This window comes from Methylomonas sp. BW4-1 (assembly GCF_052474385.1).
Window position 1 is genome coordinate 2,238,483 of sequence record NZ_CP184125.1, and the last position, 112,408, is coordinate 2,350,890.

Here is a 112,408-nt window from a genome sequence, read left to right on the forward strand (position 1 = left end):
ATTTTTCGAAACGGTGACCTTTGAAGCTAATCATGAGCGGTTACCCTCACGAATAACCGCGCATCACTCGGGGCCGAGACGGTGGGCTAGACCTTATCTCGTGGAGGACTTTCAACCCCTATCCTTTGCCAGCTTGTCCTGGCGCACTCAACTATGGGGTCGTCACATGCAAATTTTTCTCAGTGAATTTAAAAATCTTGGATGTCGGCTTTCAAGATAGCCATGACTATGAAGCCGGACTTAGTGAAAAGGCTAAATCGTCAATCGTTCAATTCAATTGCTGACCAAACTTAAGGCGTGTTTGGGCGAAATGAGTTAACGTTTGCATCTGCCAATTCACAAAATTGGCAAACCGGCCGGAATTTGCTCTCGTAGAAAACTGAATAATTATGTCGACAGCGGGGGCAATATTTCAAGGCGACTTGTCCTTTACGCATACCTTGCGCTAAAACCCAGGCTTCGTTGAAGTTGGCGGGTCGCACTTTTCCATAAGGCCGCTCTTCGGGAATAAGGTGTTCAAAGGTTCGATGAAAATAATCCCATGCAAATAAAATAGCAGGCACGTCAAGTTGCGATTGGGTATCAACCTTGCTGGTGATTTGATAGATGGACAAGAATAACGTCAGATAGAGAAACGACTCGCGTGATGCCGGGATGGTTTTAACCACCGGCAGTTGTCCGTTCGATGGACCGTGTAAATGAATGGCGTAGTGTATGGCTTTAAGTTCGTGCTGGCTGATGGTTTTAATATGCGCTTTGACGAACGTCGGCCGCAGTTTCCGCTTCAGTAATTGATAGGCAAGATAATGATCTCTGAGCCGGTCTTCGTAGGTGTACCAAGCACTCATGCTGTATTGCCGAATCCCGTTAGCAACATTAACAAGTCACGCGCCTGGCTATCACACGCATCTCCCTCATGCACTGACTGATCGACCTGAAGATAACGCCCCCAATAGCTGGCATTGAATCTGGGCGTAAAAGCCATGCATTCTCGCTGTGCGATTTCCCTAATTTGCTGGACTTGCAATTTTTTCAAAATACTCACGGCTTCTGGCGTTAATCCCAAGCTAAACATCGCCTGTTCTTCTTGTCCGGACAGCACCATTTCCCGTGCTAACAGCAGATAATCTAATTGCAGATGATAGAGGCTCTCCTCCATCTCAAATCACCTGTTTCACTCGGTCAGCTATGGCCATCACACTTTGTCCATAGGTTTTCGCTGCCTTTTTATCCTTCCAACTATAGTAGCGCCCAATCCCTAAAGCCAAATCATGCGGGGCTGAGCGAATCGCGGTTGCTAAGAGTTCGGCACCTATTTGTACATTGGTAATGGGATCCAGTAATTGCGCCGGCGCGCTCACTCTGTGACCATGCCAGCGGACATTGATTTGCATTAACCCCACGTCTACCAACCGATTGCCTTCATCTATCGATTGTTTGAGCAAGGCATGGGCCTCCCGCTGGGAAGCTGGCATCAAGGATTGTCCGGATTTATTCAGTGCCCATGGCCAGGGTTTTACCGCGGTCGGATCGGTATCGTTCGCGGATTCTTTTAATGCAACCGCATACAGGATGTAAGGATCCAAATGGTGCTGCTTTGCAATCTGCCACCAAAGCGTATTTTGTAGCGTGCGTGCGGCGCTAGTCGCTCGCGCCTGTTGGCTGACATTGCCATGGGCTAAACACGATGCACTACAGACCATAAAGCTCACCAAAATCGGCAGCGGATAGAGATAATGCTGTTTAGCGGTGCATAGCCGTCGGAAACCGGATTTCAAATCGATAGTGTGCATAGCAGAAGTGACTGGTAAGGTTGCCCCGAGTCTACTGAAAAATTCACTATTTCAAGCGTTCAAAAAAGGCCTTATTTCGACCTAATTACGCCCTCAATAACTCCCCAACAAATCAATTTATCGAAAATACAAGCGGTTACGCATTGTCAAGCACTTTTTATAGCTGAAGTACTTCCTGACACCTTTCCAAGCCACATTCGGCAAGGCTTTGCGCGGAAAGTACCCCAAAATCACCCACTTTCCGCGCGTGACGATTACAAAACCAGTCTTTTAGTATTGCCCCATGTCGTAATTCATTAGAGAACAGAGCATGGCCACCCTAGAAGACGATCTGACGCAACTGAATTTTCAATATCTGATGCTATTGAGAGAATGTGCCCGAAGCAATCCCATGGAAGCCGCCTGGCGGTTTGGTGTTATTCCGGAGACGGTCGATCGTGTAGCCGATTTGTCGCTGGAACAGATTAAAGAACAGGCGGCGATTAACCGTGCCGTGATCAGTTTGCTGCCATTGGGTAACCACCCCGTTTCAGCCGCCGCTCATGCGGCCTTGCTGGTTCATGGTGCACATGATCAGGGTGATCATCATGGATAACGGCGGCTTCGTTGACTTGTCGCATTTTGGCGCTGAACTGATGTTGGCAAAGACATTGTTCGACTACGGCGCCCGAACACCGGTGGTTTCTGCTCTCTGTGGAATCAAACGTAAAACAGCCACACGCATTTACAGGCTTGCGCAAGAACAAGCACCAATTAAAGGCATGCTGCCTTGGGATCCACACTGGATAAGCCGTTCAACCATTAACAATCTGCACGCCTCGATATTTTTGGGATTGATTCAGGATTATGTGTCCGTTCGTGCCAATGGTACTGAGTTTGGGTTGCAGATTTGCAATGCATATGCATTGTATTGCCGCATCGTTGCCCACAATCCCAAGCCCTGCGACCGGGAGGCAAGATTCGAACACCACAGAGTGTTGGATATCAATCGGGCATGGCAGCTGACAAGGCAATTTCATGCCTCTGCATTGCATTTTGTGATGTGTCTTTGCTGTCAAGCGGGATTCCTGATCCCCAGCCATGAAGATAACCAGACTGTGCACTGTCCGGTATGTGGAAACAAAACTGGCAGTGTAGCCCGTCAACATCGAATTTCGCGGCCATTTTCACAAAATGCCGGCAAAACTTTGGCCATATGTCTTGACCGTTTCTAACGGCCAAGGAGAGTCATAATGTATTTACTTGTTCACTCAATTCAATCTCGAACCCCACTGGATACGGCGGAAGGAAAAAATTTAGCCGGCCTGGCACGAGAATGCTTTTTCAGCCATCAACCGTTAATCCTTGACTTTGTCAACGTCGAGCTGGTTACCGCGCATTTTTGCCAAGCGTTATTGTGCCCGTTGACGAACGAATTCGGCGCGGATTATTTAAATCAATGGTTGCAGATAAAAAACCTGTCCTCCCACGTCAGGCAAATCATACAGTCTGCTATAGGTGAATTGGATGATTATTTTGATTGTTTGGAGCGCGCAGAGGCTCAGAGTGCTGATCAAGAAATCACGTCGTTGAATTGTTTATGGCTTATCAAAGCCCGTGATCTCTGTCGAGATAACCCTCTGTTCGCTGGTTTTATGCTGGGCATTTCGGATAAGGCGTTAATTGAGGCCATTGGTCGTTTGTCAATTGAGGACATTGAGCATATCGCTCAATCGGGTTGGCTGTGTTTTGCGCCAAGGATTTCAAATCATTTTTTTGAGTACATAAATCGCAAGCAGCACACTGCCGTAGATGTGTTGCTGACGTTAAGGGAGGGCGTGAATCATGGAGGCTAAAAAGATGATCAAAACGCTTAAACAGTATCAGTTGGCCATTACCCTGATTCAACGCCAAGCCAGAATTGCGGTAATTGTCCGCGAAACTACCATCCCCAGAGAGCTGATAAAGGCCACTTACAAGGAGATTCTGGGGCGATCTGGTAGTTCGGGCCCCATCAAAGAGTCAATTCGTGGCTTGACGCACAACATGAAACGGTACAAGGAAGCCACGCTCTTCGCCAAGATATTTCGTGCAATTGAAGCCGAAAACAGTCACGGCGAAATTGATAACGTTATCCAGGCATTCGATTTTTTTAAAATTTCCTTGCCCGGTGGCAACCTCGATTTCACCACGGCATGGTTGGTGGCACGAGACTTGAGAAATAAAAAATTGGCGATGTCGGAATGTGGTCATTGTTATTCAGCGGTATTGATCATTTTGGGCAGCGAAAAGCCGCTGGAGCGGTGTTGTGTTTGCAAAACGGCTTTAAAAACTTGCCTCTAGGACAAACGGTATGCCCATCAGCTATAAGTGCTTGGTGGGCAAATCATCCAACGTTAATTCGGGACACATTAAGGCAAGTTAAATGATGAAAAGTTATAACAATCTATCTTCTATTCGGTTTAATAGAAATATTAACAAAAACATAAATCTCCAACTCAAAAAAACGTGTATAGCGGGTAAATCTCAATGAGATCTAAAACATTCACATCTGATATCGCCAAAGAACATAGGCAAGATCATGAATCGCTTACCCTTGCACAAACATTAGATGTAGAGGCTGCTTCTAAGCTCCTCAGAATCCATCCTAGTACCCTTTTAGCCAAAGCACGTGCTGGTGAAATTCCAGCTGCCAAACCTGGAAAATGTTGGATATTTATAGAAAACGACTTGCTTAACTGGCTTCGTGGCCTTTATATTTATAAATGGCAAAACGTAGGTGGTTATCAAAACGGAGATGAAACCACATGCTCTTTAAAAGAAAAAATAGCGAAAACTGGTATTACAAGTTTACCGTCAAAGGAAAAGTTCTATACCACTCTACTGGAACCAGCGACAAAGAAAAAGCCCAGGAAATAGCTGATAAGGTCAAAGCCAATGCTCATGACGTTATCAAACTTGGAGAAAAACCCAGATATTTATGGCAAGACGCCGTCATCCGTTGGCTTTCCGAATCTGAGAAAAAATCAATCGATACAGATAAGTATCATTTGAAATGGCTTAGAAAATACCTGGATGACGTATATTTGGATAACATTGATGAACTACTCATTGAAAAGATCATTAAGGAGAAGCTAAAAGTTGCAGGGAAAACACGGGTAAATCGAACCACAGAGCTTGTACGTTCAATTCTTAACAAAGCCATGAAAGAGTGGAAATGGATTGATTCAACGCCTTATATTCGTCGTTTTAAAGAAGGTAACAATCGCTTACGTTGGCTAACCAAAGATGAGGCAGCCAGATTGATCAAGGAATTGCCTGAACATACTAAAGCAATGGCTATGTTTACTTTGGCAACAGGTTTAAGAGAATCAAATGTAACTCATCTTGAATGGTCTCAAATCGATCTTCTACAAAAAATCGCCTGGATACATGCAGACCAGTCAAAAAGCGATAAAGTTATTCGAGTTGCACTTAACCAAGACGCAATTTGCGTTTTAGTAAGTCAATTAGGAAAACATCCCTTAAGAGTATTTACGTATCGAGGAAAACCAGTTACTAAAGTGGGAACCAAAAATTGGCGAAACGCCCTTAAGCGAGCAGGTATCGAAAACTTTACTTGGCATGGTTTAAGACACACATGGGCAAGTTGGCATGTTCAGTCAGGAACACCCTTGAATGTCTTGCAGCAATTAGGTGGGTGGTCTAGCTATGATATGGTGCTTAGATATGCTCACCTTGCACCGGATCATTTGAGTGACTTCGCTAACAATGTTACAGGTATCGTTGCAAAATCGGTTGCAGTCGAAAATGTAACTTGATTAAGAAACGCACTAACTTATTGATTTAAATGGTGGCGACACCGGGAATTGAACCTGGAACCTCGGGGTTATGAATCCCGCGCTCTAACCGGATTGAGCTATATCGCCACTGGGAACAGCTTTGAAAAGACGCGCATTATAGGGCGCGTCTTTTCTATTGTCAAACATTGAAACGAAAGTGCATCACGTCCCCATCCTGGACTCTATACTCTTTGCCTTCCAAACGCCATTTACCGGCATCTTTGGCACCTTGTTCGCCGCTATAAGCTATAAAATCCGCATACGAGACAACTTCGGCGCGGATGAAACCTTTTTCGAAATCGGAATGGATCACGCCCGCCGCCTGCGGCGCGGTGGCGTTGACCGGAATCGTCCAAGCCCTGACTTCCTTGACGCCAGCAGTGAAATACGTCGAGAGATTCAAGAGCTCGTAGCCAGCACGCACCACCCTATTCAAGCCCGGCTCTTCCAAGCCCAAATCTTCGAGAAATTCTTTCTTTTCGTCTTCATCGAGCTGCACGATTTCGGCTTCTATCGCGGCGCAGACGGCAACCACTTTGGAACCTTCCTTCTCGGCAAAAGCCTTGACCTTATCCAACATCGGGTTATTGTCGAATCCATCATCTTGGACGTTGGCAACATATAGAGTCGGTTTGATGGTGATCAGACATAATTCCTTGATAAGTTTAGCCTCGTCCTCGGTCAAGCCTAAAGTACGCACGGCTTCTCCGGCGTTTAGATGCTCCAGGACTCGCTCCAAAACTTCTTTCCTAGCCAATTCGTCTTTGTTACCCGATTTGGACGCTTTTGCAGCCTTTTGCAAGGCTCTTTCCACGGAAGACATATCGGCCAGAGCCAATTCGGTATTGATGACTTCGATATCGTTAATCGGATCGACCTTGCCGGCAACATGAATCACATTGTCGTCTTCAAAACAGCGCACGACATGGACGATGGCATCGGTCTCGCGAATATTCCCCAGAAATTGGTTGCCCAATCCTTCGCCTTTCGAGGCACCTGCCACCAAACCGGCTATATCGACAAACTCAATCGTGGTGGGCAACACCCGTTCCGGTTTAACGATTTCCGCGAGTTTATCCATGCGCGGATCAGGAACCGGCACGACGCCGACGTTAGGATCGATAGTGCAGAAAGGATAATTTTCGGCGGCGATAGTCGCTTTAGTAAGCGCGTTGAACAAAGTTGATTTACCGACGTTGGGCAGCCCAACGATTCCGCAGTGTAGTGCCATGGATTTTATACAGAAGGATTAGTTTAACGGGAGCCGGATGAACCGGAAGAGTGCGGGCGCGATTATACAGCGAATTTAAGAATACGGCCGAGCCGATGCGAGAAGTAGCGCATCGCTTGCGAGCGATGCGCTATCGTTTGGTTATTTGACTTGCAAAACGCCGCCTTGACCGCTACCACCACCGCCTTGCACTTCTTGCGCCTTATAATTTCTAAGCGACTGGACCATATTGTTATAAGCATCAAAAAAGGCTGCCGCTGTCGCTATGCCTTCCGGGGTTCTGCTGTACATACCTATGCTGCCGCCCGCCGCGCCGGCAAAAAGTCCGCCCCAACCGCCGAACGCGCCGCCGCCGGAAGTACTCATATTGTTAGCGGTGGCACTGCCTTGGGAAATGGCAATTTGCACCGTTGAACGAATATCGGTCAGGGTAAGCGCCACATCGGTGGTTCTAGTTTCCACGGCATGTGAAACTGCGCCGGCAATGGCGCCTAGACCGCCCAAACCGGCAGCGCCTAATCCGGCACCGATTAATCCGGCTCCAATGGAGCCCCCTTGTCCGCCTGTGGATTCGTTAGCGACGATAATCTGCGGGTCGAGTAAATAATCGGCCGCAACACGTTGGCCTTTGTGTTGTTTTGAACCTGACCTATATTCTCCAGAGTTTCTTTGTTGATCGGTGATTCTATCCAGCATGGCACTGGTGCTCATATTGCCGATGCCGGTAATAATAAAACAATTGGATTGCTGCACCGCCAAGCGAATTAACGGATCAACCGTGGTAACCCCTGACGCCCCCGAAAAACGCCCGTCGCTGACCGCCAAGGTACCCAATGGGCTGGCACAACGTTCCAACGACTTATTGGCGTTGACGCTGGTCGCGCCGCCGGCAGAACCAGAAACTAAATTTGAACTACCACCTGTCTGCAAGCCAGGCTGTTGCGCGCAGCCGGCAAAAGCAAAAACAGAGACCAGTAATGATAAATCTCGAATTGATTTAACGCTCATCCAAAAAACTCCAAAAAATTGCCATTCAGTTAATGGTGCCTAGCAAACTAAAAAATTCGAGCGATAATAGACCAAAACTTATAAAAAGAAAAAGGAAATACTCATGTATTCAAAAAAGCCTTTTTTGTCAACGCTATTTGTTTTATTCGTAGCGTTTGGCCTTGTCGCCTGTACACATCAAGAAAAACAAGTTAAGTCGGACACCATTAGAATTTGCGACGAAAATGGATGCGCGGACCGCCCGAAAGACTATGCCTCTTTTCAACCGGAGCCGGCGATGTCCGCCGAAGACAGCGCCAAAATCAAAGCACTTGAAGAACTGGCCGCAAACGATCCGCGCGCCGCTTACGATTTGGCGCTACGTTTCTTTAGAGCGGACGGCGTTCGTCAAGATACTTATAAGTCGATCAAATGGATGCGCGAAGCCGCCGAGAAAGGCAACTTCGATGCTCAAAAAGCACTGGGTAGGGTTTATTTGACTGGTCTTGGTGAAATGGGGTCCGATCCGGGCGAGGCTGAAAAATGGTTGTCTATTACCGCCAACAAAGGCGACAAAGAAGCAAGCAGCTTGCTTAAAGAAGCAGTAAAAGCGCGCCAATCGGAGCAAGCCGATTACCAATGGCGGAGACGATGGCAACAGATTTTTTATAACAACTGGTATTCCGGCTATCGCTACAATTGGTACTGGGGAACAGGACGCTGGTATTTGTATTATTGACCCGGCCCTTAAATGCCGTTCGCCTAAATGTCCTTGAGGGTACTGAACCCGTTGACAGTCACACCAGCTGAGGCTTCGACCAGCTCAGCCCGGACGGAATAACCGTTAATAAATAGGGTCGGTTTAATACCAAGAATCCGTGGTTACCTAAAAATCAACTATCGGACTGACAGACACTTCTGATGTCATACTGAGAGGGAAATTCAAATATTTTTAGTCACAACTTAAGGTTATGACTATCCCAAAGAACCATCCAAAATACTCTTACAACTGATCCGAGCAGGCTTCGCCGAATACTATCGTCTTATCTCGGCCGCTGGCTTTAGCTTGATACAACGCAGCATCGGCGTAATTAATCATTTGATCAATGTCTGGCGCTTGTTCGGATTGAATTAAATCGCTATTCAAGCAATATATGCCAATACTCAGGGTCAAATTAACCACCTCTTGATTGATAGACCATTCCAGGGTTTTGATTTCCTGACGAATGCGCTCCGCAAATGTTTTACCGCTATCGCAGCGGGTATTAGTAAAAATCGCTACAAACTCTTCGCCACCAAAACGTACCAGAATATCGGTATTACGCACTTGCCGCTTTAACGCTTTAGCGACACCGGTCAGCACTTGATCGCCGAACAAATGTCCGAAGCGATCATTAATGACTTTGAAATGATCAATGTCCATCACCAGCAAACAAAAACCGGTTTTGTAGCGCTTATGGTGAGCGATAACGACTTCGACTTGGTCATAAAAAAACCGCCGATTATGCAGGCCTGTTAACTGGTCATGCATGGACATACTGGCAAAATGATCTTTAAGTTGATTGGTTTCGGCAACCAAACTCTCCAACTCGGCCGTCCTGGAAGCAATTTGCTGTTCCATATGCTGAACCAGGCGCCTAGTGGTAATCAACTGACCAAGAATGTTTTTATAAACTTCCAACAAACGGATATGCCAATCGTTGAAATAATAGGCTTGCGGATGCGATACGTTTAAAACGCCAATCAAGGTGCGATTGAAAGTAAATACCGGCACACTGATAATTGAACCAGGCGATTGCTTCGAGTTTCCGGTTTTTTCGAATCGCTTATCTTCGTGGCAATTTTGACAATGCTGCAAAACACCGGTGGCCGCGGCAGCGCCAATCAAGCCTTCCCCTACTCTAAAGCGCAAAGAGCTATCCATATTTACTTCAGGAGCGCCAAGCTCGCCCGCACTAATGCCGGCAACATTGCTTAATAAGCCTTCGCTATCCACGATAAAAAAAGAGCACCGCTCCATATCTTGATATTGGATAAGGCTTGCCAAAGCTTGTCTGATAAGGGTTTTTTCATCATCGACTTGACAATCGATTTCGGATAACTGTTTCACTGCAGACAGCGCATTGACAAGATCTATCAGCAAATCCTGCACGCCGAAACCTGCCAGTTTCACATCTTGACTGTTTGCGCTAGGCTGGTTCATCAATTCCCCATGATGGCGGCAAGTTTTTGCATAGCGGGCTGATTTTCTGCCAGTTGTTCAGCAAGCTCTTGTATATTGCTCAATGGACACTTAATCTTCCGGCATTCCGATTCAAACTCTTGCAGATTAATCGACTCCCCTGAAATCACAGTTATGCTTAAGCGTTCACAAACCCTCAATAAAATCAGCAAGGGCAGCTCTATCCCTTCAAAATCCATATTTTCATAATTGTCTAATAGCACTTGGTACAAAACCGGCAAATGCCATTTACGCAATAAAAAATGACCGATTTGATAATGGCTCTGGCCCATTTGTCGAGAAATTCCCTGACTTACAGGCAAACCCGTTTTTTTGCATTCGACAAACACTTCATGCAGCTCTTCCGGCTGCAAATAGCCGAGCACCAATATGCCGATATTAAGAAGTAATCCACCGGAATAAATTGTCGATGGCGTAAATGCTCGCAATTGCGGAATTTCGATCGCCAGTTTTTGGGCGGATACCGCGGTGGTTAATGAGCGTATCCAAAAATACTGGGCGTCGAAACCTTGGCATTTGCGCGTATCAAATTGGACATTAAAAATAATTGCCTGTGCCAGCGCCTTCACCAAATCCAGACCCAAGACCTGAAAAATAGCGGTGCGAATATCTGAGACATTTCTGCCACGGGCGAAATAGGCCGAATTTGCTAATCCAAGCAATCTAGCAACTAAACCAGGCGATAACGATAAGGCATCCGCCAACTTTTCTATGGGTATGTCCGGCGTATTGATGACATCCAGAATTCGCAGACTCGCCTCGGGCAAAACCGGCAAGTTTTTCAGCGAACCGATTTGCAGTTCAATTGTTTGCTTCACACCGGCATTCATCAACCATGACCATAACCTGAAATAATTAAACAAACCGAGAGTTTGCGGTAATCGTCATTACTCATTGCATCTTTTGGAATTATCATCGATTGACACCTCCCTTCATCGTGCACCCAATGCAGTGCGATCAGTAATCCACTTACCACAGTTGACGCTTGAATCTCGATAGAACTGTAGTGGTCGCCCGTTCCAAGCAGCGACCATCCATACTGAGGAGTATAGCGCAGATAAGTAACATCAATTTTGCCGAATGCCATATTGTTTCGCCAGCTTAGTAATACCAGCATCGTCAGCAAATATTTGTATGGCGAAGGTAGCGCGTTTAGCCAACATGCCGCCAGCGCCGCGCTGTGAATAGCGCTAACAACGAATCTCAGCGCCTTCGAGCGCTCCACTTTAAAATTCATGCTCTGTTCAAGATTTTTCGACACAATCGCTGCACCTTTTTCGAGCTAAGGTAAACTACCCTGCTAAATTATGTTCATGTATTCCTACAAACGTTGCCGCCATGCTTGAAGACCGCACAAATCACACAAACGCTTTTAGCGAACCCAATGCACTTGCTTTATCCAAAAAAATTTTCGCGTCCACCGGTCTTAGCCTTATAGAAGTTATCGGTCAGGATGCCGCAAAACTGTTACAAGGCCAGCTGACGTGCAATATTAATGATTTATCGGCATCGCAAGCCAGTATAGCCGGATTCTGTAACGCCAAGGGCCGAGTCATCAGTACACTGTTGGTAGTTAAATCGCCAGCGTCTTTTTACCTGATATTGCCTGCGGATTTGCTCGACACGGTGTTAAAAAAATTGCGGATGTACGTATTGCGTGCCGATGTAACATTGCAGGATCAAACTGGAAACATGCATATTTTGGGCATATCGGGTTTTGCGCCTGAGATAGACGCTCCAACAGGCAATTTCGCTGTAGGGCAAATACCGTTAACGACCATTAAACTACCTGGCGCCCCGCGTTATTTGACACTGGGTACACCTGATCAGATCGATGAATTTGCCGGATTACTCAGTAGCCGCTACGATTTCGAATCCGGCTGCCTGGACGAGTGGCGTTATCAAGACATTTGCACTGCCCTACCCTGGTTCGATATTAACCAATCGGAACAGCACATACCGCAGATGTTGGGTATTGACCAACTTGGCGGCATCAGTTTTAGTAAAGGCTGCTACACAGGCCAAGAAATCGTGGCTCGCAGCCACTATCTGGGCAAAGTTAAACGCGCACTGTTTATCGCCGAGTGTCAGCCCTCAGCCAGCGGCGTGGTTAATGGCTGCAAAGTGTTGGACGGTATTTCTCAGCAAAGCATGGGGTGCGTATTGGCTAACTCGGTCTGGTCCGAAATAAACCGGGCGCTGGTGGTCCTGCAAATAGTTGATGGACTGCCAAAAAACCTTATACTTGATGACGACTATCGGACGCCAATCGCGATAATTTCGGATCAATAGCGGAAATTCAATCCATGCAATTCAAATCTGTTCAAGACTTTTTAGTCCATGTGCAAGCGGAACTGGACGCCAACCGATTAATCCTGCCTACCTTACCGGATGTAGCCATCAAAGTCCGCGATGCTGTGAGTAAAGGCGATGCCACCGCGCAAAGCCTGGCCGAGATCATCGCAACCGACGCCGCTATTTCCGCCCGTTTGATACAAGTGGCCAACAGCCCCTTGTATCGCGGCACCATGGAAATCAAAAATATTCAAATGGCTGTTACCCGGCTCGGTAACAACACTATTCGCACCCTGATTACCAGTTTGATCATGCAGCAAATGTTCACGCCCACCACGGCGCTACTGGAAGGCTATTTTCGCAGCACCTGGGAGCAAGGCGTGAACGTCTCGGCGATCAGTCGGGCGTTGGCCGCTTTTGTGCCGCATTTAAACGCCGATGAAGCGATGCTGGCCGGACTAATCCATCAAATCGGTAAATTACCGATACTGACTCTGGTTGAAAAAATTCCGGAGTTTAGAGACAGTCCATCCCGTTTGGATAAGTTATTGGAAAAAGCCCACCCGCACGTTGGCAAACTGATCATGAACACCTGGAATTTCCCGGAAGAACTGAAACTGGTGCCGTCCGAATATGTGGATTTTCAGCGCGACTCCGGAGCCAAGGCCGATTACGTCGATTTAGTGCAAGTCGCATTTTTGCAAAGCATCGCCGGCACCGATCATCCAGCCTGCCGCGTCGATTGGAACACCGTACCCGCTTTTGTGAAACTGGGCATACAGCCCGATACAGAAATTTTGGAAATTGAAGGGGTCTCGGAAGAGATCGAACTCGCACATTCAATGTTCCTTTGAGAATTCACGACACATGATAGACGCCCAAGACGCCACCCGTTTTCGCCGCTTAGGCACCCTTACCATCTTTGCCGTGTATTTCGTGATCTTGGTTGGCGGCATCGTCCGCGCCTCAGGAGCCGGTATGGGCTGCCCGGATTGGCCCACCTGCTTCGGGCAATGGGTGCCACCGACCCACGAATCTCAACTGCCTGCCAATTATCACGAAATTTATGCGGCGCGCGGCTATGAAAGCACCACCTTCAATCCGGTAAAAACCTGGACCGAATATACCAATCGCCTGGTCGGCGTGACGATTGGTTTTCTGATTTTTCTTACTGCCTGGACTTCCAGGGTTTACCTGAAAGCCGATAAAGCCATTTTTTATTTAGCATTATCGGTGTTTTTGCTGGTCGGATTTCAGGGGTGGCTGGGTTCGGCCGTGGTAGCGAGTAACTTAAAGCCCTTGATGATAACGCTGCACATGTTGTTGGCCTTATTTATCGTCGCGCTGCTCATATACGCGATTGCCAGATCGCAAAAACCCCTACTGCAAGCCATCGACAGCCATTGGCTAACGCCGCGATTTGCTTTGGTTTTAAAAATTGCCATGGCAATGACTTTGCTGCAAGTAGCAATGGGCACCCAAGTCAGGGAAGCGGTCGATTACATTGCTCATGAGCACAGCTATATCGACAGGCAATATTGGCGCGATAGTTTCCCGATCATTTTTTATATTCACCGCTCTTTTTCATCAGTCATTTTGTTCACCAACCTCTGGCTGGCCTGGCAAATTTATCAACAAGCCGACAAACAGAGCCTGCTGTTGCGCACTGCTTACGTTTTAGTAGGATTGATCGTTACCGCCATTTTGGCTGGCGTCAGCCTGGACAGACTGGGATTTCCCGCCGTCGCTCAACCGGTACATCTGTTGATGGCTAATCTGATTTTTGGCGCGCAATTTTTCATCTTTATTTGCTTAAATTACTCGTCCAGAAAAGCAAACTGAACAAGCCAGGATTTTACGGTAATTATCAATAAGTTAAGCAATATCAGACTAAGTTGCGATACAATGCCGGGCATAGCTAGCCCATGGCCGGCAACTCTCTTTTTTTCTACAGGTATTATTAATGTCCGACGCCCCTTCCTCCGCCACGCCTTCCTTTAAAGATTTATCGCTTTCAGACACCATTTTAAAAGCGCTGGAAAGTGTCGGTTACGAAACCCCTTCTCCGATTCAAGCACAGATTATTCCGTTCGTCATGGCTGGTCGCGACGTGTTGGGCCAAGCACAAACCGGTACGGGTAAAACCGCTGCATTCGCCTTGCCGATTTTGTCGCGTATTAATCTCAATCAAAAAGACCCGCAAGCTTTGGTACTAGCCCCTACGCGCGAATTGGCGATACAGGTTGCCGAGGCTTTCCAAAGTTATGCTGCCCATATCAAAGGCTTTCACGTCTTACCAATCTACGGCGGCCAGGATTACACCAGCCAGCTACGCCAATTGAATCGCGGTGCGCATGTCGTAGTGGGTACACCGGGACGAGTCATGGACCACATGCGCCGCGGCACACTGAAACTGGACCAACTCAGCACCCTGGTGTTAGACGAAGCCGACGAAATGTTGCGGATGGGCTTTATCGATGACGTGGAATGGATTCTGGAGCAAACCCCATCGACGCGCCAAACCGCGCTGTTCTCGGCCACCATGCCGACCGAAATTCGCAAAATTGCGCAGAAATACCTGAACAACCCCGAACAAGTCACCATCAAGGTTAAAACCGCCACCGCCGCCAATATTCGCCAACGCTACTGGTTTGTCAGCGGTGTGCACAAAATGGATGCGCTGACCCGTATTCTGGAAGCGGAAAACTTCGACGGCATGATTATCTTCGTCAGAACCAAAACCGCTACCATCGAAGTCGCGGAAAAATTGGAAGCGCGTGGTTTTTCCGCCTCGGCGATTAACGGCGACATGTCGCAAGCCTTGCGTGAGCGGGCTATTGATAATCTGAAAAGCGGCAAACTGGATATTCTGATTGCCACAGACGTTGCGGCCCGCGGCCTGGACGTTGATCGTATTACCCATGTCGTCAACTATGACATCCCTTACGACACCGAATCTTATATCCATCGTATCGGCCGTACCGGTCGTGCCGGCCGCACCGGCGACGCGATTTTGTTTGTCTCACCGCGCGAAAAACGCCTGCTGGCCAATATCGAGCAAGCCACGAAACAAAAAGTCGAAGAAATGCAGTTGCCTTCCACCGACTTTATCAACAACGCCCGCATCAACCGCTTCAAACAGCGGATTACCGATACGCTGGCCGGCGAGGAACTCAGCTTTTACAACCAATTAATCAACCAATATCAGGTTGAGCATAATGTCCCGGCACTTGACATTGCAGCGGCGTTAGCCAAGTTATTGCAAGGCGATACGCCTTTGTTGATGAAAGAGCCCAGCAAAAAACCACGCAAGGACGCCGAGGAAAAAGGCCGTTCCGACCGCAATGATCGTAGCGACCGCGGCCCAAGAAGGGAAAAAGGTCGCGTCGGCGCGGTAGAAATGGAAACCTTCCGCATCGAAGTAGGCCATGCCGACGGCGTGAAACCTGGCAATATCGTCGGGGCTATCGCCAACGAAACCGGTATAGACGGCGATCATATCGCCCGCATCAAAATCGAGGAACACTATAGCACCGTGGAGTTGCCTGCCGGCATGCCCAAAGACTTGTTCCAGGCCCTGAAAAAAGTCCGGGTAGTCGGTAAACCTTTGGATATTTCCAAATTCGACCCGGCTTTGGTGAAAAAAGACAAAAGTAAAAAGCGGGTCGGCTCACCATCAAGACGCGGCAAAAATAAAGACCAAGCCGAATAATCGTCCCCTCGGAATGGACTACAAAGGCTTAGGTTGGAAAACCTAAGCCTTTTTTATTGCCTTGCGGCTTGCAATGCCAAACTTGCGCCGTACACAAGTTCATCGAATTGCACCGGCTCTCTAAGACTGGACTATTTGAATGGAATAGTGAACTGCGGTTGGAATACTTTTTAGCACCAGCAACTCAAGCAACAATTAAACTCAGCAACACCGCTTGATGCCATTCCATTTGCGCTGCGTTTCAGCCGCAAAAAATCCTTTTCGACTTAACGGCGGAAACTGCCCGGCGTGATGCGCTTGCCAATGCAGCAAATAACGCTCATAAGCGGCATCGCCATTGAGGTGGCCCCAGAATGACCGCACACACCGTATCAATCTGCTCATAGGGGTCTCGATTAATCTTTACGCTGCGGTGCCAGCTTAACGCATTCGAACATCAGATCGTCGAATTCGTCCTCGCTGTGCTTGCTCGGACTATATTGCAAACCGCATTCGCGATCTTCGCGGATATGCTTGATGTTACCGTGTATCGACATCGCCACCCGCGACTCAGGCAGTATGATGGAAATCCGCAATTCCGCTTCGTCAACTGCTTGACCCAGAGGTTCTTTCAAGCGAATTTTTATGCCGCTGTAACTCATATCGACAACTTGGCCGTCAATGATGATCTCGCCGCCGGGCGGTGGCGGTTCGATAATGATGTGCGCCACGAGTCCTTCCGGGTTAAAACGTATTCTGCTACGGTTTTCATTCTCCACTGCAATGCTCCATGTTTTGATCCTGAGAGTATAGGCAGAAACGCCGACACGGCAAAATTTATCTGACATCAATACTCTGCCGATTCGGCGCGGGTATTCGCCAATAGCGTTGCCGTTTGGCTCGCTCGGCTATCGGCTGAATTGTTTCGGGCCCACTACGCACTGAAATAGCGCCCTGTTCAGCCGTATTCAACCAAGCCATGCCAAGCTGGCTATAGCGTTCGATAACCTGGCGATGCGGAAAACCAAAACGGTTTTGATAACCGGCGGGAATCAAAATAAGCGTGGGATTAACTTTTTCAAGCAAAGCCAGGCTTGATGAAGTTTTGCTGCCATGGTGCGGTGCCAACAACACGTCACTGGCAAGTTTGTCAGCGTACTCGCGCACCAACCAGTTTTCGGCTGTTTGTTCGATGTCGCCGGTCAGCAAAAAAACCTGCTGTGCGGAGCTTACTTGTAATACGCAGGAGTTATCGTTATCACCGATGAATCCACTTTCCGGTGGGGACAGCACCATAAAAGTAACGTCATCCCAACGCCAGGTTTGTCCGGCCCGGCAATACTCGCCGTGTTCGCGTGCGGCCCATTCAGGCACACTGCTAACAGCCTTGTCTACCGGCAATTCGGCAAATATCGACTCCGCGCCACCACTGTGGTCGTTGTCGCCATGACTAATCACCAAGCTGTCGACCCTAGAAATACCCTGCTCGCGTAAAAACGGCACGACCACTGAATCGCCCATGTCGGAATATTCTGAATAACGTGCGCCGGTATCAAACACCAGAGTATGTTCCGCAGTTTGCACCACAGCTGCTAATCCTTGACCCACATCCAGCACAGTCAGCCAGGCTTCACCGGGTTTCGGTTTTTCAACATCAACCAATATTAACGGTAAAAACAGTAACGGACTTAAATACCGGCACGGAAAGCCCCTTGGCGCTAACAGCAGAAGCACACCGATGGCCGCCAAACCAATCGCATACCATGGTGGCGGGAGGCAATAGATGCTGGCTAATGGTAGTTCGGCCATTTGCAAAAGCACCCACCACAAGCCTTGCAACACATAATCCAGAACTTGCAGCAACAGCGCCCCGAGTGTCGGCCAGATAAACAGTAACACCACCGCCAGCAAAGCCGGCGGGACAATCAAGATACCGATAACCGGCACCGCCAGCCAATTGGCGACAGGCGATATCAACGATACCTGCTGAAAAAACACGATCAATAAGGGCGACAAGCCCACGGCTGTGGCCAATTGCGCGGCGCCGGCTTCGCGCCAATACGAAGGTCTGCCCAATCGGCCCGCCGACACGTAAATCAATAATGCCACCGCCACGAATGATAGCCAAAAACCGACCGATAGCACCGCCAACGGATCGAACAGCAATACAGTCAGCAACGCCAGCAATAAAATTCGCATCGGCGCGGTGTTACGCTGCCAAGCGATTGCTGCCAACGCCACGCTGAGCATAATCACCGCGCGTAGAGTCGGCACCGAATAGCCCGCCAAACCGGCGTAAAACAGCGCAGCCAGCCAAGCGCACAATGCGGCGGCCCGTTGCGGCGAAATGCTTAATATCCCGGTCCAAGCCCACAGCCGCCTGGTCCAAAGGTAAATCAGGCCGGCGATCAGACTGATATGCGAACCGGAAATCACGATTAAATGCACCACACCGGTGATTCTAAACACGCGCCATTGCTCTTGGGTGATTGCGTTTTGGCTGCCGATGGTCAATGCTTTTAGTACGCCCAACCGTCCGCTGCCGGGCAAAGCAGCGTCCAGTCGGTCAGCAATCGCTTGCCGACACCGAGCAAAATATTGACCGATACTCGGCGATAAGCTCACGATTTGCGGCGGCGGTTTGTCGCGCACATAACCTGTCGCACCGATATGGTTGGCAAATAACCACGCTTCGAAGTCAAAGCCGCCGGGGTTGAGGCGGCCGTGCGGCCTGCGCAACTTTACCCGGAACTCCCAGCCCTGCCCCGCAGCCAAGTTGAGCTTAGGGTAATACCAGCTCAGACGAATTTTATCCGGAAAGTTGCCGGAGGGCGCCGTGACAATAAAATCAAAATTGGTGCGCTGCTCTTGTTGTTGCGGCAGACTGGCGATATAGCCTTGAATTTTCACTTCCTGGTTTTGATAGGTATCGGGGAGTTGTTGGGACAGCCGCCAGCTACCCAATATACTCGCCCACAGCACCCCAGCCAGCAGCGCGAAAAATCGCCAATGGTGCCGATAAATCAACAACAAGCCGCTAACCACCAAACCGATAAACTCAAACAGACTAGGCAAGCGGCTGAACTGTTGGACAGCAACAATTCCGGCCAGAAATAGCAAACTGCTCAGATTCATCGCCTCTCCGACCTACATTTATCCTGTATAAAACGCCTCATATCTCTACCAATCAAACTCCGCCGCCCTGCGTATTTCACGCAGTCTAGCCGATTTTTTAAACTTGTCTGCGGCGCAACGGCTGCCATGGGCTGGTTGTTGTTGCATTAATCCTGCAAAATAGCCGGTTGCCGTGCCTGGCAAATGCTGTTTTTTAAATTTATAGCGTCTAAGGCTGCTGAAGGCGGGCTGTCGCTAAATCTCTCACTGTATACCCCATGCAAGAAACCCATTACCCGCTGATTGTCCGCCCACGCTTTATCCTGAATGCCCGCAAATGGTGGCGCTTGTGCCATGTTTATCTGGCACTGAGTTTGGGACTCATCTTCGCGCTGATCGGCTTGACCGGCAGTATGAGTATTTACCGGGAAGAATTGGATAGCTTGCTCAATCCGCAATTGCGCGTCGATACCCCACAATCAACGGCTTTATCGCTGGACAAAATCGTCGCGGCGGTGCGTGCTGCCCATCCTGATCGCCACGGTGCCTGGACCTTGGAAATGCCGCGAGCACCGGACGGCATGATCACCGCCTGGTTTGAAAAGCCCAAGGAAAGCGTAGACGCCTTTTATGCGCCTCTGATGGTCTCGGTGAATCCTTATACCGGCCAGGTTGCCGACAGCCGATTATGGGGCCAAACCCTGACGACCTGGCTGTTGGATTTACATACCCAACTGCAATTGGACGGCTTTGGCCGAAATGCGTTGGCGGTTTTAGGCGGCTTATTAATGTTGTCGGTAATCAGCGGTTTGTACCTGTGGTGGCCGGGCTGGCACAAGTTATTGCGCGCCTTTTCGCTGCGCCACGATGCCGGCTTGATGCGGCTAGTGTTTGATTTGCACCGACTGCTGGGCGTAGCCAGTTCCGGCTTTTTAATGTTGCTGGCCTTCACTGGTTTTCATCTGGCCTACCCTAGCCTGCTGGAGAACCTGACCGCCGCATCCGGCATGGGACATGGTGACGCCGGCCCCAATGTGCGCAGCAGCGCCATACCCAATGACAGGCCGACCAGTCTGTCGGAAGCGATCCTAGTGGCCCGCGGACCGTTTCCCAGCTCGGAAGTCCGACGTATTACCACCCCAGTTGGCGAGCTGGGGACGTATCGGATCAATTTGCGGCAACTTAACGAGATCAATCAACACCACCCGTTCACAACCGTCTGGGTGGACCGCTGGAGCGGACAAATTCGCGATGTGCAAAACCCCAGCCAATTCTCGGCCGGACAAACATTTACCACCTGGCTTTGGCCGCTCCATACCGGCGAGGCCTTGGGCGAAAGCGGCCGCTTGCTGTGGTTTTTTGTGGGATTGACGCCGACATGCCTGTTTTTCAGCGGCTTATTACACTGGTTACACCGACATGGCTGGGTCGCGGATCGAGAAATCAACCTGAAACAGGCGACAGACGCGGCGACAACTGCTTGCATGACGACATTAAAACGCGCCGCCAAGGCAATTCTTAGGGTCATGATCCCCGCTGCTAACCGTTTTTTGCAAAAAATCTACGGCCGAATCAGGCGGATAAAAAGACTAAAGTAGTGTTTTCAGTGCCACTTCTTAAGGAAATAGCACTTTCGCCAATTCCTGAGTTTTTAAATATTGGTTTTGCAGGTCGGCGAATATCTCAGCCTGACAGGCCGGGCTGATGCTCAATTTCTCAAAGGCCGAGACCGGCCACGTCTCTTTTTCGTCGAACACACTACCCACCATATGCGTCGCCGCGCCGACCAAAGCTGCCTGCCGCCAATAGCTGCCTTGATAAGCCGGATTACGATGGTAACGAATAATCGCCACCAACGCTTCGGGTATTCCCCAGGAAACGGTCAAATGCGCCCCGACTTCGCAATAATCGGTATGCAGCAATTTGCGCAAGGCTTGATTCAAGTCCAATTCGGGATTGGCTTGTTTAAAACGCAAGGCCTGGTGGGTTTCTTCGGGCATGATGTCGGCCATGCAGAGCAAGCCGATATTGTGCAGGATGCCGCCGGTATGCACGGTTTGCGGCAAGTGTTCATTGCCCCGCTCCGCCGCAAGTTCGTCGGCCAGCGCACGGGCAGCGTGCGCCACCAGCATAGTACTGATCCAATAGCGTTTGATATCAAAACTTCGGCAATCCCTGATATTAAACGGCTTCATCACCGCCAAACCGATACCGACGCCTCGGACAATATTTAATCCCAGTTTCAAACAGGTTCTTTCCAATGATGTCACCGGTTCGCTGGAGTTGTTAAACCAGGCTGAATTGGCCAAGGCAATCAGTCGCGACGAAATCGTCGCATGCCCCGCCAGAATCTTGGCTAACCGGGCATAATCCAGGTTATCGTCGGACAAGGCTTTGACCACTTGATGAACGTCGTGCGGCAAAGAAGGCAGCCGTTTAATATCTGCAAAGCGTTCCGGCAATTCAAGATCAGTCATAATTGTTTCGATGAATATCGCTATGGGCTGGTTTGGAGTGAATAAATTCCAGACGAAAATCTTTGTCAAACATGGCCGGCACTTCAGCGGCGGTCAGAGGTTGGCTAAACAAATAGCCTTGCACCACTTGGCAGCCCAAACCGCTCATCACCATCGCTTGCTCTATCGTCTCCACGCCTTCCGCCACCAACGAGAAATTCATCGCGTTGGCCATGCCGATAATCGTACCGAGCAAAATCGGGGTTTGCGGATTGAACAACACGTCCTGAACAAAGGTTCGATCGATTTTCAGACAATCCACCGGCAACTGCTTCAGCGACGCCAGCGACGAAAAGCCGGTGCCGAAATCGTCTATCGCGATTTTCACTCCTATGCCCTTTAGTTTTTTAAATATCTCTAAGTCTGCCGCCGTTTGCATGGCACTTTCCGTGACTTCGATTTGTAAATAGTGAGCCGGCAATTGGGTATGTTTGAGGATTTCCCGCAACGTAAACGGAAATTGCGGATCGCGGAAATGGCTTGCCGAGACGTTGACAGCCGTGGTGAATAACGGCAGCCCTTGATTTTGCCAGGCAATTAATTGTTCGCAAGCCTGTTGAATAGCCCAGTCGCTAATTTTACCGATCAAACCCAAAGCCTCAGCCAAAGGAATAAACTCGCCGGGCCCAAGCAAACCGCGCAACGGATGTCGCCAGCGCACCAAGGCTTCGAGACCTATCATTCGCCCATCCAACATACTTACCTGGGGCTGATAATACAATTGCAATTGCTGGTGCTCCAGCGCGTCGCGCAAGGTTTGCTCGTCTTGCATGCGCTTAATCGCCAGGCCCGTCATCTCCGGCCGATAGTAAGCGTAGCGCTGTTTGCCGGCGCTTTTCGCTGCGTACATGGCGGTGTCGGCGGCTTTCATCAAGTCGTGCTCGTTCTCGCCATCTTTTGGATAAATAGCAATACCGATACTGACGCGGGGCTTTAAATGGTGGGTATCCAAAATTAAAGGTCGGTTGATTTCCTGCAAACAGCGTTCGGCGATTTCCATGGCTTGAAATTCGTCGGTAATACTGCTGGCGATGATACAAAATTCGTCTCCTCCCAATCGCGCAGCAAAGTCTTCTTCACGTACCACGCTTTGAATGCGTTGCGCTATGGCTTTCAGGAACTGGTCGCCGATGTTGTGCCCAAAGCTGTCGTTGACATACTTAAACTCGTCCAGATCCAGGAATAGAAACGCAAACTCCAACTTGCCGCGCGCCGAGGCTTTGATGGTCTGTTGAATACGCTTGTGATAATGCACACGGCTGGCCAGGCCGGTCAACTCATCGAAATACGCCAACTGATGGATGATTTTTTCCGATTGCTTTTGCTTGGAAATATCCTGCACCGTCCCGGTGACAAAACTCTGCTGTCCGCTGCTGATCATGGCCGTATCCTGGCGGACACTGATGGGCGTTTCCAGATCCGGCCGCAAGCGGTACTCGACATACTCGACTTGTTCGCCCTGGGCAGCAGCTTCTATCAAGGTCTGCACTATTTTGCGGTCCGCAGCCTCGATTAAATTCAAATAGTTGCTGAGCTCGCCCCGAAAATAGTCGGCCGGCATTTGGCACATTTCCGCTAAAAACGGCGAGATTTCGAATTTATCCTGCCTTGGATCCCAAGTCCAATAGCCCAAACCGGCGATGCGTTGGGCAGCAGACAGTTGCTGCTTACTGTTACGTAATTCCGCCGTATCATGGCTGGAGCGCAGCAGAAAACGGATGTGATGAATCAACACCACATGATTAAGCGGTTTAATGATGAAGTCGGTAGCGCCGACCTTAAATGCCCGATTTATCGATTCTATGTCTTCCAAGCCGGTAGACATAATGATGGGAATGTCGGTCATGGCAGGGTTGGCGGACATGCGCCGGCAGGTTTCAAAACCGTCGATACCCGGCATAATCGCATCGACTATGACTAGATCCGGAATGGCCGTTTCCAGCAAGAGCAGCGCCGCTTCGCCACTCTCGGCCTCCACGACGTCGAAACCCGAGGCTTTTAACTGCTCGCCGGTAATCAATCTGAAGTTTGGATCGTCGTCTATCAGTAAAATTCGCTTGGCTTCCAGCGCTAGGTCGGTTACTCGCTTATCCATGCCGGCTTGCGGTGCATCGGGCTGCGCTACGCTGGCATGGGCAATAACACGCAGCTCGGCCAAAGCCGCCGGCAATTGCGCCTCAAATTCCGCCAGCAGTGCCGGAATTGCTGCAAGATCCGCTTGGCGGCCGGCAGTTTCCAGCAATCGGCAGGTTTTAGACAAATCCCTGGCACCCAGATTGGCACTGGACGATTTGAGGGCATGAGCCATATCGGCCAGCAAATCCGCCTGCCCATCGGCAGCGGCTTGTCTAAGTTTTTCGGCTGTTTCCGGCGCGGTTTGCAGATAGAGTGCGATGGCCTTGTTTAATAAACTTACCCCATTCGCATCGTAAATATCCCGAAGCTGAGCCAGATCGGCCTGGCAAATCGGTCCGGGGGGAAATTCGCCTGCCATCGCTGCGTCTTGAGATGCCAACGGAGCCGACTCCAGTGCATTATCCGCAGCATTTGGCAGCCAATTTATCAATAGATGGCGCAGTTGTTCCTTGCTGAACGGTTTACTTAAATAGCCGTCCATGCCCACCATTTCACACTGATCGTGTATGCCTTTTTGTACATCGGCGGTTAAAGCAATAATCGGAATTCGGGTCGAGGCCGTGGCTTGTTCATGCTCGCGAATTTTGACGGTTGCCGAAAACCCATCCATAACCGGCATATGACAATCCATCAAAATCAAGTCGTAACGGCGCCGGCAGGCGGCATGCAACGCTTCCTGACCGTCTGCTACCACCTCCGCGATGCAGCCCATGCTTTCTAAGAAGCTTTTGACCACTTCCTGATTAACCAAGTTATCCTCGGCCACCAAAATGCGCCCGGATAACTTAATTTGCTCCGGTGTTACAGCGGAAGGTGCCGTTTGCTCGACGGGTGCGAACGTGGCGATTTCCAGCAAGCAATTCAGCAGACGTTGTTGGAAAACCGGCTTGTTCAAGTAAAAGCTGATGCCATATTCGTGGGTCAGGCCGGTTTTAATGCTGACATTTTCGGAGCTGAGCATGATCAACGGCAGTTTGGGAATACGCTGGTCGCGTTGAATGGCCTTGGCCAGCGTCAAGCCGTCCATCACCGGCAAATGCCAATCCAGCAGAGCGACTTGAAACGGATTATTTAAAGTGGCGGCCTCGACCAATAGCTTCAGCGCCCTGGGGCCGCTATCGACGGTCGTAACATGGGCGCCCCATAGCGAAACTTGATCGTGGAGTATGTCGCGGTTTATCGAATTGTCATCCACTACCAAGATGTGCAGACCTTCCAACGCGCTGGTATCGGCACGTTCGATGTCGGTCTGGATGCCCAACCCCAATTCTAAGTCAAAGTAAAACCGGGAACCCCGACCGATATTACTTTCCAGCCCAAGACTACCGCCCATTAATTCGACTAATTGCTTGGAAATGGTCAAACCTAAACCGGTCCCGCCATAACGCCGGGTAATGCTGCCGTCGGACTGCGTGAAACTATCGAAAATTTCCGCCTGACGCTCAGCGGCAACCCCTATGCCGGTATCGATTACTTCGAATAATAATCTGACTTTATCGCGGGTCGCGTTTTCCGGAACACTCACCTTAAGCTGCACATCGCCTTCTTCGGTAAACTTGATGGCATTGCTCAGCAGGTTAACCAGCACCTGCCGTAATCGTTCCGCATCGCCCTGCACAATAAAGTGCATTTGGTGCGGCAGATTCAATATCAATTCCAGGCCTTTACGGTGGGCTTGCTCCGCCATCATTTCCACGGTGTCTTCCAATAAGCGGCGCAGATCGAACTCCTGAACGATCAACTGCAATTTGCCGGCTTCGATTTTGGAAAAATCGAGAATATTATTGATGATGCTGAGTAGCGAATTGGCAGAACGGTAGGCGGTATCGGCAAATCTGGTTTGCCGATCATCCAAACCGGATGACATCAACAACTCGGTCATGCCCAACACGCCATTCATCGGCGTTCTGATCTCATGGCTCATGGTTGCCAAAAATTGCGACTTGGCTTTACTGGCTTGTTCGGCTTGCTCTTTGGCGGAGAGCGCTTCGGCGATGCTGATACTCAGCTCTTGATTTTTTTCTTCCAATTGCTGGGTACGTTCGATAACTTGCCTTTCCAAAGAATCTCGGTGCATGGCTAGTTGATCGTCTCTGAACTGGATTTCGGCTAGCATGGCATTGTACACATCGGCTAAATCGCCGAATTCGTCGTTGCTGGTCTTGTTAATCCGATGCGAAAAACTCTTCTCATGTCCAACCGATTGCATGGCATCCATCAGTTTGAGTAGGGGCGCCAAAAATATTTGCTGCAATTTGGTGGTCAGCATACCGATTAAGACCATGGTAAACACCACGATCAAACCCATAGTCGAATAAAACGCTTTTAATATGGCGTAGAAACCGCTTTGGTCATCCACCAAATGCAATACCCCTACGACGTCACCATCCAGTTCTATCGAACGGACAAAATGCAGATTGTTGTCGTCATCGTATTTGAATACGTTTTTTTCGCCAGCCTTACCGACAATATTATTGGTATAAGGAAATAAGCGCTCATACCAATAAGCGAAAACTTCGCCGATAAAACCATATAGGCCTTCTGAACTAGGGAGGGATTGCGCATCGTTTAAAAGCGCGGAAGCTTTTTCCGCATCCCAATGACTAACACCCAGTTTTTGCGAGTGATAGTCGGCAAATAACTTGCCTTGCTTATCATATAATTCGGCATTTAATATGCTGTCCCGGGTTTTCATACTATTCAGCATAGTATTAGCCGAGACCGTATCTTCAAAAACCAGCGCCGCTGAAATATTCGATGCAATAATATTGGCAATTAATACCAGCTGCTGCTCGGTATCTTTCTTTTTTGCATAATATTCATTCACAACAATCGCAGTGCTTGCCGAAAACAGCGTCAACACAGCGATCAAAGTCATAATAAGTACTAGCTTTATCTTGATAGGCGCATTGTTAAACCATTTAAACATGCGATTATCTCTCCTAATTATCGCCGACAATTTTCGCTAAGCGCAGAAGGCTGGAACTAATCGTTAGCCCCGAGCTTTTGACCATGGCAAGATTGATATGTAACTGTATTTTTCCATCGGTATTCACCATAGCCACCATGCCCCCCGATTCGATAAAATTGGCTTCTTCACCTATCGTCAACACCGGAAACTGCCTGGTATCTAAAAAAACTTGCGACAAAACACTATTGGATAATTCGCTTAAAAACAGAATATGACATTGACTTAAATTACGTAATTTGTCCGAATTAATTATTTTAATCACTCTATCCCCAACCGCTTTACCGCTAATTGAATCGAAAGATTGCAATAATGCATTGTCCCCCACCAAACAAACCTGCAGGTTATTTCCGGAATTGGCAAACGCCTGCTCCGGCCATTGCGTAAAGCGCGCAAAATTAAGCGTCAATGCGGCCAACACCGTATATTGCTCAAGCGCCAACGGCGCCGCGCAAGACGCGCTTGAACTAAATAACATTAATGCCAACAGATAAATTTTTATTGCGTTTTGCATATCCGTCGCAACAATAATCCAACTAAATAGAAAAAATGCAAAACAGTCTACCTGCCAGCGGCGTCAGAAATTCCAACTGATTTTTCCGTACATACCCCGATCAATAAATGTTGGCAGTACCAGGTTTTCCTGTTGATATTCCAAGTGGCTATTAGTTAATAAGTTTTGGCCTACCAATGATATTTCCAGATCAGGTTCGGGGCGCCAGGCCAAGCGCGCGTCCATCGTCACATAATCGGGTATGTAACTGTTGCCGGAAGCTGTTGCTGCGGCATTGTTGCCGACGTAGCGAAACCAAACATCAAAGTCCAAATCCGGCCGAATATTGACCGCACTGCGTAAGTTCATCCGCTGTTGCGGGCTGACGCCGACTACCGCCATAGCAGTTTGCGGCACTTCGGTTTTAAGCACGCTGTAATTGGCGTCCCACCGCCACCAGTCCAACATTTGCCAGACTGTCGAGACTTCGACACCATAGGTCTTGGCCTTTAAATTATTGCTAAAGGGTAAAGGTCTGGACCAACACACCGCGAATAGGATCGAAATAAACGGCGCCTTGGGAAGCGTCGCGCATGTGCGCGTAATCGTTATAAAACGCCGTCACATCCACCGATACGGATTTGATCATGGTGGTGCGGTAACCCACTTCGTAAGCAATCACATCTTCGCTGCGCAAGCTTGTGTTACCCTCCAGCGCCAGTTCCACCGGTATAAAAAATGGCGATGACGGCGGCACAACCGCTGTCGTCAAGCGCATATTGGCTTCCCCGCGCGAGGGCGTGCGCACTGCTCTGGATACCCCGGCCCAAAGCCGATGATTCAGCGCCGGCGCCCACATTAATCGGGCGGTGGGCTGGCCTTCAAAGCCGGTGAAATCGTTATGTTCAAATTTGTTGCCCAAGGTCAACCACAGGGTTTGGTCTATCAATTCCATTTCGTCCTGGACGAATGCGCTGAATAACTGATTTTTCCGGTGAGCCGGCGAAATGCTGAAGATAGTACTGCTTTCAAGACGATCCGAGGTCAGTTGGTAACCCAGCCCCCAAATCAATTCATGGCTATCAAACAAGCCGAAGCGATGCTGAAAATCCAAGTCAAAAGTATCCCGCCCTTCGGACATCCATTCCTCATTGCGCCGATAGTAGTCGTAAAACAATTGTAGAGACATGTCGGACTGGGTGGAAAACGTGTGCTGCCAGCGCCCCATGATATTGCCGCCGTAAGCTTCGGCTTTGTCGCGGGCGGTTAAACTATAGGGAGACACCACGCTGGGCTGGGACAGAACCTGGTTGAGATGGCTATGATAAAGATCGCCCTGAAATTTAAGTTCGTCCGCTGACGACAGCTGAGAATCTATACGAAACCCGCCCTGTACTTTGTCCCAATCGTCACCGGCACCATGGCCTTGGGCATTGGTATTTTGATCGCGTTTGAACCCCTTGGCATAAACCCGGCCAGTGGTATCCTCGCCCAGTTTACCGCCGTAACGAAACGCGCCAAACCCCTGTTCCTCAGTACCGCCGCCTGCAGCGACCAGACCACCCTGGGTTTTCGAACTGTGTTTGGTGATGATGTTGATTACACCGTTTACCGCGTTTGCGCCCCACAGCGTCGCGCCAGGCCCCCTGATCACCTCAATCCGCTCGACATCCTCCATCATCACATCCTGGTTTTCCCAGTAGGTACCGGAAAACATGCGGCTATAAGTATTGCGACCATCGATCAATACCAGTAACTTGTTGGAGAAACGCGCATTAAAGCCCCGGGAACTGACCGCCCACTTGTTCGAATCGATACGCGCCACGTCAAGTCCTGGGGCCATGCGCAGTGCCTCGGGAATACTGGTCGCGCCCGTTCGTTTGATGTCATCGTTGGTAATGACAAATATCGCGGCCGCGGAATCGTTCAGAGCTTGGGCTTTTTTGGACACTGAAGTCACTTCAACATTCAGCAAGTCTTCCACATTCAGCTCAAGTGCGTCTTGAGATGCAGCCTGCAAGACGCAGGCGTGACTAGTTAATACAAAAAATCCGACAATATATTTTTTCATAGGGTCTTATGAGCAGTGCTTTGAGTCGTTCAATCTTTATTAATCAGCAATCCCGGATACCTGGATTGCGACTCCGGCATGCGGTTTGACTATCAACCGGCCTTCATATCGACAGCGAGGGACATTCCCACAGCTTGGGGGGCCTTATAGGCCGCGAAGGGAATCAATCCGGAGTCGCAGGAACAGCAATAATTGAGGATCGGGCTAACCATAAAGCATGGCGTGTAATGATCGTTTCGATATTGTTTTGCAATGTGGGCAAGTCTAGCTCAATTATCGAATTCAGACAGATGATGGGGCAGGCATGCGAGGCTTCTGTCTCCATGTTCGGCCAAGCCGGAAAAAAATGCCCCGACTCGGCCGCAGGAAAATCATGGGAAATCTTTGTTTCAAGCCAGGAAATTAAGTTGCTGCACGCTGCCTGCTTGGCCTTGTTCGGTTAAATAGATACCGCTGCTGGCAATTTCACCCAGCGCTTGATTGGCAGTGTCTTTTAGTTGAAACGGCGTCGTCAAGTGACCTAAGTAAATCGCGCCGACATTTTTATCACCCAACGCCAATAATTGCTGCGACCCGTCATCATGCCGCTGCCAGATTCGCAGTTGTTTGTAAACGGCATCACCGGCGTCGATAAACTGATTGTTGTCGTCGTCATAAGCCGCTAAGTCTGCAAAGCCGTTGCCGCTGCGCGGACCGAACAATTCCGAACCGTCGTTAATCAGGCCATCCTGGTTTTTGTCCAATGCCAGCAGACCGCTGCCGGCTTTCAAACCGGCAATTTGATCCAAACGACCATCGGCATCGATATCGAATTGAAATCGGCTGCCGCTTAACTCTGCCGCATTGCCGTCGAAATTGATGACCAAAGGATCGGTTTTCACCGCGTCGCCGGCGCGGATACTGAGATTGGATTCGGTATAAAAGCTGCGGCTCATCGACAAGGACACTGAAAAACTCAGCGTTTGCCCATCCCGGGTGGTGATACTCCCTTCGGCGCTGAAATTAGTCGTTTCGCTTTCGAAATAAGACTCAGATTTTTCGTAGACCAGTCCATACCCTTCGCGCTCGGCGACGGATGTTGCCGGTGCTTGCTGCGGGGCCTGAATGGTCACAGAGTCGGCTTGCCCCTTGAGATCATCCGGTGCGAATAATTCAAAGTCGCGGCCGGTAATCTCCTTGACCATGCGTCTGATGATTTGCAACAGCAGATTATCTTTGGAACTGAGCGCCCTATCGGTATCCAGGGTTTGCGCAGCGGTTGCCGAAGTTTGCGCCGACCGGCTGAGATCAAGGGAATCTTGAATGACTTTGCGCGCGGTTTCGGGACGAGTCTTTCGCGCTGTATTGGGGGTATCTTCCGGCTTATCGATCCAGACCCGCAGCGATTCGTTGCGTTTGCTGATCTGTTGCGCTTGATGCTGACTTTGCAGGTGGACGGCGGAATTCTGGATAATCATGGCAACCCCCATAGCTCGACTGGTGTGAGCTAAATATCGGCTGCGACCCTGAAATATTAAATATTTAGTTTGTCTTCTATTTTTTGCTTGTAGTTTAGGAAATGGGCGGCTTGTAACTGCTCGTTTCGGTCTGTTCCCAACAAACGACAAGGTACATCTATTTCGGTGATGTGAAACGGATAGTCGTCGCGGTTTTTCCGATAGCCCAGTATGTGGGCGCGGATCGGTTTGAAGCTATCGACGTTAGTAACGGAAAATTTTTCTTCGTTGCAATAGATCGCAATAGCCCCGTTATCCTCGGTCGCTATCCGGACTCTCAGATCCATGACACTGCCGCCGAGTTTGACCGGTACGGCCTGACAGGACAACACCCCCGCCGAGTTTCGCTGAATTTCATAAAATTTGACACTCAAACCATCCGGCAATTGCGCGCGCGCCAGCAAGGTGCCTAAAAACACGTAATAGTGCGTGATGACGTGCTCAGGATTGGCATTGCTATGCTGATGGACAAACAGCGCGCCTTTTTCATCAAGCACATAAACACCCACGTGTTTGCTGGTTGCATGATAAAAAACCTGAATCACATCAGCCAAATTCTGCGTATATAAAGACGGAATATAGGTTTGATCCAGTACGTAGGCATCAAAAAATACTGCGGAAAATTGCGGATTCGGCTTGGCTAATTCATGCAGCAGTTGATTTTGCGTGTCCAGCCGGTAATAGCCCAGGCTGCCGTTTCTGAGTTGGAACAAACCATAACCGGTCTCGGCGGCCACGATATAACGCTGCAAGCCATCCCGAGCGGATGCAAAAAATTTTAGCAAATTGCCGAACAAAGATTCGATGCGCAAGATGATGCTTTTGCCGCGTACCGGGTTGTAACATAGCGCTTGGAGTTTATCAGCAGACAAAGGCGCGGCGCTGTTATTGAACACATCGACTAGGCAGTTAAAAACCCCCTCTATACCTATATAGCGCTGCAAACTGGCCTCACCCCAACTGGATACGGATAGGCGCTGGATGCTCTGGATGAAACACTGACGGCTGTCACCATAACTCAAGGGGTCTGAGCGTTCGCTCATCACCAACTGTTGATTGTTCGCGTCAATCGCCAAACTTTCGCCGAGGTTTATCAGTAACAAGGACGACGAGACGCGATTCGGCTCGCCGTAAACCTCCAGATCGTTCTCCCTGCCCGGCAAATAGCGGCTTAGAAACGCATTTAATTCATTAAACAGTTGATATAAATCATTATTGGCAATTTTAAGACTGGAAGTGACCAGTTGCAGATTGAGCGACTTTTTGTACAAGCCGTTTACCACGGCCCAGCATAAAACTTCGAGCAAGCTCTCGCCGGATTTAATCGCGCTTTCCAGAGAGGCTTTCTGTGACGCCGCTCGGTCATCGTATAAACACCAGCACGGCGGCGCGTCGTCAGTCAGGACTTCCACAGCTATCAGCAAATCGGGTTTGGCATGGACAGTGGTTCTGGTGGTGAGCACTTCAATTTTATCGGGACGTAAATCCAGGGTGGCCCGCAATTTCCGGCCGATCAATTTCAAGTCTCTGTTTTCCCGCTGCGCCTGATCCAATGGCAAACCGGAAAACTTTAAAATCATCCGCAGACATTGTTGCAATTGATCGCGAATCACCACGTGCTCGACACTGGCTTTCTTAATGTCCCAAAATTTTTGGCTGGCTAAATTGTCCAGCAAATCCTCCGGCCATTCCCATTGATCTGCCACACTATGCAGATAATCTTCACGCTGCAAGCGCACTCTGTTCTCCGTGAGATTATCGGACGCGGCCATGATCTTCATGTAAAAACATTCCCGAATCAGATTCAAGCGGCGTTTGGACTGAGCCTGGCGCAGATAGGCATCCACTTTGCGGTACATCAGCAGGTAAGGATCCAGGCTTTCGACACTGAAATCACCTTGATACACCGCCTGCTTCAATGACAGACACAGCCACTGCGGTTCGGGAAATTCGCTGGCATAACTTTCCATCAGCAGCAGCTTCAACAAGGACTTATGCGGGGATGTCAAAGACTTGTAGATATGCCAAAGCGTCGCACTGACGAATTCGGCCATCGGCATATCTTCTAGGCCGCCGAAATCGACGACGTCGGTTTCGGAGATAAACCGGTTTTCCAGCAAATGCGCGACATATTGCTTATAGTATTTTTCCTGTTGCGGCGGCACCAACCACCAGACCGGTATCCGCCCGGCGATGTAAATCGAGGTGCGGTAAAACTCTTCCAACAACAGATAATGTTGCGTTTCGCCGCTACTCTCTTTAGAGATCGGCGTATTTTCGCCGCGCAAAAACTGCGCCGCATCAACCAGAAAAAAATGCGTCTCAATTTTTAAGGTCGCCGCCCATTTTTCCACTTCCTGGGCTTTTTGCCGCAATTCGTTTAATTCATCCGGCGCCAAAGTGGATGAATGGCAAAGCCAAATATCAATATCGCTGTTTTTCGAAAACGCCATACTCCCGACGCTACCCATCAAAAAAATCGCCTGGATAGGATAGTGTCTTAAGGCCTTGCGCTTGTAGACAAAGCCTTTGGAAAACTGCTTGGCAACATCTATAGTCTGCTTGTTGGGCGTGTAATCGGGAATACCCGCCGGGCCTTCCAGCGACACGAAACCAGGCAACAAGGGATGATTTTGATGAAACAGTAACGGCAGTAACTTCAAAAAATCCTGCTGCCGCGGCTGCAAAAAACTTTGTACATGTTGCAAACGCAACTGATTGAAGTGCTTGAATCGTTGGGCAACTGCATATAGATCTTTTTTGCTGATCTCTTCGCCCGGCGCGCCTAAATGGATGGGTAGGAATCGATTGGTCAAAACGGCCGCGCCTAAATCAAGTGTAAGGCCAGTATAGAAGAATCAAACCGGCTTGTGAAAATTAAGCTGGACGAAGCGCCCGTTACCGTCATCAAAACAGGTAAAACGGGTTAAACAGGCGTGCGGCAAATCGATATGAAAACTTTGGGTAACCGGCAGCTTGAAGGCTTCTGCGAATATTGCTCTGATCACACCGGCATGGGTTACTACCAGCACGCGGCGTCCGGCCTGCTCAGCCAATAAACTTTCCCAGCCCTTCCTGACGCGGGCGGCGAATGCTTGGTAGCTTTCCGCGTTCGGCGGGGTGAAATGGACGGGGTCTTTATAAAATGCCGCCAGTGCGTCGGGCCAGCGACTGGAAATTTGCTCGGCGGTTTGGCCTTCCCAAGCGCCGAAATCAATTTCACGCCATGCCGGTTCAATCACCAAATCCTGTTGCTGTTGTTCGCACCAGGCCGCGGCAAAGGAACGGCAACGGCGTAGCGGCGAACTGATCACCACATCCCACTGCCCTGCACCACATTGGCCATACATCTGCCGCCAACCGCGTTCAGTCAGCGGATCGTCGGTGATTCCGCGATAATACGAACCGCCACGAGCTTCGCCGTGTCGCAGGAAATCGATTACGGTCGACTGATGCATCGCGATGGAATCAAGTGTTCAAGGTATCCATCAAATCGATCATGAACTCCATTTCCTCGTCTTCGATCCGTTGCCATGCCCTAAAGCCCAGGGCATTCAACACCCCACCGCCTTTTTCATCCTTATCCATCTCCAGTAATATTTTTTGAATGTCGGCGCGGCGATTCTGTAATCTCGGCCCTATCATCAAAGAATGGTAGATGACGCTTATTTGGCTACGCACCAAGATCCGCAGCTGTTTTTTAATCACACCGGACAGGTTGTCATAGGCCTCCGCCAGAATGATGCCGACATCCGCTTCGCCTTTCAGCAGGTGTTTGGCCACCAAAACATGATTGTCCGATAACAACGGGACGATATTCCCGGCGTGCAAATCCGCGGGCTCCAACATAATCATGCCCATCAGGCGCACATCCGGATCGTCGGTGAAAGCCACCCGAGTATTCGGTTGTAAGTCGGCCACATCGTTGATATTACTGCCGGCGTTAACGGCAATGATCGCTTCGTCGGATTCGCCCTGGGCGCGTACCAGCGGCAAAAAACCTTTCTCTCGGACCAGCATGGCTGCGTCGAAGGGGTTGGCGTAAATCAAATCGATCTTATCGGCTGCGATGGCCTGATGCAGGTCTTGATAGTGATTGTACATTTCCAAATGGATGGCTTCGGCGCTCTGCTTTTGCAACCAAGTGTTGAATATATACCAACCCGACAGGTGGTCTGGGGCAAAATCCGGGCTGACTGTAAACATGTAAGACATGATGCTCCCCAATTAACTAAGTGTCGGATACAGTGCGATGCATTCATCGACTTTACTGCGCGAGGGTTTGCGACGCACCGAGGTATAGCCAACCACCTTGCCGCCGCGCACATTGGGAATTACCGTGGCTTTTACCCAATAATAACCGCCGTCCTTACGCAAGTTTTTCACGAAGCCTTGCCATTTTTCACCGCGTTGCACCGTATCCCATAAGTCTTTAAACGCAGCGGACGGCATGTCCGGGTGCCTGAGAATACAATGCGGTGCGCCGATTAACTCCGCTTCGGTATAGCCCGACATTTCCACAAATGCGCGATTGACGTGGCTGATGATGCCATCCGGCGTCGTGGTGGAAACAATCAACTTGCCGTCGGGATACGGCGTTTCAAGCTCGGTGTACAGCACTTTTCTGGATTTGCCGTCGCAATAGGTAAGTGTTGCTTCCTGGTACTCGCCAATGATATCTTCGGGCTTCATATCAACGATCATGATTTACTCCGGGTTGCCGGTTAGGGTTTACAGCATTTCGGAAATACTCTCTGCCGCACGCTTCACATCAAGAAAGATGAGTCCGAGCTTGGCGTTGGGTTTGGCGAGTACGGTAAGCACGGCTTCATTACCGGCATAGGTCATTAGCACATAGCCCCTGGCGCCTTTGATCAACACCTGTTCCAAATTGCCGCGATTTAATTCTTGGGCCGTTCTATCGCCCAAAGACAACATCGCCGCACTCATAGCGCCCACTCGATCCTCGTCCATACCGGCTGGCAACACCGACGCCATCATCAGACCGTCGGTGGAAATCACACCGGAGGCTTCTATATCCGCCGAAGTACCGTTCAGCTCGTTTAAAACCGACGTCAGCATGTCTGCTTTCATAATCTAATTCCTATTCATTAATGGGTGATATGCGATCCGCTTAATTGGCAGCATCAGCGGCTTTGCTTAAATAACGGGTGATTAAAGCCCAGGCCAAGGTTACAAACTCCGCTTGGTTAAAATGCGGTACGCCGCTGATCGCCAACACGAAACGGTGCTTACCGACGAACATCGGCCAAAAGCCGATTTGACTGTTACCGAACGGATCGACAATGGCCCAGGCATGGCTGGAAATGCCCATATTGTTTATCAGTAATCCGGAACGGCGTTTATGCACGGTTGCCAGTTCCGCGCTGAGCGCGGACAATTCTTCGGCGACCTCATGCGGAAAACCGCTGCACGCCAGATAAAACCCTTGATCATCTGCCAATAGCACTTTGCCGCTCTCGGAAATCGTTGCCAATAAATCCGGTAACATCGTCTCAAGCGCAGCCTGTGGCGCCTGTAAAGGCGTGTCTACGCCTTGCACCCAACCTAGCTTTTGGCAGTACAGCAGCAATTGCAAGGCTTTGTCCTCGTCATCGATTTCCATCAATGTTTGCAACTGCGCGATAGTCAGTGCCGGAGTCTGTTCCTGTTGCAGCAAGCGGATTAAAAACCGCCGGGGTTTATCGTTTTCGGGTGACGAGACAGCGTAGTAAGCACCAGCGGGAGTAGGATAGAGATACAGCCCGTTAATCAGATCAAATCTTTCCATGGTGATTACCCCGCCAAACCAGGATCCAGGGAATATAAAAGAGCTTGTACCAACAAAGAAACATCATTCTTTTCCCGTGCATCCACCGAAAAAACCGGCGGTTTCAAGCCAAAGCCTTGCAGTTGCGCATGATAGTCTTCTATTGAGGGTGTGCTACTTAAATCCATTTGCGTCACCCCAATCGCTACGCTGGTGTCGTTGATAAACTTACCGAACGCATCCAGAAAAAAACGCATATCCTGAAAAGGGTCTGCGCGGGTGTTGTCTAGCAATAAAATTAAGCCGATGCCGCCGTTGGTCAAAATATCCCACATAAAATCAAACCGTTCCTGGCCGGGAGTACCGTACAAGTGAATTTTTTCGCCGCCCGCCAAATTCATGACACCGTAGTCCATCGCCACCGTAGTGGATGCTTTACGATTTTTTGTCATATCACTGGCAGCCGCATCAGTTTTGATCGGAGGCACATCGCTAATAGCGTTGATTGCAGTCGTTTTGCCGGCGCCTACCGGGCCCGTGAAAATAATTTTGTATTGACTCATCGAGATTCCTTATCGTTTGCTAAGCGCCGCGCAATTTATTGAGAATTTTGCTTAATAAACCCTCATTTTTGGGCTTCTTGGTGGGTTCTACGGCAATCACCGCATCGGCTTGACGTTCGCTTTGTTTCAATATGCCTATCGTCTGGCAGGCACTAATAAACACAAACACATACTGCGGTTTGACATGTAACAGACCAGCAACTTCCAACGGCGTTCTCGGTGCCTGAACCAACAATGCGGCAATGCGCAAAGCATCGGGCGTGATGACCAGTCGGGTAAAATTCGGCCATCTTTCTAAGTAGACGGGCCCTTGAATATCCAGACCTATCGGGAAGCGCCCTTTGGATGTCCAGATTGCCAATTTCCAGACAAAAGCACCCATATCTTGAAACTTATCTTCGGCGCGCTGAATGGCGGTTGTGGAATCGACTGCCGTCAAAATCATTTTGCCGACGGAGCCTTTACCCAATGGCATCCCGGCAAATGCGCGGGTTTGTTTATCGTCGGCATCGATCCAGACTTCCTGGCTTTCCGGAAAAATCGTCAAAGGTTTCCAAATCGAACAAAGTTGCAAAACACGCGACTGTAAATTGGCCGTTTTATATGCCGACATCACGTAGCCTAAAAAATACTGCCTGGGGTCGTAACAGGCTGTTAACAACTGCACCTCGTCGTCAAAATCGATGTCGCTCAGTGTCCCTAAAAACGCTGTGAAGCCGCCTTCGTTCAACTGCATCGCAGAATGATGTTTGCTGGCCTTGTGGTGCTCAGCGGCATCACCTGTTTTTGGCGCCTTAGCCTTATTAACATAGACATCCATAGCCATTTTTTTCGGCTTCTCGTCCTTGGGCGGGGACGGCATATCAGCTGTCTTTGCAGGTGCTTGCGCAATCTTCGTACGTTCGGCAGCGGCTTTGCGAGCCTCGGCAACCGCCTTAATCTTGTCCAGCACCGCCATTATTTGCTGGACATTCACCGGCTTCTTGATGAAGTAAGTATTATCCAGTTGTAGGTTTTGTAATGACAATAAGATGATCGGTCGGCCCGGCGCGGCGGCTTTTCTGGCATCCAGAATATCCCGGGCTTTGGGGTGATCCGCGTCGATCATGTCAATGCTGGCTTCGGCATCCTCGACCACGACGGCAGCCCCCCGACAAGGCCCCTTCAGATACATTTCCATGGTTTTATAAGTGCGGGTATCCATGCCATGCAGAGCGATTCGAAATGGCGTTTTGTTCGACTTGCTCATGATGCCTGTCCTTCAAAATAATGTGCCAATTCCAGCCATTCACCCTCCAGCACCACGCCGGAGTCGCTAAATCGCTGCCGATTGAGCTGAAAGCGCTCCCGGTTTTTTGTAGACTTATACAGCTCTAACAAAGCCAGTTGCAAATCCGGACGATCATGTTGCAGGTTGATACCCGTTTCCAGCACATCCATGGCCTGTTCGAGCTGACTGTATTCGATAAAGTCGTTGGCTAAGGCCAAATAATCATGTTGCGCTTCGGTTTGCCGTCTGGACCTGACCAGTTCGCAGCTAGCCAACAGACCTTTACTGAACAAAGAATATCGATTAGCTGGCGGCGTTTGCCCGTCAGTTTTAAGCAAATCCTGACATTGCTGGACCAGCAGCCGCGACTGGCTAGCTTGTATCATACGGCGACTGATCGCAGTTCCCTTCCCATCCAAAATAATCATTAAATCCAACAAGGCCGCGTAGAGTTGCTCGGACAGGCGCTGGTCGTAACAAAAATAAATCCGGCGTAGATGCGCCAGCAGATCTTTCGGATTTCTACTAATTTTAAAAACTAATGCGGTCAATGCGTAATCAGCATCGGCGCTGGGGCAGCTAAACAAACTAAGCTCCCGGTCGTGCCAAAAGTCGGTTTCTTGCGGGATTGCATCCAGCGATGGTCCAGCAAGCAGTCGGGAAAAATATTGGGGCATACCACCCTCCGAATCAAACGATGCTCGAAGGGTAGCAGTTAAAATGCCAAATTCCAGGATTTAGTGGGGTATTTGTTGTCTTGCTTCACATATTGCCTGACGAACGGCAACTGGTGCCGTGCCGCCGATATGATTGCGGGCAGCGACTGAGCCTTCCAATTTTAGAATATCGAAAACGTCCGCCGTAATGGTGCCGGAAAAGCCCTGCAACTCTGAGAGAGTTAGTTCCGATAGATCCCGCTCTGTTTGCAGTCCTAAGCGCACAGCTTGACCCACGACTTCGTGGGCATCGCGAAAAGGCATACCTTTGCGAACCAAATAATCAGCCAAGTCGGTAGCCGTCGCGAATCCTCTTTTTGCGGCGTTGTACATGTTTTCGCGTTTGGCTTGAATGCGCGGCATCATGTCGGCAAAGGCCCGCAGACAATTGATTAAGGTGTCGGCGGTATCGAACAAGGGCTCTTTGTCTTCCTGATTATCTTTGTTATAAGCCAAGGGTTGGCTTTTCATCAGCATCAACAAGGACACCAAGTGTCCCGTAACCCGGCCGGATTTGCCGCGCACCAGTTCCGGTACGTCGGGGTTTTTCTTTTGCGGCATGATTGATGAGCCGGTGCAAAACGCATCCGGAATGTCGATAAAATTGAATTGCGCACTGGCCCACAACACCAGTTCTTCCGAGAATCTGGACAAATGCATCATGATTAAACTAGCGGCGGCGGCAAACTCAATCGCAAAATCGCGATCACTGACCGAATCCAAAGAGTTATTCGACGGCCGGGAAAATCCCAACAATTCGGCGGTCATGAAGCGATCAATGGGATAGCTGGTGCCCGCCAATGCTGCGGCACCCAAGGGCATCACATTCAGGCGTTTACAGCAATCTTGCAGACGTTCTTTGTCACGGCACAGCATTTCGAACCACGCCATTAAATGATGGCCGAATGTCACGGGTTGCGCGACTTGCAAATGGGTAAAACCCGGCATGATGGTATCGGCCTCGCGTTCCGCCACATCCAATAAAGCGATTTGCAGGCGTTGCAACTGCGTCAATATGGTTTCGATTTCGCTACGTAAATATAGTCTTATATCGGTCGCTACCTGGTCATTACGCGAACGGCCGGTATGCAGTTTTTTGCCGGCAATCCCGATCAAATCGGTCAAGCGCGCTTCGATGTTCATATGCACATCTTCCTGCTTGATTGACCAGACGAACTCGCCGCGTTCGATCTCACCGCCGATTTGCATCAATCCGCTGCGAATGTCGGCGAGTTCCTGTTCGGTCAGAATACCTATTTTGCAAAGCATGGCCGCATGCGCCAACGAGCCTTGAATATCTTGCCGGGCCATGCGCCGGTCAAAATTGACGGAAGCGGTAAATTCTTCGACAAACGCATCGGTGGCTTCGGCAAAACGAGCGCTGGAAAGTTTTTCGGTGTTAACGGTGGTCATAAGCAATCAAACGGTAAATGCAAAAGAAGCGGGAATTATACCGATGCTGCGGCTATCCACCTTGGGAATTGCACACTCACTCGCAAACCGCCCAGTTGCGCGGAACGCATAATCTCCAGCGTACCGCCATAAAATAAGGCGATGTCACGTACAATCGCCAAGCCTAGCCCATGTCCCTGCACTGCTTCGTCCAGCCTTAAACCGCGCTTACTGAGTTGCCGCATGTCCTGCGCCGAACAACCCGGACCGTCGTCTTCGACACTGATAGTAATGCCGGCACCATGTTCAACCGAGACTAGAACCTGCTTGTCAGCCCATTTGCAGGCGTTATCCAACAAATTACCGGTCAGCTCCAGCATGTCTTCCCGATCAAAATTGATTAACTGATCGGGAGCATTGACTTGGATCGCTAAGTTTTTCTCGGCATAGACATTTTGCAACAGCATGACTAAAGCAGTGAGTTCTTGCTGTGGATTAAACACGCTGGCGGTTTGCATATTACCGGAGATACGGGCGCGTTTTAATTCTCGCTCGATGCGCTCATGGATCGCTTGCGTTTGCTTTTGCAGCAGATTACGCAACTCGGAATGGGCATCCAGTTGCGAATTTTCAGCCAGACAAAACAGCATCGCCAACGGCGTTTTCAGCGCATGCGCCAAATTGCCAATCGCGGTGCGAGACTGGTGCAAGCGCCTCTCAACCAACACTAACAAGCGATTGACTTCCGCAACCAAGGGTTTGATTTCCGCCGGCACTCTGGCTTGGATCTGTGACTGACGGCCGTAGGCAATCTCGGCCAGTTCGTCGCGCGCTGCCTGCAACGGTTTCAGCGATCTGCGTACATCGTTACTTTGCAGGGCGATTGCGATCAAAAGCACCATGGCCGTCAGTACCAGATAGGCAAGCCGGATGTGGTCTATGTCATGGCCAATATCGCTTAAATCCTCGGCGATGCTAATGGTGATTGCATGACCAAATCGCTCGAAACCTCGACTCAAAACCAGTAAAGGTTGGTGATGCGGTCCATCAGGAAAATGGAATTGCCTGGCGGTATTGGCCGGCTCGGTAGTAAAAGGCAAAACGTCGTCTTGCAGCGAACTTGAATAATAGGTTTTTCCGTCAATCTGGATCACAAAGTAGTGACCCGAATAGGCTTGGCCGTAAACCGTGCCGGCATGCGAGCTATCGAAAATCAGTTGTCCTTCCGCGTTAAGCGTCAAGGTATCCAGCAACGAATCGCCATCGTGCTGTAAGCGGGTCAGCATTTGTTTTTCCGCCACAGAGCGAATCACCCAATCTGCTGCCAACCAGTGTCCGGCAAACACCATACTCAGGATAATGATCAGGCCGCGGTTAAGACGCTGGCGTAATGAAATCACAGCTTGTCACCGAAGATGTAGCCTTGCCCACGCCGGGTAGCGATCAAATCCTTACCCAATTTACGCCGTAACCGATTGATATACACTTCGATAACGTTGCTGGCCGGGTCACCGTCACATTCGTAGACGTGCTCAAGTAAATGGGTTTTGGTAAGCAACTTGCCGGGATGCAGCATGAAATAGCGCAGCAAACGAAATTCGATTGCCGTCAGCTCGACATGCTCAGCACCATCAACGCTGACGGTTTGCCTGTCTTCATCCAAGGCCACGCCGCAACCACACAGTTGCGGCTGCATCATCCCGTGCATGCGCTTTAACAGGGCCTGGATGCGTGCCTGTAACTCCTCGATATGAAACGGTTTGCCTAGATAGTCGTCGGCACCCACTTTGAAGCCGTCGACTTTTTCATGCCAGGCGTCCCTGGCCGTCAGCACAATGACCGGCACATGATTACCCGCTTGCCGCCATCGTCGCAGCACTTCCAGTCCGGGCATTTTCGGCAAGCCTAAATCCAGGATGACAATATCGTAGGATTCAGTCATGCCCAAAAATTCGCCATTCTCGCCATCCATGGCCAAATCGACCGCAAACCCGGCTCTTTCCAGATCGGCTTTTAAAGATCGGGACAGGCCTGGATCGTCTTCTACCAGCAATAGTCGCATAGTTGAGTCATAACAATGGTTGGTTTCAAAGAGTTACTTGGAGTAAGGGTATTTTAACCCCGAACTTTTAAGATTGGATTTATCTCGGTTTCCTACACTAGCTACATCTGCAACTAAGCATGCCGAGGTAAACCACATGAATAACCAACACACCGTAGCGGTCTGGGACATTTTTATCCGTATTTTTCACTGGTCGCTGGTCCTTGCCTTTACTGTGGCCTATTTCACCAGCGAGGAAGAAAACGCTTGGCATATTTACGCCGGTTACACGGTTTTGGGTCTGATTATCTTCCGCATTCTGTGGGGAATCATCGGCAGCCGCCATGCCCGATTTAGCGACTTTGTCCGTTCTCCCGGAACTGTTCACCGCTATATTCGCGAACTGCGCGCAGGCTCCGCGAAACAGTATGTCGGCCACAATCCTTTGGGCGGCTGGATGGTCATGGCATTGCTCTCAACGCTGCTGGTTGTGACGGTCAGCGGCTTAAAAGTATATGCGATAGAAGAAGGCCGAGGTCCGCTGGCTGCCAATCCAACAACACTAACTTTGATTAGCGCTGCCCATGCGGAAGAAGACGAGGAAGAGGATGGAAAAGCAGAAACGCAAAGCCAAGATGAAGAATTTTGGGAGGAAATTCATGAAGGGGCAACCAATTTTATGCTGGTCCTAATTGCCTTACACGTAGTGGGCGTCTTTGTTTCTGGTAGCGCGCACAACGAACACTTAATCAAAGCTATGCTAACCGGAAAGAAATCAATTAAATGACAATAGAAATGTGAGATTTCCCGCAATTTTAATTTTGAATTCATTTTCCATTGTTATAAGTCCCGCGACTTTTAGTTGTCTAAATATGTCGAAATCGACTTTTGAGTTTAGGCAACTGACTACGTGCCTTGCGGCAAGACTTCTTAGCTTTTTGACTTAGTCAGGCTTTATCTCGGTCTATCAAAACCGGGAGGTCGTCGGTTCACCCCGCCAAGTTTCATTGTTAGTTAAAGTCAATTGACACACCACAAACCTACAGGGAACACTCAATGAAACAGATGACATTCTTACTGCCATTGCTGGCGCTCGGTTCTATTGCCGAAGCAAGCGACATCAGGGGCGGGCTGGGCAACTTTGACGCACTGAATCACACCGGCGGTCCGGTCTACGGCATAGAAATAGAACTGGACGATACAAATAGCAAAGATGTAGTCAGCACCTACCCAGGTAATCATTACGGTTACGGAAAAATACGGGAAGACCTCAGCGACCCGGCGCACCCCAAAACCTTCGTACGTTACGAAAAAGACGGTGCCTTCACCAATCCCTATCCAATCGGCAGTACCTTGTATTGCTACGATTTAAGCAAAAATGTCGGCTGCGAACATTTTGGGGTGCACTTTGCCTACTCCGCCACCACGCCTTATAGCGCGGTCAAATACAACTGGCTGGTCAAGGATGGCAGCGGCAAACTGGTTGTTGGCCCCGCGCTGCAGTTGAATACGCCGGTATTCGACTACACCCCACCGACCACTGACTTCCCTGCCCAAGTCGTGGCAACCATGCCGGCTCCGGTTGTTCCGCAAAGCGTCGTAAAAGAATTTGGCGAACCTAGTTGGGTCAAGGTTATTAAAACTAAAACTCACAACACTCGGGTTTTGGCCTTAGGCGCACTGATCAGTGATGATCATGACCACGACGGTCTAGCAGACTGGACCAATGGTGAGCCGGACGAAGTCGAATCCGAATGGTATTTGCTGCAATCCCACAATGGAGTCAGCAACGCCAAATCCGAATTGCGTGGCGGCAGCGACAGCATGGGCAACAACGCCGAAGAAGTCGTCACCCGCCGTTATGAGTTTTATGCCTATGGCGGCCCCGCCGCGTCCATTGATGGCGAAAAGGGTGAAGCCATGTGCGATGCGGTCGGAACGGATAATCTGCACGGCGACGGCGTAGTGGAAGTAACCGATGCCAACGGCGGCTCTCATGAATTCGATTGTTCGACTGCGGAAGTCGTCGGTGCCTATCAAGGTTCGCAAATGACGGAATTCGTGGCTATCTCGCCCTTCGCAATGGTCGATGCGCTGCAAAACGGCAATGTCAACGAAGTGTTTCCGGAGCGGCCCACCGTTAGCGGCGGCAACACGCCTTACGTGGTCAACGTCAGCGCCGGCGCATTACCGAACGGTTTGACTCTTGCGCAAGACACAGGTCTGTTATCAGGCGTACTTTCCAAGGTAGGCATTTTCAACTTTACCGTCTCAGCAAACGATGCCGATAACACCAGCGCATCTAAAGCTTTTACCGTCAAAGTAACAGGCCCCGGCGATACGGATCGCGATAACGACATCGACATGAACGATTTGAACGCCATCAAAGCCAAATACGGCAAAGTGGTAGCAGCCAACGACCCCGCAGATCTGAATGGCGATTTGCGAGTCAATATTATCGATTACAGAAAGGCCGCTTCGCTTTGTACTTTGCCGCAATGCGCAATTGTCACCCCTACACCCTAATCCAATTTTAAATAACTTTGCCGGTGCCGTAAGCGCCGGCTTCCACTTCTAGGGAATCGTTCATGAACAAACAATTACTGACCAAACTGCTTGCGCTGATGTTCGCCGGGTTTTTCCAGATAACTGAAGCGGCCACGCTTAATCTTAAATTTGCTGACGACACTAATATCCGCTCGTTCGCCAAAGGCTCGATTTTTGATGTCAATATTTACATCAATAGCGTTGATGACCTGGCGGGCTTCGATTTCGACTTGACCTATAACAGCACCAATCTATCCGCCCAATTACTAAGCAGTGGTAGTATTTTTGGCGCTGACACCGAAAGTTTGGCGAACAGCATCACGCCTGGCGCCGGCGCAACCTTGGGGAAAATTCATTTTGCCGAAATGCTGTCGGGCAGCGTCGCAACCGGTTTGAATATCTCTGAGCCCACCTTGCTGGGCACCGTCAAATTTCAAGCACTCAATGTCAGCGCGGGGAATGCCTTAAGCATAATCCCCGACCCGATCTATACGCCGGCACAACTACTATTTCTCTCCGATGGTAGCGGGCCCGCCACAACCATCACAGGCGCTACTGTCCACGTCACTGCCGCACCAGCCGCTGTTCCGTTGCCTGCATCTGTCTTCTTGTTTGTTCCGGCGCTGTTAGGCGTATTCGGCTTTGGGAAAAACCAATTTAAAAAGCCATAAAGCAGTTCACCGGGTTAACGCACCGATTTTGTCCATTGACGGACAAGGTGGTAGCAATGTCAAAAGCCATCCCTTGGAGATGGCTTTTTCGTTTTTAGGAGGCAAAGGGAAAATTAAATTGAACAACGTTTAGTTTGTCGTTATAGTGCCTTCCGGCAAATCGCAATCTGTCTGCTAATATGCGCTTACGGGAGGAATATCATGTTAAAAATTGTTTTACGCTGGCTGTTGACGCTAGTCTATCGAGTGAAGGTCCACGGGCTGGAAAATTACGCTAAAGCCGGTAACCGCGTGTTGATCGTCGCCAACCACACTTCATTTCTCGATCCTTTGCTGCTGGGCGTGTTTTTGCCGGACGACATCACCTTTGCGATCAATACCCAAATCTCTGAACGCTGGTGGCTAAAGCCATTTTTGCGTTTATCCAAAGTGTTTCCGATGGATCCAACGCATCCCTTGTCTTTAAAGGCTTTAATCCATCATTTGCAAAGCGATACCAAAACCGTGATTTTTCCGGAAGGCCGGATCACCGTGACCGGTTCCTTGATGAAAATCTATGACGGTACCGGCATGGTTGCCGATAAATCCGGTGCAACCTTGTTGCCGATTCGCATCGAGGGCGCTGAATACAGCCGCTTTTCCAAGCTGGGCAGCGTGCGTCAACACTGGTTTCCGCGCATCACCATTCATATCCAGCCGCCAACCTTGATCGAGACTCACGGCGATGTGACCGGCAAAGCCCGCCGCAAGCATAGCGGCCACATCCTGGCTGACATCATGACGGAAATGATGTTTGCCACCAGCCATTACCAACAAACCATCTTTGCGGCCTTATTGGAAGCTCGGGCTTTACATGGCGGGCGTTACACCGTTGCTGAGGATCTGGAACGCAAGCCACTAAGCTACGACGCACTGATCACCCGCAGCATCATCGTAGGCAAACTAATCAAAACCCTCACTCAAACCGGCGAGAATGTCGGCGTGTTGCTGCCCAATAGCTGTAAGACGCTGAACGTGGTCCTGGGTTTACAGATTTATCAGCGGGTACCGGCGATGCTGAATTATTCAATCGGCGCCGCCGGTATGGCTGCCGCTTGCCGCACCGGACAAATCAATATTGTGCTGACTTCGCGCAAATTCATTGAATTAGCGAAACTGGGTGACGAAGCCGCAACGCTGGCACAACACGTCAAATTAATTTATTTGGAAGACTTGGCGACATCACTAACAAGCGTCGACAAAATCATCGGCTTGCTACAGGCTAAAACCGCAAGATTTTGGTACAAGAGCCAGAACTACGATGCCGACGATGCGGCGGTAGTATTGTTTACTTCAGGTTCGGAAGGCTTACCGAAAGGCGTGGTGTTGTCGCATGCCAATATCCTGGCCAATCATAAACAAATCAGAGCGCGCATTGATTTCGGACCGGGGGATGTGGTGTTGAATTTTCTGCCGATGTTCCATTCCTTCGGCTTCACGGTCGGCACGATGATGCCGATATTGAATGGCATGACCAGCTTTTTCTACCCGTCGCCGCTGCATTATGCGGTAATTCCGGAGATGGCATACGAGGTTGGCGCGACCATCATGTTCGGCACGAATACCTTTTTAGCGGCGTATGCCAAAAAAGCCCATCCTTACGATTTTTACTCTTTGCGTTACGTGGTAGCCGGCGCCGAAAAATTGCAAGAAACCACCCGCACCACTTGGTTGGATAAATTCGGTATCCGTATCTTGGAAGGTTACGGCGCCACGGAAACTTCGCCGGTAACCTCGGTAAACACGCCGATGGACTACAAGGCTGGAAGCGTCGGCCGCTTCATGCCCGATATGCTGCATAAATTGGAGCCGGTGCCCGGTATTGAGAACGCCGGCAAACTGCATGTCGCCGGCCCCAATATCATGAAAGGTTATCTACTACCGGACAATCCCGGCGTATTGGTACCGCCCTGCTCCGCTGCTTTCGGCGAAGGTTGGTACGATACCGGCGACATCGTCCATGTCGACGAGGAAGGCTTTATCCACATTCAAGGCCGCAGCAAACGTTTCGCGAAAATCGGCGGGGAAATGGTATCGCTGACCGCGGTGGAACAATTGGCCATCTACGCTTGGCCGGAAGCGCAGCATGTGGTGGTCAGTTTGCCCGATCCGAAAAAAGGCGAACAACTCGTCTTGTTGACGACGCACCGCGACGCAAACGCCAAGCAATTGGCCGACGCCTCCACCGGCGTCGCCACCATCAATTTACCCAAGAAAGTGTTTGTGCTCGATAAACTGCCGGTATTGGCGACCGGAAAAACCGATTATCCAGGCGCGACAGCGTTAGCAGCGCGATTGCTGGAAGGTGGCGACGTCGAGTCGGATTGAGCACGACCCACACCTGGCTTGCCTAACTTAACTACCCTTTAATGCCATGAGCAAACACATCTATCCCCTTTTAGTCGCGCAATTCCTCTCGGCATTTGCCGACAACGCCATATTGTTTACAGTCATCGCCATGGTGATGCAGGATGCGCACCCGGTCAGTTGGTACGTGCCGGCTTTGCAAAGCGTGTTTCTGGTGGCATTCGTAGTCTTGGCGCCCTGGGTGGGCGGATTTGCGGACAGTCACGCCAAATCGCGGGTATTGATTGTCGCCAATCTGATCAAGGCTTGCGGCGCGGGTTTGTTGCTATTTAACGTCGAGCCTCTATTGGCGTATTGTGTGGTCGGTGTCGGCGCTGCCTTGTACAGTCCGGCCAAATACGGCATTTTGCCGGAACTGGCGGGCCACGACGGCCTGGTAAAAGCCAATAGCTGGATAGAAGGCTCCACCATTCTGGCTATATTGACCGGTATGGTGGTCGGCGCAAAGCTGGCCGATCATTCCACCACCTGGGCCTTGATTGTCACGATACTGTTGTTTTTGATTTCTGCTGCCACCACCTTATTCTTGCCGATAGGCTTACGCAAAGCCCCGCCGTCCGGCTCGAAAATCAGGCTGTTCTACGTGGAAGTTAAAACATTTCTGGCGATGCCACGCTCACGTTTCGCGGTGTTGGGTGCATCTCTATTTTGGGCGGCTGCGGCCAGCGTCCGGGTCATCATCATTGCTTGGGCGCCCTTGGTGTTAATGACACATAACGCCAGCGACATTGCCAATCTGACACTGTTTTTAGCCATCGGCATCATCGCCGGTTCGGTCCTAGTCCCACGCTTGATTCCGCTGGAACATCTGCGCCGCGCCCGCATCCCGGCCTATTTGATGAGCATCTTTATCATCACCCTGAGTTTCACGGAAGCAGTCTGGCCGGCACGTTTTGTGTTGTTTTTAATGGGTATGGCCGGCGGCATGTTTATCGTACCAATAAACGCAGCCCTCCAGGACCTTGGTCAACAAAGCATAGGCAGTGGCGGTGCGGTAGCGATGCAGAATTTTTTCCAGAATGTGGCGATGTTATTGGCAGTGGGCGGCTATACACTGGCTGCTGCCGAACAAGTTACACCCATTACCGCGCTGATTGGTCTGGGTTTCCTGCTGCTGGCTGCTACTTTTCTGGTGGTTTGGCATTTACCTGAAGTGGAGCAAGCGCCTTCCAGCCTTGAATAAAGGTTTGCACCAATAAATCCACGCTTAGCCTGGACGCTTGAATGTCGCTGATTTGCGGTTTGGCGGTTAGCGACAAAATACAGATTCCATGCACGCCGCTCCATAAGGTTCTGGCTGCCAGCCGGCTTTGTTCCGCGGAACTGCCGGGGGTAAGCTGGACAAACAACACCTCGACAATCGCGAACATCTGCTCCACCTTTTGTAGATACCAGTCAGGCTGAGGCTCCTCACTCTGAATATCGAAGATCATTCGCCAGCGATTGAAATGCTGCGCGGCAAAATTTAGATAAGTTTCCGCCAAGATCAGAATATTTTCCTCGACACTGGCGGACGGTTCGCAGTGAAGCAATTGTTTAGCCAACTCATCCAATGTGCGGCCTTTGACGTGGGTCAGCAAATCGTTCATATTGGCAAATACCATATAAATGCTGCCCACGGTATAGCCGATTTCCATCGCGATTTTGCGCACCGTCAGAGCACTATAACCGTCCTCTATAACGATGGTTTCTGCGGCGACCAGCACCATTTCCTTGATTTGTTCCTGACTATGTTCGCTTCTTCTTGCCATATGTTCTCTGCGACATGCACTAAAAACAGCTACCATACACGACCTTGCTTCAGGAATCGATAGTTTACATGCACAACGAACTTCTCGATGTCGTCGATAAAGACGATACAGTGATTGCCCAACAACCCAGGTCGGTGATTCACGCCAACAGTCTGCGCCACCGGGCCGTGCATATTCTGGTTTTCAACGATGCTGGCCAGTTGTTTCTACAAAAGCGCTCGATGAAAAAAGATTTGAACAAAGGCTTATGGGATACCTCGGCGGCTGGTCACGTCGACGCCGGCGAAAGCTATGACCGTTGCGCGCCTCGTGAATTAAAGGAGGAATTGGGCATATTTGCCGAAAGCCTGGAGAGTTTATTTAAATTGGAACCTAGCACCGACTTGGGTATGGAATTTATCCAGGTCTACCGTTGCCGGCATAACGGACCGTTTAGCTTAGCGGCAGATGAAATCGACGAAGGCTGTTGGGCAGATCCAGATACCCTGGATAAGCGTGTTGCCAAGAACGATCCAACCTTGACGCTGACGTTTAAAATTATCTGGCAACGGTTTAGGAATATTGCAAACTAAAATGCTTGCTAGATACTCATCATCAATGTCACTCAATCGATGAGATTAAAACTCAGGTAAAAACGAAAGTGGCGGAGCGGACGGGGCTCGAACCCGCGACCCCCGGCGTGACAGGCCGGTATTCTAACCAACTGAACTACCGCTCCGCAGTAGAGAGCGGCGCATTCTACAGCATATCGCCCAAGCGTCAAGCAAAAGCCCAAATTAATTATGCCGGCACCATCCTGCCCACTCTGTAACAGCCCCGATACCCATCTTTATCACAGCGACGCAAAACGCGATTACACTCAGTGCCGACAGTGCTTGCTGGTTTATGTTGATTGCTCTCAGCACTTATCGCCGAGCCAGGAAAAAGCTATTTATGATCTACATCAAAATACCATTGACGATCCGGGCTACATTGAATTTCTATCCCGCTTGGCAAAGCCTTTGCTCAGAAAATTACCGAACAATTCTGTTGGACTTGATTATGGTTGCGGCCCAGGCCCGGCGCTTGCAGAACTGTTCAAGGCGCGTGGGCATCGAGTAAATGTCTACGACCCATTCTATGCGGACTTTCCTGAACACCTGCAAAGAACCTACGACTTTATCGTCTGCACCGAGGTAGTAGAGCATTTTCGCGCGCCGAAACGCGAATTCGACACGCTGTTTAAATTATTAAAACCCGGCGGTTGGCTGGGCATCATGACCAAATTGGTCATAGATGCCGAGGCCTTTGCCAAATGGCATTACAAAAACGATCAAACCCACATCGCTTTTTTCTCGCGACCGACCTTTCATTGGTTGGCGGCGCATTATCATTGCCAAATCGAATTCATCGGCAACGACGCGATTATTCTGCAACGCAATCCTGACCCTTACAACAATTGACTTCCACGGTGATATGGTCGAGTTGTGCGAATTTGCCCAATAGATTCTTGTAATAACTGGGCGATTTTGGCTCCTGCGTGACCAAAACCACGATTGCCGCATAATGATTGGCACTAACGGGCCAAACATGCAGATCGCTGACAAGGCATTCGCCGTCTTCCTCCAGCGCGGTTTGTATCGCCTGGGTGTATTTGGAGTTTATGGTCTGGTCCAGCAATACGGGGCTGGTCTCTTTGATTAAGCCGTAAGCCCAGACCAGAATCACTGTCGCACCAACAAAACCCATCACCGTATCCAGCCAAACCCAACCGTAATATTTGCCAGCCACCAAGGCGACGATGGCCAATACCGATGTCAGCGCATCGGCCATTACGTGTAGATAGGCCGCCCTTAGATTGTGATCGTGATGATGGGAGCGCTGGCCATGATCCTTGTGATCATGATCATGTTCGTCATGGCCATGGCCATGGTGAGCATTATGCCCGTGTCCATGGTGATGATCGTGATGGTCTCGCAATAATAACGCGCTTAACAGGTTGATCAACAAACCCACTTGCGCGACTAAAATCGCCTCGTCAAAGCGAATTATTTCCGGCATCAGTAGCCGTTGTACCGAGTCGGCGATCATCACTAAGGCTACCATCGCCAATGCTATCGAACTGGCAAATCCGCCCAATACTCCAACCTTGGCAGGACTAAATGCAAAGGTTTGGTCATGCTGATGAATACGACTGTAACGGTAGGCGAAGATTGCAATCATAAAAGCCACCACATGCGTGGCCATGTGCCATCCGTCCGCCAACAACGCCATCGAATGAAACTGCATACCGGCGACAATTTCCACAATCATCGTCGCAAACGTCAGAAGCAGCACCCATTTCGTACGCCGCTCGCCTTTGCGATTGATCCGCGCGAAATCGTGCGAATGTTGCCAGTTACTCAATTGATGTTCATGCATCCGTAGTTCCTTGTTCGCTAAAGCCGAAATCATTACCGAGACAGCATTTTAGCGCAGCTTACCTGGAAACACTTCCGCAAAGTAAAAGCCCCTGTTATTTGCGGCAAACCGCCGTAAAATAAGGTTTTCAACCTATTCGCCCTGCACTTGCAAGCATTCGATGAGTAATTCCGAGCAGATCTTCAGCGTATCTCAGCTAAACCGCGAAGCCAAACGCTTGCTGGCCAGCCATTTCTTAACCGTGCAAGTACAAGGCGAGATTTCCAATCTCAGCCTGCCCTCTTCCGGCCATTACTACTTTACCTTGAAAGACGCGCAAGCCCAGATCCGCTGCGCCATGTTCAAAGGACAACAGCAACGACTAAGGTTCAAACCTGCCAACGGCAATCTGGTGGTCGCCACCGCGCAAGTCAGTTTGTACGAACCGCGCGGCGATTATCAATTGGTGGTGGAACAATTGGAAGAAGCAGGTGACGGCGCATTGCGTCTGGCGTACGAACGCTTAAAACAAAAGCTATTACAGGAGGGTTTGTTCGAGCAAAACCGCAAGAAACCGCTGCCGCCACTGCCAACACAAATCGGCGTCATCACCTCGGCCAGTGGCGCAGCGATTCACGATATTCTCAGCGTATTAAAAAGGCGCTTTCCGGCGATCCCGGTGCTGATCTATCCGGTAGCCGTGCAGGGCGAAAGCGCTAAATTCGAGATCAGCGCGGCATTGGCAGCAGCCAATAAGCAAGCCCTAGTAGACGTGATCATCCTGGCGCGTGGCGGCGGCTCGCTGGAAGATTTGTGGGCTTTTAACGAAGAAATCGTCGCCCGGGCGGTAGCGGCCAGTGGAATTCCGGTGATTTCAGCAATAGGCCACGAGGTAGATTTCAGCATCGCCGATTTCGTCGCTGATTTGCGCGCACCGACACCATCGGTAGCGGCCGAATGTGCGGTGCCGGACCAATCCGCCTGGCTTAATCGCTTTACAGCTATTGAGCGCCAACTAACCCGGCAGATGAAAGATAAATTACAGCAGCAACAGATGCATTTGAGTTGGCTAAATAAAGCCCTACAAACCCAACATCCGGGCGAAAAACTACAACGCAATGCCCAGCGTCTCGACGAATTGGAACAACGCTTGGATCGCGCGACGCAGACCGGCTTGGGGCTGTGCCGCCAGCGTCTGGCGTTAAACACCCAGCGTCTGAACGGACAGCAACCGTTGGTATCGATTCACGGCTATCGGCAGCAACTTGATTACTTCCAACAACGATTAAGCCGTTCGATGCAAATTAAACTGACGGCATTGAAAAATCGGCAACACGCGATGTCACAAACCTTACATGCGATTAGTCCACTGGCAACGCTGGAACGCGGTTATGCTATCGTGCAACGACACGAAAGCTCCCAGCTGGTGAAGTCGGTTAAACAGTTAGCCAAGCTTGAACTGTTCGACATTAGAATGGCCGATGGGCGCATCGTTAGTAGAGTTGATGAGGTGATACCCGATTAAATCTGGCCTGCGCTTTAATTGCCATCGACAATCATCCATCCGTTTTATCGTCGGCGATTACTAGGCATAAAACATGCTTTAGTGCATTAGTTTACAAATCACACGAGTGTTCAAATGACAATATTCGACAGAACCATACCCCTGAGTGTTGGTTATGCTCACATCGATCATAATCACGGCATCTTTATTGATTTGGTAAATCAATTGGATAAGGCCAATAACACTGATTTTCCGGGCTTGTTTGCGCAATTGTATCAACACACCGAAGAACATTTTGAATCTGAAAATCGGTTAATGGCGCAATTCGGATTTCCGGCGGAAACCGAACACAAAGGCGAACATCAACGGGTTTTGGAAGAATTCAAACAGTTTAAAACCCGGATCGACAAAGGCTTAATTTCCTTTGGCCGTGCTTTTGTCAAAGAGCGTCTGCCGCAATGGTTTTTATTGCACATTACGACAATGGACAGTGCACTAGCCTCGCATATTAAAGCACAGCAGGAATTGCAAGACGAATGACGCCTGATAAGGAGCTGAGAATAATAAGGGATTTTTACGACGCTGCCGAAAGCGATGCTATCTATAGGCGTTTGCTCCAGGAACAAAATTGGCCCGACAATTGTTACAGCGTTGCCGGCCGGGAATTTACTTTACCCCGCCTGCAAACCTGGCAGGCTGATCCGGGGATAGTTTATAGCTACAGCAATAATCTGTTAAAAACTCGGCCCTGGACGCCATTACTATCGGATATAAGGCAAAAAATCGAACAGTTCTTAAACTTTTCGTTTAATTCGGTATTAGTGAATTTATATCGCAACGGCGATGATTATGTAGGCTGGCATGCGGATAACGAAGCGGAGTTGGGACCACAGCCTTTTATCGCATCATTGACGCTGGGAGCGACCCGACAATTTGCATTTCGGCATAAAAAAAACGCGGAAAGCGGCAGTATTTTACTGACTAGTGGAATGCTATTGATTATGCAGCCCGATTTTCAACACCACTGGCTGCATAGTATTCCTGTCGATCAGAAGTTGACTCAAGGACGCATAAACTTAACGTTTCGGAGAGTTATCGCTCCGAAGTAGCTTAGTTTATCGCTTTGGGCAAGCAGACTTAATGTTGTTCCAATGTTTTAGCTTGCTCAGCTTCAAACTTCTTTCTTTTGTCGCATTTCTCACTGCATACGCAATTGCCGGTGCCGCCGCAAGACCCCTTGATAGCATTCCGACCGAAAAGCACACCGACTGCCATGACGGCAATAACGATCAACATAAATAAAAATGTTACTAAAAAATAACCCATTTTTTTCTCCTGTTTTTTCTAATCACTGAAACGAAAAAAGGAGCGATCCGAAAATCGCTCCCTGTGCTTCGCGTCAGATTAATACAACTTAACCGCCGAAATCATCCAACATAATATTTTCAGGATCCACACCATTAGCCAGCAGCATGTTAATCACTGAAGAGTTCATGATTGGCGGCCCGCACATGTAGTATTCACAATCTTCTGGGTTCGGATGTTTCTTGATAAATTCTTCGAACAACACGTTGTGAATGAAGCCGGTATAACCTTTCCAGTTATCTTCAGGCAAAGCATCCGACAAGGCTACATGCCATTCAAAATTGTCGTTTTCTTTGGCCAGCATATCGAAATCTTCAACGTAGAACATTTCGCGTTTGCTACGTGCGCCATACCAGAAAGTCATTTTACGCTTCGATTTCAGTCTACGTAATTGATCGAAGATATGCGAACGCATCGGCGCCATACCAGCACCACCGCCGATAAATACCATTTCCGCATCAGTTTCTTTGGCAAAAAACTCGCCGTAAGGACCGGATACGAACACTTTATCACCTGGTTTCAGATTGAAGATAAAGGACGACATGATCCCTGGCGGAATGCCATCGGGCGCCCCTGGAGGCGGCGTAGCAATCCTGACGTTCAGCATGATTTCCTTTTCTTCAGGATAAGATGCCATTGAGTACGCGCGTAGAGTCGGTTCTTTTACATCGGAAACATAGCGCCACAGATTGAACTTATCCCAATCAGGACGATATTCCTCGGCAACATCCATATCCGCATATTTTGAAATATGTGGCGGGCATTCGATTTGGATATAACCGCCGGCGCGGTAATTGATGGCTTCACCTTCAGGCAATTCCAACACCAACTCTTTAATGAACGTTGCGACGTTGTCGTTGGACTTAACGGTGCATTCCCATTTCTTAACACCGAATACGCTGTCTTCGACTTCGATATCCATATTTTGTTTGATGGATACTTGGCAAGCCAGACGTTCACCATGTGCGGCTTCCCGTTTTGTGATATGCGATTGCTCGGTTGGCAGAATGTCGCCACCGCCGCTGTGCACTTTCACTTTACATTGACCACAAGTGCCGCCGCCACCACAAGCTGAGGACACGAACAATTGGTTGTCCGCCAATGCGGTCAACAATTTTGAGCCCACCGGGACATGGATTTTCTTTTCGTTATTGATCAGAATTTCCACATCGCCAGAGGCCACCAGCTTACTTTTCGCGCCGATGATTAAAAACACCAGCGCTATCACGATGACCGTGAAGAAAATAACACCTAATGCAATTTCCAGCATTACGATACCCTTATAATTGAATTCCAGAGAAAGCCATGAAGCCCAGAGACATCAAGCCAGCGGTAATAAAAGTGATGCCCAGACCTTGTAATGCAGCAGGAATATCGCTGTATTTCAATTTCTCACGCACACCGGCCATAACGGTAATCGCCAAAGCCCAGCCGAAACCACTTCCTATACCGTATACCACGCTTTCACCAAAATTGTAGTCACGTTCGATCATGAATAAACTACCGGCCAAGATCGCGCAGTTAACGGTAATCAACGGCAGGAAAATACCCAAGGCTTGATACAGAGCCGGAAAGAATTTATCCAAAATCATTTCCAGAATCTGCACAATCGCAGCGATCATACCGATGCAGCTCAACAAGCTTAAAAAGCTTAAATCCACACCGGTAATGCCTATCCAAGATAATGCATCTTCTTTCAACAAGGTTTGGTAAATGAAGTTATTGGCAGGCACTGTTAAGGTTTGCACCACCATAACGGCAATACCCAAACCCATGGCCGTAGAGATCTTCTTGGACACCGCCAAGAAGGTACACATACCCAGGAAGAAAGACAGCGCCAGGTTTTCAATGAAAACCGCTTTAACAAACAGACTGATATAGGCTTCCATTAGTGATGTCCCCCTTCACCGTGAGCAATCGACATGATTTTGAACTCGTTGTGTTCCACTTGTTTTGGTTTCCAGGTACGGAAACCCCAAATGATCAAGCCGATAATGAAAAACGCGCTAGGCGGCAGTAGCATCATACCGTTAGGCACATACCAACCACCATCTTTGACCAAAGGCAGCAAATCGAAGCCAAGCAGTTTGCCTGAACCCAAGGTTTCTCTAAACAAAGCCACGATGACCAGAATCAAACTGTAACCTAAGCCGTTACCGATACCATCTACAAAGCTTTGCAGGGGCGGATTTTTCATCGCATAGGCTTCAGCACGTCCCATGACGATACAGTTGGTAATAATCAAACCAACGAATACCGACAGCTTTTTGCTGACATCAAAGGCAAAGGCTTTAAGCAACTGATCGACCACAATAACCAGCGAAGCAATGATGATCATCTGCACGATAATCCGAATGCTGCTCGGTATATGCTCGCGCACCGCACTAATCGCTGCGCTTGAACAGGCAGTAACCGAAGTCAAGGCCAATGCCATGATCAATGAGGTAGACATTTGCGACGTTACCGCCAGCGCCGAACACACACCAAGCACCTGCAGGGTGATTGGGTTGTTATCGACCAACGGTTCGAATAATACTTTTTTAGTTTCTTTATCCATGATAAGTCCTAACCGTTTTTTCTAATTTTGTTTAGATAGGTGGCAAAACCTTCGGTACCCATCCAGTATTGGATCAAATTACTGACGCCACGACTGGTTAGGGTTGCGCCGGCCAAACCATCCACTTTGTAAACAGAATCCGGGCGACTGGAATCGACACCACCTTTCACTAAAGTCAAAGCCACTTCGCCTTTATCGGAATAGACTTTTTTGCCTTTCCACAACGCGCGCCAGTTAGGATTGACTACCTCACCACCCAGGCCAGGGGTTTCACCTTGGTCGTACAGGTTGATACTCTGTACCGTTTGCGCATCAGCTTCCAAGGCTAAAAAGCCGTACATCGTAGACCACAAACCGTAACCGTTGATAGGCAGAATAATGGATTGCAACTGGTCGCCGTTTTTAACCAAAAACACTTTGGTGTATTTGGCTTTTTGACGGATGCTGGCAATATCTTTCTCGACCGGAATCAACTCGTTCTGCGCAGGGTCTTTAGCAGCCTTGCGTTGGTCGTATTCGTCGACATTGATATTGTCTACGTAATCACCTGTTTTCAGGTCGACAATCTTGCTTTCGATTCTTTCCGCAAAGGCTTTATCTATATCAGTACCCTCTTCCAACAAACCAGCCACATCAAGAATGTTTTTCTTCATGTCCAGGGCTTTGTTGTAGCCTTGCAAAGGCCGTAAAGCGACTGTAGCAATAGATACCAATACAGCGCACACCAAACATAAGGCCAAAGCCACGTTGACGGTTTTTTCCAGGCTGTCGTTACTTAAAGCCAGGATTCTGTCGGCGTAAACTCTGAACTGTTCGTAGTACTTGCAGAGCTGCTCGTTGTACTTACAGGTTTTTTTCTCGGCATTAAGCATGGCGTTTGATCCTTCTTCTAATATTTGCTTGAACAACAAAGTAATCAATCAATGGTGCAAACATGTTTGAGAAAAGAATTGCAAGCATCACACCTTCCGGGAAAGCCGGATTAATAACCCGAATGATGATAATCATCACGCCGATCATGCAGCCGTAAATCCAGCGACCCGTGTCGGTCACAGCGGCAGAAACAGGATCAGTTGCCATAAACACCGTACCGAAAGCAAAGCCACCGACAACCATATGCCAGTACCAAGGCATGGCAAACATTGGGTTGGTTGTGCTGCCAACGATATTCAATAAAGTGGACATACCGATCATGCCAATCAATACGCCAGCCATAATCCGATATGAAGCAACACGTGTGTACAACAAGAATGCAGCACCCAACATACAAGCTAATGTGGATGTTTCACCCATCGAACCGGGAATGAATCCCAAAAACGCTTGGATCCAACTGAAACTCTCTTTAATCGCCTCCACGCCACCAGCCGATGCCAACGATAAAGCCGTCGCGCCACTGTAACCATCCACTGCAACCCATACCGCATCGCCGGAAATTGAAGCCGGATACGCAAAAAACAGGAAAGCACGACCTGTCAAAGCGGGATTAAGGAAATTTTTACCGGTACCACCGAAAACTTCTTTACCCAACACGATACCGAACGAGATACCTAAAGCCACTTGCCACAAGGGGATGTCAGGTGGCAGGATCAGGGTATACAGCATTGACGATACCAAGAAACCTTCGTTGACTTCATGCTTGCGTACGGTTGCGAACAACACTTCCCAAACGCCACCCACCGCTAAGGTAGTGATGTAAACAGGGAAGAAATACAACATGCCGTGCACCAGGCAGGAAATCGGGTTGTACGGGTTGTAGCCGAATAGCGCCATTGGAATGCTGCGCCAATTGTTGATCGACTCGACACCCATACCCTTCATGGCTAAGTTGGCTTGATAACCCGTGTTGTACCAAGCCATCAAAATACAAAACGCCGTGGCGATTACTACGAACGTCATGGTACGTTTCAGATCGTTACCGTCACGCACATGGGTTTTTCCGCGCGTTACATCGGATGGCGTGTAAATAAAAGTATCCACCATCTCGTAGAGACCGTAATACTTTTCAAACTTGCCGCCCTTTGTAAAATGCGGCTCTATGCTATCTAAAATATCTCTAGCCGACATTATCCTTCCTTCTCGATTTTAGTTAAATTAGCTCTGAGCACAGGCGCGAAGTCATGCTTGCCTGGATCGACAAAGGTGAACAAAGACACGTCTTCTTCACTCAGTTCCAGGCAGCCAAGAGACTGTGCAGTGTCGGTATCGCCGACTACAATGGCTTTCAATAAAGGTGTAGACAAAATATCCAAAGGCATCACTGTCTCGTAGACTCCCACCGGAACAATGGCGCGATTGCTACCATTTTTATCGGTGGTCAACGGAAACAGGCGATTATCTTTACGATCTTTGCTCGACACGTACACATTCATAGCCGAGTATTTGTCTTTGCCGGGGACGATCCAACCGAAAAGCTCACGTTCACGACCCTCTTTAATGGCAGAAACTTGCAAACTGTAAGCACTCAAAAATGCCAGAGATCCGGCAGCCTCGTGGCCATACAAAACAGAGCCCGAAATTACCCGGTTTTCAACATCTTGCAATTCGCCGGCAACCAAATCGTCCAGATTGGCGCCCACACGTGTGCGTACCAATCTTGGGTTTTTAACCGTTGGACCAGCCAAAGAAACGATGCGTTCTACATTCAGCTTACCTGTGGTAAACAATGCGCCAATAGCAATTACCGCCTGGTAATCAATATGCCATACGAATTTATGGATATTGACCGGATCGATAAAATGAATATGGGTGCTTGGCAAGCCGGCAGGATGCGGCCCGGAAAACTCCGCTACCTGAACGGCTTGATTCGCTACCAAATCAGTGCCCGTGGCTTTACAAAGATAGGTTTTACCGGATGTCAACTTAGAAACTACAGTCAAGCCATTAGCAAAGTCGGCAGCCCGTTCCTTGATAATGACAGCAGGATCTGCCGCAAGCGGACGAGTATCTATCGCTGTGACAAAAATTGAACTAGGCGTTGTATCGACAGCAGGTATTTTACCGTAAGGACGTGTCAGGAACGCAGTCCACAATCCCGATGCAAGCAAGTTTTCCTTGACCTGCTCTTGAGTCAAATTACCTAACTCAGCTTCGCCGTATTTGGCGAAAGACTCCTGCTGATTCCCTTGCAATTCAATGACCACAGACAACAATGCACGCTTGTCGCCACGGTTAATAGCTTTAACGACACCCGCGCCGGGTGAGGTAAAGTTGACGCCAGGATTTTTTTTGTCAGAAAAAAGGGCCTGTCCTAATTTGACCTTATCTCCTTCGGCAACCATCATTTTCGGCTTCAGATCGATGTAATCGGCACCCAATAAGGCGACCGATTTGATGCTGTTACCATCGCTAATCTTTTGTTCGGGTCCGCCTGTTATAGGCAAATCCAAACCTTTCTTTATATTAAATTGCATAGTTAATACGCCTGCTCCCCAGACTAGTTGCAGCAAAAAGCCCATTGCGAAACACCGATCCCAAAGGGCACTTCAAGACAAAACATGCTCATTACATCACAAGTTATCGGCTTTCTCAACGGAAAATCCCAAGGCTTGTAGCCCTTTAAGCCGAGCGATAGCGCCCGGCATAAGTGGAAATACCGCTCAAATATCAACCACTTTATCGATATCAAAACCACTCACATACTTGCGCCCGACATACCCCCGGGTATTGCTTAAGATACGGGCATCCGCTATCCGGTAATCACCCAAATTGTGCACATGACCGTGAAACCAGGCTGCTATTTCATATTCGTGAAATAAAGGCTTCAAGTCATTACAATAAGCCAGCTTTTTAAGTACGTTGGGTGAATCGATCCAACTCCATTCGGTGGGCGCATGATGAGTGACCACTATGGTCCTGCCGGCAAAGGGCGTGGCAAGTTGTTGTTCTAACCAGAATTTAGATTCCCGATGTAGTTCGGTAAAGTGTTTGGGCTCGAAAGTTTGGCCTGCAAATGACACCTTGCGAAAGTCATTCAAGGTATTTCCCAGCACTTCGGCCTTTTCGGCGCCCTCGATAAACAAATTCGTCCACAAGGTGCAACCCAAAAAGCGCACACCCTGGAAGATAAACTGATCTTTTTCCAGGAACTGAATTTGACTGCCCGCACATTCCCTACGCAACATATCGATAGTCTGTTGATATTCGTAACCATAAAACTCATGGTTACCCGCCACATAAACCACAGGCTTGCCGATAGACTTCAACCATTCGACACCTTGTTTGAATATGCCGATATCGCCTGCCGCCACGACCAAATCGGCATCGGTTTCCGGCAGACTCTGCTCGCCAAATTCCAGATGCACATCAGAAAAGTAATTTATCCGCACAATTTGCTCTTTCGTCCTGTTACTAAGGAGGTATAATTTATATCCTAAGTGAATTACTTGGTATTTTTTAGATAACTTTCAGTTTTTGCAGACCACACTTCTATGTCGATTAGCTCCAGAAAACACACCCAACAGGTTTTGGTAGGAAACGTAAAAGTCGGCGGCGACGCTCCGATTGTAGTTCAATCCATGACTAATACCGATACAGCTGATGTGGCAGGAAGCGTTCAACAGATCATGGAATTAGCAACAGCCGGCTCGGAAATGGTCCGCGTCACTGTCGACCGTGAAGAAGCTGCGCAAGCCGTACCAGAAATCGTCAACCGACTGGCACAAAAAGGCTTTTCGGTGCCCATTATCGGCGACTTCCATTTTAACGGCCACAAGTTACTGGAAAAATATCCGGATTGCGCTCAAGCACTTTCCAAATACCGTATCAACCCCGGCAATGTCGGCAAAGGCAAAGCGCGGGACCCGCAATTTCAGCAGATGATAGAGTTTGCGATTCAATACAACAAACCCGTGCGGATTGGCGTCAACGGTGGCAGTCTTGATCAGGCTGTGTTAACCCGCTTGCTTGACGAGAACAGACAATTAGCGCAACCCAAAGAATTACCCCTGATCACCCGCGAAGCTATCATACTCTCCGCCCTGGAAAGCGCGGCTAGAGCCCAGGAAATCGGGCTAGGCAAAGACAAAATCATCCTGTCCTGCAAAATTAGCGATGTTCAGGAGTTGATCAGCATTTACCAAGACCTGTCCAGCCGTTGCGATTACGCCCTGCATTTAGGCCTTACCGAAGCTGGCATGGGCTCCAAAGGCATCGTCGCATCAGCAGCAGCACTCGGCGTGCTGATGCAACAAGGCATAGGCGACACCATCCGCGTATCCCTAACACCCGAACCCGGTGCCGCGCGCACCAAAGAAGTGATCGTGGCCCAGGAAATTCTGCAAACCATGAATTTCCGCTCATTCACCCCCATGGTAGTCGCCTGCCCCGGATGCGGCCGCACCACCAGCGATTATTTCCAACGCCTGGCGCAAGACATTCAAGGCTATTTACGCGACCAAATGCCTGTCTGGAAAGACAAATACAAAGGCGTGGAAGATATGAAAGTCGCGGTAATGGGCTGTGTCGTAAACGGCCCCGGCGAAAGCAAAAATGCCAACATCGGCATCAGCCTGCCCGGCACTGGCGAGTCACCTGTTGCACCGGTTTTTGAAGACGGCTTCAAAACCGTCACCCTTAAAGGCGACCATATCGCTGAAGAGTTCCAAGCTATAGTCGAGCGTTATATCGAATCGCATTACAGCGCGCAGTAAAAACGTTTCGACACAAAAAAAGGCGGCTGAAAGCCGCCTTTTTTACAACCCTATCAAAGCCCGCTATCACTGACCAAGATCATTACTCCTGCCAGGAACAGACCCGCTTACGCCCTTGACGCCGTTGACCAAAGTCAATCCGTCCGACTCATGTTCACATCAAACCTGTCGCGCAATTTGCTTCCATTCACTCTCATTTCATTGACCAGATCGCGCAGTAAACCGATATAGCAACCCTAACACTGTCGCTCCAACAAATTCAATGTATAAAAAATACGGCACGCTTGGACGAGACCATCCGCCATCGCCACTGTTTTTATGAACTACGCTACCCCGGCTGCCCATCCAACCTGGGCGACATCAAAATTGGCGAATAATAAAATGCGAACAAGGAAAACGCCGCCAACCAGCAATAGGTGGACACCATCACCAAACCGCCATACCAGTTTGGCAACAAAGCCGGAAATAACACCCGAAACAACGCGGCCAGATTTATCAGCACAAAGGCCAGCGCCATCACATTCGAGGCTTTTAGCGCCCTGCCGGTATGGCCCAACGCAACGCGGGCCATCATGCCCAAAGTCAAAATACCGATGCCACCCACAGTAAAGGCGTGTAAAGCCAAAGACTGCGGAACCACAGCAAAAGCAGAGAGCGATACCAAGCCAAATCCAAGGATCAACCAACCATAGCCGATGTACAAAACCCAAAGCAGGGGCACAAACCAAATCCGCGGATTGTACCAAGCCGCCACTCGCACAATATTAATCACAATCGCCGCTACCGCAGCAACAGCCAACAAAGCGCCGGATATATTCAGCATCAATAATGCAAACACCGCCAAACTCACCGCAACAGCGGCTATATCCAATGCCGGATTGCGAATACAAATAACCCCAGATAGCCCCCGTTCGGTAAAAAACGGAAATACCCGGCCAGCGATGACCAAAATCATCGCAACGATAACAGTAACCACCAGGACCAGCCCTAGCGAGGCATTACCGGCCATACCCAGAACTTGGGCATGAATCAAACCATTACCCAAGGCTAATAACAGCAATAAGGCGACAAAAATCAGATTTTGATAGTTGCCGGTTTTTAAAATTGGCTTACCCACAAAATACGCCAACACCGGCAAAAATACGAAATCGACGGTGCCTATCAACAAATCGGGCAGTAGTTCGGAATAAAAAGGCAATACCCGGCCATAAATCCATAAAAAACACAGCGACGCCAGTTGATCGGGAGTCACCGTTTGTAAGCCAGTCCAGTTTCTAACTGCTGTTAGTAAAAAACCGGCAATCACCGCTGTGGTGTAGCCAAGCAACATTTCATGAGCATGCCACGTGCTGCCGGTGAAGTAATTATCGATATGCAGCGAACCGTTGGACATTGAGTTCCATACTGCAATCAAAGCCAGAGCTGATAATCCCGCCAGCGCGAAAAAGGCCCTAAAGCCCATCGCAAACAGTGGATAATCAAAAACCGGTTTGTTATTCATGCAAACGCTCCTCCAGCCAATCGATTTCGTTATTCGAGAAGCCGGCGATTATACGCACTTCTCGGTTAAAGGGTCCCTTGGGCTTGCCCTTGAAATAATTCAGAATAAGGTCTTTGAAGCAGTGTTCAGGTTCCAGACCACGCTGTCTGGCCAGATTATTGAACCAGTACGAACCGCGCTCGACATGCCCGACTTCGTCGTTGTAAATCCGCCGCAAAATAGCCAGACCGGGCTGATCGTCGATTGCAACCAGTTTATCCATCATGCCCGGCGTCACATCTAATCCGCGCGCTTCCATACACCGCGGCACGATCGCCAATCTCGCCAAAATGTCATTGGACGTATCTTCGGCATGAGACCAAAGCCCTCGATGAGCGGGCAAATCGCCGTAATCGAATCCCAAGCCAAACAAATGAGTGCGAATCAACTCGAAATGCTGTGCCTCTTCGTCGGCGATGATCAGCCAATCCCGATAAAAATCGTCGGGCAAGCCGGGAAACCGATAAATGATGTCCCATGCCAAATAAATTGCCACGAACTCGATATGTGCGAGCGCATGAAAAAAAGCCGCTTTACCCTCGTTGGAATCCAGACGACGTTTAGGCATCTCGCGCGGCATCAACAATGTCGGCCGGCTCGGAAATACGGTGTTGCTTATCGGCAATACCGCCCCTGTTGTTTGCAGGGACAATAAGCCGTTATCCAACAACTGCCTGGCTTGATGAGTTAAAACAAGCTTTTGCTCAATGTCGCCATTGAATAAACAATGCTCCGCAAAATCGGATAGGCTTTGGGGTTGCTCTGCCAAAATCGAAGTTCCTGTTTTCTCGCTACCGATGAGTCCATCCCATCCGACGATCACATAAATAGGTCAAACTAAGCACGACACTATCAGAAGTACTCGGCGTTTTTATTTTTTAGACATAAAGAAATAAACGGTTTGGCACTTCAAAACCATATTGTTGACGGACTTTTCAATTGCCTCGCAGGTTTCCATCTTCGAGCGACCCGGCGCCGCCTGTTTGATAATCTTGCCGCCTTCGACGGCGTAATTCAGCACAGCCCGCATTTGGTCAAGTCTGGCATGCGAATCGTTTTCATGGGTCATGCCTTCGATAGTGCCATCGTCTTTAAACGTCCACGTGGTATTGGAGCTTCGGGCCTTGCTGCCATCACTGGTGTTGGATTCTTTGTCGATTTGCCATGTACCCAAAACATCGGCTTTGGTCAGCTGAACTTCCGCTGTGGCGTGAAAAGATAAAAACAATAAAGCAACAGCGGAGAGTTTAATAAATTGCATGGTAAAGCCTTTTGAGATTATGTTTTTAGAGCCGTCGATTGTAACACGGAGCCGGAGGCAGCCTCCGTTACTTGAATACCGCAGCTATACTCAAGCCAATCTAGTCAGACGACGCCCCTACAATCGGCCAATATTGCGGCTTAGTCAGGTTAAAATCCATCCAAGAAAACGCACATCACAAGTTTGCTGAATTTATATGTCCGAAGACATCCTACATTTTACCTACCGTTTAAGCGCAGAAGATTACGATAGCGCCGATTTCGAGATAGAAGTTGATAAACAAAGCATGACCCTTATTTCTGCCGCTCCCCCTCCCTATCCTCTATGGACGGAGCTCACGTATCAACAATGCCGCAATTGCCCGTTAAAACCTGAGCAGGTTCCGCACTGTCCTGTCGCGATTAATTTGGTGTCACTGTTAAGTTTATGTGGGCACCTAGTGTCCCACAAGCAAATGGCTGTAGAAATCATTACCGATAGAAGAACCATACGCGCCGAAACCACTGCTCAACATATCGCCAGTTCGATTCTAGGCTTAATTATGGCCACCAGCCCGTGTCCGCATACTGAATTTTTAAAGCCAATGGCACGTTTTCACTTACCCTTGGCCGATCAAACTGAAACGATTTACCGAGTAACCACGATGTTCCTATTGGCACAGTATTTTCGGCAAAAAGACCACCTACCCTATTCCCTGGAACTGGATGAACTGCTCGCGCTATATCAAAACTTACAAGTCATCAACCTCCATTTAAGCCAACGGTTAAAAACTGCGATTAGCGAAGATGCAGCGGTAAACGGCGTGATTTTACTGGATTTATTGTCAAAGTCGGTTTCTTGGTCAATCGAAGACGGTCTTGAGGAAATTCATCATTTATTCGACGGATACCGCAAATTAGCTCAATAGTCTGCCTACAAAAACTTTCTTGTACAAACTATCGCTCGCCAATGGAAGCAGCCAAATAGACCAAGCCACCCTAATACTCAAGCCAATGCCTCAGAACGACTGAGTCACGTGGCGACAACAACCAATCCTTCAGGAGTGCCGACGTTAAGCTGCTCAGCGATGTGTATAATCATAAGGTTGACACATCCCATCCATACACTTATAATAACTAAATTACTTACCTAGATAAGTAATGCCGAGGTGGTGAAATTGGTAGACGCGCTAGCTTCAGGTGCTAGTAGGGGTAACCCTGTGGAGGTTCAAGTCCTCTCCTCGGCACCATATTACAGTTTCAGGTGGTAACATCTGACAACAGAACCCGCAAGCTGCAAGGCTTAGCGGGTTTTTTTATGCTCCACGTAGTAACACCTAACACCACCAAAGAACCAACAATCTGTTGGTTTTTTTGTTGGTATCTGCCATCATGCCCTCACCCGATACCAACAAAACCGCCTGTAACTGGCGTCATTCATGGAGCGTTCGCCATGCTGACCGATACCGAAATACGCAAAGCCAAACCCACCGAAAAACCGCAAAAGATCAGTGACGGCGGAGGTCTGTTTTTACTGGTCACGCCTCACGGTAGCAAATTATGGCGGTTAGCCTACCGCTTCGCCGGCAAGCAAAAAACGTTAGCGATTGGCGAGTATCCGAGCGTCGGCCTGGCCGACGCCAGAACCAAGCGCGAAGAGGCCAAAAAGCAGCTTGCCAACGGCATCGACCCGTCGACCGCCAAAAAAGCGGCCAAAGCAGCCAGCCAAGACGCCGCCGCCAACAGCTTCGAAGTCATCGCCCGCGAATGGCACGAAACCCACATGGCGAACAAAACCGAAGACCACGCCCAAAAAACCCTAACCAATTTCGAGAAAGACGTTTTCCCGTGGCTCGGCCGGATGCCGATAACCAACATAGAAGCCCCCGACGTGCTGGCCGTGGTTAAGCGCATTGAGCAACGCGGAGCCAACGAGATTGCCAAAAAAGCCAAGCGGTCTATTGGGCAGGTATTCCGCTATGCCATCGCCACCGGCCGGGCCGTTAGAAACCCGGTCCCCGATCTGCAGGGCGCATTCGTGCCCACCACCGTCAAACACCACGCCGCCATTACCGACCCTGTTCAAATCGGCGCCCTGTTGCGAGCCTGTGAGGACTACACCGGCCACTTTGCCACCCGATGCGCGTTGCGCCTGTCGTTCTTGGTCATGTTGCGACCTGGCGAGGTGCGAAAGGCGGAATGGTCCGAAATCGACCTGGAGCGGGCAGAATGGCGCATCCCTGCGGCCAAAATGAAGATGCGCGAGGAACACATCATCCCGCTATCGCGGCAAGCCCTTACCATCTTCGAGGAAATCAAGCCGCTAACCAGCAACAGCCGCTTCGTGTTTCCGTCGGTACGCAGTAACGCCCGGCCCATGTCCGAGAACACCATCACCGGCGCTTTGCGGCGATTGGGTTACACCGGCGCCGAAATGACCGCCCACGGCTTTCGGGGCATGGCATCTACCCGGCTCAACGAAGCCCACCTATTCCACCCCGACGCCATCGAGCGCCAGCTTGCCCACGGCGAGCAAAACAGCGTCCGCGCCGCCTACAACCGGGCGCAATACTTGCCGGAACGGGTGAAGATGTTGCAATGGTGGGCCGACTACCTGGATAGCTTGAAGGAAGGCGCGGCCGTTGTGCCGTTTCAACGTAAGAGCGCATAACCGCAAGGAGAAAAGCCCATGCTAACCCTGGAACTCGACGACGAAACCGCCGGCTTACTGGCGAAACTGGCCGCCCGCGACCACCAAGACGCCGGCCAACTCATCAAGCAGGCCTTGGCCGATTACCTTGCCAAGTCGGCGGAATCGGCTAGCGAGTCCGTATTAATGGCCGACATCATCGCCACCTTGCCGCCGTTGCCAAGCTTCACCGGCAACCCGCTGGACGTTCAAAAGGCCATGCGCGATGAATGGGATTAAATACTTGCTGGATACCAACATCATCATCGGCATGTACCAACACAGTCCGGCGGTAATCGACTTGATGCAGGCCAAGCGGGTGCATATCGGCCAATGCGCCTATAGCGCCATCACCCGCATGGAATTATTGAGTTTTCCCGGCATCACGCCAACCGAAGAAACCGCGATTCATGCCCTGCTGAACAGAATGGCCCGCCTGAGCATTACCGAAGACGTGGAAGAACAAGCGATTCGCTTTCGGCGCCGGCACAAAACCAAACTACCGGACTCCATTATTGGCGCCACGGCGAGCTTTCACGACCTTGAGCTATTGACGATGGACAAGCAATTACAGGCAAAGCTGTAACCCGAATAAACCGCGCCTAGCCCGACGGGGCGAACCTGGGCAACCTTTCACCCAGTGGCGCGGTTTTCCTCTTGAAAGGCAGACCGGGAAAGGCGGAATGATTGATTACCAAACTTACGACGCATTAGGCGAATTCCCATTGGAGCTAGCAGCTGCTTTGTGGATGGAGCTAAATCCAGATGATGAATCCACGAAATTTAATTCTGGTTACAAAGCAAAGCACTTTGAAATAAATATGGCGGTCAATAATCGCGAACTACAGGCGGGCATCTTCAAAATTCAAGATGAGCCAACTTATAAAAGCAGTTTACAAAGGGATTTGGATGATTTCATGGGCACTATGGGAAGAAGAGATGAGCCAAGATATTCAATTGTTGTTCAGATAAACCGCGCTGACTTAAAAAACTGGGCCGAATCCAAAGGCCAAAAACCAAAATTTCTTTTCCCTGAAATGCGTTTAAACCAAGACCCCATTCAAAACAAATCTGCAGTTCCCAACCTCGAAGAAGGTAGGCCCGACGACAGGATAAATTCACTGCTGAAAATCATTTTGGGCATGGCTATCGATGCTTATAAGTACGATCCAGATGCTCAGAAAAATAAAGCGACAGGCGGGAACTCGGGAAGTATTGCAGCCGCCTTGGAAAACATACCAGGTTTGAAAACCGATCCTGACACCATTCGAAATTATTTGACCGAAGCTTCCAGACGCTTCCCAAGCGCAAAGCCGCATAAATCCTAGATTATTGGCCGATTCGGTCAAAAACCGACCGAGCTTCGGCCAAACAACCGTTTCAATTCCACACCATGTGTCTTGTCAGTAACCAGTCGCCCAAAGGAGGGCACAATGACAAAAAACATGGTGCAAACCAACCCCAAAACCGACCCACTCCAATCAGGCTATAACCTGCGCGTTTCCGTGCTGGCTCCACGCCTGGGCATTTCCAAAAACCAAATATGGCGGCTTGTCCGGCAAGGCAAATTTCCGCGCCCCATCAAGCTATCCGAGAAGGTAACCGTCTGGAAGGCCGATGACGTTCTAGCCTGGCTGAAAGCCAAGGAGGCGGCGTAATGGCGAGATTAACCAAACTCGACCGCCTGCCGGAGGCGGTCAAAACCGAGCTGATGAGTAGAATTCTCGGCTCGGCCGAGCGTTACGAAAGCATTGCCGACTGGCTAAAGCAGGCCACCGGAACCCGCTATTCGAAATCGACCATCGGCCGCTTTGCTCAAGCCTTACGCTCGGTGCATGGCGGCTTGCTGGAGCTGGGATTGTCCAGCGAGGCGCTTGCGGCCAACTCCGGCAAGTTGGAAAAACTGGGGGCGTATCTGGTGCAGCGGGAGCTACTCACCCGCCGCATCGAATCCTTGCAAAAGTCGATTTTCGGCCCTTTGGGAACTGGGGAGGGCGAGCGATGAGCGACCGCAAACCAACCCAAGCAACCGCCATCAAATCCGCCTTGCTGGCCGGTGCCCGCGTCGATTCGGTAATGGCGTTCGGTCTGGGCATTACCCGCTTGGCCGCCATCATCAAGCGCTTGCGGGACGGCGGTTTGCCGATCATCACCGAGCAGGACAAAGGCAACGGCATTGCCCGCTATCACTTGCCGGAAAACTGGCAACCGGACACAAAAAAGCCCCGCTAAGCGCCAACTTAGCGAGGCCTTTGCCTGACTGTGAACCCGATACCCACAACCACCAGCGCGGCGCATTATGCGCGCCGCAAGGGCTATTTTCAATGTCTTTTCGTTACACCATCTTGACACCACGCCGTAACCCGGCCATGATTTGCGCCGTTGCCACCACAGTGGCAACCGGGCGTGGAAACCCGAGTTATTCAGGCGTAAAGACGCCGCATCATGGCGTTTTTTTATGCCCTTCGTTTTGGCATGGCACAAGCCTTGCAGCGTCTGTTATGGCGGGGTGCAGTGGGCAGCCGCAAGGCTGGCCGGTGCCTGAATCCGGTATTTCCACCCCATTGCATCCCGTCGCCCGTACCGTGGAAAGTATCGGCGGCGGTTTATCACTCTTGATTCAGGATAAATCGCTATGAATACCCCAGCACCGGGCCAATGCGCCCAAAATCCGGCTATCGATGCCGAACCCCGTTTTGTCACCATCCCCGCTTGTTCTAATCATTCTGGCCTTTTAACGGTCACCGTTAAACTGCATTGGACTTGCCCGGAATGCGGCGGCCCGCGTGGCGACACGTTCAGAACACAAAGCTATGACGGCGCTTTGCCGGTTCAGTGCGACGGCTGGAACAATCCTTGTGGTCATATCGACCATTACCGCGATGTTCGCCTGGAAGCCCAAGCCAATGGATTGAATGAAACCGCTCAAAATCCAGCCGTAGACACGCCACACGCCGCGACCGTCCATTTCCACCCCAAGCAGCAAGGCGATGCCGTCAACGACTTCCTGGCGCAAATCCGCGCCCAAGAAATCGAACGCGAAACCGTTATAGCCGCCGGTCTTCCGGCCTTGCAGCGTTTGGCAAAAATCGCCCGGCGCGACACCGGCCAAGCCGCCACGGTGCGCTTGTTTCTGCTGGGCCTGTACAACGGCTACCGCTTCCCCTTCAACCTAACCGCGCTACGCGGCCTCGATCTGGACTTGTTCACCGACTGCCTGGCCGTGTTGACCCTGGACGCCCGCGCCACGGTCAAGGAGGTTCACCAGTATTTCCACAACGGCGGCGAGCTGTTCGAGCAGTTTGCCGAAATGGTCATGGAGGGCAAAGCATGAAAAACACCATCAACACCACGTTGACCCGTCAAGACGCCGAAGCGCCTATTGCCCTGGAATTAAATCATCGGGCGTTTTCCGATGTATTCGGCCTGGGCTTAATCCTACGCAGTAAGGGCCAGCGGGAAACGCAATTTGCAACCGATGCAAACGGCTTGCAGCATTGCAAACAGCAATTGGAATACGTGCAAAATCAATGCTTGTGGGGCTTGCAAGGCATCGGCGGCTTGATGGTGGCCGCCAATCCTTCCGAATTGTGCAAGGATGACTTGGTCAGCGTCGGCGCCTTGATTCAAAACCTAGCGCAACTGGCGGAAGAAGCCATCGGCCACATGGAGAACGTCAACAGTGATTTGGTTGACCGCGCCAACCAAATCGATGACCCCAAGCAAGCCGCCTACCATGCCGACGTACACCGCGAGGCGGGGGAAATTCGTCGCACGCGGTCGATGAGCTACGCGGACGCGGTAGCGATGGCCGCCGGCAGGTTGTCGGCGCGCCTGGCCGATGCGGCGGCGACCGGGGAGGCCTAAACCATGAGCAACCTCGACAAACTGGCCGCGCTGGAGGCCTTGACCAAGCCCATTACCGAAAAGGCCGTGAAACGTGCCCGCAAATACGGCAGCACCAAGGCGGTACCTGAGAACGAGGATTTTCTAGGCGAAATGCTGGAAGGCTTCCAGGAAGAAGAGTTTGTCGAGGATGCCATCATCGCGCCACCGCAACCGACGCCGGCCATGTTTTACGGCTTCGTCGGCGAGGTGGCGCGGGTGGCGGCCGACGGTACCGAGATTAACCCGGTCGCGGCGGCGATGGTGATGCTGTCGTTTTTGGGGGCCAATGCCGGCCGCGATAGCTTTCTGCTCATCAACAACACCTTTCACCACCCAAGGCTGTTCACCATGCACATCGGCCGATCTTCGAGCGGCGGCAAGGGCGATTCTCAGCAGTTGGTTCACCGTATCCGCCGGTACATCGAAGCCAAGGACGCCGCCTTGCTGGGCCGTTTTCACAGTGGCGGCCTGTCCACGCGGGAAGGTTTGGCGGCGATGATCCACGACGGTTTCGGCGAATCGCCGGCCATCGTCGACAAACGCTTGTGGGTGATTGAAAGCGAGTTTGCCAACGTGTTGCACCAATCCAAACGCGAGGGCAATACCTTGTCTTCGGCGATTCGGGAAGTCTGGGACGGCGGCGACATCAAGCCGGCCACCAAGAGCAAAACCGTCGGCGTGACCAATCCGCATATCGGTATTCATGCCAACATTACCCCGGCCGAACTGAACAAGATGCTCAGCGCCGGAGAAATGACCAATGGTTTCGCCAATCGGTTTTTGATGGTGTGGGCGGAAAACGTCGGCTTCGAACCGTTCCCAAAGCCGACCCCGGAGCGGATTATCGAGGACTTGGCCGGCCGGGTGATGGACATTCTTCACTTTGCTAAGGGCGGCTATCCCAACAGCCATAACGGCCTGGAAATGATGCTGAGCCAAGCGGCCAAGCAGCGTTACGCGGAAGCCTACCCGTCTTTACGCCGGCCAATTGATAACGAGTTTGTAGCATCACTGGTGGCCCGCCGTGCGCCCTATGCGCTTCGGCTGGCTATGCTGTTCGCGCTGACCGATCAAACGCGGGTGATTGAGGTTTGCCACCTCGAAACGGCGCTGGCCTGGACGGATTACGCCTTGCAAACGGTCAAGTTCGTGTTTGCCGACAAAGCCAGCGACCCGCGCCAAGCCGAAACCCGGCAACAGGCGGCGAAGATTTTGGCGTTTTTGCGCTTGCGGCCGGAAGGTTCGAGCAAGTGGGAGTTGACCAACGACTGTTTTCAAAAGCACAGCACCAGCCAGAAAATCGACGCCGCCTTACGCTATTTGCTGGCCGAAAATCCGCCAAAAATCGTGCAAACCGAAGCCAAAAACGGTGGCCGCGGCCGACCAAAGACGATTTACACGTTGCAAAATAGTGCGGAGAAAATAAATAAATCCGCAAGCCGCGCCGCGTTTGGGCTGGAGGGTGATTTACCCACTGCGGAGAAAATGCGGAGTATTTCGGATGAAATGGGCAAAAACGGAAATACTCCGCAATTCTCCGCAGTTGATGAAAACGGCGTAAACCCAGAGCCGGCGCGGCCTGCGGAATTAAATAATTTCTCCGCATCTTTTTCACACGGTTTTCACGAGCGGCCGGCAGAAACTCACCCACCAGACCGGCCCAAACCAAAGGCGGCGAACAAGAAAGTTTAGCCATCCGCGACTGCACTAAACCATCTTCGGCAATCCGACGAATCGAAACGCGGATTGCCTTTTTGTTATCCGAAAGCCAAGGGGGACATCATGCGTTTTAACCCTGCCGAGTTCATCCAACTTTGCCGCCGTGCCGGCGTCGAACTACATCGGGAAGGCCCGTTTCTGTGCTACGACGGCGGCCGCAAATGGCGCGATAGCGCAGACGTGCTGTTCGAGGCATTGCACCGACACAAAGACGAACTAATGCCGCTATTGCCGGACACCAGCCCGCAAGCCGATTTATTCGACCCGTACAACTGACAGCGCCATGAGCCAAACAAACACTAACGCCGTGACTATTCAAGGTCAAATCCGCCTGGCCACGTCACAATCGGATGCCGTGACGCCTCGATGCCGCGTCAACCTGGGCCCGTCACAATCCAACGCCGTGACCGGACGTCTTCCGTTAGCGCCGGCAGCGTCACAATTGTTGCTGTCGCTGTTTCCGGGTATCGATTTGCTGGGACGGGGATTCGAGGAAGAAGGCTTTTCCGTGGTGCGCGGGCCTGATTTGCTGTTCGGCGGCGACGTGCGAGGCTTTCACGTACCGGCCGGCCGTTTCGATGGCGTTATCGGCGGGCCGCCGTGCCCGGACTTTTCCAAAGCCCGGCGCGGCGAACCTACGGGCTACGGCTTGGCGATGTTGGCGGAGTTCGTCCGCGTGGTGAACGAGGCGCGGCCGGCATGGTGGCTGCTGGAAAATGTTCCCGGCGTACCTGACGTGGTGATTGCCGGCTATTCCCACCAGCGCATCGACATCAACGCCCGCGAATTGGGCCTTGTGCAAAACCGCCAGCGACATTTTCAATTCGGCCACCGTGACGGTTGTTTGATTACCGTGCCGCGCGGGCCGAAGTCGCGGCAGAGTCACCCATGCTGCACGGCTTCCGAAGGCAAGCGCCCCGGCAAGCGGTCTTGGCCGGACTTTTGCAGGTTGCAAGGCTTGCCCGGCGCTATCGAGTTGCCGAGCCTGACACTGGCCGCCCGTTACCGCGCCGTCGGCAACGGCGTACCGCTACCGATGGCGCGGGCCTTGGCAAAAGCCGTACTGTCGGCCGCCGCGCCCGATCAGGTGCGGGTTTGCAGTTGCAGTTGCGGTAGAACCGTCGCCGGTCGCGCATTGTTCGCCACACCGGCTTGTCGTAAGCGTATGCAGCGCCGTCGGCAAAGCTTGACCGACCAGGCGGCAAAGACAGCCGGCGAGTCACAACCGTGACCGTCCGGAATCCGGCCGCCGCAGCGAAGTCACAACCAGGCAAGCCCACTGGCGAAACCGAGACAACGCATTGCCTGTATTGTTTCCGAATTATCGAGCCAGCCGGAAAAGGCCGAAAACCCAAGTTCTGCTCACCCGCCTGCAAACAGGCCCATTACCGCTTGCGGAAAAACGACTTCCAGCGCCGGCGCGTGTCGGCCTCATTGCGGGCCTTAACGTTACGAAATGTCACTGGTACCGGCACGGCTTGAAACGGCGCGGTAACTTGGCACCATGCCGGCGTGTCGCGCTTCGACGTCGACCACCCCTATAATTTCCATTCCCCAGCTATCCCAATCAGGTAACCCAATGGCATCCCAACAATCACCCACGCAACGCGCGTTTGGCGCCGGCAGTAACGGCAAATTCGATAAACCGTTCAGTGAACAAATCAAGTTGTTCCGCGAAAAGGTCTTGTTGCCGACCGAGCATTACAACGATCTGCTGAAAAGCGCCCACGACCGCGCTTTCGTCGTTGCCGGCGTGATGAAGGCCGACCTGCTGAACGACATCCATCAAGCCCTCGCTAAAACCATGGCCGAAGGCAAAAGTATCCAATGGTTTCGCAAGGAATTTGCCAGTATCGTGGCGAAGAACGGTTGGGGTGGCGTCGGCACTAACGCTAAACGCGATTGGCGGGCGCGGGTGATTTATCGAACCAATCTTTCGACCGCTTATGCCGCCGGCCGTTGGCGACAACTCAACGACCCGGATTTGTTGAAACGTAGGCCGTACTGGAAATACGTGCATAACGAAACCGTACGCCATCCACGGCCATTGCATCAAAGTTGGAATGGCTTGGTTTTGAGACACGATGCCCCTTGGTGGCTAACCCACTACCCGCCCAACGGTTGGGGATGCCGTTGCCGCGTGGTCGCGGTTCCGGCCAGCGAGTACACGGGGCAAACCACACCGAACGATGGCTATAGAACGGAAACCGACCGTTTCGGCAATACTCACCAAGTCCCCAACGGCATCGACTTCGGTTGGGACTATGCCCCATGCGCCAGTCGTTCGGTTGAACTCAAAACGTTGATCGACGAAAAATTGATGCGCTTCCCGGCGGCACTCGGCGCGGAAATGTGGAAAGCCTTGAAACCGGCCTTGGCCGATGAGAACCGCAAGATATGGGCCGAAACCATAAGCGCCTGGATCGTCAAGCCGGAGAAGCCGCAACAGCCGTTGCTTGATTGGCGCCCTGGCGCCTGTCGTATTGGCGGCATTGGCAGCCCAAAATAAGCCCGCTCCGCAAAGCGCTGAAATCGCGGTTGATGGTCGCCTAGTTTTCGAACACGACGAGGAAACCGGAAAACAGCCGCTTAAACCGATGGAATGGGCACAATTACCGGGTTTGATCGACAAGGCCACGACCTATTATGACAACCGTACCGGCATGATTGTTTACGTCGCCAGCGGCCAAGGCGAAACCCGTATTGTCATCGCATTGGGGTATCGGGTGCGGAAAGACGATGGCAACTTGAACACGGTGGCCGCCGCCTACCGTGAGCCGTCGTCAGACATCGAAGACCGCATCCAGAGCGGCGAGTGGATCATCGTGCAATGAACTGAAGCCGCGTCGGTTGGCTTGCGACGGCATGGGGCCGGGTGGTACGAATAGCGGCTTGTTTTGCCGCCCGCGCCTGCCGGATCTGGTTCATCGTAAGCGTTTGCGCTTCAGTACGGCAACAAGGCGGCTTGTCGGTTGCGTCTTGGCTAATTAAAACGGGATATTGTGGGATTTGGCGGGATAAATCGAGTTAGGACGCCGCCGGCAGTGCGGCCGCTTCCCGGAAGGCTTTTAGGGTGTCGGTGATGCGAATCGATACCCCCGGAAAGCTTTGACATAGAAAACCGGCTATGCCATCCGCCAACGCGCTGGCCTGTTCGATGGATAGGCCGCACTTCGCCAGTTCAGGCGGCAAATACTCTTCCAGCACTTGCAAGATCAGGGGTTTATCTTTGGCCTCGGCACAAGGCCGGCCGGCTCTATTGCCGCGTCCCGATGGATTAGCCCGCATCCGGCGAGTGATGCTATAGATTTGCTGAAGACTCAGCCGGTATTTGATCGACAATTCGGCATGGTTGTTGCCGTTGAACTCTCGCCAAATCGCCTTGTTTCGCTCTTGCAAAACCGAATTTTGTTTATCCGCCGAAGGCACATAAAGCGTTTGTTTGCGGAAGTTTAACCAAAGGCATTCGAACAATGCCGCCGCACAGCCGAGCGCGATCTTTTTGCCATGCTCGTCAAACACCTCCCGGTAAACGAAATTTTCCAGCTCCCTCATAATCGATTCGGCGTTGATCATTTTCGGCACTCGTATCAGATAACACCACCTAAAACCGTTCAAGCAACGATTTTTGTTGGTATTTTTGTTGGTATGTCGAAAAATTCTGAATTTTTTATCTTTAAAAATCAATAATAAATATCGATTATTCGATTCCTCTCCTCGCACCATTTTTATTTTCTTCTTGCGGAAACCAGCAAGACAGAGATTAAAAAATCCTTATAGATTTTCTCGTAGCTACAAACGATGTAGCAGTCAATTATAAAGTCAAGACTTATTTGAAATTTTTGTGGGTTCATATACCCGCCAAATTATCTCTCTATCGAGATATTCTCCGCCAAATAGCATCGACCCAATTCTGAGATCAAATTCAGTATATAACCGCCTTCCAGAAACGCTGGGAAAAACACTTATATAGATAACGCAGAATAGCTATCGTTATCGTCAACCGCCGCTGAAACGCGCGCAATTAACTCCAAGTTGCTATTGCGCTCCATCATACCCCCTATAGCCAAGGTAACAATCATCGCTTCGAACGGATACACCAAATGAGCGCGGTAGCGTTGGTAATACGTTTCTTCATCCAAGTCGCTAATCCCGTGACTAGCTAACGCCGTCATGTATAGTTTCAGCAATTGTTTTTCATGAGCACGCCGAGACTCCGGCTTCAGCGATGTCGCTAAAAAATAAGCGAGATCACTAACACCCTCACCCATCCGCACCAATTGCCAATCCAGAAAGCCCGGCTCAGAGTGATTCCAAAATAGATTGCCTGGATGACAATCATGATGCACCAAGGTCTGCACACCGGTTGCCAATATCCTGGTGATTCGCCGCCGATCCGCCGCATAGCGCAACGCGGATCTACGCAATTTGTTGGGCACCAAGCGCCCTGCGCGATCAAGGCCACGCTTCATCAAGGGCACAGCCAGTAAGGTACCCATATGATTCTCGACATTGTGACTAAAACCGTTTAACCAGCGATGCGTTTTCAACAGCCCAGCATTGCCCCAATAGTGAGCATGAAAACCGGCGAGCTTTTCAACCACCTGCTGAGCTTGCTCCAAAGACAGAGCGTCTGCGGTAAGCCCGGGCCTAAATCCCAGCTCATCCAAATCCGCCATTACCAATGTAGTACCGCGCCCTAACACACTTTCAGCCGCTAAAATTTGCGGCACACTCACCGGAACCCCCTGAGAAAGCGAATTATAAAAATGAACTTCCTTATGCAATAACCGCGGTATGGCGGTAATCGCTCTGGACTTAATTGCCAGCGACGGCGTTTTTACAAACCACCGACTTGGAACGACGCCGATGGCGTCATGATTCACGGTTAGCCGCAAGCGCGTCGATGTGCCAATATTGACGGATTGAATATCTACTGTACGTACTTTGGCACTGGTTGCGTATCTATCAACAATACGTTGCGCCCATTGCCGAGATAATTGATCCGGGTGATTCACGACAATATGATCTCTAAAACGGCTCAACATCGGATTAGGCCTGTCTCAAATATTTGATAAATCGAAATGTTAGCCGCCGTATTCATTCAATTTAACTTTATCGATCAATCAGTGATTAATTATCAAAAACGCCATGTATTCCTATAGTTTTTCAAGCAATAAAAAACCCGCCAAGTCAAGTAACTTGCGGGTTATTCAATATTCAATCTCAAAAAACTTGGTCGGGACGGCGGGATTCGAACCCACGACCCCTTGTCCCCCAGTCACGTAGAGCTTTTCATCAAACAATAAAATCAACCACTTACAGACCTCGCAATTTTAAAACTCTACTACAGCGGCACCGATATCAACGTCGTTTCTATCTTGCAGTACTACATTTTTACTACACAGGCACACCAATCAAAAACTAGAAGTCTTAGCACCGGGCGATATTTCGGAACGAAGAGCAGACAACTTGCAAGGTTTCTCGACATGGCATCATCCCATTCGAGAGCCTAAGTCTCGATCCCTTTATTTGGTTGACCCGAGGTGACACGGACGATTTGGGGGGCCAAAGGCTGTTGAGGTAGCGCTCTTCTTGGCGATCTTTTCCAGCAGAATGCCCGAAAAATCTTTCGGCAAGAATAACGACCCATCGAGCTTTATCTTTTAGCACCAATTACGCCATTTTGGAGTAAGCGGTAATCATTCTTCTATCCAAATCAACTCGACCCGACGATTTTCCGATTTACCGGCTTCCGTGGCGTTATCGGCGATGGGTTGGGTTTCGCCATAGCCTTTTGCGGACAATTTGTTGGAAACGCCTTTCAATTTCAGATATTCAACTACTGAGTGTGCCCGGCGTTGCGATAGCTTCATATTATAGGAGTCGCTACCTTCGCTGCTGGCGTGACCTTGCACCTGAATTTCATTTTTCTGCGGGAATGCGATCAAGTCCTTGGCGACGCCGTCCAGCAGTTCCTTGGCATTTAAACCCAATTCAGCGGAATCGTATTTAAAATGCTGACCTTTAAGTATCAATCGAACCGCACAACCGTTCAGGTCAACCGTGGCGCCCTTGATAGTACCGGGGCATTTATCCAGACAATCGTTGACGCCATCGGCATCTGAATCGAGCGTGCTGCAATCCGGTTTGGATGCGGCCCCAATGGGCGGCGGCGCGATGCGCGTATCGGTTTTTGCCGCATATTTTGGTTTGTCTCCAAACGGAATCACCACGCCCAGATTGACGGTCATATCGTGAAATTCGTCGGTGCCCGGTTGCACTTGAGCATTGAAATTATTGTTGTAGCGGTAACGTACATCGCTGCGTATCAATAAGTTATCGTTAACTTCATAGCTGGCGCCGACGCCGGCTTCGCCGATAAAACCGATACCGCAGTTGGCCGAGGCGCATGTATTCATGCCGCCCAAACCGATCACCGCATACGGCGAGAATTTATCGCGGAACAAATAATATTGCACATCGGCACTACCGCCCGCCAAATCCCAAGGGCCGTTATCGCCGCCGAAACCTTGATAAAAGCCTTTTAACTCGACGTTAAAATGTTGATCGATGATTTTACCAACACCGACACCGCCACCCCAACCGTCACTCGCCCGTCTATCGCCGCCACTGTTAATAAAAGTCGCGAACGGCGCTACATACCAGCGCTTGTCTTGAGTTTGGTCGGCGACCTGAGCCTGCGGCACCATAGTCAGACCGGCTAAGGCGGCTATCGGCAATACATGTCTGTTAAGCATAATTGTTCCTTTATGGTAGAGATCGAAATGGCTAACTAACGCCGGATACCGTAACGATAAGTAGCGCGAAACGGATAGCGTTGTTGTAAATAAGCTCATAAGTAGCTTATTCGCAACAGCAATGCCTCGTCGGTGCGGTAGCGCACATAAGCGGCAAACAGATAAATTTCCAGGGTTGCGCCACTGGGTTGCCCAAAGCCATCTCGTCCAAAGGCCATCGCTTGCTGGGTATGTTCGCTAACGCACCGACTAAGACCGGCTTTGTGCTTACGATGTATCCAAGGTTTCACCACCCCAGCCCTGCTTTTATTTGCCGCATTTGCGAGAGTGTCCGTTAGTCGCCTAAACCGCCACGCCGGGCTCATCCGAATTACGCTAGCAAGTATTCGCAAGATTGCGGCCAAGCATTAGCCGCGCAGCCTCATCTTTAGTTTTATTCCGGGAGAATTACCTATGAAAAACCTCAGCCGATTGTTTGCCGCATTTATTGTGGCTCTTACATTGCTCGTTGCCTCCGGTTGCGCCTCGACGCATAAACACGAGGGTACCGGCGAATATATCGACGACAGTGTCATTACCACCAAGGTAAAGGCAATGTTGTTTGATGAACCCCACCTCAGATCTGGTCAGATCAATGTCGAAACCTTTAAAGGCGTTGTGCAATTGAGCGGTTTCGTCGGCACCCAGGCCGATATCAACAAAGCCGTGGAAATTGCTCGCAGCGTCAAAGGCGTAGAGTCTGTCAAAAACGATATGCGTCTTAAATAAACCAGGAAATCATTATGGAAACCATCGACAAAGCCTCCAATTACGCCCACGAGGCGGTTGATAAAATCGCCAGTGCCTCCCATCAAGCCGCGGACACGCTCGACCAAAAAAGCGAGCAACTAAAAACTGCCGAGCAGCGCATCGTGAAAAACTGCCAAGTCTATATTCGCGATAATCCGGTAACGGCATTGGGTATTGCCGTGGCTAGCGGCTTTTTGCTCAGCCGCCTGTTGAGCAGCCGCTAATTCGCCTTCACCCATGGGCCCGAATGCTTCCGCAAGGACCGAGGAAAGTGCCGGACAGTCCGCCATGCATGCCGAGCCGTCCAACGACGTCGGCATGTTGGAGGACATTCAATTGCTGTGGGAAGAATTACAGGGTTTAAGCCATGATCGCTTCCGACTTGCCGCGTTGGAAACGCGGCGGGCCGGCCAAAGCCTGACCACGATGCTCGCGGCAACCGTGATGCTCGGTTTGTTGCTGAGTGCCGCCTGGCTAGGCTTACTGGCCGCCGGAGTACAATGGCTGATCGAACATGATATTCAGGTCAGTAGTGCCATATTACTCTGGCAGTAGCAGGCAATTTACTGCTAGTACTAATCCTGTTCGGCGTGATCCGCCGCCGAAGCCGCTATTTACAATTCCCGGCCACACAGCATAGCCTTAAACCCGCGTCTAAAGACTATGCCAATAAGGACATCATCTGATGATACCGCCTTCGATTCAACGAATAAAGCCGTCCGGCTCCTTAAATTCGCAAATCAAAATCGCGGAACGGCAAGTGTTGAAGCGTCGCCAGTCGCTTGGAAAACGCACCACTTCCCTGCTGGAAAGTATCTATAAACAGATGACCGCACCCGCTACCCTGGTTTTGGCAAGCGGCATAGGATTTATAGCAGGCGAACTCAGCAAATGCCCGACGCCGCCCCGCCCTGCCCCATTGCCGGGGCCCACTGAAAATCCCAAAGTCGCGGCAAGCACGCATTTACGTAATGCGCTGAGCCTTTTGCTTTCGGCACATACCTTATACAACGCCTTACCGCTAGCCTGGCTGACGAAACGCTTTCAACAATCGCGAAGCAAACCAACTATTGCAAGGCGATACAATCGCGGGACTAGGACTACCATTAAAACTGAAGGCCTAGACTAGCGTTTAGCTGCTTTTGGCAACCTGCAATGGGCTAGCCTAATTTTTCCTACTTGCCGCAAACAATAACGCGCTGCCCACCACTATGGTTGCTATGCCTGCCCAAACCGGCACATTGACAGTCTGAGTATCTTTTACCGACAGCTCGAACGGGCCAAATGTGGCCTGCTGAGTTTCCTTGGTATAGCTGAAACCGCCGTACATCAAGCCCAATACACCGGCAATAATCAACAGCGTGGCCATGATTTTGACTGCACTCATATTGTTCTCTCGTAAATGATTTTGGTTAAACCCGGCATGACCAGCCGCATCGAAAATGACACGACTAGCCATTCCAAAAGGAGCCCTGGAGCACCGCCCAGCCAAGCAATCGATAACAGCAAAGGTTTGCTATCCACTGCTTACAAAGCCCTTCGACCTTGAATTACGCGAAGTACAATCGCTATAAGCGCGATTACTAGCAATAGATGAATGAATCCGCCAAGCGTGTACGCAGACACCAAGCCCAGCGCCCAAAGAATAATAAACAGGATGGCAATAGTTTCAAGCATGATCTTTCTCCACTAACTGCCGTGCATTGACGGCAAAACGAACTCTGAAAACCGCCTAGAAATGCGGCGCCTCAAGCCTGTTGTTTAGAGGTCGTCCTTGATGTCTTGTTTCAGATCGCCGAATCCGGATTGGACCTTGCCAAGATTTTTTTGGACATTGCCTTTTAATTCCAGTTCTTTGTCGTCCAGTACCACCCCGGCAGCTTCTTTGACTTTACCTTTAACTTCTTCTACGCGGCCTTTTACTTGATCTTTATTCATGATGATCTCCAACTGAATTAGCCATGAGCAAAACGTCATGACCAAGCGCGAAAGTTTCTCCCGCTGCCTGACCAGAACAATATCAACAAACCCAAGCAAAGTCGGTGCGGCAACGAACATAGATTAGAAGCTAGATACGCAGATTTTCAACGCCTGAAGACAAAACAGAAAACTTGTCCGACACCCTCCCGGCCCGAGCCGGACACATACCCGGCTAACTTTAGAAATCCCCGAATTAATAGCGAATGCCGCCTGCGATCAACGACAACCCGGCAATGGATGTAATCCATTTTTCTAATGTTGGATAACGTACCGACGCCGATGGCGTTATTGCTTAAACTCCTCCCATAGGTTTACCAAACCAGAGTCCCAAGCCGATTGGATTCAAAAACTTACCGTTAACCACGGCCATCGGATTTAACACTTTCGATGTGCCGCGCATCGCGTCATCTCTTCCAGCAAATCGCAACCCGAAGAACAAAAACCGTCACCGCAACCCTTGTTCCGTTCCAGCCACCGTAATTGTGTTAACCGTCTCGGCCACACGATCCTTTTCAAACATTAGCACCACGATTTTTTATCTGCCGAGCGAGTATCGGTCAGGTAGCTATTGCCTTGACGGTCTGTTGACTGCGCAAGGAATACAGACTGTGCGGATGCAGACCTCTCCGAAGCAAACGGTCGAATTAACTCTGTGAAAGCCGGTTTTGCCTGACAAGACCGACTGCGGGGTAAGAGCCATTGGATGGCTATTTGTTAACTTAAACCTATTGAGAAATACCTATGAAAACGAACCCTTATTTAAAGACCACGCTTGCCGTTTGCCTGTTGGCTGTTTCCGGCGCTAGTTCAGCTAGCGTTTGGGCACCAAACGACGGCGACGTCAATTTTCTATCGTTCAGCTCTTCATCGTTCCCGTTACCTTCGCTGACCGATACCTTCGGTATTTTTGAAGACACAGCGGTTATCGGTGCGGCTGAACCTGTTGTCGCTTTTACCGGTGTCGGCGTGGTGTCGTTTGTCGCTAATGGTGGCAATTACACTATCGGTACCAGTACCTCATCCGGCACCTTGTTGGGTTCCAGTAACTTCCAGGTTGGTATGCTGTCGGATGGGGTTTGGAGTGCGGCATTCGGCAATACCGATTTAGGCTCGGACGCTAACTTACTGGCATTCGCCGATTCCTCGGATTTTAACAATCTGTACTTTTTGTACGCCTTCGACATTAGTCCTTCGCAAGCGACCGGCGACGGACCGGCAGCAGTGCCATTACCGGCTTCGGTATGGATGATGACAAGTGCGTTGCTGGGCGTCTTATATGCTGGACGCCGTAAATCCACTGTTTACGCCTAAACCCTAGCTAAGTAGCCGGTCCTGTGCGGCTTGCACGCTACCGGCTATTTTTACGCATTCTGTCTGCGTAAATTCGGGCACAAAAAAACGGCGGGTGAATTCACCCGCCGTTTTTCTTGAAGCCTAAGAACTGCTTTGGCCTTATTGCGCGGCGTTCAAATGTAGAACCGCTTCTTCCGCCGATTTTTTCGCTAAATCGCTGTGGCCTTGTTTCGCATGCGCGATCGCCGCATCCAGACTCGTGACGCCGGCTTTTAAGTGCTCGTCGATCACTTTGATATGTCCCTTCGCCGCATCAGCATGATTCGCGATGGTTTTTACGTCGCCGGACTTGGCGGTTGTTTGCGCATGCTCCAGCGCCAGCGCGATATGCCTTTCCGCTGCATAAACGTTCATAACGCTAACGCTCAACAGCATGCCGGCGCATATTACGGTCGGTTTGCTTGGGATAAGTTTCATGGTTGTTTCCTTAGCGTAGTATTTAGAATGGCTACGCAGTCACTCGGCTTTGAGAATGCTGCGTTCAATAGCGGTCGTTTTTATCGCCTTTCTTTGCTTTGCGCCTGAAAGCGACAAAACCGACCCGATCCTTGCCGGCATTCATCCTCAGGTCGTATTCGACTTCCATCGCCTTGTCGTCGCGAGTATTCCCTGTAATCTCTCCAGCCTGACCTTTACCTGTTTCGACCAAGTCTTTCTTGGGGGCTTTATTCATGTTGATCTCCATAATTGTTGACCACAACTGAATTAGCCATGACCTAAGCGCGGACTATGTTTTACAACGCTCAGTCCGTACCATAGCGTCAAAGCCAAGCGCAGTCGGTACGGCAACGAACAGATGTCGCTTGCAAATCGCTAACTGCCTAGCACCACCAACAGCTCATGCTGTTTTCCGTCGTCCACCAACCTGATACCCTCTCCAGCCACTTGCGCTGCGCCGTCCAATTCCATGCTGGCAATGCCTCGGGTCGCGCCGTTCGGGTTTTTAATGCTGATTTGGTAAACGCTGGACCCATGCCGATAGACGATACTATAGTTCTGCCAGGCTCTGGGTATGCACGGTTCAAACAGCAAATGATCGCCACGCACTTGCAAGCCCAGAACGGCTTCCAATCCGGCCCGATAAAACCAACCGGATGCGCCGGTATACCAGGTCCAGCCGCCGCGGCGAGCGTGTGGTGCTTCGGAATAAATATCCGCCGCCAGCACATAGGGTTCTACCTTGTAGGCATAGACCCCGGTACGGCTGGTAGTACGCTTGATTGGATTCAGCATTCGCAGCAATTCGCCGGCCTGGTCGCCTTCGCCAAGCATCGCATAAGCGATAGCCGACCAAATTGCCGCGTGGGTATACTGCCCGCCGTTCTCGCGGATGCCGGGCGGATAACTTTTGATGTAGCCGGGATCGCGCTCGGTCTTGTCGAACGGTGGTGTGAACAGCAACAGCAAATCGTCGCCGTAGCGCACCAGATATTCACGTACCGACGCCATCGCCCGTCGCGCCCGTTCCGGGTCGGCGGCGCCGGAAATGACCGCCCAGCTTTGGGCGATGGAATCGATCCGGCATTCGGCATTGGTCGCCGACCCCAACGGCGAGCCGTCATCGAAATAGGCGCGCCGATACCAGGCACCGTCCCAACCTTCGGCTTCGACGGCGACGCGCAGTTGTCCGGCATGCTCAAGCCAACGTTTGGCCCGCTCGTTATCGCCGCGTGTTTCGGCTATCACGGCAAACTCTGACAGAGTTTTGATCAGAAACCAGGCCAGCCAAATGCTCTCGCCCTGCCCGCGATTGCCGACCCGATTCATGCCGTCGTTCCAGTCGCCGCTGCCGATCAAGGGCAAACCGTGCGCGCCGGTGGCCAGACTCAAATCCAACGTGCGAGCGCAATGTTCAAACAAACTGGCTTCTCGAACGGTTTCGGTAGGATGAAAGTAGGCATCGTCCTGTTCCGCCACCAACTCCGGCCCTTCCAAAAACGGTAATAATTCCTCCAGTACCCCGTTATCGCCGCTGACTTTTAGATAGTGCGCGACCACAAACGGCAGCCAGACCCTGTCGTCAGAAAATCGGGTGCGCACGCCGCGACCGGTCGGCGGATGCCACCAATGCTGTACGTCGCCCGGTTCGAACTGGCGCGCAGCGGCGCGCAAAATATGTTCCCGCGTTAAATCGGGCCGGGTCACCGCCAAAGCCATGCTGTCCTGCAACTGATCGCGAAAACCAAAGGCGCCGCCCACCTGATAGAACGCTGCCCTCGCCCACATTCGGCAACTCAAGGTTTGATATAGCAACCAACCGTTCAACAGCACGTCCAGCTCGCGGTCCGGGGTTTTGACTTGTACCTTACCCAGTATGGTCTGCCACGACTGCGTGACCTCGGCAAATGCCCTGGCAAGGTCAACCGCACGATGCCGACGAATCAATTCCACAGCATGTGCTTTGTCCTTGCCCTGCCCCAGAAAAAATACGATCTCAATCTTTTCATCCGCCGCCAGCTCTATGCTGGTTTGCAAAGCCGCGCAGGGATCCATGCCGGCACCGACCCGGTTTTTCAGCGGTTTGCGGTTCAACAAGCCGGCCGGCGCGTCCAGACTGCCGTTGCGGCCGAGAAACTCGCTGCGATTGGCCGTCCAGGCAGTCTGCCGTCCGGCCAAGTCGGCAAAGGCAATCCGCTCGCCAAACTCTTGATCCCAAGGGTTATAAGCCAGCATGGCGCCGGTTTCCGCATCCAGTTCCGTGACGATATGCGGCGCGGTGACGCTACGCGAGGCACCGAGCACCCATTCCAGATAGGCGGTCACGCTCAAGCGCCGGCGGCGGCCGGAGACATTGGTCAAGGTCAATGCAGAGATTTTGACCGGATCGTCCGGGCTGACGAACTGCAACAATTCGCTATGAATGCCATGCGAATGATGCTCGAAGCGGCTATAGCCCTGGCCGTGCCGAATCAAATAACTGGCGTTCTCAACCCGGATCGGCAGCGCGGTCGGTGTCCACAATTCGTTGCTGTCCTCGTCGCGTATATAAAATACTTCGCCCGGCGCATCGCCGACCGGATCGTTCGACCAAGGCGTTAACTGGTTTTCCCGGCTATTACCGCACCAGGTACAGCCGCTACCCAACTCGGACACCGTGAAACCGAACTCGGGATTGGCGATGACGTTAATCCAAGGCGCAGGTGTGCTCTGGCCTTTATCCAGCACGATCACATATTCGCGGCCATCTTTAGCAAAACCGCCCAGACCGTTGAAAAACTCCAGCGGCGGCACGGCCAAGGCCGGTGCTTCGACAGCCGGCAGCAATAATGGCTGCTTGCTAATGAAGGGCATGGCTGGTCGTGGATGCCGTAACAATTGTTCGGCCAAGGTGCCGCGATTTCCGACCAACATAGCTCTTGCCGATGTTTGCAATAAGCGCCGATCTTCCAGAGATAACAACCTGGCCTGCAACACAAAAATAGCACCCTGCTGCTCGTGCTCCGCGGAGGCCGAACGCGCCTGGTTTTCCCGCACCAGAGTTTCCAGCAAATTCTGTAAATCCTCGACGTAAGACACTTCCTTTTCATTCAGAATCAGCAGATCTACGGCAAGGCCTTTAATCCGCCAATATTCGTGCGCGCGCAGCAATTGCTCGACAATACCGCGATCTTCCGGCTCACCGACCCGCAGCAATAAGATGGGTCTGTCGCCGGAAATACCGTAGCGCCACAAACTGGTGACATTCAGCGCATTCAATTGGAGGAACTTACCGGCTGGCCGTAACGACGGATCGGCATAGAGCAAACGATTGGCCAGCATTTGAAACAACTGCGCCTCGTCGGGTTTGGTATGTAAATGATGCAGTTGTACGTGAGCATGGGTCCAGGCCAAGGCCGACGCCCGTTCCCAGGCCATCAGATTGTGATATTTGTCAGACAAATCTGCCGCCGCCTGTCTTGACGCAGCCACCAGCGTGGTGAAGGTCAAGTGCTCAGTCGCCCCCGCTGCGATTTTAATGCGGGTGCGCAAACTGAATATCGGATCGAGCACCGAACCCACGGTGTTACTTAACGGCCGGCCATCCATCACCGCCAACGGCGCGCGCAGGGTTTGGCCGCGGCCGATAAAACGGGCACGGTCGGTTTCGTATTGCAAACCGTCACCGGTTTGCCGGTCGGCCAGCACATGCGCGGCCCACAGTTGCGGGTCTTCCGCAGAACGTTGCCGGCGGTGCGCGAGCAAGGCGCGGGTTTGTGGAAGGTATTCAGTCTGCACGAATAGGTTCGAAAACGCCGGATGGGCAATATCGGCCTGCATGGTCGTTAGCACGATTTCGGCATAAGACGTCACTTCGATTTCCCGCTCGTGCATGCTGTTATTGGTTAAGCTCAGCCGCCTGATTTCCGCATCGTCTTCCGGCGATACGACGATTTCGAGAGTAGTGACTATCGCGCCGTCCGTGCGCGTGATGCGGGCCCGATCTTCGACAAACACCACTTCATAATGCTCTGGGGTAGCAGTGGTCGGCTGATAACCGGCAGACCAGACTTGGCCGCTATCGACATCGCGCAGATACAGATAGCTACCCCAGGCATCGCGAGTGGTGTCTTCCCGCCAACGAGTGACTGCCAGATTCTGCCATTGGCTGTAACCGGAGCCGGCAGCGGTCATCATCACCGAGTAACGGCCGTTGGACAACAGCAGTGTGGATGGCACCGACGACATCGGCGATGGCACTCTGCGCACCGGTGGCTGGACGGTTTCTTTGACATCAGACAGTTCTTGTAACAATGGCAGCACGCTGGTGTCTGCACCGTGCGGGATGCGTTCTTGTAATAGTAAATCCGCCGCCTGAATCAGCGCGGCACGATGAAAGCGATGCCGCATGGAACCATCGTGCACCACATTCGCAAACGCCACCAGCGACATGCCTTGATGATGCGCCATATAACAACGCACCATCGCCACTCGCTGCCTCTCCGCCAGACGGATGGGGGTGAAATCCAGCGCTTCGTAGAAACCATATCGCCCCAGTGCACCTTCCCGCTCTAAGTGCGCGAAGTTTTCCACAGCGGCATGTGGCAAATACATTGCGGCCAAGGCCGTGGCGTAGGGAGCGATCACCAATTCTTCGCCCAAGCCGCGCTTCATGCCCAGACCGGGCACGCCAAATGCGGAATATTGATAGGTCAGATACAAATCTCGACCATTGAAAGCCGATTCAGAGACGCCCCAAGGTAGACCGCGCTCCTTGCCATAAGCGATCTGCCGCTTAACCACCAAGCGGCAAGTCTGATCTAGTAGACTGTAGCGAGGGGTGAAGGTCACCAGCGACGGCATCAGATATTCGAACATCGACCCGGACCAGGATAGTAACACTGTACCATGAGCGACGCGCGTCACCCGCCGACCCAAATGAAACCAATGGCTGCTGGGTACGTCGCGCTTGGCAATGGCGATAAGACTGGACAGTCTGGCTTCGGAAGCCAGTAAGTCGTAATAACTGGGATCAATGGCGCCTTCCGTGACCCGATAACCGATGGCGAACATGTGCCGATTGGTATCGTACAAAAACCGAAAATCCATATCCCGGAACATGCATTCCAGCTGCTCGACCATAAATTCAAGGCGTTTATGCAAAGCCTTGGCTTGATCTCCGGCCAGGCGTAATAGCACAATCAAAGCTTTTTTATCGGCTGTCCGTGCTTCCGGTTGTGAATATTCTTCGTGATTTGCCCAAATCGTATAGCTGCCGGGCAGATTGCATAGCGGCGTCTCCAAACCGAATTGTTGGCTTAGTTCGGCACTTTGCGAACATAGAGACGGATATTGTTCGGGAAAATGAATCCACGGAATCAACGTAGCCACATCGCGGGCATGCGAACGGATGTCGTCGCATAAAAAGCTCGCCCAGGCCAACACTTCATTGTCCTGACTATCGCCGCGTTCCAAGGCATGCGCAGTCGCCAAATCGAGCAAGGCGTTAGCGCAAATCGTCAACTGTTGCCATAGCTCACTCCATTCAGCCACCTCGGCAGGTCGCCTTACCAACAGTTCGCCCAGTATGGCCATTTTCTGCCGAAGTTCCCGCAGCGTCACCGTCACGATGCGGCGGTCATCATTGATATTGGCCAAAGCGTCGAGTAATAAGCGATGCGTATCGGCCAGCCCAAGTAAAGCGTTGCCTAAATTCAGCGGCCGGCTAGCCATTTCCCGACAGGCTTGTGCCAACGTCAGTAAATGGCCGGCCAGATTGCCGCTATCGACGGTGGACACGTAGCGCGGCTCTAGCATCTGCAAGTTGCGGGTGTCGTACCAGTTATAAAAATGCCCGTGCAGTTTAGGTAAGTCGGTCAGGGTTGCCAATGTGGCTTCCAGGCGCTCGATGGTATCGCTCAACCCCAACCAGCCGAAATCCCGCGCGGACACCACCGACAACAAATACAGGCCGAAATTGGTCGGTGAACTGCGGTGGGCAATCACCGCTTGCGGATCTTCCTGAAAATTATCCGGCGGCAGATAGTGTTCTTCGGCGGTGACAAAGGTGGTAAAAAAACGCCAGATGCGCCGACCATAAAAACGCAATTGCGCGCTATCGGCCGGCAACAGCGCTTCGGCACTATCGATTTTAGGCGGCAGACTCAAGGCCCTCGCCACGACCGGCGCTAGCCACCATAGCAGTAAAAACGGCGCTGCCGCGACAATTGCGTCCGGGTTGAACAGCACCACCAACGCCCCGGCACCAAACACCACCGAGGACGAATGGCTGAGCGGGCGAATCAAATTCTTCAACGCATGCCCGGCCCCGTCTTTGGCTTGCAAAGCCGTCACCCATCTCAGTAGTTTGCGGCGAGTGATGAACAAGCGCACCAGCGTGGTAACTATGGCATCGGTCATCAACCAGGCTTGTTGCGCCAACAGCGTCAGTGCCACCAAACTATTGCACAGCGCCCAGGCTAAGTTCTCCAGTGCACCACGCAGATGTGTGGCGAACGAAATACCGCGCCGAGGCGCGGCAAAACCGGCGGTGAAGGCTAAAATGGCCGGAAAAGTCAACGAAGTAAGCACGAAACCGATCAGGACCAATAGCGGCGCCTGCGGCATGGCCCAGCTTGCCACCAAGGCGGAAAACGCCGCCGGCGCCGACAAAGAGCGGCGCAGATTATCCAGCATTTTCCAGCGGCCTATCATGGGCATGCCCTTGCCACTCTTACCGAAAATCCACGGCAGCAACTGCCAGTCGCCGCGCGCCCAACGGTGTCCGCGTGAGTCAGCAACTTCGGTATGCGACGGAAATTCTTCGAAAAACTCGATATCGCTGACCAAACCGCAACGCACGTAAACGCTCTCGAATAAATCGTGACTAAGCTGGGTGTTATCCGGCACCCGCCCGGCCAGCGCAGCCTCGAAACTGTCGACATGATACAAGCCCTTGCCGCTGTAGGTACCCAGCCCGAACAAATCCTGGTACAGCTCGGATACCGAGCTGGAATAGGCATCGGTGCCGGAGGCCCCGGCAAAAATTTGATGGAACATGGAGCGTTCCTGGCGTTGCGGCAAGGTTGGCGTGACTCGGGGCTGCAAGATGCCGTAACCGTCTACGATGGTTTGGCTGTCGGCATCAAACACCGGCTTGTTCAGCGGATGCGCCGCCACTCCGACCAATTGCGCCACCACACCCATTGGCAATTTTGTATCGGCGTCCAAGGTAACGACATAGCAGACGCCGGACGGTGCGACGGCCGGCTGGCCGGCGACCGGCAAGAATGAGGTATCGGTAGCGCCGCGCAGCAGACGATTGAATTCCTGCAATTTGCCGCGCTTGCGTTCCCAGCCCATCCACTTGCTTTCGCTGGCATTCCACAAACGTTTACGGTGAAACACAAAAAAGCGTTGCTGGCCGTACTTGGCGTTCAAGGCATTGATCCTGCCAATTGCCACACTCAATAGCTTATCGTCGTTGGGCTGAGTTTCCTGCTCCGCATCCGCCCAGTCCGACAATAGCGCAAAACGCACCGCACCGTCAGGGTTGGCTAGATAGCGGATTTCCATTTGTTCGACTTGCTGCCTTACCCCGGCTTCGCTGACAAACAGAGTCGGTACGACTACAAAGGTACTCAAGGCTTCCGGCACGCTGTCTTTAAGTTCCAGGCGCGGCAGGTGATTGGGCGGCAAGCCGGCCACAATGAAATGATTCATCAGGCCGATGGCGATATCCGATGCCGGAAACACCAACACCAAGGCCAACAGACACAACTGAAAACCGTTTAATCCTGCAGCGCTGGATATGCTCAAAGGCAATCCCAGCAACAACAGCGTCAATAGCCCGAGACTGCCAACATAGGCCAGTCCGGCGTGACTGACATAGGTTCGCAGCAGGCGTTGCTTGAAGGGCGAGCGGTAATTGACTTTTGCTTCGAAAGCATAACGGCCGGCGCCGATCAGATAGTAACCGGGCTCCATTTGGCGCTCGTCACCGCTATCTCGATCAATGGCAATTTGTACCTCAGCTATGGCTCGCCTAGCAATCTCCACTTCCGAGGCAGGGGAGCGCTTGGCCAGTTCCTCAATGGCATGGCGGTAACGATCGCGGGTAAGAAAATCCATCGCCGCATAGCCGTCATGCGCGCGTAGACAGGCGTCGACCAAACTGACATCTTCGACGAATTTCGGCCAATCGAACGCGGAGATAGCGCGCATGCTGGTAATGATATTGCGCACCGTCATATTGTCGGCGATTTGCGCGGCATGTTCTCTGTGGACAATGTCGTCCAGGCTCAGGCCTTGCTCGCCAAGCCAATCGTTCAGAAACTCCAGCGAAAGTGCTATCGCCGGATGTGGATCGTGCGAGCGCTGCAAAATCTGCACCGCATAGGCTTGCCGCAACGGTTCGGCCGGCAACACGCCGGCCGGAATGACCGGGTCCGGGCTATCGCTGCGCGCGACGACCTGTTCGACGTGATCAACAAACTCGTCCGCCAAACGCCGGCCGTTTTGCGAGCGCATGATGCTAACCGCCAAACGGCGTAGATTTTCGACCAGCAATACCCGCAGCGTAATCGGAATAGCCCAAAGTTCGCCCAGGGTGAGCGGCTCGACGCTTTGATAGGCTTTGACGAACACGGTCAGCAAATCCGGTGCGAAGCGGCTGTCGGTATGTGCCACCAAAGCCCAGGCGATGCCGTAAACGCGGGGATAGCCTGCCAACACGCCTTCGGCTAGCTTGGGTAGTTCTCGCGAATAACTTTCCGGCAGATCGACATGAATGTCGCTAACCTGCTCTTCGATGACGTGAAAATTGTCCAGCAGCCATTCAGCCGCCGGGGTGATGGCATGTTGCTCCCGCACCGCCCTGGCCACGGCTTTATAAGCTTCCAGTAGCACCAAGGCGTTCTCGCGCACCCGTGGAATCAGTTTGTGACCTTTCTTCAGCGTGGTGATTTTTTGGGCTTTTGCCAGACTTACCGCGTGCTGTTCCAGTCGTTCCGTATTGAATAATTCAAAACGAATTGGTGCTTCCTCGCCGCCCGGATGCTCGCTTCTAACATGCCGCCGTTGTTCTCGCCGCTTGGCCATGGATTAATGCTCCGTTCTGATGAGCGTGGTCGCGAATCGCCTTTCGGCGACGTTGATTGAGTCCTCGCTTGGAGGCTGTTGGCGAAAAGACTGGTTGGGCCGAAGGGAATCGAGCCCAACGTTTCTTTGGAGTGGTGTAACTAGATTCTGCCGAGTACCAGTAGAATCAATATGATGATCAACACCAAACCTAAGCCGCCGCTGGGTCCATAACCCCAAGAACGGCTGTGAGGCCAAACCGGGATTACGCCCAGCAGCATCAGGATCAGTATGACGAGTACTAGTGTGCTAAGTGACATGGTAGTGCTCCTTAAGGAGTGAGTACGTTGACTTGAAACTGTGCAAAACGGCTTTGACCAAGCATCCCGCTTAGCGGTGTATCAGCCCCAACACCCCCACAACGATCAAATAGACTGCCACGAAATAATTTAGAAACCGGGGCACGATTAAAATCAAGATGCCGATCACCAAGGCCAGTAAGGGTTCAATTGCCAGATTCATGATAAACCTCCGCGAATAGTGGAAATCAGACACTAACGCTAATAGCCAACTGGGTCTGTACGCTATCGCACACACCTGACTCAGAACACTAGTCCCTACCCTCATCAACCTGGCCGATAAAAAGCAGCACAGTTTCCGAGAAAGCCGATGCGGGATCGGATCCAATGCCCTTGGCGTTGTTATGCATTTTCCGAGGACGAACAACTTTTCATGGTCGTTAAGTTACGAGCCTTTTGACAAGTTAAGTCGCTGGCTGAGCGAGATTGGGTATTGACCGGCGGATAATGTAGAAACTACAGTATTGCCTCGGTAATTGAATTTACTAGTTTCGATAGTTTGCAACTTAAACGCAGGAAACGTTTTGTGTTTCAAATGAAAATCCGATTATATGGTTTGGAGGCTTGTCGTGGAGGCGGCCGTCAAAATTCGACCCCTTTGAGACATTCGGACATGGATTTAGCTATCCCGATAGCGGTCATTGGCAAACAAATAGCATTATCGGCCCAAATTGGTTTCCGATAAGTGAGCTTATGTTAAATTCACCCGATTAGACACTTCGTGCCATTTTGTTTAATGTTGGGTAGCAACGTAACCTAAAGTGGCACAGTTAAAGTTAACACTATTACCAAAGTCCAAACAACAAAAAATACTATTGGCATAGTTTCCCGAGGAAGACGGATAGGCGACTCATATTGCATCTCATTTGAGATAAAACTCTCCTTTTTCACATAACCAATGATTTGCGGAGCATTTGGTATATCTTTTGTTAACTGCTTCCATTCAGAAACAATGTGATTGATCGCGCTAGTATTTTTTTTTAACTCACGAAAATAAGATACTGCTGCTGATATTCCCACTAAAGAGACCAACATGATAATTGATTTCAATGTCCATTGCGGTAGATTTCCCTTATTGGTAAGTAGCCCAAGAGAGGCAAAAAGAAAACCTTGTATCGTGTAAAGAGCCTGAGAACGGGATATAGAAAGACTATCTTCGTGAATTAACAATTCTCTAAGTATTATTCTCCGTTCCTTTAGTGACCATTCATCCTTCAAGTTTTTAATGTGATTATCTGTATATTCCATAATTAAACCTTACTTACCAAAGAGCAAAATCGAAAGAACTGAAATAATGGCGACGATACTCTGGAACCATCTGAGAATAACTATATCATCAATTGATGTCCATTCACCTGTTGGAGAGGGATTGAAAAACGATTCATCATTAATATAAAAACCAGATTTATTGAGTTGCAGTGCAGTCTCACATCTAACTATCGCTCTACCATTAGCCTTCATCGCACCATGAGCACAGTAAAGATATATCTGACCAAGGACACCAAATAACAAAGTACTAACGGCAAGGAATAATCGCAGCTTGACGTCGGAGTGACCGTTGGTAAACCAAAAAGCCGGGATGCCAATTAGAATACCAGTAGACCAAGAAGTGGCCGTATATGATCGAGCATTCCAATCTACTATGTGGGTGCGTAGCGAGCTCATAACGGAAATAATAATCCCTACCTTGAGGTCTTCATCAATTACGATACTGCTTTGGCCTCTATTTATATCCATGCTAAATGTCCGATTTATCCAAGTAATAGAATTATTTTGTACTGTTGATTATCTCAAAAACAATCCTTTTTTTGAAAAGCAGAGCGACATTGGACATTTTGAACCCTTTTGTCCCATGTTCAAAATCACTCACTTTGATTTTTGCGGCTTTTAGGAGTATCAAAACGCCCAAACATTAGGCAAAATGACTAAAACGAACCGCCGCGCCGATTTTTTCTGCTTGTTGCAAAAAGTAAGTTTTGCAACATTGCACCGACCCCACGGAATCAATGGATTTCATGTCGCAAATGTCAGTAGAAAAATAGAAAGAATTTACTCTTGATAACGGATTTTATCATTTTAAATGAGCGGGATGCGCTCCATCTGTACAGTTTGCACACACCATATTCATCTCCACAAAGCGGTCAACCGCGACCGGCAGAAATTGGCCGAAACTGCGAATTTGCTGATTTTAAAAAGACATTCGCCATAGCTGATATTCAAATTTTGAAAGCTGCAAAAAGGGCAAAAACGCTGACCATTATGCACTCGCTTTGCGGAACCGCTTGCGGAGTCGGGACGACCAACTAGCAGCGTCAACGTGATCGCTTAACAAGGTTGGTTTCACGGCAGGGCGGTGACAAGGTATTCCGACTAGTTCGGCGAACCAAAATTTGGGATATGGACGAAGCTATTTTAGTTTGGAAACAGTATCTGCCAGGCCGGTTCTTAGGTCATTCCAAACCTTGTCAGCCGTGTCTTTTAGTGCCTCCCAACCCTCATGGCCGGATTCCTCCAGCTCTTTAAGCTTTTCTTGAGCTGCTTGTTGTTTGGCGTGCAAGGTATTGAGCTCTTCAACACAATTTAGTTTTACCAGCGCCGCTGCTTTCTCAGTTTTTTCGTTTAACTGGTCGATATCGGCACTCCACTCTCTTAGTTGGCTAGCCAATATTTCGATGTAGTCGTTTTTGGTTTTCATGGGTTTCTCGCTGATGATGATATACAAATGCCGAAGCGCAGCCCCCTGAAACGATGGCGCACATAAAATAGGCGTCTGGAGCCTACCAGGTAAACGACAGCGGGGCGCGTTGCTTTGCATCCACCGTAACCGTTTTACGGATGATTTGGCCCTCGTGATCGACGCTAACAGTGTAGCGGCCCGGTTTGAGCTGGGCGAACAGCATCGGGCCGTCGGCTACGGTGTCCAGCACTGTCTGGCCCTTTGCGTTGCTGATTTTGACAATGACGTCGCTGAAATACTCTCCGGTACCTTTCATCGAAAACAGCAAACTTAAATTGTAATCGGCCCGAACCGCGCGCAGCGCGTCCCGCTCGTCACCGCCGATGCCGCCGCTGACAAAACGCACCTCGCCTTGGCTTTGCGGCTGCAGCGGCAATGCGTCTGCAATCGCAGAAAAACTATAGATAATCCCCGCCAAAATAAGCGCTAAAGGTAATGGTTTCATAATCGTTGCTCCTTGGTACATGGAAATGCTGAACAATCTGCCCCTTAATCAAAGCAAGCCGGCTGAATAGACTCGAAACGACACGGAGGGCTTGCGAGTCTGCTCGACGAACCGTTTGATTTAACGGCGTGTGTCAGGCTTTTAATGGCTACCAGCCCTAGGGCCGTTAAGTTAAAGTTTTGCCTTTAAAGAAGGATAGACAAACCTAACGGCATCGGATTACCAACCAATCATCCCTGTCTAGCGTGTCACGATATTGCCTTTTTCATCGGAAAGGATGACTTCCACCCGCCGATTCAATTGCCTGCTAGCGGCCGAACTATTGTCGGCAACCGGGTACTCCTCGCCATAACCCCGCGTGTTGACCCGATCGCTACTGACGCCGGAGTCCACCAAGGCCGTCCTTACCGAATAAGCGCGGCGATCCGATAACTCTTGATTCATATCGGCGCTGCCCCTGCTGTCGGTATAGCCTTCGACCAACACCTTGTAGTCGGGATATTGCTTGAGAAAGTCGGCCAGTTTGTCGACGTTACGCAGCCCGCCGGATTGCAATTGCGCCCTATTGCTGCGAAATAACACGTCGCCCAGGGTAATCACCAGACCGCGCGCGGTTTTTTTGGCGTTCAATTCGTTGATCAGAATGTCCTGTTGCGCAATCAAGGCCTGGTCGCGCTCGCTATTGGCCCCGGCCACAGCCAATTCGCCGGCTTGACGATCCACGGTTTGCTGACTCAACGCCGCTTGCCTATGAGCCGCGTCGGCTTCCGCCGTTCTGGCATCCAGGCGCACCTGATTGCGGCGCCCCTCGGCCTGATTCACAGCGGACTCGGCGATTTTGCGATTGGCGGTTGCTTGAGCGATGGCGACCTGCTGGGTGGCGACATAGGCTAGATGATTAACGGATTCATCTTCGTCATCTTCGGCGTAGGCTCGGTCGGCTTTTTTGAGGGTATCGTCTGCCTGCTTCATTTCCAGCTCCGCCAGGGTACCAACTTGGGAACTGATGCGGGCATTGTTGTAACTGTTGTGGGCATTGATCAACGCTGCGTTGGGCACGGTACTGCAACCCGAGACAATCGCCGCAGCGATTAGCGTCATCGGAATAACTCGGAAGGTTTGCATAATTAACTCCATTAAGGATTACTGGGCTTTACGGTCAATTTCTTCACGCAACACGCGATTGCTTTCCTGCAACTCGCGCGCGGCTTTTTGGGCCTTGGCGGAGCGGGCCGTCGCGGCAGCCAGCTGCGCATCGACTTGGGCTTGCTCGGCTAACTGCCGGGCCAGCAAATAATCTTCTTGCGCCATCGCACGTTCGGCAGCGTCCATTTTTTCCACAGCCGCTTTTAGCGGTATCGGTGCATATTCGTTGCCGCCGGCACTGCTGGCGCGATTGACCGCAGCCTTGGAAACGGCTATTTGCTCGGTCGGCGGTGGAAGACTGGCGCAACCGGCCACAATGGTTAGCGCGGCCAAACCGACGCCGCAGATTGTCCGAGACGAACCGTGATACTTAGTTTTTTTCATGATTTTTGTCCTGTGTGTTAAACAACGAATAGGATCGCCACTGCGCCTGCCGGACTATGCCATTGCGGCCAAGTAAGCAATCGCCTTTGAAATTTTCACGGCATATCGGGTAACGGATGGTAGGATTGGACGTGAATGGTTTACGAATGGGTCGAGATGGATTAGACGCCTTTGTGCGATCCAACACAGTTCGCTAGCGAACATAGGCTTGAGATCTAGCGGCTTATTGTCTGAGTTAGAGAAGCAGTTTTAATAACAAGAATCGTCAATAAATCGACTGGGAGACGCTGCGGTATGAACCAAAAATGGGATGGGATCGAGCGGCGTAAGTCGCTAAGAGAAAAAGCCGAAGCCATGGTAGCCAGTTTGTCGCCCGAGCAGATGAAAACCCAACCGGCGGAAATGCTTTTACACGAGTTGCTGGTCCACAAGATCGAGTTGGAGATGCAGAACGATGAATTGCAAAGAACTTATAATGCCTTGGCAGAAGCGCGGGATCGTTACTGGGATTTCTTCGAATTTGCGCCAGTCGGTTACATCGTCATCGATTCGGAAGACCAAATCGAAGAAATCAATTTGACCGGCGCCGCGCTATTGGGATTGGTACGCAATCAAGTGCTTAATATTCGATTCTCGAAATTGGTCAAGGCCGCACATCGCGAAGACTGGTATCGCCGCTTCCGAAGTATGATCGATTCGACCGGAGCCGAAAAACAATCCTTCGATTTGGAGATGATACGCTCCGACGGTTCGGCGTTTCATGCTCATCTCGATTGCCAGTGCCGGAAACATGCCAACACAGCGCCTACGCTGCTGGTATCGGTCGTCGAGATTAGGCTATCCTGAAAGGCTAAATGTCCTTTAACAACAAGTTGTGTTCGGATGTTTCCAGGTTTCTTGTAAAAGTATTGACGGCAGCGATTATCAAAGGCTCTTGATGGCTATCCGCCAATTGGTTTTGCCCGCATTGCTCTAACAGGCTGGTGAAAAACCCGCCGATATTTCCCCTTACCCACGATGTTCGTGATTTTTTCGAGTTGAAATCGGTCATGACATCGAGTTTCAAGCGTTTTGCCCCGGTTTCAAGGGCTTTTTATTCGCCTGAAGCCGTCTGTGGACGGTTTTCAGGCGAACTTCACCCTAGGCGGGTGCACTCCACGCCGGTTTCGGCGTGAACACCAATAGGTTGAGCATGCGCGTCAGGTTGTAGGCGGCAAAGCAAAACAAGGCCTGACCCGCGACTTTGGCTAAGCCGATGTGACGGGTTTTGCGCAGGCCGCCGACCGTTTTGACCCAGCCAAAGGCTTCTTCGACGATTTTGCGGCGCTTGAGACTTTGGGCGTAACCTTTGCCGCGCGCGGTGCGGCCGTCGACGGCACTGCCAATCTTTTTGCGGGCCACATGGGCTTTGATATCACGGGACTCGAGTCCGTTGACGAACGCCGGTTGGTCATAGCCTTTGTCGGCACCGACGCTGCCACCTTGGGGCACGCGGCGTTTGATCATTTTTTGCGCGGCTTCGATTTCGGCGGTGCCGGTGGCTTGAGTGGTTTCGACATCGACAATCAGGCCGTTGCGATTCTCGGACAAGGCATGGGTGATGTAACGCAGTTTGGCCTCGGTGTATTCGCCTTTCTTGTAAAGCCGGGCTTCGGGATCGGTTGTACTTTGATGGGTGGCGTTGCTGCGCTTTTCGCCACTGAAGTCGATCTCGGGATTGCGGCCGGCGGGTTTATCGGGACCACTACCATCTTTTTTGACGAAGCTTTTGTGCGAGGCCCAGGCTTCAATGAGGCTACCGTCGACGCTGAAGTGTTCGTCGGACACCAGATTTTGCCATTCGGCTATGGCCAGTACCCGCTCAAAAAATTCGCGACTCAGGGCTTCGGACAGCAGGCGTTCGCGGTTGGCACTGAACACTGTGCGTTCCCACACGGCGTCGTCGATGCCCAGACCGACAAACCAGCGAAACAACAGGTTGTAGTCCAGTTGTTCCATCAACTGACGCTCGCTACGGACCGTATACAGGACTTGTAACAGCAAGGCGCGCAGCAGTTTTTCAGGGGCCATCGAGGGACGGCCTGTGTGCGAGTAACGCTCGGCAAAGACGGCATCCATAGAGGCCAATACGCCATCAACCAGTAGCCGTAAACGACGCAACGGATGCTGTTTGGGAATACGGTCTTCCAGGCTAACATAGCTGAACCAGCTGTTTTGAATGGCATCGTGTCCGCGCATTGAAAGGCTCCAAATTTAGGTAGCCTATTTTAACAGTTGGCCGCTCATCTATGCCTTAGCTTACTTGGCTTTTCGAGTTTTTCACCAGCCTGCTAACGCATTAAGTACCAAGCTAATAGTCAATAAATTAATATCCATTGCCGGCAAATAGACGGCATCGCCATTATCTTGTTCTTTCAGCTCGACAATAAGCTGACTGGTGATTAACTTTAATAAGACATCCTGAATAATCGCGATCGGTATCGCCAATTTCCCAGCTATTTCGGCAGCATCTAAGGGCTTATTCAAGCGACTAAAATTTTTAACAATTACATGCATGATTTGCAATGCAATGACTTTTTTCAGATAAAAGCTTAAGTTCGAAAACCGATTGTTATTTCGATAAGTTTGATAATTCTGGGTAAAAAAAGCCAGCTCGCAACCGAATAATACAATCATCCAACAAGTTTGCAGCCAAACCACAAATAAAGGCAAGGCGGCAAAACTGCCGTAAATGGCGTTATAACTGGATACGCCAATCTGTAAACTCAAATAAGCCCATTGCAACAGATGGTAGCTTATCCCGGTAACCATACCGGCAGCGATGCCGGCACGGTAGCTTATTTTATGATTGGGCATAAAAATAAAGGTAAAGGCAAACAGCCCTATCATCAGTAATACCGGCGAAAAACTGAGGGCTTTAACGACCAGCCAAGTACCGACCTCCGGTAATTCTATCGCCGTGATTAACCAGGTTATCTGGGTTTCCACGAATACGGTAATACTGCTGGCCGCTATCAATAACACCGGCGCCAGCAACATCAGCGACAAATAGTCGCTAAATTTTCGTCCCAACGACCTGGCTTTTGCGATTTTCCAGATGTAATTAAACGATTCTTCGATATTGCCGATCAAGCTGATAACAGTCCAAAACAACACCACAATACCGATGCCGGCAACTACCTCGCCTTTGGTATTTTCCAGTAGATTTTGGGCAAAACCGATTAACTGCAACACCAAAGAATACTGTTTCGGTGCTCGCTCCAGCAATTGTTGCTCAAGCATTTTTTCAAACCCAAAACCCTTGGCAATTCCAAATAACATCGCAATCACCGGCACTATCGATAATATGCTGTATAAAGTTAGCGCCGATGCTCGTAACAGACAAAGGTCACGACCGAATCCCTGCAAGGACAACAGCGTTATTTTTATCGATTTGATTATTTTTTCTTGAAATACTGGCAGTTTATTCTCGTGTAACAGCCAAATATCTTCTTGAATAAACTTAAATAAGCTATGTCCCATGGTTTGATTCGGCAGGTTGAAGTAACAGCAGATTCAAAATCCGTTCCCGCCTAGAGTATAAATTGAAAATGCCAAGTTTACGGATAATAACAGCCTTCACCCGTTAAACTTGGCGGATTCACTCTAAAGCGACAGGAGCATGATTGATTGGTACGCCAGCGTACAGACTTGGCCGGCGATTCGGCGCACCGTTACCATGAAGTTCTACCGGAGCCTGTCCATGAAGCTGGAACCCAGTTATTCCATAGTTATTAGCGCGGTGATGATCGGTTTATTGGTTATTTCCGGCTGTAGTCCCGATCGCTCGGCGGACCAAGTCGAGCCAAAGCCGCAGAAACAGAGTACTGAGACCACCATAGACAAGGAAATTGGCGAGGCCTCGTGGTACGGCCCAGGCTTTCATGGTCAGGAAACCGCCAGCGGCGAAACCTTCGATCAGAAAAAGCTCACTGCTGCGCACCCAACGCTGCCCATGGGCACCAAAGCGACGGTGACCAATCTGGACAATGGTAAAAAAGTCGAAGTGACCATCAACGATAGAGGACCGGTCGCCAAAGAGGATAGAGCTATCGACCTTTCCAGCGGCGCAGAGAACAAGCTGGATATGAAAAAAGACGGAACCGCACAAGTCAAGATCGAGACTAAAAAAACCACCAAGAAAACCCGCGCCAAAACGGGGAAAGTTAAACTTGCGGCAAGGCCTTAGCTAGCCCCATTCAGCGTGAAGCAACAACCTGCCTCTCCTCACGGGATAAGGGATTTTTGAGGTTCGCAAAACCTTTAGGGGGCGCTCCGTGCGTTACGGTAGCGGCTCAAAGCCCATAACGGGAAGAATTTGTCATAACCGTGATATTTCAGATAGAAAAACTTCGGAAAACCCGGCGCATTAAAACAGTCGTCGTGCCAGAAACCGTCGGCCTTTTGATTTTTTAACAGATAGTTCATGCCGTCAGCCACTTCCGGACAGTCTGTTTCCTTAGCGGCCAGCAAAGCCATGACGGCCAATGCCGTATGAAATGCGGTACTGGATTCGAATTCGCCGCGAATACTAGCGTCGTGATAGCTAATATTCCCCTCGCCCCAACCGCCGTCGGCGCGTTGCTTGGATTTCAACCAAGTCACGGCCCGGCGCACGCTGGCGTCCTCCGCTGCAATGCCGGCTGCGGCAAAACCCAGCAACACCGACCAGGTGCCGTAAATGTAGTTAGTGCCCCAGCGCCCAAACCAGGAACCATCGACCTCCTGCTCGGCACGTAAATAAGCGACGCAGCGGTCGATAACAGGGCGATACTGCGGCATGTCCAGTTTACCCAACAGCATGATACAACGCGCGCTCACATCGGCAGTTGGCGGATCTAACAGCGCACCATGGTCGGCAAACGGAATTTGGTTTAGATAATAGTGATCGTTGTCGGCATCGAAAGCCCCATAGCCGCCATTGCGCGACTGCATGCCGGCGATCCAGTGTGCTGCCCGCTGAATGTTTTCGGCAAACGCAGATGTTTCGGCTTGCAGCATCGCATAAGCAACCACGGCGGTGTCGTCGACATCCGGATAATAACTGTTGCCAAATTGAAAAGCCCAACCGCCGCCGGCCAAACACGGCCGTTGCACGCGCCAGTCGCCCGGTTCGTCGCGTAACTGTTTGCCAGCCAGCCAGCGCAAGGCCGCTTGCGTGGCTTTTAGACTCTGCGGATCGCGCTCGTGACTGTCGGCCTCCTGCAAGGCCAGCACCGCCAAACCGGTATCCCAGATCGGCGACACGCAGGGCTGGCAATAAGCCGTATCGTCTTTCACCACCAACAATTTATCGATGGCCGCCCTGGCGATTTGGCGTTGGGCGTTGTCCGGCAGAATCCCCAGATAATCCATCGCCTCGTAAGCATTGACCATCGCGGTAAATATCGCCCCCAAGCCATCGTAGCCGTTTAGCCGCGCCATGAACCAGTCCGTGGCCTTGGCCGTGGCCTTGCGGCGGATAAAGCCGGGTAGCAACGGCTCCAGCAGTCGGCCAATTCGATCCAACACTAAAATAGCTTTGCCTAGCGGCGTTTTGACATGGGAAAAATAATGGTTTTCCAAGTTTGCCGGCGTTAGAAACAACTCGGCAATATCAATCTTGTGCGGATTGCGGGCTTTGACCTGATAGGTACACAAAATCGACAACGGCACTATCACGGTCCGCGACCAATACGACACTTTGTCGATATGAAACGGAAACCACTTCGGTAATAGCATGATTTCCACCGGAATAAACGGCACGCCGCGCCAGGGGATTTGTTGAAACATTGCCAGCATGATGCGGGTAAACACATTGGCCTTCGCCGCGCCGCCGTGCATCAATATCCATTCGCGGGCTTTTTGCATATGCGTCGCGTCTATGCCATCACCGGCCATTTTTAATGCGTAATAGGCTTTGATAGTGCAACTAAGGTCGCCAGGGCCGTCTTTGTACAGCGGATAACTGCCGTCCGCGCCGGCCTGGTTGCGCAGGAAGTTGGCGATTTTGACTTGCAAGGCCGTGTCGATCTCGGCCATGTAATGCATCATCAGAATGTATTCTGCGGGGATGGTGCAATCGGCTTCCAGTTCGAACACCCAATAACCGGCCGGGTTTTGTAAGCTCAGCAAGCCGGCCTTGGCTAATGCAATACCGGCATCCGGATTTACCGGTTCAGCACCGCCAGGCATATTAGCGTGGCTGACATCCGCACCAGATGGTGACGAGTTTTCTATTAGCATGATTTAGTTCTCTGATTTCACTGAGCAGGTAGGCATTTCACGCGGCATCCAATCTGGCAAAAAGCCGCTCAAAAAAAACCGCCGCAACTGAAGAACGTTGCTGCGGCGAGTCGCACACATGGTCATGGAGGCCCTGTAAAGTGAAGAGCGATGCAGGCTTAGGTTAAATATCGCGTTAGCCTGATTCGTAAATAGACAGGGTAATAGCCTGGTTAATTCCGGTCTGTACGTTACCGCACATAAGCCTGTTTGCGCTCTGCGCACAAAAAGCCCAATTGCTCTGTTCCCTACCGCACAGAGCGGAATTTCATTTCTAAATACAATTAAGGTTTACACTAGTCCCGATTGCAGGAGCCAATCTATTTTGTCCGATAACTACCTAGGCAGCAGATGACCGATCTCGATAGCCCGCAATACAACCATTTGCTAAAAGTGTTACCGGAAGCGGAATACGAACGACTGTTACCGCACCTGGAACACGTGGAGATGCCGTTGGGAGAAGTAATTTACGAATCCGGCGGCGAGCTGCGTTACGTCTACTTCCCCACTACCTGTATCGTCTCCTTGCTGTATGTGATGGAGAACGGCGCATCGGCGGAAATCGCCGTGGTCGGCAACGACGGTATCATCGGCGTGGCATTGTTCATGGGCGGCGGCAGCATGCCGAACCGCGCCGTGGTGCAAAGTGCCGGCCATGCCTTTCGCTTGCGCGGGCAACTGTTGATGCAAGAATTCAACCGCTACGAAGGCATGCTGCATTTGCTGCTGCGTTATACCCAGGCGCTGATCACGCAAATGGCGCAAACCGCGGTGTGCAATCGGCACCATTCGGTGGATCAACAACTCTGTCGTTGGTTGTTGTTAAGCATGGACAGGCTGCCGTCGAACGAATTGACCATGACCCAGGAATTGATCGCCAACATGCTGGGCGTGCGGCGCGAAGGCGTTACCGAGGCCGCCGGGAAACTGCAACATGCGGGATTGATCCATTACAGCAGAGGGAAAATAACGGTGCTGGATAGGCCGGGTTTGGAAGCACGGGTTTGCGAATGCTACCAGGTGGTGAGAGCCGAGTCGGATAGGCTTCTCCCCCCCCGATGATGAATTAATGGCCTTGTGACAAGGCGAGCTTGCAGGTGCGAAGAATTCGCACTAACCGCCTTTATAGGTCGAATGAATTCGGCCCTAGCACGGACACCTCAAAGTTGGCTCTGCAACAACGCAGAAAACTCCGCCGCCGCCAGCGCCGGGCTTTTCAAATAGCCCTGATAAAAATCGCAGCCATGTTCTTGCAGAAAATCCAGTTGTTCTTGGGTTTCCACGCCTTCCGCCAACACTTGCAAACGCAAGGTATGGCCCATGCCGATAATCGCCGAGGCGATTTCTTTATCGTCTTCCAACTGCGGAATGTCGTCGATAAAAGTTTTATCGATTTTCAGAATGTCCAACGGAAAATGCTTGAGATAAGCCAACGAAGAATAACCGGTGCCGAAATCGTCGATGGCCAGCCGCACACCCAAGGCCTGTAGCTTACAGAGGACCAACACCACCTCCGTCTCCCTCTCCATCAACGCGCTCTCGGTTAATTCCAACTCTAACAGCTCGGGCGGAAAGCCGGTTTGGCTGAGTATCGCAGCAATACTGACGGCTATGTCGCCATGCCGCAGCTGATGCGGCGACAGATTGACCGCCAGCTTGATCGGCGGTAACCCGGCATCCAGCCAACGCCGACCTTGCCTACACACTTCCTTTAACACCCATTCACCGATCTCGGCTATCAGGCCAATTTCCTCGGCCACCGGGATGAACTGGCTGGGCGGTATCACGCCCTCCTCCGCATGATGCCAGCGCAACAAAGCTTCCGCGCCGATAATGCGGCCCGTGCTGATGTCTACTTGCGGTTGATAATAAACCAGTAATTCTTGACGACGCAGCGCCCGCCGCAATAACGACTCCAAATTGATACGGCGCAAGGCCGCTTGGGTCAGGTCTTCCGAGAAATATTTAAAATTACCGCGCCCTTCCGCTTTGGCGCGATATAAAGCCGCGTCCGCGTGTTGCAAAAGCTCTTCGGAGCTGTTGCCATGTTCCGGCAGTAAACTGATGCCTATGCTGACACCAACCCGCACTTCGGAACCGTTGGACAAACGCCACGGTTCGTTGAGCGATTCGATAATCTCGGCGGCTACCAGCGCCGCATCCTGCGGATGCGCCAAATCTTCCAGCAATATGGCAAATTCGTCGCCGCCCAGACGGGTCACGGTGTCGATGCCGCGCAGCCGGCTGCTTAATTTTGCCGCCACTTGTTGCAGCAATTCGTCGCCGGCCAAATGGCCGAAGCTGTCGTTAACGTCTTTAAATCGATCCAGATCGAGCATCAACAAGGCCGCCGCTTTCCGTTCGCGGCGCGACAAGCCTATGCAATGTTCCAGGCGCGCAAACAATAACAAACGATTAGGCAAACTGGTTAGAGGATCGTGGTGAGCCAAAAACTCCAGGCGGGCGACCGCATCCTTAAGCTGGGAAATATCGGAAAACACCCCAACGTAATGCGTCACCCGATTATTTTCGTCGCGTACCGCGCTGATGCTGAGCATTTGCGGATAAATCTCGCCGTCCTTGCGCCGATTCCAAATTTCGCCTTGCCAATAACCGCTGTCGTTAATCTGCCCCCACATATCCACGTAAAAGGCTTGGTCCTGCCGGCCGGACTTCAGGGTTTTCGGCGTTTTTCCTAACACTTCGTCCGCCGAATAGCCGGTTAATTCGCTAAAAGCCCGATTAACCACCAAAATCCGCATATCGGCATCGGTAACCATCACGCCTTCGCGGGCGGTTTCGAACATGGCCGCCGCCTGGCGTAAAAATTGGTCTTTGGTCTTTTCCCGACTAACGTCGCTGATTACAATCCGCAGAATCTGCTCGCCATCGGCGGCAATCGCCAGATTCATTTCCAGTCTGACGCAGAAATCGGCGCCGTCCGCCTTTACAAAATTAAGTTCGCAGGTCTGGGCTTGTTTGCTTTCCATTAACGCTTTGCGGTGCAGATAATAAATGTCCTGGTCGGCAAAGGCGATGTAGCGGCTTAGGACTTGGGAATGCAAAGCATGGCGCGGCACGCCCAGTAATTGAGTGGCGGTAAGATTGGCTTCCAGGATGATGTCTTGCGCACTGACGGTCAAATAGCCTACCGGCGCCAAATCGTATAAATCGAAATAACGCGCCTGTGATACCGCCAACTCGTCTTGCGTGTGGCGTAAATTTTCGATGACTGTTTCCAGTTCAATCTGATGCACCAGCAACTCATGCAGCAAGCGCTGTTCGTCGTTTGGCGATTTTTTGCTTTTCAGCGGACGAGCGGCGAGCTTTTGCTCGGCATAGCGGCGTAAGTCGGCGGGATTCATAACGAGATGGGCATTACATATATTGCTTTAAGTTGCGGGTCTTCGTGTTTGTGACCAACAGTTGAATAGTAGCACCAATCCGCATCTTCCCCCGCTTAGTTTCTTCCCCTTCATCGGCATGACAAAGCCTCCCCAAGCCAAAACGGTGAACCACTATCGTTGAGCACCAGCCACAAAAAAGCCGGTGATGACCGGCTTTGTAGATGTACTAAAACATAAAACTGCTTTTAACGGATAGCGTAGTTGTTACTGTCCGTTAACCTTTGCCAATTTCATTTCTTCTATGCCTTGTTCAACCTCGGCAATACCTTCTTGCAAGTTGCCGGCTTTAGCGGCTTTTATCGCCGCTTTTAATTTGGCGTTAGCCCGTTGTAGACGAATGGAGCTACCCTTTTCATTTTGAACTTTCATTGCCTCCCAAGCGACCGTAGCGCTCTCTATAAAGGCTTTGGTATCGCCGGTTTTGCCTACTTCCAAGGCGTTGTTGGATAGAGCGAGCAGATTGGTAAAGCTTTCGTTCAACGGACTACCGGCGGCATGCGCGGCCAATGATCCGAAAGATAACAGCAGTGCCATTAAAAAGTGTCTAATTTTCATAAATTTACCCGGTGTATATATTCTATAAAGGTGCAAAATAACCACTATCGCTCGCTTAAATAAAAGCTGCTCAAGAGCTGGCATCCTGCTCTAAAACCGCGACGACCGAACTATTACTGAATGTCTACATCCCGGCTGCTGGGTGATTCCACCTAAGCTGGCACTAGATTACGGCAGCGCCTTGCTGAAGTCTGTACGCTGGGGCACATACGCCGGAACAAATCAAAACTAATCTTATGAACCGGAACCTGCTTAGTTAGTTGTAAGTACGTGCGCTAACATACAGACAAGCAATTCCCGAACCGCTAACCTGCCCCCAAACAGCTGGCGTAAAGCCGCTGACCAGCACCGGCATAGCGATTTACATCTGTTCGCATCTGTTATCTTCTGTCGGGCTACCTCAACACACCGCCGGAGAACGCTAGTGTCGTCCATACCCGCTGTTTCCGCGGCCAATCGCCTCTTGAATGCCCTACCGGATAGTGACCGCCAGCACTTGCTTGCCCACTGCGAACCGGTCGATCTAAGCTTTGCGGAAGTGCTCTATCTAGCTGGCACCAAGATTCCGCATGTGTATTTTCCAATCGATAGTTTTATTTCCCTGGTAACGCCGGTCGATGGCGATACCGGTCTGGAAGTGGGTTTAATCGGGGACGAAGGTATTTTGGGCATCACCCTGACATTGGGTGTCGATATCGCGCCATTTCAAGCGCTGGTGCAAGGCGCAGGTTCGGCATTGCGTATAAGCGTGCCACTGTTTTTACAGGAACTGGAACGTAGCAGGCCCTTACAGCTGGAGTTAAAACGCTACTTATATGTATCCATGAGTCAATTGGCGCAAACCGCGGCCTGCAACCGCTTTCATCTGGTGGAAGCGCGTCTGGCGCGTTGGTTGCTGATGACGCATGACCGCGCGCACGCCGACACCTTCCATGTCACGCATATTTTCCTGGCCTATATCTTGGGTGTACGGCGAGTCGGCATCACCAAAGCCGCGCTGTCCTTGCAGGAACAAAAGTTGATCAGCTATCGGCGCGGGGATATTACGGTTCTGGATCGTGGCGGCCTGGAAGGCGCTGCTTGCGAATGCTATCGAACCGAGCGGGACACTTACGAGCGTATTTTAGGGGCTTGAAGAAGCGGGGCTTAGCCAACGCCGATGTAGACGACGTTGGCTAAGCGAGTCTGCGATGGTTTAACTCAGATCTTGCAAAGACTTCTCGGCAGTCAAATTGGTCCAGCCAATGACGATTCTGTAGATCAGCAACAGTAAGGTCGGAAGCAACACAATCAAGCTAAGTTGTATGTCCAGCATCAACACCAGACCGGACAAGGCAAAGCCTGCCAACGTCACCCAGACGGTTTTGATCTGCCAATTAAAATGCGATTCCAGCCAAGTGCCTTTGACATTGTTGCGGTAGAAAAAATTAATCGCTACGCCGACTAATAGCGGTAAGCCGGCAAAGGCAAAGGTTAATACTTGGCATAGATAGACTGTTGCAGTCAGTTTTTTCAACGCTGCGAAATCTTCGGTGGGTTTTTCGTTTGTAATTGTCGTGTTCATGACTACTTACCTCTTAGTGAAAAATATATCCGCGCTCTGGGGAATCGATTACCCCCGCAGAGCGTTGTAAGGCGGCGGCAAACTCTATGCCAGACTCTAGGCTTAAAAAAATCCATCGTCTGTACGCTATCGAACATATCTGCCACACATTGGTTCAACAAAAAATGGGTCAAGTTAAGTACGCTAACGCACAGACCTGACTTACCTCAACCATTACGCTGCTTGGGTAAGATTCATACAGGACCGTGCCATGGAACGTACTAAATCTGAGTTATTCAGGCAGCGTCTAGCTCATTGGTTTCAAGAGCCCAATGCCGCATAAGCCGGCATGGATAATCATCTTGATCGCTGCTGGCGGTTGTACCGTTGGCCCGGATTACCGTGAACCAACAGCGGATGTTCCGGTTAGTTGGCAGGCTGAAGTCAACAATCCGGCCATAACAACATCAGACCCCAAGCCCTTGCAAAACTGGTGGCTGCGCTTTAACGATGTGTCCTTGAATGCGTTGATGGGCAAAGCCTTGGCCGGCAATCTGGATCTAAAAATCGCCCTGACCCGAATCGATCAGGCCCGAGCCGAACGGCGCGGCACGCAAGCCGAGTTATTCCCGACCGTAAATA

114 protein-coding genes, 3 tRNA genes and 1 pseudogene (2 of these 118 only partly in view) are annotated in these 112,408 nt (G+C 50.8%); 49 read left to right on the forward strand and 69 right to left on the reverse strand.

The features are described from left to right. The 4 genes and pseudogenes from ACH5Y9_RS10305 to ACH5Y9_RS10320 all read right to left on the reverse strand — a co-directional run. Positions 1–34 (reverse strand): annotated as a pseudogene (locus tag ACH5Y9_RS10305) (IS6 family transposase) (it extends 643 nt beyond the left edge of the window). 256 nt (positions 35–290) lie between these two features. Further along, on the reverse strand, positions 291–848 hold the full coding sequence (locus ACH5Y9_RS10310) for a FlhC family transcriptional regulator (protein WP_445369545.1): 558 nt from the start codon (positions 846–848) through the stop codon (positions 291–293). After that, positions 845–1,159, reverse strand: coding sequence for a flagellar transcriptional regulator FlhD (locus ACH5Y9_RS10315; RefSeq protein ID WP_445369546.1), 315 nt, complete (start codon positions 1,157–1,159; stop codon positions 845–847). Before ACH5Y9_RS10315 ends, ACH5Y9_RS10310 begins: the two co-directional genes overlap by 4 nt. Before the next feature lies 1 nt (position 1,160). Continuing rightward, entirely contained in the window at positions 1,161–1,793 is a 633-nt protein-coding gene (locus ACH5Y9_RS10320; protein ID WP_445369547.1) for a transglycosylase SLT domain-containing protein, read from the reverse strand. A gap of 310 nt (positions 1,794–2,103) precedes the next feature. Here ACH5Y9_RS10320 and ACH5Y9_RS10325 point away from each other — a divergent pair, with 310 nt between their 5' ends. The 6 genes from ACH5Y9_RS10325 to ACH5Y9_RS10350 all read left to right on the forward strand — a co-directional run bounded on the left by ACH5Y9_RS10325 (position 2,104) and on the right by ACH5Y9_RS10350 (position 5,593). Continuing rightward, positions 2,104–2,388, forward strand: coding sequence for a flagellar transcriptional regulator FlhD (locus ACH5Y9_RS10325; RefSeq protein ID WP_445369548.1), 285 nt, complete (start codon positions 2,104–2,106; stop codon positions 2,386–2,388). Then, positions 2,381–3,007: a FlhC family transcriptional regulator gene (locus ACH5Y9_RS10330; protein ID WP_445369549.1), complete on the forward strand. Its 627-nt coding sequence runs from the start codon at positions 2,381–2,383 to the stop codon at positions 3,005–3,007. The genes ACH5Y9_RS10325 and ACH5Y9_RS10330 overlap by 8 nt, the downstream gene beginning before the upstream one ends. A gap of 18 nt (positions 3,008–3,025) precedes the next feature. Further along, positions 3,026–3,628, forward strand: coding sequence for an STAS-like domain-containing protein (locus ACH5Y9_RS10335; protein ID WP_445369550.1), 603 nt, complete (start codon positions 3,026–3,028; stop codon positions 3,626–3,628). Between the two features lie 4 nt (positions 3,629–3,632). Beyond that, positions 3,633–4,115, forward strand: a complete 483-nt coding sequence (locus ACH5Y9_RS10340; protein ID WP_445369551.1) for a FlhC family transcriptional regulator — start codon at positions 3,633–3,635, stop codon at positions 4,113–4,115. Between the two features lie 186 nt (positions 4,116–4,301). Further along, positions 4,302–4,691 carry a helix-turn-helix domain-containing protein gene (locus ACH5Y9_RS10345; RefSeq protein WP_445369552.1) on the forward strand — a complete coding sequence of 130 codons (390 nt, stop codon included), beginning with the start codon at positions 4,302–4,304 and terminating at the stop codon, positions 4,689–4,691. Then, entirely contained in the window at positions 4,580–5,593 is a 1,014-nt protein-coding gene (locus tag ACH5Y9_RS10350) for a tyrosine-type recombinase/integrase (protein ID WP_445369553.1), read from the forward strand. Before ACH5Y9_RS10345 ends, ACH5Y9_RS10350 begins: the two co-directional genes overlap by 112 nt. Before the next feature lie 30 nt (positions 5,594–5,623). Here the strand turns inward: ACH5Y9_RS10350 and ACH5Y9_RS10355 are convergent. From ACH5Y9_RS10355 to ACH5Y9_RS10365, 3 genes are all read right to left on the reverse strand, one after another. Next, positions 5,624–5,701, reverse strand: a tRNA-Met gene (locus ACH5Y9_RS10355). Positions 5,702–5,753: 52 nt separating this feature from the next. Next, positions 5,754–6,845: a redox-regulated ATPase YchF gene (gene ychF / locus ACH5Y9_RS10360; protein ID WP_445369554.1), complete on the reverse strand. Its 1,092-nt coding sequence runs from the start codon at positions 6,843–6,845 to the stop codon at positions 5,754–5,756. A 141-nt stretch (positions 6,846–6,986) separates the two neighbouring features. Further along, positions 6,987–7,853 (reverse strand): hypothetical protein, encoded by an 867-nt coding sequence (locus tag ACH5Y9_RS10365; protein ID WP_020481912.1) that lies wholly within the window; start codon positions 7,851–7,853, stop codon positions 6,987–6,989. 277 nt (positions 7,854–8,130) lie between these two features. Here ACH5Y9_RS10365 and ACH5Y9_RS10370 point away from each other — a divergent pair, with 277 nt between their 5' ends. Next, complete coding sequence (locus tag ACH5Y9_RS10370) at positions 8,131–8,571, forward strand: tetratricopeptide repeat protein (RefSeq protein WP_445369555.1); 441 nt, start codon at positions 8,131–8,133, stop codon at positions 8,569–8,571. Between the two features lie 264 nt (positions 8,572–8,835). On the opposite strand, the gene ACH5Y9_RS10375 is transcribed toward ACH5Y9_RS10370, so the two are convergent. From ACH5Y9_RS10375 to ACH5Y9_RS10385, 3 genes are read right to left on the reverse strand one after another with little or no spacing between them, the layout of a single operon-like run. Further along, the gene (locus ACH5Y9_RS10375; RefSeq protein WP_445369556.1) at positions 8,836–10,035 is read right to left on the reverse strand and encodes a diguanylate cyclase; all 1,200 of its coding nucleotides are present in this window, start codon (positions 10,033–10,035) and stop codon (positions 8,836–8,838) included. Next, positions 10,035–10,937: an HDOD domain-containing protein gene (locus tag ACH5Y9_RS10380; protein WP_445369557.1), complete on the reverse strand. Its 903-nt coding sequence runs from the start codon at positions 10,935–10,937 to the stop codon at positions 10,035–10,037. The genes ACH5Y9_RS10375 and ACH5Y9_RS10380 overlap by 1 nt, the downstream gene beginning before the upstream one ends. After that, a complete protein-coding gene (locus ACH5Y9_RS10385; RefSeq protein WP_445369558.1) occupies positions 10,904–11,311 on the reverse strand; it encodes a protein YgfX in 408 nt (135 codons plus the stop codon). Before ACH5Y9_RS10385 ends, ACH5Y9_RS10380 begins: the two co-directional genes overlap by 34 nt. A 101-nt stretch (positions 11,312–11,412) precedes the next feature. On the opposite strand from ACH5Y9_RS10385, the gene ygfZ reads away from it, so the two are divergent. From ygfZ to ACH5Y9_RS10405, 4 genes are all read left to right on the forward strand, one after another. Continuing rightward, entirely contained in the window at positions 11,413–12,366 is a 954-nt protein-coding gene (gene ygfZ, locus ACH5Y9_RS10390) for a CAF17-like 4Fe-4S cluster assembly/insertion protein YgfZ (RefSeq protein ID WP_445369559.1), read from the forward strand. A 14-nt stretch (positions 12,367–12,380) separates the two neighbouring features. After that, a complete protein-coding gene (locus ACH5Y9_RS10395; RefSeq protein WP_171695051.1) occupies positions 12,381–13,223 on the forward strand; it encodes an HDOD domain-containing protein in 843 nt (280 codons plus the stop codon). 13 nt (positions 13,224–13,236) lie between these two features. Beyond that, a complete protein-coding gene (locus tag ACH5Y9_RS10400) occupies positions 13,237–14,211 on the forward strand; it encodes a COX15/CtaA family protein (protein WP_445369560.1) in 975 nt (324 codons plus the stop codon). A gap of 121 nt (positions 14,212–14,332) precedes the next feature. Beyond that, positions 14,333–16,081, forward strand: a complete 1,749-nt coding sequence (locus ACH5Y9_RS10405; RefSeq protein ID WP_445369561.1) for a DEAD/DEAH box helicase — start codon at positions 14,333–14,335, stop codon at positions 16,079–16,081. A 201-nt stretch (positions 16,082–16,282) separates the two neighbouring features. On the opposite strand, the gene ACH5Y9_RS10410 is transcribed toward ACH5Y9_RS10405, so the two are convergent. The 3 genes from ACH5Y9_RS10410 to ACH5Y9_RS10420 form a co-directional block, all read right to left on the reverse strand. After that, entirely contained in the window at positions 16,283–16,465 is a 183-nt protein-coding gene (locus tag ACH5Y9_RS10410; protein ID WP_205454142.1) for a YbdD/YjiX family protein, read from the reverse strand. 11 nt (positions 16,466–16,476) lie between these two features. Then, entirely contained in the window at positions 16,477–16,791 is a 315-nt protein-coding gene (locus ACH5Y9_RS10415; protein WP_240348293.1) for a PilZ domain-containing protein, read from the reverse strand. Positions 16,792–16,897: 106 nt separating this feature from the next. Next, the gene (locus ACH5Y9_RS10420) at positions 16,898–19,195 is read right to left on the reverse strand and encodes a DNA internalization-related competence protein ComEC/Rec2 (protein ID WP_445369562.1); all 2,298 of its coding nucleotides are present in this window, start codon (positions 19,193–19,195) and stop codon (positions 16,898–16,900) included. 257 nt (positions 19,196–19,452) lie between these two features. Here ACH5Y9_RS10420 and ACH5Y9_RS10425 point away from each other — a divergent pair, with 257 nt between their 5' ends. Further along, positions 19,453–20,772 (forward strand): PepSY-associated TM helix domain-containing protein, encoded by a 1,320-nt coding sequence (locus ACH5Y9_RS10425; protein ID WP_445369563.1) that lies wholly within the window; start codon positions 19,453–19,455, stop codon positions 20,770–20,772. 18 nt (positions 20,773–20,790) lie between these two features. Here the strand turns inward: ACH5Y9_RS10425 and ACH5Y9_RS10430 are convergent, their stop codons facing one another. The 18 genes from ACH5Y9_RS10430 to ACH5Y9_RS10515 form a co-directional block, all read right to left on the reverse strand. Then, entirely contained in the window at positions 20,791–21,651 is an 861-nt protein-coding gene (locus ACH5Y9_RS10430; RefSeq protein WP_445369564.1) for an HDOD domain-containing protein, read from the reverse strand. Continuing rightward, a complete protein-coding gene (locus ACH5Y9_RS10435; protein WP_445369565.1) occupies positions 21,644–26,704 on the reverse strand; it encodes a response regulator in 5,061 nt (1,686 codons plus the stop codon). Before ACH5Y9_RS10435 ends, ACH5Y9_RS10430 begins: the two co-directional genes overlap by 8 nt. Positions 26,705–26,768: 64 nt before the next feature. Continuing rightward, positions 26,769–27,308, reverse strand: a complete 540-nt coding sequence (locus ACH5Y9_RS10440) for a YfiR family protein (protein ID WP_445369566.1) — start codon at positions 27,306–27,308, stop codon at positions 26,769–26,771. A 63-nt stretch (positions 27,309–27,371) separates the two neighbouring features. After that, positions 27,372–27,836 carry a TonB-dependent receptor domain-containing protein gene (locus ACH5Y9_RS10445; RefSeq protein ID WP_445369567.1) on the reverse strand — a complete coding sequence of 155 codons (465 nt, stop codon included), beginning with the start codon at positions 27,834–27,836 and terminating at the stop codon, positions 27,372–27,374. Further along, positions 27,808–29,358, reverse strand: a complete 1,551-nt coding sequence (locus ACH5Y9_RS10450) for a TonB-dependent receptor plug domain-containing protein (RefSeq protein WP_445369568.1) — start codon at positions 29,356–29,358, stop codon at positions 27,808–27,810. The genes ACH5Y9_RS10445 and ACH5Y9_RS10450 overlap by 29 nt, the downstream gene beginning before the upstream one ends. Positions 29,359–29,747: 389 nt before the next feature. Next, positions 29,748–30,815 carry a hypothetical protein gene (locus tag ACH5Y9_RS10455; RefSeq protein ID WP_445369569.1) on the reverse strand — a complete coding sequence of 356 codons (1,068 nt, stop codon included), beginning with the start codon at positions 30,813–30,815 and terminating at the stop codon, positions 29,748–29,750. A 56-nt stretch (positions 30,816–30,871) separates the two neighbouring features. After that, positions 30,872–33,670 (reverse strand): class I adenylate cyclase, encoded by a 2,799-nt coding sequence (locus tag ACH5Y9_RS10460; protein ID WP_445369570.1) that lies wholly within the window; start codon positions 33,668–33,670, stop codon positions 30,872–30,874. Between the two features lie 42 nt (positions 33,671–33,712). Continuing rightward, complete coding sequence (locus ACH5Y9_RS10465; protein ID WP_445369571.1) at positions 33,713–34,312, reverse strand: histidine phosphatase family protein; 600 nt, start codon at positions 34,310–34,312, stop codon at positions 33,713–33,715. Positions 34,313–34,322: 10 nt separating this feature from the next. Continuing rightward, entirely contained in the window at positions 34,323–35,069 is a 747-nt protein-coding gene (locus ACH5Y9_RS10470; RefSeq protein ID WP_319961490.1) for a phosphate/phosphite/phosphonate ABC transporter substrate-binding protein, read from the reverse strand. A 12-nt stretch (positions 35,070–35,081) separates the two neighbouring features. Next, positions 35,082–35,558, reverse strand: a complete 477-nt coding sequence (locus ACH5Y9_RS10475; protein WP_033159326.1) for a PAS domain-containing protein — start codon at positions 35,556–35,558, stop codon at positions 35,082–35,084. 27 nt (positions 35,559–35,585) lie between these two features. Further along, on the reverse strand, positions 35,586–35,948 hold the full coding sequence (locus ACH5Y9_RS10480) for a roadblock/LC7 domain-containing protein (RefSeq protein ID WP_101052602.1): 363 nt from the start codon (positions 35,946–35,948) through the stop codon (positions 35,586–35,588). A gap of 40 nt (positions 35,949–35,988) precedes the next feature. Next, entirely contained in the window at positions 35,989–36,645 is a 657-nt protein-coding gene (locus tag ACH5Y9_RS10485; RefSeq protein WP_205454134.1) for a hypothetical protein, read from the reverse strand. A gap of 5 nt (positions 36,646–36,650) precedes the next feature. After that, on the reverse strand, positions 36,651–37,187 hold the full coding sequence (locus ACH5Y9_RS10490) for a GTP-binding protein (RefSeq protein ID WP_033159328.1): 537 nt from the start codon (positions 37,185–37,187) through the stop codon (positions 36,651–36,653). Between the two features lie 19 nt (positions 37,188–37,206). Further along, positions 37,207–38,436, reverse strand: coding sequence for a hypothetical protein (locus ACH5Y9_RS10495; RefSeq protein WP_205454133.1), 1,230 nt, complete (start codon positions 38,434–38,436; stop codon positions 37,207–37,209). Then, positions 38,433–39,134: a type IV pilus assembly protein FimV gene (locus ACH5Y9_RS10500; RefSeq protein ID WP_205454132.1), complete on the reverse strand. Its 702-nt coding sequence runs from the start codon at positions 39,132–39,134 to the stop codon at positions 38,433–38,435. The genes ACH5Y9_RS10495 and ACH5Y9_RS10500 overlap by 4 nt, the downstream gene beginning before the upstream one ends. Positions 39,135–39,194: 60 nt before the next feature. Continuing rightward, entirely contained in the window at positions 39,195–40,586 is a 1,392-nt protein-coding gene (gene argH, locus ACH5Y9_RS10505) for an argininosuccinate lyase (RefSeq protein ID WP_445369572.1), read from the reverse strand. Between the two features lie 35 nt (positions 40,587–40,621). Further along, entirely contained in the window at positions 40,622–41,965 is a 1,344-nt protein-coding gene (locus ACH5Y9_RS10510) for a sensor histidine kinase (protein WP_445369573.1), read from the reverse strand. Next, positions 41,962–42,627 (reverse strand): response regulator transcription factor, encoded by a 666-nt coding sequence (locus ACH5Y9_RS10515; protein WP_033159333.1) that lies wholly within the window; start codon positions 42,625–42,627, stop codon positions 41,962–41,964. Before ACH5Y9_RS10515 ends, ACH5Y9_RS10510 begins: the two co-directional genes overlap by 4 nt. A 136-nt stretch (positions 42,628–42,763) precedes the next feature. Here ACH5Y9_RS10515 and ACH5Y9_RS10520 point away from each other — a divergent pair, with 136 nt between their 5' ends. From ACH5Y9_RS10520 to lplT, 5 genes are all read left to right on the forward strand, one after another. Next, positions 42,764–43,393 carry a cytochrome b/b6 domain-containing protein gene (locus ACH5Y9_RS10520; protein ID WP_445369574.1) on the forward strand — a complete coding sequence of 210 codons (630 nt, stop codon included), beginning with the start codon at positions 42,764–42,766 and terminating at the stop codon, positions 43,391–43,393. Positions 43,394–43,662: 269 nt separating this feature from the next. Next, entirely contained in the window at positions 43,663–45,132 is a 1,470-nt protein-coding gene (locus ACH5Y9_RS10525) for a putative Ig domain-containing protein (RefSeq protein ID WP_445369575.1), read from the forward strand. A 62-nt stretch (positions 45,133–45,194) separates the two neighbouring features. After that, positions 45,195–45,824: a cohesin domain-containing protein gene (locus tag ACH5Y9_RS10530; RefSeq protein ID WP_445369576.1), complete on the forward strand. Its 630-nt coding sequence runs from the start codon at positions 45,195–45,197 to the stop codon at positions 45,822–45,824. A gap of 201 nt (positions 45,825–46,025) precedes the next feature. Next, positions 46,026–48,191 carry an AMP-binding protein gene (locus ACH5Y9_RS10535; RefSeq protein ID WP_445369577.1) on the forward strand — a complete coding sequence of 722 codons (2,166 nt, stop codon included), beginning with the start codon at positions 46,026–46,028 and terminating at the stop codon, positions 48,189–48,191. A 46-nt stretch (positions 48,192–48,237) separates the two neighbouring features. Further along, positions 48,238–49,413, forward strand: a complete 1,176-nt coding sequence (gene lplT, locus ACH5Y9_RS10540; RefSeq protein ID WP_445369578.1) for a lysophospholipid transporter LplT — start codon at positions 48,238–48,240, stop codon at positions 49,411–49,413. Here lplT and ACH5Y9_RS10545 read toward each other — a convergent pair. Continuing rightward, positions 49,352–49,981: a TetR/AcrR family transcriptional regulator gene (locus tag ACH5Y9_RS10545; protein ID WP_445369579.1), complete on the reverse strand. Its 630-nt coding sequence runs from the start codon at positions 49,979–49,981 to the stop codon at positions 49,352–49,354. The genes lplT and ACH5Y9_RS10545 overlap by 62 nt on opposite strands. Before the next feature lie 68 nt (positions 49,982–50,049). Between ACH5Y9_RS10545 and ACH5Y9_RS10550 the strand changes: the two genes are divergently transcribed. Next, positions 50,050–50,553, forward strand: coding sequence for an NUDIX hydrolase (locus ACH5Y9_RS10550; protein ID WP_445369580.1), 504 nt, complete (start codon positions 50,050–50,052; stop codon positions 50,551–50,553). Positions 50,554–50,622: 69 nt separating this feature from the next. Here ACH5Y9_RS10550 and ACH5Y9_RS10555 read toward each other — a convergent pair. Then, positions 50,623–50,699 (reverse strand) — tRNA-Asp (locus ACH5Y9_RS10555). A 64-nt stretch (positions 50,700–50,763) separates the two neighbouring features. Here ACH5Y9_RS10555 and ACH5Y9_RS10560 point away from each other — a divergent pair. Further along, the gene (locus tag ACH5Y9_RS10560; protein ID WP_445369581.1) at positions 50,764–51,423 is read left to right on the forward strand and encodes a class I SAM-dependent methyltransferase; all 660 of its coding nucleotides are present in this window, start codon (positions 50,764–50,766) and stop codon (positions 51,421–51,423) included. Here the strand turns inward: ACH5Y9_RS10560 and dmeF are convergent. Further along, complete coding sequence (gene dmeF, locus ACH5Y9_RS10565; protein ID WP_445369582.1) at positions 51,386–52,381, reverse strand: CDF family Co(II)/Ni(II) efflux transporter DmeF; 996 nt, start codon at positions 52,379–52,381, stop codon at positions 51,386–51,388. The genes ACH5Y9_RS10560 and dmeF overlap by 38 nt on opposite strands. Before the next feature lie 160 nt (positions 52,382–52,541). On the opposite strand from dmeF, the gene xseA reads away from it, so the two are divergent. The 3 genes from xseA (at position 52,542) to ACH5Y9_RS10580 (ending at position 54,973) form a co-directional block, all read left to right on the forward strand. Further along, positions 52,542–53,885: an exodeoxyribonuclease VII large subunit gene (gene xseA, locus ACH5Y9_RS10570; RefSeq protein ID WP_445369583.1), complete on the forward strand. Its 1,344-nt coding sequence runs from the start codon at positions 52,542–52,544 to the stop codon at positions 53,883–53,885. A 114-nt stretch (positions 53,886–53,999) separates the two neighbouring features. Beyond that, positions 54,000–54,404, forward strand: a complete 405-nt coding sequence (locus ACH5Y9_RS10575) for a bacteriohemerythrin (protein WP_445369584.1) — start codon at positions 54,000–54,002, stop codon at positions 54,402–54,404. Then, complete coding sequence (locus ACH5Y9_RS10580) at positions 54,401–54,973, forward strand: alpha-ketoglutarate-dependent dioxygenase AlkB family protein (protein WP_445369585.1); 573 nt, start codon at positions 54,401–54,403, stop codon at positions 54,971–54,973. Before ACH5Y9_RS10575 ends, ACH5Y9_RS10580 begins: the two co-directional genes overlap by 4 nt. 28 nt (positions 54,974–55,001) lie before the next feature. On the opposite strand, the gene nqrM is transcribed toward ACH5Y9_RS10580, so the two are convergent. The 8 genes from nqrM to ACH5Y9_RS10620 all read right to left on the reverse strand — a co-directional run bounded on the left by nqrM (position 55,002) and on the right by ACH5Y9_RS10620 (position 62,111). Beyond that, the gene (gene nqrM / locus ACH5Y9_RS10585) at positions 55,002–55,190 is read right to left on the reverse strand and encodes a (Na+)-NQR maturation NqrM (protein ID WP_033159346.1); all 189 of its coding nucleotides are present in this window, start codon (positions 55,188–55,190) and stop codon (positions 55,002–55,004) included. Positions 55,191–55,278: 88 nt separating this feature from the next. Continuing rightward, positions 55,279–56,499: an NADH:ubiquinone reductase (Na(+)-transporting) subunit F gene (gene nqrF, locus ACH5Y9_RS10590; protein WP_033159347.1), complete on the reverse strand. Its 1,221-nt coding sequence runs from the start codon at positions 56,497–56,499 to the stop codon at positions 55,279–55,281. A 10-nt stretch (positions 56,500–56,509) separates the two neighbouring features. Further along, on the reverse strand, positions 56,510–57,118 hold the full coding sequence (gene nqrE / locus ACH5Y9_RS10595; RefSeq protein ID WP_101052580.1) for an NADH:ubiquinone reductase (Na(+)-transporting) subunit E: 609 nt from the start codon (positions 57,116–57,118) through the stop codon (positions 56,510–56,512). Continuing rightward, complete coding sequence (locus ACH5Y9_RS10600) at positions 57,118–57,786, reverse strand: NADH:ubiquinone reductase (Na(+)-transporting) subunit D (RefSeq protein ID WP_445369586.1); 669 nt, start codon at positions 57,784–57,786, stop codon at positions 57,118–57,120. Before ACH5Y9_RS10600 ends, nqrE begins: the two co-directional genes overlap by 1 nt. Positions 57,787–57,794: 8 nt before the next feature. Then, entirely contained in the window at positions 57,795–58,658 is an 864-nt protein-coding gene (locus tag ACH5Y9_RS10605) for a Na(+)-translocating NADH-quinone reductase subunit C (RefSeq protein WP_033159350.1), read from the reverse strand. Further along, complete coding sequence (locus tag ACH5Y9_RS10610; protein ID WP_033159351.1) at positions 58,651–59,850, reverse strand: NADH:ubiquinone reductase (Na(+)-transporting) subunit B; 1,200 nt, start codon at positions 59,848–59,850, stop codon at positions 58,651–58,653. Before ACH5Y9_RS10610 ends, ACH5Y9_RS10605 begins: the two co-directional genes overlap by 8 nt. Next, positions 59,850–61,196 carry a Na(+)-translocating NADH-quinone reductase subunit A gene (locus ACH5Y9_RS10615; protein ID WP_445369587.1) on the reverse strand — a complete coding sequence of 449 codons (1,347 nt, stop codon included), beginning with the start codon at positions 61,194–61,196 and terminating at the stop codon, positions 59,850–59,852. The genes ACH5Y9_RS10610 and ACH5Y9_RS10615 overlap by 1 nt, the downstream gene beginning before the upstream one ends. A gap of 186 nt (positions 61,197–61,382) precedes the next feature. Next, positions 61,383–62,111, reverse strand: a complete 729-nt coding sequence (locus ACH5Y9_RS10620) for a metallophosphoesterase (protein WP_171695021.1) — start codon at positions 62,109–62,111, stop codon at positions 61,383–61,385. A 102-nt stretch (positions 62,112–62,213) separates the two neighbouring features. Here ACH5Y9_RS10620 and ispG point away from each other — a divergent pair, with 102 nt between their 5' ends. Beyond that, a complete protein-coding gene (ispG, locus tag ACH5Y9_RS10625) occupies positions 62,214–63,434 on the forward strand; it encodes a flavodoxin-dependent (E)-4-hydroxy-3-methylbut-2-enyl-diphosphate synthase (protein ID WP_445369588.1) in 1,221 nt (406 codons plus the stop codon). Positions 63,435–63,762: 328 nt separating this feature from the next. On the opposite strand, the gene ACH5Y9_RS10630 is transcribed toward ispG, so the two are convergent. The 3 genes from ACH5Y9_RS10630 to ACH5Y9_RS10640 form a co-directional block, all read right to left on the reverse strand. Continuing rightward, positions 63,763–64,935, reverse strand: a complete 1,173-nt coding sequence (locus ACH5Y9_RS10630; RefSeq protein ID WP_445369589.1) for an NnrS family protein — start codon at positions 64,933–64,935, stop codon at positions 63,763–63,765. Continuing rightward, complete coding sequence (locus ACH5Y9_RS10635) at positions 64,928–65,743, reverse strand: ferritin-like domain-containing protein (RefSeq protein WP_445369590.1); 816 nt, start codon at positions 65,741–65,743, stop codon at positions 64,928–64,930. The genes ACH5Y9_RS10630 and ACH5Y9_RS10635 overlap by 8 nt, the downstream gene beginning before the upstream one ends. Positions 65,744–65,845: 102 nt before the next feature. Continuing rightward, on the reverse strand, positions 65,846–66,235 hold the full coding sequence (locus ACH5Y9_RS10640; RefSeq protein WP_445369591.1) for a lipocalin family protein: 390 nt from the start codon (positions 66,233–66,235) through the stop codon (positions 65,846–65,848). Between the two features lie 196 nt (positions 66,236–66,431). Here ACH5Y9_RS10640 and ACH5Y9_RS10645 point away from each other — a divergent pair, with 196 nt between their 5' ends. From ACH5Y9_RS10645 to ACH5Y9_RS10725, 17 genes are all read left to right on the forward strand, one after another. Next, positions 66,432–67,142 (forward strand): DUF6901 family protein, encoded by a 711-nt coding sequence (locus tag ACH5Y9_RS10645; protein ID WP_445369592.1) that lies wholly within the window; start codon positions 66,432–66,434, stop codon positions 67,140–67,142. A 234-nt stretch (positions 67,143–67,376) separates the two neighbouring features. After that, positions 67,377–67,463 (forward strand) — tRNA-Leu (locus tag ACH5Y9_RS10650). A 203-nt stretch (positions 67,464–67,666) separates the two neighbouring features. Further along, on the forward strand, positions 67,667–68,884 hold the full coding sequence (locus tag ACH5Y9_RS10655; RefSeq protein WP_445369593.1) for a tyrosine-type recombinase/integrase: 1,218 nt from the start codon (positions 67,667–67,669) through the stop codon (positions 68,882–68,884). An 18-nt stretch (positions 68,885–68,902) separates the two neighbouring features. Further along, positions 68,903–69,142 carry a ribbon-helix-helix protein, CopG family gene (locus ACH5Y9_RS10660; RefSeq protein WP_319961509.1) on the forward strand — a complete coding sequence of 80 codons (240 nt, stop codon included), beginning with the start codon at positions 68,903–68,905 and terminating at the stop codon, positions 69,140–69,142. After that, positions 69,129–69,488, forward strand: a complete 360-nt coding sequence (locus ACH5Y9_RS10665) for a type II toxin-antitoxin system VapC family toxin (protein ID WP_319961510.1) — start codon at positions 69,129–69,131, stop codon at positions 69,486–69,488. Before ACH5Y9_RS10660 ends, ACH5Y9_RS10665 begins: the two co-directional genes overlap by 14 nt. Before the next feature lie 97 nt (positions 69,489–69,585). After that, positions 69,586–70,230, forward strand: coding sequence for a hypothetical protein (locus ACH5Y9_RS10670; protein ID WP_319961511.1), 645 nt, complete (start codon positions 69,586–69,588; stop codon positions 70,228–70,230). A 105-nt stretch (positions 70,231–70,335) separates the two neighbouring features. Continuing rightward, entirely contained in the window at positions 70,336–70,560 is a 225-nt protein-coding gene (locus ACH5Y9_RS10675) for a helix-turn-helix transcriptional regulator (protein ID WP_319961512.1), read from the forward strand. Continuing rightward, the gene (locus ACH5Y9_RS10680; protein ID WP_319961513.1) at positions 70,560–70,907 is read left to right on the forward strand and encodes a phage protein Gp27 family protein; all 348 of its coding nucleotides are present in this window, start codon (positions 70,560–70,562) and stop codon (positions 70,905–70,907) included. Before ACH5Y9_RS10675 ends, ACH5Y9_RS10680 begins: the two co-directional genes overlap by 1 nt. Further along, positions 70,904–71,134, forward strand: coding sequence for a helix-turn-helix domain-containing protein (locus ACH5Y9_RS10685; protein WP_319961514.1), 231 nt, complete (start codon positions 70,904–70,906; stop codon positions 71,132–71,134). Before ACH5Y9_RS10680 ends, ACH5Y9_RS10685 begins: the two co-directional genes overlap by 4 nt. 269 nt (positions 71,135–71,403) lie before the next feature. Beyond that, a complete protein-coding gene (locus ACH5Y9_RS10690; RefSeq protein ID WP_319961515.1) occupies positions 71,404–71,541 on the forward strand; it encodes a hypothetical protein in 138 nt (45 codons plus the stop codon). Further along, positions 71,538–72,236, forward strand: coding sequence for a DUF7673 family protein (locus ACH5Y9_RS10695; RefSeq protein WP_445369594.1), 699 nt, complete (start codon positions 71,538–71,540; stop codon positions 72,234–72,236). Before ACH5Y9_RS10690 ends, ACH5Y9_RS10695 begins: the two co-directional genes overlap by 4 nt. Next, entirely contained in the window at positions 72,233–72,769 is a 537-nt protein-coding gene (locus tag ACH5Y9_RS10700) for a hypothetical protein (RefSeq protein WP_319961517.1), read from the forward strand. Before ACH5Y9_RS10695 ends, ACH5Y9_RS10700 begins: the two co-directional genes overlap by 4 nt. A 3-nt stretch (positions 72,770–72,772) precedes the next feature. Then, positions 72,773–74,482, forward strand: coding sequence for a DUF3987 domain-containing protein (locus ACH5Y9_RS10705; RefSeq protein WP_445369595.1), 1,710 nt, complete (start codon positions 72,773–72,775; stop codon positions 74,480–74,482). A 90-nt stretch (positions 74,483–74,572) separates the two neighbouring features. Beyond that, positions 74,573–74,785, forward strand: a complete 213-nt coding sequence (locus ACH5Y9_RS10710; protein WP_319961519.1) for a hypothetical protein — start codon at positions 74,573–74,575, stop codon at positions 74,783–74,785. A gap of 7 nt (positions 74,786–74,792) precedes the next feature. Further along, the gene (locus ACH5Y9_RS10715) at positions 74,793–75,740 is read left to right on the forward strand and encodes a DNA cytosine methyltransferase (protein WP_319961520.1); all 948 of its coding nucleotides are present in this window, start codon (positions 74,793–74,795) and stop codon (positions 75,738–75,740) included. A gap of 348 nt (positions 75,741–76,088) precedes the next feature. Further along, positions 76,089–77,018: a phage head morphogenesis protein gene (locus ACH5Y9_RS10720; protein WP_445369596.1), complete on the forward strand. Its 930-nt coding sequence runs from the start codon at positions 76,089–76,091 to the stop codon at positions 77,016–77,018. Next, a complete protein-coding gene (locus ACH5Y9_RS10725; RefSeq protein ID WP_445369597.1) occupies positions 77,002–77,343 on the forward strand; it encodes a hypothetical protein in 342 nt (113 codons plus the stop codon). Before ACH5Y9_RS10720 ends, ACH5Y9_RS10725 begins: the two co-directional genes overlap by 17 nt. Before the next feature lie 193 nt (positions 77,344–77,536). On the opposite strand, the gene ACH5Y9_RS10730 is transcribed toward ACH5Y9_RS10725, so the two are convergent. From ACH5Y9_RS10730 to ACH5Y9_RS10745, 4 genes are all read right to left on the reverse strand, one after another. Next, entirely contained in the window at positions 77,537–78,085 is a 549-nt protein-coding gene (locus ACH5Y9_RS10730; protein ID WP_319961522.1) for a Mor transcription activator family protein, read from the reverse strand. A gap of 389 nt (positions 78,086–78,474) precedes the next feature. Then, the gene (locus tag ACH5Y9_RS10735) at positions 78,475–79,527 is read right to left on the reverse strand and encodes a phosphotransferase (protein WP_445369598.1); all 1,053 of its coding nucleotides are present in this window, start codon (positions 79,525–79,527) and stop codon (positions 78,475–78,477) included. A 684-nt stretch (positions 79,528–80,211) separates the two neighbouring features. Beyond that, complete coding sequence (locus ACH5Y9_RS10740) at positions 80,212–81,270, reverse strand: OmpA family protein (RefSeq protein WP_445369599.1); 1,059 nt, start codon at positions 81,268–81,270, stop codon at positions 80,212–80,214. Positions 81,271–81,365: 95 nt separating this feature from the next. Beyond that, positions 81,366–81,560: a hypothetical protein gene (locus tag ACH5Y9_RS10745; RefSeq protein WP_445369600.1), complete on the reverse strand. Its 195-nt coding sequence runs from the start codon at positions 81,558–81,560 to the stop codon at positions 81,366–81,368. Between the two features lie 163 nt (positions 81,561–81,723). Between ACH5Y9_RS10745 and ACH5Y9_RS10750 the strand changes: the two genes are divergently transcribed. The 3 genes from ACH5Y9_RS10750 to ACH5Y9_RS10760 are packed head-to-tail and all read left to right on the forward strand — an operon-like array spanning position 81,724 to position 82,614. Then, entirely contained in the window at positions 81,724–82,038 is a 315-nt protein-coding gene (locus tag ACH5Y9_RS10750) for a BON domain-containing protein (protein ID WP_445369601.1), read from the forward strand. Between the two features lie 14 nt (positions 82,039–82,052). After that, complete coding sequence (locus ACH5Y9_RS10755) at positions 82,053–82,283, forward strand: DUF883 family protein (RefSeq protein ID WP_036278503.1); 231 nt, start codon at positions 82,053–82,055, stop codon at positions 82,281–82,283. Positions 82,284–82,296: 13 nt separating this feature from the next. Then, positions 82,297–82,614, forward strand: a complete 318-nt coding sequence (locus tag ACH5Y9_RS10760; RefSeq protein ID WP_445369602.1) for a hypothetical protein — start codon at positions 82,297–82,299, stop codon at positions 82,612–82,614. A gap of 610 nt (positions 82,615–83,224) precedes the next feature. Here the strand turns inward: ACH5Y9_RS10760 and ACH5Y9_RS10765 are convergent. The 3 genes from ACH5Y9_RS10765 to ACH5Y9_RS10775 form a co-directional block, all read right to left on the reverse strand. Beyond that, positions 83,225–83,446, reverse strand: coding sequence for a hypothetical protein (locus tag ACH5Y9_RS10765; protein ID WP_445369603.1), 222 nt, complete (start codon positions 83,444–83,446; stop codon positions 83,225–83,227). Between the two features lie 140 nt (positions 83,447–83,586). Further along, the gene (locus tag ACH5Y9_RS10770; protein WP_445369604.1) at positions 83,587–83,736 is read right to left on the reverse strand and encodes a lmo0937 family membrane protein; all 150 of its coding nucleotides are present in this window, start codon (positions 83,734–83,736) and stop codon (positions 83,587–83,589) included. An 84-nt stretch (positions 83,737–83,820) separates the two neighbouring features. Next, positions 83,821–83,997 (reverse strand): CsbD family protein, encoded by a 177-nt coding sequence (locus ACH5Y9_RS10775; protein WP_445369605.1) that lies wholly within the window; start codon positions 83,995–83,997, stop codon positions 83,821–83,823. 783 nt (positions 83,998–84,780) lie between these two features. On the opposite strand from ACH5Y9_RS10775, the gene ACH5Y9_RS10780 reads away from it, so the two are divergent. Then, positions 84,781–85,350 carry a hypothetical protein gene (locus ACH5Y9_RS10780; protein WP_445369606.1) on the forward strand — a complete coding sequence of 190 codons (570 nt, stop codon included), beginning with the start codon at positions 84,781–84,783 and terminating at the stop codon, positions 85,348–85,350. Positions 85,351–85,491: 141 nt separating this feature from the next. Here the strand turns inward: ACH5Y9_RS10780 and smbP are convergent, their stop codons facing one another. From smbP to ACH5Y9_RS10835, 11 genes are all read right to left on the reverse strand, one after another. After that, positions 85,492–85,809, reverse strand: a complete 318-nt coding sequence (gene smbP, locus ACH5Y9_RS10785; protein ID WP_445369607.1) for a small metal-binding protein SmbP — start codon at positions 85,807–85,809, stop codon at positions 85,492–85,494. Positions 85,810–85,873: 64 nt separating this feature from the next. After that, positions 85,874–86,065, reverse strand: a complete 192-nt coding sequence (locus tag ACH5Y9_RS10790; RefSeq protein WP_445369608.1) for a hypothetical protein — start codon at positions 86,063–86,065, stop codon at positions 85,874–85,876. A gap of 140 nt (positions 86,066–86,205) precedes the next feature. Next, entirely contained in the window at positions 86,206–94,908 is an 8,703-nt protein-coding gene (locus ACH5Y9_RS10795) for a GH36-type glycosyl hydrolase domain-containing protein (RefSeq protein ID WP_445369609.1), read from the reverse strand. A gap of 140 nt (positions 94,909–95,048) precedes the next feature. Continuing rightward, positions 95,049–95,207 (reverse strand): DUF3309 family protein, encoded by a 159-nt coding sequence (locus ACH5Y9_RS10800; RefSeq protein ID WP_445369610.1) that lies wholly within the window; start codon positions 95,205–95,207, stop codon positions 95,049–95,051. Positions 95,208–95,277: 70 nt separating this feature from the next. After that, a complete protein-coding gene (locus ACH5Y9_RS10805; protein WP_301938338.1) occupies positions 95,278–95,409 on the reverse strand; it encodes a DUF3096 domain-containing protein in 132 nt (43 codons plus the stop codon). Positions 95,410–96,002: 593 nt separating this feature from the next. Then, complete coding sequence (locus ACH5Y9_RS10810) at positions 96,003–96,494, reverse strand: hypothetical protein (protein ID WP_445369611.1); 492 nt, start codon at positions 96,492–96,494, stop codon at positions 96,003–96,005. Positions 96,495–96,503: 9 nt separating this feature from the next. Then, positions 96,504–96,983 (reverse strand): hypothetical protein, encoded by a 480-nt coding sequence (locus ACH5Y9_RS10815; RefSeq protein WP_445369612.1) that lies wholly within the window; start codon positions 96,981–96,983, stop codon positions 96,504–96,506. Between the two features lie 670 nt (positions 96,984–97,653). Beyond that, the gene (locus ACH5Y9_RS10820) at positions 97,654–97,941 is read right to left on the reverse strand and encodes a coiled coil domain-containing protein (protein ID WP_445369613.1); all 288 of its coding nucleotides are present in this window, start codon (positions 97,939–97,941) and stop codon (positions 97,654–97,656) included. Between the two features lie 82 nt (positions 97,942–98,023). Then, positions 98,024–98,428, reverse strand: coding sequence for a carboxypeptidase-like regulatory domain-containing protein (locus ACH5Y9_RS10825; protein ID WP_445369614.1), 405 nt, complete (start codon positions 98,426–98,428; stop codon positions 98,024–98,026). A gap of 240 nt (positions 98,429–98,668) precedes the next feature. Continuing rightward, the gene (locus tag ACH5Y9_RS10830; RefSeq protein WP_445369615.1) at positions 98,669–99,553 is read right to left on the reverse strand and encodes an OmpA family protein; all 885 of its coding nucleotides are present in this window, start codon (positions 99,551–99,553) and stop codon (positions 98,669–98,671) included. Between the two features lie 18 nt (positions 99,554–99,571). Further along, positions 99,572–99,958, reverse strand: a complete 387-nt coding sequence (locus ACH5Y9_RS10835; protein ID WP_445369616.1) for a DUF4398 domain-containing protein — start codon at positions 99,956–99,958, stop codon at positions 99,572–99,574. Positions 99,959–100,252: 294 nt separating this feature from the next. On the opposite strand from ACH5Y9_RS10835, the gene ACH5Y9_RS10840 reads away from it, so the two are divergent. Beyond that, positions 100,253–100,804, forward strand: coding sequence for a PAS domain-containing protein (locus ACH5Y9_RS10840; protein WP_445369617.1), 552 nt, complete (start codon positions 100,253–100,255; stop codon positions 100,802–100,804). A gap of 294 nt (positions 100,805–101,098) precedes the next feature. Here the strand turns inward: ACH5Y9_RS10840 and ACH5Y9_RS10845 are convergent, their stop codons facing one another. Both ACH5Y9_RS10845 and ACH5Y9_RS10850 read right to left on the reverse strand, forming a co-directional pair. After that, the gene (locus tag ACH5Y9_RS10845) at positions 101,099–102,196 is read right to left on the reverse strand and encodes an IS5 family transposase (RefSeq protein WP_445366898.1); all 1,098 of its coding nucleotides are present in this window, start codon (positions 102,194–102,196) and stop codon (positions 101,099–101,101) included. An 81-nt stretch (positions 102,197–102,277) separates the two neighbouring features. Next, the gene (locus ACH5Y9_RS10850) at positions 102,278–103,480 is read right to left on the reverse strand and encodes a YihY/virulence factor BrkB family protein (RefSeq protein WP_445369618.1); all 1,203 of its coding nucleotides are present in this window, start codon (positions 103,478–103,480) and stop codon (positions 102,278–102,280) included. A gap of 139 nt (positions 103,481–103,619) precedes the next feature. On the opposite strand from ACH5Y9_RS10850, the gene ACH5Y9_RS10855 reads away from it, so the two are divergent. After that, entirely contained in the window at positions 103,620–104,186 is a 567-nt protein-coding gene (locus tag ACH5Y9_RS10855; RefSeq protein ID WP_445369619.1) for a septal ring lytic transglycosylase RlpA family protein, read from the forward strand. Positions 104,187–104,260: 74 nt separating this feature from the next. Here ACH5Y9_RS10855 and shc read toward each other — a convergent pair whose 3' ends face one another. Further along, entirely contained in the window at positions 104,261–106,171 is a 1,911-nt protein-coding gene (shc, locus tag ACH5Y9_RS10860) for a squalene--hopene cyclase (protein ID WP_445369884.1), read from the reverse strand. A 441-nt stretch (positions 106,172–106,612) separates the two neighbouring features. On the opposite strand from shc, the gene ACH5Y9_RS10865 reads away from it, so the two are divergent. Next, on the forward strand, positions 106,613–107,323 hold the full coding sequence (locus tag ACH5Y9_RS10865; protein ID WP_445369620.1) for a Crp/Fnr family transcriptional regulator: 711 nt from the start codon (positions 106,613–106,615) through the stop codon (positions 107,321–107,323). A 98-nt stretch (positions 107,324–107,421) separates the two neighbouring features. Here the strand turns inward: ACH5Y9_RS10865 and ACH5Y9_RS10870 are convergent, their stop codons facing one another. Both ACH5Y9_RS10870 and ACH5Y9_RS10875 read right to left on the reverse strand, forming a co-directional pair. Next, positions 107,422–109,626 (reverse strand): putative bifunctional diguanylate cyclase/phosphodiesterase, encoded by a 2,205-nt coding sequence (locus ACH5Y9_RS10870; protein ID WP_445369621.1) that lies wholly within the window; start codon positions 109,624–109,626, stop codon positions 107,422–107,424. A gap of 246 nt (positions 109,627–109,872) precedes the next feature. Further along, entirely contained in the window at positions 109,873–110,223 is a 351-nt protein-coding gene (locus ACH5Y9_RS10875) for a hypothetical protein (RefSeq protein WP_020485195.1), read from the reverse strand. Between the two features lie 424 nt (positions 110,224–110,647). On the opposite strand from ACH5Y9_RS10875, the gene ACH5Y9_RS10880 reads away from it, so the two are divergent. Next, entirely contained in the window at positions 110,648–111,358 is a 711-nt protein-coding gene (locus ACH5Y9_RS10880) for a Crp/Fnr family transcriptional regulator (RefSeq protein WP_445369622.1), read from the forward strand. A gap of 60 nt (positions 111,359–111,418) precedes the next feature. On the opposite strand, the gene ACH5Y9_RS10885 is transcribed toward ACH5Y9_RS10880, so the two are convergent. After that, positions 111,419–111,787 (reverse strand): DUF4870 family protein, encoded by a 369-nt coding sequence (locus tag ACH5Y9_RS10885; RefSeq protein WP_020485193.1) that lies wholly within the window; start codon positions 111,785–111,787, stop codon positions 111,419–111,421. A gap of 311 nt (positions 111,788–112,098) precedes the next feature. Between ACH5Y9_RS10885 and ACH5Y9_RS10890 the strand changes: the two genes are divergently transcribed. Continuing rightward, positions 112,099–112,408, forward strand: partial view of an efflux transporter outer membrane subunit gene (locus ACH5Y9_RS10890; protein WP_445369623.1) — the beginning only. Its footprint extends 1,121 nt past the window's final position; only the first 310 of its 1,431 coding nucleotides appear in the window; its start codon is at positions 112,099–112,101; its stop codon lies off the right edge, out of view.

What these genes read in the sequence shown, in the direction of transcription:
- ACH5Y9_RS10400 (WP_445369560.1), top strand. Translation starts at nt 13,237, where the DNA reads ATGATAGACGCCCAAGACGCCACCCGTTTTCGCCGCTTAGGCACCCTT.
- ACH5Y9_RS10330 (WP_445369549.1), top strand. Translation starts at nt 2,381, where the DNA reads ATGGATAACGGCGGCTTCGTTGACTTGTCGCATTTTGGCGCTGAACTG.
- ACH5Y9_RS10665 (WP_319961510.1), top strand. Translation starts at nt 69,129, where the DNA reads ATGAATGGGATTAAATACTTGCTGGATACCAACATCATCATCGGCATG.
- ACH5Y9_RS10830 (WP_445369615.1), bottom strand. Translation starts at nt 99,553, where the DNA reads ATGCAAACCTTCCGAGTTATTCCGATGACGCTAATCGCTGCGGCGATT.
- ACH5Y9_RS10840 (WP_445369617.1), top strand. Translation starts at nt 100,253, where the DNA reads ATGAACCAAAAATGGGATGGGATCGAGCGGCGTAAGTCGCTAAGAGAA.
- ispG (WP_445369588.1), top strand. Translation starts at nt 62,214, where the DNA reads ATGTCGATTAGCTCCAGAAAACACACCCAACAGGTTTTGGTAGGAAAC.
- ACH5Y9_RS10350 (WP_445369553.1), top strand. Translation starts at nt 4,580, where the DNA reads ATGCTCTTTAAAAGAAAAAATAGCGAAAACTGGTATTACAAGTTTACC.
- ACH5Y9_RS10575 (WP_445369584.1), top strand. Translation starts at nt 54,000, where the DNA reads ATGACAATATTCGACAGAACCATACCCCTGAGTGTTGGTTATGCTCAC.
- ACH5Y9_RS10705 (WP_445369595.1), top strand. Translation starts at nt 72,773, where the DNA reads ATGAGCAACCTCGACAAACTGGCCGCGCTGGAGGCCTTGACCAAGCCC.
- smbP (WP_445369607.1), bottom strand. Translation starts at nt 85,809, where the DNA reads ATGAAACTTATCCCAAGCAAACCGACCGTAATATGCGCCGGCATGCTG.
- shc (WP_445369884.1), bottom strand. Translation starts at nt 106,171, where the DNA reads ATGCCTGGCGGTGCTGAACCGGTAAATCCGGATGCCGGTATTGCATTA.
- ACH5Y9_RS10490 (WP_033159328.1), bottom strand. Translation starts at nt 37,187, where the DNA reads ATGAGTCAATACAAAATTATTTTCACGGGCCCGGTAGGCGCCGGCAAA.
- ACH5Y9_RS10710 (WP_319961519.1), top strand. Translation starts at nt 74,573, where the DNA reads ATGCGTTTTAACCCTGCCGAGTTCATCCAACTTTGCCGCCGTGCCGGC.
- ACH5Y9_RS10365 (WP_020481912.1), bottom strand. Translation starts at nt 7,853, where the DNA reads ATGAGCGTTAAATCAATTCGAGATTTATCATTACTGGTCTCTGTTTTT.
- ACH5Y9_RS10545 (WP_445369579.1), bottom strand. Translation starts at nt 49,981, where the DNA reads ATGGCAAGAAGAAGCGAACATAGTCAGGAACAAATCAAGGAAATGGTG.
- ACH5Y9_RS10475 (WP_033159326.1), bottom strand. Translation starts at nt 35,558, where the DNA reads ATGATCGTTGATATGAAGCCCGAAGATATCATTGGCGAGTACCAGGAA.
- ACH5Y9_RS10420 (WP_445369562.1), bottom strand. Translation starts at nt 19,195, where the DNA reads ATGAATCTGAGCAGTTTGCTATTTCTGGCCGGAATTGTTGCTGTCCAA.
- ACH5Y9_RS10690 (WP_319961515.1), top strand. Translation starts at nt 71,404, where the DNA reads ATGGCGGGGTGCAGTGGGCAGCCGCAAGGCTGGCCGGTGCCTGAATCC.
- ACH5Y9_RS10800 (WP_445369610.1), bottom strand. Translation starts at nt 95,207, where the DNA reads ATGTCACTTAGCACACTAGTACTCGTCATACTGATCCTGATGCTGCTG.
- ACH5Y9_RS10680 (WP_319961513.1), top strand. Translation starts at nt 70,560, where the DNA reads ATGGCGAGATTAACCAAACTCGACCGCCTGCCGGAGGCGGTCAAAACC.
- ACH5Y9_RS10525 (WP_445369575.1), top strand. Translation starts at nt 43,663, where the DNA reads ATGAAACAGATGACATTCTTACTGCCATTGCTGGCGCTCGGTTCTATT.
- ACH5Y9_RS10775 (WP_445369605.1), bottom strand. Translation starts at nt 83,997, where the DNA reads ATGAATAAAGATCAAGTAAAAGGCCGCGTAGAAGAAGTTAAAGGTAAA.
- ACH5Y9_RS10500 (WP_205454132.1), bottom strand. Translation starts at nt 39,134, where the DNA reads ATGCCCCAATATTTTTCCCGACTGCTTGCTGGACCATCGCTGGATGCA.
- ACH5Y9_RS10700 (WP_319961517.1), top strand. Translation starts at nt 72,233, where the DNA reads ATGAAAAACACCATCAACACCACGTTGACCCGTCAAGACGCCGAAGCG.
- ACH5Y9_RS10405 (WP_445369561.1), top strand. Translation starts at nt 14,333, where the DNA reads ATGTCCGACGCCCCTTCCTCCGCCACGCCTTCCTTTAAAGATTTATCG.
- ACH5Y9_RS10375 (WP_445369556.1), bottom strand. Translation starts at nt 10,035, where the DNA reads ATGAACCAGCCTAGCGCAAACAGTCAAGATGTGAAACTGGCAGGTTTC.
- ACH5Y9_RS10850 (WP_445369618.1), bottom strand. Translation starts at nt 103,480, where the DNA reads ATGGGACATAGCTTATTTAAGTTTATTCAAGAAGATATTTGGCTGTTA.
- ACH5Y9_RS10730 (WP_319961522.1), bottom strand. Translation starts at nt 78,085, where the DNA reads ATGATCAACGCCGAATCGATTATGAGGGAGCTGGAAAATTTCGTTTAC.
- ACH5Y9_RS10615 (WP_445369587.1), bottom strand. Translation starts at nt 61,196, where the DNA reads ATGCAATTTAATATAAAGAAAGGTTTGGATTTGCCTATAACAGGCGGA.
- ACH5Y9_RS10760 (WP_445369602.1), top strand. Translation starts at nt 82,297, where the DNA reads ATGGGCCCGAATGCTTCCGCAAGGACCGAGGAAAGTGCCGGACAGTCC.
- ACH5Y9_RS10805 (WP_301938338.1), bottom strand. Translation starts at nt 95,409, where the DNA reads ATGAATCTGGCAATTGAACCCTTACTGGCCTTGGTGATCGGCATCTTG.
- ACH5Y9_RS10495 (WP_205454133.1), bottom strand. Translation starts at nt 38,436, where the DNA reads ATGAGCAAGTCGAACAAAACGCCATTTCGAATCGCTCTGCATGGCATG.
- ACH5Y9_RS10660 (WP_319961509.1), top strand. Translation starts at nt 68,903, where the DNA reads ATGCTAACCCTGGAACTCGACGACGAAACCGCCGGCTTACTGGCGAAA.
- ychF (WP_445369554.1), bottom strand. Translation starts at nt 6,845, where the DNA reads ATGGCACTACACTGCGGAATCGTTGGGCTGCCCAACGTCGGTAAATCA.
- ACH5Y9_RS10670 (WP_319961511.1), top strand. Translation starts at nt 69,586, where the DNA reads ATGATTGATTACCAAACTTACGACGCATTAGGCGAATTCCCATTGGAG.
- ACH5Y9_RS10870 (WP_445369621.1), bottom strand. Translation starts at nt 109,626, where the DNA reads ATGAATCCCGCCGACTTACGCCGCTATGCCGAGCAAAAGCTCGCCGCT.
- nqrM (WP_033159346.1), bottom strand. Translation starts at nt 55,190, where the DNA reads ATGGGTTATTTTTTAGTAACATTTTTATTTATGTTGATCGTTATTGCC.
- argH (WP_445369572.1), bottom strand. Translation starts at nt 40,586, where the DNA reads ATGACCACCGTTAACACCGAAAAACTTTCCAGCGCTCGTTTTGCCGAA.
- ACH5Y9_RS10820 (WP_445369613.1), bottom strand. Translation starts at nt 97,941, where the DNA reads ATGAAAACCAAAAACGACTACATCGAAATATTGGCTAGCCAACTAAGA.
- ACH5Y9_RS10765 (WP_445369603.1), bottom strand. Translation starts at nt 83,446, where the DNA reads ATGAGTGCAGTCAAAATCATGGCCACGCTGTTGATTATTGCCGGTGTA.
- ACH5Y9_RS10855 (WP_445369619.1), top strand. Translation starts at nt 103,620, where the DNA reads ATGATTGATTGGTACGCCAGCGTACAGACTTGGCCGGCGATTCGGCGC.
- ACH5Y9_RS10395 (WP_171695051.1), top strand. Translation starts at nt 12,381, where the DNA reads ATGCAATTCAAATCTGTTCAAGACTTTTTAGTCCATGTGCAAGCGGAA.
- ACH5Y9_RS10410 (WP_205454142.1), bottom strand. Translation starts at nt 16,465, where the DNA reads ATGAGCAGATTGATACGGTGTGTGCGGTCATTCTGGGGCCACCTCAAT.
- ACH5Y9_RS10340 (WP_445369551.1), top strand. Translation starts at nt 3,633, where the DNA reads ATGATCAAAACGCTTAAACAGTATCAGTTGGCCATTACCCTGATTCAA.
- xseA (WP_445369583.1), top strand. Translation starts at nt 52,542, where the DNA reads ATGAGTAATTCCGAGCAGATCTTCAGCGTATCTCAGCTAAACCGCGAA.
- ACH5Y9_RS10795 (WP_445369609.1), bottom strand. Translation starts at nt 94,908, where the DNA reads ATGGCCAAGCGGCGAGAACAACGGCGGCATGTTAGAAGCGAGCATCCG.
- ACH5Y9_RS10315 (WP_445369546.1), bottom strand. Translation starts at nt 1,159, where the DNA reads ATGGAGGAGAGCCTCTATCATCTGCAATTAGATTATCTGCTGTTAGCA.
- ACH5Y9_RS10455 (WP_445369569.1), bottom strand. Translation starts at nt 30,815, where the DNA reads ATGATTATCCAGAATTCCGCCGTCCACCTGCAAAGTCAGCATCAAGCG.
- ACH5Y9_RS10535 (WP_445369577.1), top strand. Translation starts at nt 46,026, where the DNA reads ATGTTAAAAATTGTTTTACGCTGGCTGTTGACGCTAGTCTATCGAGTG.
- ACH5Y9_RS10770 (WP_445369604.1), bottom strand. Translation starts at nt 83,736, where the DNA reads ATGCTTGAAACTATTGCCATCCTGTTTATTATTCTTTGGGCGCTGGGC.
- nqrF (WP_033159347.1), bottom strand. Translation starts at nt 56,499, where the DNA reads ATGCTGGAAATTGCATTAGGTGTTATTTTCTTCACGGTCATCGTGATA.
- ACH5Y9_RS10780 (WP_445369606.1), top strand. Translation starts at nt 84,781, where the DNA reads ATGAAAACGAACCCTTATTTAAAGACCACGCTTGCCGTTTGCCTGTTG.
- nqrE (WP_101052580.1), bottom strand. Translation starts at nt 57,118, where the DNA reads ATGGAAGCCTATATCAGTCTGTTTGTTAAAGCGGTTTTCATTGAAAAC.
- ACH5Y9_RS10790 (WP_445369608.1), bottom strand. Translation starts at nt 86,065, where the DNA reads ATGAATAAAGCCCCCAAGAAAGACTTGGTCGAAACAGGTAAAGGTCAG.
- ACH5Y9_RS10430 (WP_445369564.1), bottom strand. Translation starts at nt 21,651, where the DNA reads ATGACTGATCTTGAATTGCCGGAACGCTTTGCAGATATTAAACGGCTG.
- ACH5Y9_RS10885 (WP_020485193.1), bottom strand. Translation starts at nt 111,787, where the DNA reads ATGAACACGACAATTACAAACGAAAAACCCACCGAAGATTTCGCAGCG.
- ACH5Y9_RS10465 (WP_445369571.1), bottom strand. Translation starts at nt 34,312, where the DNA reads ATGCATCAGTCGACCGTAATCGATTTCCTGCGACACGGCGAAGCTCGT.
- ACH5Y9_RS10310 (WP_445369545.1), bottom strand. Translation starts at nt 848, where the DNA reads ATGAGTGCTTGGTACACCTACGAAGACCGGCTCAGAGATCATTATCTT.
- ACH5Y9_RS10715 (WP_319961520.1), top strand. Translation starts at nt 74,793, where the DNA reads ATGAGCCAAACAAACACTAACGCCGTGACTATTCAAGGTCAAATCCGC.
- ACH5Y9_RS10450 (WP_445369568.1), bottom strand. Translation starts at nt 29,358, where the DNA reads ATGAAAAAATATATTGTCGGATTTTTTGTATTAACTAGTCACGCCTGC.
- ACH5Y9_RS10385 (WP_445369558.1), bottom strand. Translation starts at nt 11,311, where the DNA reads ATGAATTTTAAAGTGGAGCGCTCGAAGGCGCTGAGATTCGTTGTTAGC.
- ACH5Y9_RS10630 (WP_445369589.1), bottom strand. Translation starts at nt 64,935, where the DNA reads ATGAATAACAAACCGGTTTTTGATTATCCACTGTTTGCGATGGGCTTT.
- ACH5Y9_RS10600 (WP_445369586.1), bottom strand. Translation starts at nt 57,786, where the DNA reads ATGGATAAAGAAACTAAAAAAGTATTATTCGAACCGTTGGTCGATAAC.
- ACH5Y9_RS10470 (WP_319961490.1), bottom strand. Translation starts at nt 35,069, where the DNA reads ATGTCTTACATGTTTACAGTCAGCCCGGATTTTGCCCCAGACCACCTG.
- ACH5Y9_RS10845 (WP_445366898.1), bottom strand. Translation starts at nt 102,196, where the DNA reads ATGCGCGGACACGATGCCATTCAAAACAGCTGGTTCAGCTATGTTAGC.
- ACH5Y9_RS10865 (WP_445369620.1), top strand. Translation starts at nt 106,613, where the DNA reads ATGACCGATCTCGATAGCCCGCAATACAACCATTTGCTAAAAGTGTTA.
- ACH5Y9_RS10835 (WP_445369616.1), bottom strand. Translation starts at nt 99,958, where the DNA reads ATGAAAAAAACTAAGTATCACGGTTCGTCTCGGACAATCTGCGGCGTC.
- ACH5Y9_RS10520 (WP_445369574.1), top strand. Translation starts at nt 42,764, where the DNA reads ATGAATAACCAACACACCGTAGCGGTCTGGGACATTTTTATCCGTATT.
- ACH5Y9_RS10580 (WP_445369585.1), top strand. Translation starts at nt 54,401, where the DNA reads ATGACGCCTGATAAGGAGCTGAGAATAATAAGGGATTTTTACGACGCT.
- ACH5Y9_RS10530 (WP_445369576.1), top strand. Translation starts at nt 45,195, where the DNA reads ATGAACAAACAATTACTGACCAAACTGCTTGCGCTGATGTTCGCCGGG.
- ACH5Y9_RS10645 (WP_445369592.1), top strand. Translation starts at nt 66,432, where the DNA reads ATGTCCGAAGACATCCTACATTTTACCTACCGTTTAAGCGCAGAAGAT.
- ACH5Y9_RS10605 (WP_033159350.1), bottom strand. Translation starts at nt 58,658, where the DNA reads ATGCTTAATGCCGAGAAAAAAACCTGTAAGTACAACGAGCAGCTCTGC.
- ACH5Y9_RS10755 (WP_036278503.1), top strand. Translation starts at nt 82,053, where the DNA reads ATGGAAACCATCGACAAAGCCTCCAATTACGCCCACGAGGCGGTTGAT.
- ACH5Y9_RS10435 (WP_445369565.1), bottom strand. Translation starts at nt 26,704, where the DNA reads ATGACTTTGATCGCTGTGTTGACGCTGTTTTCGGCAAGCACTGCGATT.
- ACH5Y9_RS10550 (WP_445369580.1), top strand. Translation starts at nt 50,050, where the DNA reads ATGCACAACGAACTTCTCGATGTCGTCGATAAAGACGATACAGTGATT.
- ACH5Y9_RS10825 (WP_445369614.1), bottom strand. Translation starts at nt 98,428, where the DNA reads ATGAAACCATTACCTTTAGCGCTTATTTTGGCGGGGATTATCTATAGT.
- ygfZ (WP_445369559.1), top strand. Translation starts at nt 11,413, where the DNA reads ATGCTTGAAGACCGCACAAATCACACAAACGCTTTTAGCGAACCCAAT.
- ACH5Y9_RS10750 (WP_445369601.1), top strand. Translation starts at nt 81,724, where the DNA reads ATGAAAAACCTCAGCCGATTGTTTGCCGCATTTATTGTGGCTCTTACA.
- ACH5Y9_RS10685 (WP_319961514.1), top strand. Translation starts at nt 70,904, where the DNA reads ATGAGCGACCGCAAACCAACCCAAGCAACCGCCATCAAATCCGCCTTG.
- ACH5Y9_RS10345 (WP_445369552.1), top strand. Translation starts at nt 4,302, where the DNA reads ATGAGATCTAAAACATTCACATCTGATATCGCCAAAGAACATAGGCAA.
- ACH5Y9_RS10720 (WP_445369596.1), top strand. Translation starts at nt 76,089, where the DNA reads ATGGCATCCCAACAATCACCCACGCAACGCGCGTTTGGCGCCGGCAGT.
- ACH5Y9_RS10815 (WP_445369612.1), bottom strand. Translation starts at nt 96,983, where the DNA reads ATGGATATAAATAGAGGCCAAAGCAGTATCGTAATTGATGAAGACCTC.
- ACH5Y9_RS10320 (WP_445369547.1), bottom strand. Translation starts at nt 1,793, where the DNA reads ATGCACACTATCGATTTGAAATCCGGTTTCCGACGGCTATGCACCGCT.
- ACH5Y9_RS10675 (WP_319961512.1), top strand. Translation starts at nt 70,336, where the DNA reads ATGACAAAAAACATGGTGCAAACCAACCCCAAAACCGACCCACTCCAA.
- lplT (WP_445369578.1), top strand. Translation starts at nt 48,238, where the DNA reads ATGAGCAAACACATCTATCCCCTTTTAGTCGCGCAATTCCTCTCGGCA.
- ACH5Y9_RS10440 (WP_445369566.1), bottom strand. Translation starts at nt 27,308, where the DNA reads ATGCAAAACGCAATAAAAATTTATCTGTTGGCATTAATGTTATTTAGT.
- ACH5Y9_RS10875 (WP_020485195.1), bottom strand. Translation starts at nt 110,223, where the DNA reads ATGAAAATTAGACACTTTTTAATGGCACTGCTGTTATCTTTCGGATCA.
- ACH5Y9_RS10335 (WP_445369550.1), top strand. Translation starts at nt 3,026, where the DNA reads ATGTATTTACTTGTTCACTCAATTCAATCTCGAACCCCACTGGATACG.
- ACH5Y9_RS10655 (WP_445369593.1), top strand. Translation starts at nt 67,667, where the DNA reads ATGCTGACCGATACCGAAATACGCAAAGCCAAACCCACCGAAAAACCG.
- ACH5Y9_RS10370 (WP_445369555.1), top strand. Translation starts at nt 8,131, where the DNA reads ATGTCCGCCGAAGACAGCGCCAAAATCAAAGCACTTGAAGAACTGGCC.
- ACH5Y9_RS10810 (WP_445369611.1), bottom strand. Translation starts at nt 96,494, where the DNA reads ATGGAATATACAGATAATCACATTAAAAACTTGAAGGATGAATGGTCA.
- ACH5Y9_RS10695 (WP_445369594.1), top strand. Translation starts at nt 71,538, where the DNA reads ATGAATACCCCAGCACCGGGCCAATGCGCCCAAAATCCGGCTATCGAT.
- ACH5Y9_RS10515 (WP_033159333.1), bottom strand. Translation starts at nt 42,627, where the DNA reads ATGCGACTATTGCTGGTAGAAGACGATCCAGGCCTGTCCCGATCTTTA.
- ACH5Y9_RS10640 (WP_445369591.1), bottom strand. Translation starts at nt 66,235, where the DNA reads ATGCAATTTATTAAACTCTCCGCTGTTGCTTTATTGTTTTTATCTTTT.
- ACH5Y9_RS10740 (WP_445369599.1), bottom strand. Translation starts at nt 81,270, where the DNA reads ATGCTTAACAGACATGTATTGCCGATAGCCGCCTTAGCCGGTCTGACT.
- ACH5Y9_RS10425 (WP_445369563.1), top strand. Translation starts at nt 19,453, where the DNA reads ATGCAAGAAACCCATTACCCGCTGATTGTCCGCCCACGCTTTATCCTG.
- ACH5Y9_RS10480 (WP_101052602.1), bottom strand. Translation starts at nt 35,948, where the DNA reads ATGAAAGCAGACATGCTGACGTCGGTTTTAAACGAGCTGAACGGTACT.
- ACH5Y9_RS10325 (WP_445369548.1), top strand. Translation starts at nt 2,104, where the DNA reads ATGGCCACCCTAGAAGACGATCTGACGCAACTGAATTTTCAATATCTG.
- ACH5Y9_RS10485 (WP_205454134.1), bottom strand. Translation starts at nt 36,645, where the DNA reads ATGGAAAGATTTGATCTGATTAACGGGCTGTATCTCTATCCTACTCCC.
- ACH5Y9_RS10560 (WP_445369581.1), top strand. Translation starts at nt 50,764, where the DNA reads ATGCCGGCACCATCCTGCCCACTCTGTAACAGCCCCGATACCCATCTT.
- ACH5Y9_RS10610 (WP_033159351.1), bottom strand. Translation starts at nt 59,850, where the DNA reads ATGTCGGCTAGAGATATTTTAGATAGCATAGAGCCGCATTTTACAAAG.
- dmeF (WP_445369582.1), bottom strand. Translation starts at nt 52,381, where the DNA reads ATGCATGAACATCAATTGAGTAACTGGCAACATTCGCACGATTTCGCG.